Origin of the sequence: Acinetobacter lwoffii (assembly GCF_019343495.1) — a bacterium.
GTDB classification, from domain to species: domain Bacteria; phylum Pseudomonadota; class Gammaproteobacteria; order Pseudomonadales; family Moraxellaceae; genus Acinetobacter; species Acinetobacter lwoffii_P.
The window spans coordinates 1,441,785-1,557,127 of record NZ_CP072549.1 but is presented as its reverse complement, the minus strand read 5'-3'; the positions used below and the strand labels follow the sequence as shown (position 1 = coordinate 1,557,127).

The 115,343-nt window shown below is 42.0% G+C and carries 108 protein-coding genes, 1 other RNA gene and 3 pseudogenes (2 of these 112 cut by a window edge); 69 read left to right on the top strand and 43 right to left on the bottom strand.

The window, feature by feature from the left end:
• The 3 genes in view from rluB to J7649_RS07330 are tightly spaced (at most 41 nt apart) and all read right to left on the bottom strand, a layout consistent with a single transcriptional unit that may run on beyond the window.
• Positions 1 to 73, bottom strand: the start of a protein-coding gene (gene rluB, locus J7649_RS07340; RefSeq protein WP_005107723.1) for a 23S rRNA pseudouridine(2605) synthase RluB. The gene continues 980 nt to the left of window position 1, outside the view; 73 of the gene's 1,053 nt are visible here — the first part of the coding sequence; its start codon is at positions 71 to 73; its stop codon lies off the left edge, out of view.
• 41 nt (positions 74 to 114) lie between these two features.
• Positions 115 to 705, bottom strand: coding sequence for an SMC-Scp complex subunit ScpB (gene scpB / locus J7649_RS07335; RefSeq protein ID WP_004279220.1), 591 nt, complete (start codon positions 703 to 705; stop codon positions 115 to 117).
• A complete protein-coding gene (locus tag J7649_RS07330) occupies positions 702 to 1,496 on the bottom strand; it encodes a segregation and condensation protein A (protein ID WP_004279221.1) in 795 nt (264 codons plus the stop codon). Before J7649_RS07330 ends, scpB begins: the two co-directional genes overlap by 4 nt.
• Before the next feature lie 503 nt (positions 1,497 to 1,999).
• Here J7649_RS07330 and J7649_RS07325 point away from each other — a divergent pair.
• On the top strand, positions 2,000 to 2,479 hold the full coding sequence (locus J7649_RS07325) for a hypothetical protein (protein ID WP_071851463.1): 480 nt from the start codon (positions 2,000 to 2,002) through the stop codon (positions 2,477 to 2,479).
• A gap of 81 nt (positions 2,480 to 2,560) precedes the next feature.
• Here J7649_RS07325 and J7649_RS07320 read toward each other — a convergent pair whose 3' ends face one another.
• The 3 genes from J7649_RS07320 to J7649_RS07310 all read right to left on the bottom strand — a co-directional run bounded on the left by J7649_RS07320 (position 2,561) and on the right by J7649_RS07310 (position 4,258).
• On the bottom strand, positions 2,561 to 2,845 hold the full coding sequence (locus tag J7649_RS07320) for a hypothetical protein (RefSeq protein ID WP_219307087.1): 285 nt from the start codon (positions 2,843 to 2,845) through the stop codon (positions 2,561 to 2,563).
• Positions 2,846 to 2,890: 45 nt separating this feature from the next.
• On the bottom strand, positions 2,891 to 3,508 hold the full coding sequence (locus J7649_RS07315; RefSeq protein ID WP_004646095.1) for an L-threonylcarbamoyladenylate synthase: 618 nt from the start codon (positions 3,506 to 3,508) through the stop codon (positions 2,891 to 2,893).
• Positions 3,509 to 3,595: 87 nt separating this feature from the next.
• Positions 3,596 to 4,258 (bottom strand): elongation factor P hydroxylase, encoded by a 663-nt coding sequence (locus J7649_RS07310; protein ID WP_219310071.1) that lies wholly within the window; start codon positions 4,256 to 4,258, stop codon positions 3,596 to 3,598.
• Between the two features lie 97 nt (positions 4,259 to 4,355).
• On the opposite strand from J7649_RS07310, the gene J7649_RS07305 reads away from it, so the two are divergent.
• The 6 genes from J7649_RS07305 to lysM all read left to right on the top strand — a co-directional run bounded on the left by J7649_RS07305 (position 4,356) and on the right by lysM (position 8,114).
• Positions 4,356 to 4,913 carry a YceD family protein gene (locus J7649_RS07305; protein ID WP_004279226.1) on the top strand — a complete coding sequence of 186 codons (558 nt, stop codon included), beginning with the start codon at positions 4,356 to 4,358 and terminating at the stop codon, positions 4,911 to 4,913.
• A gap of 77 nt (positions 4,914 to 4,990) precedes the next feature.
• Positions 4,991 to 5,173, top strand: coding sequence for a 50S ribosomal protein L32 (gene rpmF / locus J7649_RS07300; RefSeq protein WP_004279227.1), 183 nt, complete (start codon positions 4,991 to 4,993; stop codon positions 5,171 to 5,173).
• Positions 5,174 to 5,396: 223 nt separating this feature from the next.
• Positions 5,397 to 6,383 (top strand): ACP S-malonyltransferase, encoded by a 987-nt coding sequence (gene fabD / locus J7649_RS07295; protein ID WP_219307085.1) that lies wholly within the window; start codon positions 5,397 to 5,399, stop codon positions 6,381 to 6,383.
• Complete coding sequence (fabG, locus tag J7649_RS07290; RefSeq protein ID WP_153566866.1) at positions 6,380 to 7,114, top strand: 3-oxoacyl-ACP reductase FabG; 735 nt, start codon at positions 6,380 to 6,382, stop codon at positions 7,112 to 7,114. The genes fabD and fabG overlap by 4 nt, the downstream gene beginning before the upstream one ends.
• Positions 7,115 to 7,197: 83 nt before the next feature.
• Positions 7,198 to 7,434 carry an acyl carrier protein gene (gene acpP, locus J7649_RS07285; protein ID WP_004646101.1) on the top strand — a complete coding sequence of 79 codons (237 nt, stop codon included), beginning with the start codon at positions 7,198 to 7,200 and terminating at the stop codon, positions 7,432 to 7,434.
• A 185-nt stretch (positions 7,435 to 7,619) separates the two neighbouring features.
• Positions 7,620 to 8,114, top strand: coding sequence for a peptidoglycan-binding protein LysM (gene lysM / locus J7649_RS07280; protein ID WP_219307083.1), 495 nt, complete (start codon positions 7,620 to 7,622; stop codon positions 8,112 to 8,114).
• A gap of 87 nt (positions 8,115 to 8,201) precedes the next feature.
• Here lysM and J7649_RS07275 read toward each other — a convergent pair whose 3' ends face one another.
• Positions 8,202 to 8,669, bottom strand: a complete 468-nt coding sequence (locus tag J7649_RS07275; protein ID WP_005104829.1) for an Lrp/AsnC ligand binding domain-containing protein — start codon at positions 8,667 to 8,669, stop codon at positions 8,202 to 8,204.
• Positions 8,670 to 8,809: 140 nt separating this feature from the next.
• Between J7649_RS07275 and J7649_RS07270 the strand changes: the two genes are divergently transcribed.
• From J7649_RS07270 to J7649_RS07255, 4 genes are all read left to right on the top strand, one after another.
• Entirely contained in the window at positions 8,810 to 10,069 is a 1,260-nt protein-coding gene (locus J7649_RS07270; RefSeq protein ID WP_213686930.1) for a D-amino acid dehydrogenase, read from the top strand.
• A 34-nt stretch (positions 10,070 to 10,103) separates the two neighbouring features.
• Positions 10,104 to 11,216, top strand: a complete 1,113-nt coding sequence (alr, locus tag J7649_RS07265) for an alanine racemase (RefSeq protein ID WP_219307081.1) — start codon at positions 10,104 to 10,106, stop codon at positions 11,214 to 11,216.
• Positions 11,217 to 11,264: 48 nt separating this feature from the next.
• Positions 11,265 to 11,630, top strand: coding sequence for a RidA family protein (locus J7649_RS07260; protein WP_219307079.1), 366 nt, complete (start codon positions 11,265 to 11,267; stop codon positions 11,628 to 11,630).
• Between the two features lie 169 nt (positions 11,631 to 11,799).
• The gene (locus J7649_RS07255; protein ID WP_005107715.1) at positions 11,800 to 13,227 is read left to right on the top strand and encodes an amino acid permease; all 1,428 of its coding nucleotides are present in this window, start codon (positions 11,800 to 11,802) and stop codon (positions 13,225 to 13,227) included.
• Between the two features lie 58 nt (positions 13,228 to 13,285).
• Here the strand turns inward: J7649_RS07255 and J7649_RS07250 are convergent, their stop codons facing one another.
• Together J7649_RS07250 and J7649_RS07245 are read right to left on the bottom strand one after the other, a co-directional pair.
• Positions 13,286 to 13,738, bottom strand: a complete 453-nt coding sequence (locus J7649_RS07250; RefSeq protein ID WP_004279237.1) for a CopD family protein — start codon at positions 13,736 to 13,738, stop codon at positions 13,286 to 13,288.
• Between the two features lie 23 nt (positions 13,739 to 13,761).
• Positions 13,762 to 14,991: a beta-ketoacyl synthase N-terminal-like domain-containing protein gene (locus J7649_RS07245; protein ID WP_005247122.1), complete on the bottom strand. Its 1,230-nt coding sequence runs from the start codon at positions 14,989 to 14,991 to the stop codon at positions 13,762 to 13,764.
• 272 nt (positions 14,992 to 15,263) lie between these two features.
• On the opposite strand from J7649_RS07245, the gene J7649_RS07240 reads away from it, so the two are divergent.
• From J7649_RS07240 to rimI, 7 genes are all read left to right on the top strand, one after another.
• Positions 15,264 to 16,748, top strand: a complete 1,485-nt coding sequence (locus J7649_RS07240) for an EcsC family protein (RefSeq protein WP_219307077.1) — start codon at positions 15,264 to 15,266, stop codon at positions 16,746 to 16,748.
• Between the two features lie 156 nt (positions 16,749 to 16,904).
• A complete protein-coding gene (gene rpsL / locus J7649_RS07235) occupies positions 16,905 to 17,279 on the top strand; it encodes a 30S ribosomal protein S12 (protein WP_002050319.1) in 375 nt (124 codons plus the stop codon).
• Positions 17,280 to 17,459: 180 nt separating this feature from the next.
• The gene (gene rpsG / locus J7649_RS07230; RefSeq protein WP_004279240.1) at positions 17,460 to 17,930 is read left to right on the top strand and encodes a 30S ribosomal protein S7; all 471 of its coding nucleotides are present in this window, start codon (positions 17,460 to 17,462) and stop codon (positions 17,928 to 17,930) included.
• A 128-nt stretch (positions 17,931 to 18,058) separates the two neighbouring features.
• Entirely contained in the window at positions 18,059 to 20,194 is a 2,136-nt protein-coding gene (gene fusA, locus J7649_RS07225; RefSeq protein ID WP_004646111.1) for an elongation factor G, read from the top strand.
• A 93-nt stretch (positions 20,195 to 20,287) separates the two neighbouring features.
• The gene (gene tuf, locus J7649_RS07220; protein WP_004646112.1) at positions 20,288 to 21,478 is read left to right on the top strand and encodes an elongation factor Tu; all 1,191 of its coding nucleotides are present in this window, start codon (positions 20,288 to 20,290) and stop codon (positions 21,476 to 21,478) included.
• Positions 21,479 to 21,702: 224 nt separating this feature from the next.
• On the top strand, positions 21,703 to 22,584 hold the full coding sequence (locus J7649_RS07215) for a metal-dependent hydrolase (protein WP_219307075.1): 882 nt from the start codon (positions 21,703 to 21,705) through the stop codon (positions 22,582 to 22,584).
• Between the two features lie 105 nt (positions 22,585 to 22,689).
• The gene (gene rimI, locus J7649_RS07210) at positions 22,690 to 23,148 is read left to right on the top strand and encodes a ribosomal protein S18-alanine N-acetyltransferase (protein WP_005104810.1); all 459 of its coding nucleotides are present in this window, start codon (positions 22,690 to 22,692) and stop codon (positions 23,146 to 23,148) included.
• 15 nt (positions 23,149 to 23,163) lie between these two features.
• Here rimI and J7649_RS07205 read toward each other — a convergent pair whose 3' ends face one another.
• The 3 genes from J7649_RS07205 to trxB all read right to left on the bottom strand — a co-directional run bounded on the left by J7649_RS07205 (position 23,164) and on the right by trxB (position 25,787).
• Positions 23,164 to 23,979, bottom strand: coding sequence for an arginyltransferase (locus J7649_RS07205; RefSeq protein WP_219307073.1), 816 nt, complete (start codon positions 23,977 to 23,979; stop codon positions 23,164 to 23,166).
• Positions 23,980 to 24,000: 21 nt separating this feature from the next.
• Positions 24,001 to 24,732, bottom strand: coding sequence for a leucyl/phenylalanyl-tRNA--protein transferase (gene aat, locus J7649_RS07200; protein WP_004646116.1), 732 nt, complete (start codon positions 24,730 to 24,732; stop codon positions 24,001 to 24,003).
• Positions 24,733 to 24,824: 92 nt separating this feature from the next.
• Positions 24,825 to 25,787 carry a thioredoxin-disulfide reductase gene (gene trxB / locus J7649_RS07195; RefSeq protein WP_004646117.1) on the bottom strand — a complete coding sequence of 321 codons (963 nt, stop codon included), beginning with the start codon at positions 25,785 to 25,787 and terminating at the stop codon, positions 24,825 to 24,827.
• A 249-nt stretch (positions 25,788 to 26,036) separates the two neighbouring features.
• Here trxB and J7649_RS07190 point away from each other — a divergent pair, with 249 nt between their 5' ends.
• Positions 26,037 to 29,096: a DNA translocase FtsK gene (locus J7649_RS07190; RefSeq protein ID WP_219307071.1), complete on the top strand. Its 3,060-nt coding sequence runs from the start codon at positions 26,037 to 26,039 to the stop codon at positions 29,094 to 29,096.
• A gap of 62 nt (positions 29,097 to 29,158) precedes the next feature.
• Here the strand turns inward: J7649_RS07190 and J7649_RS07185 are convergent, their stop codons facing one another.
• The 6 genes from J7649_RS07185 to J7649_RS07160 all read right to left on the bottom strand — a co-directional run bounded on the left by J7649_RS07185 (position 29,159) and on the right by J7649_RS07160 (position 33,678).
• Positions 29,159 to 29,446: a PA4642 family protein gene (locus J7649_RS07185; protein WP_004279254.1), complete on the bottom strand. Its 288-nt coding sequence runs from the start codon at positions 29,444 to 29,446 to the stop codon at positions 29,159 to 29,161.
• Positions 29,447 to 29,642: 196 nt separating this feature from the next.
• The gene (gene minE / locus J7649_RS07180) at positions 29,643 to 29,915 is read right to left on the bottom strand and encodes a cell division topological specificity factor MinE (RefSeq protein WP_004279256.1); all 273 of its coding nucleotides are present in this window, start codon (positions 29,913 to 29,915) and stop codon (positions 29,643 to 29,645) included.
• 2 nt (positions 29,916 to 29,917) lie between these two features.
• Positions 29,918 to 30,730: a septum site-determining protein MinD gene (gene minD, locus J7649_RS07175; protein ID WP_005096033.1), complete on the bottom strand. Its 813-nt coding sequence runs from the start codon at positions 30,728 to 30,730 to the stop codon at positions 29,918 to 29,920.
• Between the two features lie 66 nt (positions 30,731 to 30,796).
• Complete coding sequence (gene minC, locus J7649_RS07170) at positions 30,797 to 31,510, bottom strand: septum site-determining protein MinC (RefSeq protein ID WP_005247112.1); 714 nt, start codon at positions 31,508 to 31,510, stop codon at positions 30,797 to 30,799.
• 159 nt (positions 31,511 to 31,669) lie between these two features.
• On the bottom strand, positions 31,670 to 32,734 hold the full coding sequence (locus J7649_RS07165) for a hypothetical protein (RefSeq protein WP_005251141.1): 1,065 nt from the start codon (positions 32,732 to 32,734) through the stop codon (positions 31,670 to 31,672).
• 2 nt (positions 32,735 to 32,736) lie between these two features.
• Entirely contained in the window at positions 32,737 to 33,678 is a 942-nt protein-coding gene (locus tag J7649_RS07160; protein ID WP_164543262.1) for an acyltransferase, read from the bottom strand.
• Positions 33,679 to 33,930: 252 nt separating this feature from the next.
• Between J7649_RS07160 and J7649_RS07155 the strand changes: the two genes are divergently transcribed.
• From J7649_RS07155 to J7649_RS07115, 9 genes are all read left to right on the top strand, one after another.
• Entirely contained in the window at positions 33,931 to 34,584 is a 654-nt protein-coding gene (locus tag J7649_RS07155; protein WP_004646124.1) for a YiaD family glycine zipper/OmpA-like lipoprotein, read from the top strand.
• Positions 34,585 to 34,721: 137 nt separating this feature from the next.
• Positions 34,722 to 36,761: a UvrD-helicase domain-containing protein gene (locus tag J7649_RS07150; RefSeq protein WP_005104798.1), complete on the top strand. Its 2,040-nt coding sequence runs from the start codon at positions 34,722 to 34,724 to the stop codon at positions 36,759 to 36,761.
• A 47-nt stretch (positions 36,762 to 36,808) separates the two neighbouring features.
• Positions 36,809 to 37,261, top strand: a complete 453-nt coding sequence (gene dut / locus J7649_RS07145; RefSeq protein ID WP_005247107.1) for a dUTP diphosphatase — start codon at positions 36,809 to 36,811, stop codon at positions 37,259 to 37,261.
• A gap of 385 nt (positions 37,262 to 37,646) precedes the next feature.
• Positions 37,647 to 39,065: a phosphomannomutase/phosphoglucomutase gene (locus J7649_RS07140; RefSeq protein WP_219310024.1), complete on the top strand. Its 1,419-nt coding sequence runs from the start codon at positions 37,647 to 37,649 to the stop codon at positions 39,063 to 39,065.
• Positions 39,066 to 39,075: 10 nt separating this feature from the next.
• Positions 39,076 to 39,984 carry an acetylglutamate kinase gene (gene argB, locus J7649_RS07135; RefSeq protein WP_219310021.1) on the top strand — a complete coding sequence of 303 codons (909 nt, stop codon included), beginning with the start codon at positions 39,076 to 39,078 and terminating at the stop codon, positions 39,982 to 39,984.
• A gap of 132 nt (positions 39,985 to 40,116) precedes the next feature.
• Positions 40,117 to 40,965, top strand: a complete 849-nt coding sequence (locus tag J7649_RS07130; RefSeq protein ID WP_064095789.1) for a class II glutamine amidotransferase — start codon at positions 40,117 to 40,119, stop codon at positions 40,963 to 40,965.
• Positions 40,966 to 41,237: 272 nt separating this feature from the next.
• The gene (locus tag J7649_RS07125; protein WP_219310019.1) at positions 41,238 to 41,693 is read left to right on the top strand and encodes a bacteriohemerythrin; all 456 of its coding nucleotides are present in this window, start codon (positions 41,238 to 41,240) and stop codon (positions 41,691 to 41,693) included.
• A 143-nt stretch (positions 41,694 to 41,836) separates the two neighbouring features.
• Entirely contained in the window at positions 41,837 to 42,916 is a 1,080-nt protein-coding gene (locus J7649_RS07120) for a hypothetical protein (protein WP_219310018.1), read from the top strand.
• Positions 42,916 to 43,248: an RnfH family protein gene (locus tag J7649_RS07115; protein WP_219310017.1), complete on the top strand. Its 333-nt coding sequence runs from the start codon at positions 42,916 to 42,918 to the stop codon at positions 43,246 to 43,248. The genes J7649_RS07120 and J7649_RS07115 overlap by 1 nt, the downstream gene beginning before the upstream one ends.
• 100 nt (positions 43,249 to 43,348) lie before the next feature.
• Here J7649_RS07115 and J7649_RS07110 read toward each other — a convergent pair whose 3' ends face one another.
• Positions 43,349 to 43,747 carry an outer membrane protein assembly factor BamE gene (locus J7649_RS07110; RefSeq protein WP_004279275.1) on the bottom strand — a complete coding sequence of 133 codons (399 nt, stop codon included), beginning with the start codon at positions 43,745 to 43,747 and terminating at the stop codon, positions 43,349 to 43,351.
• A gap of 112 nt (positions 43,748 to 43,859) precedes the next feature.
• On the opposite strand from J7649_RS07110, the gene fur reads away from it, so the two are divergent.
• Positions 43,860 to 44,297 (top strand): ferric iron uptake transcriptional regulator, encoded by a 438-nt coding sequence (fur, locus tag J7649_RS07105; RefSeq protein ID WP_004646136.1) that lies wholly within the window; start codon positions 43,860 to 43,862, stop codon positions 44,295 to 44,297.
• 69 nt (positions 44,298 to 44,366) lie between these two features.
• Here fur and J7649_RS07100 read toward each other — a convergent pair whose 3' ends face one another.
• Positions 44,367 to 45,488, bottom strand: coding sequence for a PilT/PilU family type 4a pilus ATPase (locus J7649_RS07100; protein ID WP_004279277.1), 1,122 nt, complete (start codon positions 45,486 to 45,488; stop codon positions 44,367 to 44,369).
• A gap of 30 nt (positions 45,489 to 45,518) precedes the next feature.
• Complete coding sequence (locus J7649_RS07095) at positions 45,519 to 46,556, bottom strand: type IV pilus twitching motility protein PilT (RefSeq protein ID WP_004279279.1); 1,038 nt, start codon at positions 46,554 to 46,556, stop codon at positions 45,519 to 45,521.
• A 123-nt stretch (positions 46,557 to 46,679) separates the two neighbouring features.
• Here J7649_RS07095 and J7649_RS07090 point away from each other — a divergent pair, with 123 nt between their 5' ends.
• On the top strand, positions 46,680 to 47,369 hold the full coding sequence (locus tag J7649_RS07090; RefSeq protein ID WP_219310069.1) for a YggS family pyridoxal phosphate-dependent enzyme: 690 nt from the start codon (positions 46,680 to 46,682) through the stop codon (positions 47,367 to 47,369).
• Positions 47,370 to 47,400: 31 nt separating this feature from the next.
• On the opposite strand, the gene J7649_RS07085 is transcribed toward J7649_RS07090, so the two are convergent.
• The 3 genes from J7649_RS07085 to J7649_RS07075 are packed head-to-tail and all read right to left on the bottom strand — an operon-like array spanning position 47,401 to position 53,380.
• Positions 47,401 to 48,510 carry an acyltransferase family protein gene (locus tag J7649_RS07085; protein ID WP_219310016.1) on the bottom strand — a complete coding sequence of 370 codons (1,110 nt, stop codon included), beginning with the start codon at positions 48,508 to 48,510 and terminating at the stop codon, positions 47,401 to 47,403.
• Positions 48,511 to 48,512: 2 nt separating this feature from the next.
• Entirely contained in the window at positions 48,513 to 52,118 is a 3,606-nt protein-coding gene (locus J7649_RS07080) for an AAA family ATPase (RefSeq protein ID WP_219310015.1), read from the bottom strand.
• An 8-nt stretch (positions 52,119 to 52,126) separates the two neighbouring features.
• Positions 52,127 to 53,380, bottom strand: a complete 1,254-nt coding sequence (locus J7649_RS07075; protein WP_005104783.1) for an exonuclease SbcCD subunit D — start codon at positions 53,378 to 53,380, stop codon at positions 52,127 to 52,129.
• A 474-nt stretch (positions 53,381 to 53,854) separates the two neighbouring features.
• On the opposite strand from J7649_RS07075, the gene J7649_RS07070 reads away from it, so the two are divergent.
• Positions 53,855 to 54,313: an ABZJ_00895 family protein gene (locus J7649_RS07070; protein ID WP_219310014.1), complete on the top strand. Its 459-nt coding sequence runs from the start codon at positions 53,855 to 53,857 to the stop codon at positions 54,311 to 54,313.
• A gap of 153 nt (positions 54,314 to 54,466) precedes the next feature.
• Positions 54,467 to 55,372 (top strand): TIGR01777 family oxidoreductase, encoded by a 906-nt coding sequence (locus J7649_RS07065; protein WP_153566756.1) that lies wholly within the window; start codon positions 54,467 to 54,469, stop codon positions 55,370 to 55,372.
• Here J7649_RS07065 and thiO read toward each other — a convergent pair.
• Together thiO and hemB are read right to left on the bottom strand one after the other, a co-directional pair.
• Complete coding sequence (thiO, locus tag J7649_RS07060; protein WP_219310013.1) at positions 55,361 to 56,485, bottom strand: glycine oxidase ThiO; 1,125 nt, start codon at positions 56,483 to 56,485, stop codon at positions 55,361 to 55,363. The genes J7649_RS07065 and thiO overlap by 12 nt on opposite strands.
• A gap of 15 nt (positions 56,486 to 56,500) precedes the next feature.
• On the bottom strand, positions 56,501 to 57,514 hold the full coding sequence (gene hemB, locus J7649_RS07055) for a porphobilinogen synthase (RefSeq protein WP_219310012.1): 1,014 nt from the start codon (positions 57,512 to 57,514) through the stop codon (positions 56,501 to 56,503).
• 105 nt (positions 57,515 to 57,619) lie between these two features.
• Between hemB and J7649_RS07050 the strand changes: the two genes are divergently transcribed.
• A complete protein-coding gene (locus tag J7649_RS07050) occupies positions 57,620 to 58,117 on the top strand; it encodes a thioesterase family protein (protein ID WP_004646146.1) in 498 nt (165 codons plus the stop codon).
• Positions 58,118 to 58,195: 78 nt separating this feature from the next.
• On the opposite strand, the gene glpK is transcribed toward J7649_RS07050, so the two are convergent.
• Positions 58,196 to 59,680 (bottom strand): glycerol kinase GlpK, encoded by a 1,485-nt coding sequence (gene glpK / locus J7649_RS07045; protein ID WP_219310010.1) that lies wholly within the window; start codon positions 59,678 to 59,680, stop codon positions 58,196 to 58,198.
• Positions 59,681 to 59,810: 130 nt separating this feature from the next.
• Here glpK and ssrA point away from each other — a divergent pair.
• The 4 genes from ssrA to J7649_RS07025 all read left to right on the top strand — a co-directional run bounded on the left by ssrA (position 59,811) and on the right by J7649_RS07025 (position 65,956).
• Positions 59,811 to 60,169, top strand: a transfer-messenger RNA (tmRNA) gene (gene ssrA, locus J7649_RS07040).
• A 181-nt stretch (positions 60,170 to 60,350) separates the two neighbouring features.
• Positions 60,351 to 61,490 carry a tyrosine-type recombinase/integrase gene (locus tag J7649_RS07035; protein WP_219310008.1) on the top strand — a complete coding sequence of 380 codons (1,140 nt, stop codon included), beginning with the start codon at positions 60,351 to 60,353 and terminating at the stop codon, positions 61,488 to 61,490.
• 719 nt (positions 61,491 to 62,209) lie between these two features.
• Positions 62,210 to 64,615 (top strand): hypothetical protein, encoded by a 2,406-nt coding sequence (locus tag J7649_RS07030; RefSeq protein WP_228738670.1) that lies wholly within the window; start codon positions 62,210 to 62,212, stop codon positions 64,613 to 64,615.
• Positions 64,616 to 64,996: 381 nt separating this feature from the next.
• Positions 64,997 to 65,956, top strand: a complete 960-nt coding sequence (locus J7649_RS07025; protein ID WP_219310003.1) for a YagK/YfjJ domain-containing protein — start codon at positions 64,997 to 64,999, stop codon at positions 65,954 to 65,956.
• A 144-nt stretch (positions 65,957 to 66,100) separates the two neighbouring features.
• Here J7649_RS07025 and J7649_RS07020 read toward each other — a convergent pair whose 3' ends face one another.
• On the bottom strand, positions 66,101 to 66,568 hold the full coding sequence (locus tag J7649_RS07020) for a hypothetical protein (protein ID WP_213686948.1): 468 nt from the start codon (positions 66,566 to 66,568) through the stop codon (positions 66,101 to 66,103).
• A gap of 203 nt (positions 66,569 to 66,771) precedes the next feature.
• On the opposite strand from J7649_RS07020, the gene J7649_RS07015 reads away from it, so the two are divergent.
• From J7649_RS07015 to J7649_RS06955, 13 genes and pseudogenes are all read left to right on the top strand, one after another.
• Positions 66,772 to 67,059 (top strand): hypothetical protein, encoded by a 288-nt coding sequence (locus tag J7649_RS07015; RefSeq protein WP_219310001.1) that lies wholly within the window; start codon positions 66,772 to 66,774, stop codon positions 67,057 to 67,059.
• Positions 67,060 to 67,103: 44 nt separating this feature from the next.
• Positions 67,104 to 68,138: a DUF932 domain-containing protein gene (locus tag J7649_RS07010; protein ID WP_219309999.1), complete on the top strand. Its 1,035-nt coding sequence runs from the start codon at positions 67,104 to 67,106 to the stop codon at positions 68,136 to 68,138.
• A 150-nt stretch (positions 68,139 to 68,288) separates the two neighbouring features.
• Positions 68,289 to 69,353: a YqaJ viral recombinase family nuclease gene (locus J7649_RS07005; protein ID WP_219309997.1), complete on the top strand. Its 1,065-nt coding sequence runs from the start codon at positions 68,289 to 68,291 to the stop codon at positions 69,351 to 69,353.
• Between the two features lie 176 nt (positions 69,354 to 69,529).
• Positions 69,530 to 70,429, top strand: a complete 900-nt coding sequence (locus J7649_RS07000) for a recombination directionality factor (protein WP_219309995.1) — start codon at positions 69,530 to 69,532, stop codon at positions 70,427 to 70,429.
• 95 nt (positions 70,430 to 70,524) lie between these two features.
• Positions 70,525 to 70,755, top strand: coding sequence for a helix-turn-helix transcriptional regulator (locus J7649_RS06995; RefSeq protein ID WP_219309993.1), 231 nt, complete (start codon positions 70,525 to 70,527; stop codon positions 70,753 to 70,755).
• A gap of 95 nt (positions 70,756 to 70,850) precedes the next feature.
• A pseudogene (locus tag J7649_RS06990) lies at positions 70,851 to 71,486 on the top strand (HNH endonuclease domain-containing protein); the annotation flags it as partial.
• Between the two features lie 117 nt (positions 71,487 to 71,603).
• A complete protein-coding gene (locus tag J7649_RS06985; RefSeq protein WP_219309991.1) occupies positions 71,604 to 74,663 on the top strand; it encodes a type I restriction endonuclease subunit R in 3,060 nt (1,019 codons plus the stop codon).
• Positions 74,657 to 76,294 carry an HsdM family class I SAM-dependent methyltransferase gene (locus J7649_RS06980; protein ID WP_219309989.1) on the top strand — a complete coding sequence of 546 codons (1,638 nt, stop codon included), beginning with the start codon at positions 74,657 to 74,659 and terminating at the stop codon, positions 76,292 to 76,294. The genes J7649_RS06985 and J7649_RS06980 overlap by 7 nt, the downstream gene beginning before the upstream one ends.
• Complete coding sequence (locus J7649_RS06975) at positions 76,284 to 77,564, top strand: restriction endonuclease subunit S (protein ID WP_219309987.1); 1,281 nt, start codon at positions 76,284 to 76,286, stop codon at positions 77,562 to 77,564. Before J7649_RS06980 ends, J7649_RS06975 begins: the two co-directional genes overlap by 11 nt.
• Positions 77,565 to 77,661: 97 nt before the next feature.
• The gene (locus J7649_RS06970; RefSeq protein ID WP_219309985.1) at positions 77,662 to 78,288 is read left to right on the top strand and encodes a hypothetical protein; all 627 of its coding nucleotides are present in this window, start codon (positions 77,662 to 77,664) and stop codon (positions 78,286 to 78,288) included.
• 9 nt (positions 78,289 to 78,297) lie between these two features.
• Positions 78,298 to 79,122, top strand: coding sequence for a hypothetical protein (locus tag J7649_RS06965; RefSeq protein WP_219309983.1), 825 nt, complete (start codon positions 78,298 to 78,300; stop codon positions 79,120 to 79,122).
• A 187-nt stretch (positions 79,123 to 79,309) separates the two neighbouring features.
• Positions 79,310 to 80,050 carry a hypothetical protein gene (locus tag J7649_RS06960; RefSeq protein ID WP_219309981.1) on the top strand — a complete coding sequence of 247 codons (741 nt, stop codon included), beginning with the start codon at positions 79,310 to 79,312 and terminating at the stop codon, positions 80,048 to 80,050.
• 57 nt (positions 80,051 to 80,107) lie between these two features.
• Positions 80,108 to 81,910 carry a GmrSD restriction endonuclease domain-containing protein gene (locus tag J7649_RS06955; protein WP_219309979.1) on the top strand — a complete coding sequence of 601 codons (1,803 nt, stop codon included), beginning with the start codon at positions 80,108 to 80,110 and terminating at the stop codon, positions 81,908 to 81,910.
• A gap of 477 nt (positions 81,911 to 82,387) precedes the next feature.
• Here the strand turns inward: J7649_RS06955 and J7649_RS06950 are convergent, their stop codons facing one another.
• Together J7649_RS06950 and J7649_RS06945 are read right to left on the bottom strand one after the other, a co-directional pair.
• A complete protein-coding gene (locus J7649_RS06950) occupies positions 82,388 to 83,770 on the bottom strand; it encodes a sensor histidine kinase (RefSeq protein WP_219309977.1) in 1,383 nt (460 codons plus the stop codon).
• Positions 83,763 to 84,437 carry a response regulator gene (locus tag J7649_RS06945; protein ID WP_005247066.1) on the bottom strand — a complete coding sequence of 225 codons (675 nt, stop codon included), beginning with the start codon at positions 84,435 to 84,437 and terminating at the stop codon, positions 83,763 to 83,765. Before J7649_RS06945 ends, J7649_RS06950 begins: the two co-directional genes overlap by 8 nt.
• Positions 84,438 to 84,545: 108 nt before the next feature.
• Between J7649_RS06945 and dsbD the strand changes: the two genes are divergently transcribed.
• The 4 genes from dsbD to J7649_RS16980 all read left to right on the top strand — a co-directional run bounded on the left by dsbD (position 84,546) and on the right by J7649_RS16980 (position 88,253).
• Complete coding sequence (dsbD, locus tag J7649_RS06940; RefSeq protein WP_045796119.1) at positions 84,546 to 86,483, top strand: protein-disulfide reductase DsbD; 1,938 nt, start codon at positions 84,546 to 84,548, stop codon at positions 86,481 to 86,483.
• The gene (locus J7649_RS06935; RefSeq protein ID WP_045796118.1) at positions 86,480 to 87,328 is read left to right on the top strand and encodes a TlpA disulfide reductase family protein; all 849 of its coding nucleotides are present in this window, start codon (positions 86,480 to 86,482) and stop codon (positions 87,326 to 87,328) included. The genes dsbD and J7649_RS06935 overlap by 4 nt, the downstream gene beginning before the upstream one ends.
• A gap of 18 nt (positions 87,329 to 87,346) precedes the next feature.
• Complete coding sequence (gene dsbG, locus J7649_RS06930; RefSeq protein ID WP_045796117.1) at positions 87,347 to 88,087, top strand: thiol:disulfide interchange protein DsbG; 741 nt, start codon at positions 87,347 to 87,349, stop codon at positions 88,085 to 88,087.
• A gap of 64 nt (positions 88,088 to 88,151) precedes the next feature.
• Positions 88,152 to 88,253, top strand: a complete 102-nt coding sequence (locus J7649_RS16980; protein ID WP_289844973.1) for a YidH family protein — start codon at positions 88,152 to 88,154, stop codon at positions 88,251 to 88,253.
• 155 nt (positions 88,254 to 88,408) lie between these two features.
• On the opposite strand, the gene J7649_RS06925 is transcribed toward J7649_RS16980, so the two are convergent.
• Positions 88,409 to 88,717, bottom strand: coding sequence for an ArsR/SmtB family transcription factor (locus J7649_RS06925; RefSeq protein ID WP_005251415.1), 309 nt, complete (start codon positions 88,715 to 88,717; stop codon positions 88,409 to 88,411).
• Between the two features lie 120 nt (positions 88,718 to 88,837).
• Between J7649_RS06925 and J7649_RS06920 the strand changes: the two genes are divergently transcribed.
• The 9 genes and pseudogenes from J7649_RS06920 to J7649_RS06880 all read left to right on the top strand — a co-directional run.
• A complete protein-coding gene (locus tag J7649_RS06920) occupies positions 88,838 to 89,254 on the top strand; it encodes a YeeE/YedE family protein (RefSeq protein WP_005247059.1) in 417 nt (138 codons plus the stop codon).
• Position 89,255: 1 nt separating this feature from the next.
• Positions 89,256 to 89,672 carry a DUF6691 family protein gene (locus J7649_RS06915; protein ID WP_005404969.1) on the top strand — a complete coding sequence of 139 codons (417 nt, stop codon included), beginning with the start codon at positions 89,256 to 89,258 and terminating at the stop codon, positions 89,670 to 89,672.
• 2 nt (positions 89,673 to 89,674) lie between these two features.
• Positions 89,675 to 90,547, top strand: a complete 873-nt coding sequence (locus J7649_RS06910) for an MBL fold metallo-hydrolase (protein WP_005247056.1) — start codon at positions 89,675 to 89,677, stop codon at positions 90,545 to 90,547.
• A 68-nt stretch (positions 90,548 to 90,615) separates the two neighbouring features.
• Entirely contained in the window at positions 90,616 to 91,398 is a 783-nt protein-coding gene (locus J7649_RS06905) for a sulfite exporter TauE/SafE family protein (protein ID WP_005247055.1), read from the top strand.
• Between the two features lie 120 nt (positions 91,399 to 91,518).
• The gene (locus J7649_RS06900; RefSeq protein WP_079255106.1) at positions 91,519 to 92,547 is read left to right on the top strand and encodes an IS701 family transposase; all 1,029 of its coding nucleotides are present in this window, start codon (positions 91,519 to 91,521) and stop codon (positions 92,545 to 92,547) included.
• 53 nt (positions 92,548 to 92,600) lie between these two features.
• A complete protein-coding gene (locus J7649_RS06895) occupies positions 92,601 to 92,996 on the top strand; it encodes a rhodanese-like domain-containing protein (RefSeq protein ID WP_032051543.1) in 396 nt (131 codons plus the stop codon).
• A 47-nt stretch (positions 92,997 to 93,043) separates the two neighbouring features.
• Positions 93,044 to 93,379 carry a carboxymuconolactone decarboxylase family protein gene (locus tag J7649_RS06890; RefSeq protein WP_005247053.1) on the top strand — a complete coding sequence of 112 codons (336 nt, stop codon included), beginning with the start codon at positions 93,044 to 93,046 and terminating at the stop codon, positions 93,377 to 93,379.
• A 29-nt stretch (positions 93,380 to 93,408) separates the two neighbouring features.
• Positions 93,409 to 94,029, top strand: coding sequence for a class I SAM-dependent methyltransferase (locus J7649_RS06885; RefSeq protein WP_005247052.1), 621 nt, complete (start codon positions 93,409 to 93,411; stop codon positions 94,027 to 94,029).
• A 95-nt stretch (positions 94,030 to 94,124) separates the two neighbouring features.
• Positions 94,125 to 94,401 (top strand): annotated as a pseudogene (locus tag J7649_RS06880) (IS3 family transposase); the annotation flags it as partial.
• A 99-nt stretch (positions 94,402 to 94,500) separates the two neighbouring features.
• Here the strand turns inward: J7649_RS06880 and J7649_RS06875 are convergent.
• Entirely contained in the window at positions 94,501 to 95,232 is a 732-nt protein-coding gene (locus J7649_RS06875; protein WP_005247051.1) for a Fic family protein, read from the bottom strand.
• 162 nt (positions 95,233 to 95,394) lie between these two features.
• Entirely contained in the window at positions 95,395 to 96,072 is a 678-nt protein-coding gene (locus J7649_RS06870; RefSeq protein ID WP_219309974.1) for a cupin domain-containing protein, read from the bottom strand.
• Between the two features lie 199 nt (positions 96,073 to 96,271).
• Here J7649_RS06870 and J7649_RS06865 point away from each other — a divergent pair, with 199 nt between their 5' ends.
• On the top strand, positions 96,272 to 97,264 hold the full coding sequence (locus J7649_RS06865; RefSeq protein ID WP_129716578.1) for a Fic family protein: 993 nt from the start codon (positions 96,272 to 96,274) through the stop codon (positions 97,262 to 97,264).
• Positions 97,265 to 97,627: 363 nt separating this feature from the next.
• Here J7649_RS06865 and J7649_RS06860 read toward each other — a convergent pair whose 3' ends face one another.
• From J7649_RS06860 to J7649_RS06835, 6 genes and pseudogenes are all read right to left on the bottom strand, one after another.
• Positions 97,628 to 98,806: a tyrosine-type recombinase/integrase gene (locus J7649_RS06860; RefSeq protein ID WP_420868643.1), complete on the bottom strand. Its 1,179-nt coding sequence runs from the start codon at positions 98,804 to 98,806 to the stop codon at positions 97,628 to 97,630.
• Between the two features lie 92 nt (positions 98,807 to 98,898).
• Positions 98,899 to 99,018: pseudogene (locus tag J7649_RS06855) on the bottom strand (IS5/IS1182 family transposase); the annotation flags it as partial.
• 197 nt (positions 99,019 to 99,215) lie between these two features.
• The gene (locus J7649_RS06850; RefSeq protein WP_219309972.1) at positions 99,216 to 100,559 is read right to left on the bottom strand and encodes an OprD family outer membrane porin; all 1,344 of its coding nucleotides are present in this window, start codon (positions 100,557 to 100,559) and stop codon (positions 99,216 to 99,218) included.
• 183 nt (positions 100,560 to 100,742) lie between these two features.
• Positions 100,743 to 102,320 carry an aldehyde dehydrogenase (NADP(+)) gene (locus J7649_RS06845; RefSeq protein WP_219309956.1) on the bottom strand — a complete coding sequence of 526 codons (1,578 nt, stop codon included), beginning with the start codon at positions 102,318 to 102,320 and terminating at the stop codon, positions 100,743 to 100,745.
• Positions 102,321 to 102,341: 21 nt separating this feature from the next.
• Positions 102,342 to 104,129, bottom strand: a complete 1,788-nt coding sequence (locus J7649_RS06840; protein WP_219309970.1) for an IlvD/Edd family dehydratase — start codon at positions 104,127 to 104,129, stop codon at positions 102,342 to 102,344.
• 129 nt (positions 104,130 to 104,258) lie between these two features.
• Positions 104,259 to 105,440 carry a fumarylacetoacetate hydrolase family protein gene (locus tag J7649_RS06835; RefSeq protein WP_219309969.1) on the bottom strand — a complete coding sequence of 394 codons (1,182 nt, stop codon included), beginning with the start codon at positions 105,438 to 105,440 and terminating at the stop codon, positions 104,259 to 104,261.
• Positions 105,441 to 105,552: 112 nt separating this feature from the next.
• On the opposite strand from J7649_RS06835, the gene J7649_RS06830 reads away from it, so the two are divergent.
• A complete protein-coding gene (locus J7649_RS06830) occupies positions 105,553 to 106,488 on the top strand; it encodes a LysR family transcriptional regulator (protein ID WP_219309968.1) in 936 nt (311 codons plus the stop codon).
• Positions 106,489 to 106,537: 49 nt separating this feature from the next.
• Here the strand turns inward: J7649_RS06830 and J7649_RS06825 are convergent, their stop codons facing one another.
• The gene (locus J7649_RS06825) at positions 106,538 to 107,416 is read right to left on the bottom strand and encodes an SMP-30/gluconolactonase/LRE family protein (RefSeq protein ID WP_219309967.1); all 879 of its coding nucleotides are present in this window, start codon (positions 107,414 to 107,416) and stop codon (positions 106,538 to 106,540) included.
• Between the two features lie 351 nt (positions 107,417 to 107,767).
• Between J7649_RS06825 and denD the strand changes: the two genes are divergently transcribed.
• From denD to J7649_RS06805, 4 genes are all read left to right on the top strand, one after another.
• Positions 107,768 to 108,760, top strand: coding sequence for a D-erythronate dehydrogenase (denD, locus tag J7649_RS06820; protein WP_219309966.1), 993 nt, complete (start codon positions 107,768 to 107,770; stop codon positions 108,758 to 108,760).
• Between the two features lie 14 nt (positions 108,761 to 108,774).
• Entirely contained in the window at positions 108,775 to 110,148 is a 1,374-nt protein-coding gene (locus tag J7649_RS06815) for an MFS transporter (RefSeq protein WP_219309965.1), read from the top strand.
• Positions 110,149 to 110,151: 3 nt separating this feature from the next.
• Positions 110,152 to 111,030 (top strand): NAD(P)-dependent oxidoreductase, encoded by an 879-nt coding sequence (locus J7649_RS06810; RefSeq protein ID WP_219309964.1) that lies wholly within the window; start codon positions 110,152 to 110,154, stop codon positions 111,028 to 111,030.
• A 311-nt stretch (positions 111,031 to 111,341) separates the two neighbouring features.
• The gene (locus J7649_RS06805) at positions 111,342 to 112,661 is read left to right on the top strand and encodes an MFS transporter (RefSeq protein ID WP_219309963.1); all 1,320 of its coding nucleotides are present in this window, start codon (positions 111,342 to 111,344) and stop codon (positions 112,659 to 112,661) included.
• A 205-nt stretch (positions 112,662 to 112,866) separates the two neighbouring features.
• Here the strand turns inward: J7649_RS06805 and J7649_RS06800 are convergent, their stop codons facing one another.
• From J7649_RS06800 to J7649_RS06790, 3 genes are all read right to left on the bottom strand, one after another.
• Positions 112,867 to 113,817: an NAD(P)-dependent oxidoreductase gene (locus J7649_RS06800; protein WP_219309962.1), complete on the bottom strand. Its 951-nt coding sequence runs from the start codon at positions 113,815 to 113,817 to the stop codon at positions 112,867 to 112,869.
• A gap of 37 nt (positions 113,818 to 113,854) precedes the next feature.
• A complete protein-coding gene (locus tag J7649_RS06795) occupies positions 113,855 to 114,571 on the bottom strand; it encodes a FadR/GntR family transcriptional regulator (protein WP_067763287.1) in 717 nt (238 codons plus the stop codon).
• Positions 114,572 to 114,651: 80 nt separating this feature from the next.
• Positions 114,652 to 115,343: the 3' portion of an IlvD/Edd family dehydratase gene (locus J7649_RS06790; RefSeq protein WP_104426519.1), read on the bottom strand. It continues 1,042 nt past the right edge of the window; 692 of the gene's 1,734 nt are visible here — the last part of the coding sequence; its start codon lies beyond the right edge, outside the window; its stop codon occupies positions 114,652 to 114,654.

Below are 115,343 nucleotides of genomic sequence, written 5' to 3'. Positions count from 1 at the left end.
CAATGACTTCTTCCATATAACGGCGAGAACCCAAACCAACGCGTGCAAGCACCTTTTGCAACTTTTCACTCATGACAGCATAACCTTAGAAATAATTATCAACAGTTCACCTATTTATGACTTCGGTGCATTCGCATCGAGGGCCATAAAAGCTTCCTTGGCATCCTGCAGGGGAGGCAATTGGCCCAAACTATTCAGGCCAAACGCATTTAAAAATTGTGGCGTTGTCATTAACAACGCAGGTCTTCCAGGGAGTTCACGAAATCCGGACTCTTTAATCCAGTTCCAGTCAAACAGCGTACGCAGGTTTTGACTGTTATTCGTAACACCACGAATCTGTTCAATATCCGCTCGAGTCACTGGCTGGTGATAAGCAATCACTGCAAGCGTCTCCAGTAATGAAGGCGATAAGCGAGCCGGTCGCTCAGGCCAGGTCTGTGCAATAATATTACGATATTTTGCACGCACTTGAAAACGATAACCTTGTGCTGTTTCAATCAGTTCGATCGAACGGCCATGCATCAGCATGGAAAGTTGTTGTAAATACTGACGTAATTCCTGCTTGCTATAGCGATCCTGAAAAGTTTCTTTCAGACGAGCCAATGAAACCGCGGAGTCGCTGGCAAAAATAATGGCTTCAAGCTGCATCAATACTTCATGCAGATTATCTTCTGCAGATAACAGCGTATTTTGATCGAGTGTCATTGACTGGCTCCTTGAATTGCGAGCGGGGCTTCAATACCTGTAGCAATAATCTGAATTTTTTGTTGTCGGGTCAGTTCCAGCACCGCCATAAAGGTTACCACCATACCCATACGGCCTTGGCTCGGTTTTAACAAGTCCTTAAAGCTGAGTATTGCGCCAGTTTCAATACAACTTTCAATATAGGCAATACGTTCTTCCAGCAGTACCGGTTCCTGTTGCACCTGATGAATCACGGGTTCAGGACGATTAAATATACAAAGCAAGGCATCACGCAATAAATCGCTTGAATAGCCTTCATTCGGCTGCTGGATTTCGCCCAAACTGACGTTGGTGGTGAAAGTGTCACGTTCCAGAATCGGCATCTGGCCCAGACGTTCTGCTGCCTGTTTAATTCTTAAATAATTTTCTAAACGGTCAATCAGTTCTTGTTTTGGATCCTGTTCAATCGCAGTCAGGCTTTTCGGTTTCGGCAAAAGCAAACGTGATTTCAGATCTGCCAGTAAGGCCGCCATCACCATATAGTCGGCCGTCAGCTCGATGTTCAGGGATTTCATCGCGTCCATATAAGACAAATACTGCGCTGCAATCGGCGCGATATCGACCTGTAACAGATCAAAACCGTTTTTTTGAATCAGGTAAATTAAAAAGTCGAGTGGGCCTTCAAAATGTTCTAATAAGATTTCAAATGCCGCTGGAGGAATGTACAGATCCTCTGGAATTGTATCCTGCCATTCATCCAGAACCCGAATGTGCGGAGCAGATTCCATAGTGTTATGGATAATTTGAGTCATTACAATTATAGGCCACGCGAATTTTCAAAGGCATGCAAAGGCTTGATTTTCGGTATCTCATCGAAAGAAAAGCACAGGATTAAGCGTTGTCATTGTACTGGAAAAGTAACTTTAAATAAATTAAATAAGCCGTCAAAGCCATAAAAACTTAAAAAAATAATGGAATTTATCTGCGATTTTAAAATAGCACAAAGGAAAATGGCAGAATCGGGCGGGAAATGCAGCGGTGATTTTCATGCTAAATTGGCTCTCATAATTAAGCTTATCTGGTAGATGATGCCAGTTGATTCACTTCAAAACTCGATCAATACAGTGATTCTCCTCAAAAGAGTAAATAAGCTAGCTGGCAGATATCGAATGATTTTCAAACGGATTTCCCATTAAAAAACATAAAATTAATAAGTATTAATAAAATATCTCCCTATAATTTTTGGTCAAAAATACCGCTATACTCTCGAAAAATAGTCAAGAATCACAAAAATCAATAAAAAGGTGAAGAAAGCATGCCACTTATTCTGGTTGTTATTGGGATGATCGCATTCGGGGGATTTTGGGCTTATCCCAAATATCAGATTATGCAGCTTGAAGATGAAGCACGCACAGGGCTGAAATCAGGCGGATTTTCAGCTTTTGCGGAACAGGCCCGACCTGTCATGCAGGCCATGAAAATGGATTTTAGTGTGCTGGATCAATATCCCAATATCCGTTTTTACATGCGGCATATGGCCTATGAGGGCGACCAGCTGGATGAGCGGATTAAACTGGATATGCAAGCTATGTCTTGTGAGTCAATCAATTCCTTTAAAGTCATGGAACCCAAGGCACGCACAGCGATGTTGAATGTACTGGAAGAAGATCAGATTATTTTTCATGTGTATCTGAAAAATAAACTGGGTGAAGAGCTCATGCATCATGAACAGAAGCTATCGCAATGTCCAAATTTCATTGCGGTTCGTCATTATGAGCGTAGTTCAGATTCCTAAACTGTTTTTGGCAACCATTGCATACCTGTCGAATCGAAAAGAATAGAACTGCAACATCTCACCATATGCTGTTTTAGATTTTCATGGTGAGGAATGATTGTATTCCTTGGTCGCAAATTCAATGATACGTTGGCAAGACTCTGCCAGGCATACATTTTGGTTTGAATAGATCTGCAACAACTGTCTCACTAGAGCCAACGTCAGGAAAAATTGGTACTCAGTATGATCAATATTTATAGTGAGATGGGAAGGAAAATGTGCTTCGACCATGACTGCCTTGGATTGCAGTGTCCAAGGCAGTTCTGCATAGATTAAATCCTGTGCAGAAAATTCATGCTGATTTAGCAGGAGATAAAATAAATCCATTCATTTTGACTCCCCGAATGTTTGTAGGAATTTCTCAAGCGTCGTTTATTCAAAGGCGCTGACATCTCCCATACCACGACGAATCACTTCTGGATGATCACCGGATAAATCTACAATAGAAGTTGTGCTCAACGTGCCTAAACCACTATCTACAAAAACATCAATGCGTTTGCCCAGCTGCATTTCAATATCATAAGGATCATCGAGTGGGTCAGTCTGACCCGGTAAAATCAGGGTAGAGGTCAACAGCGGTTCACCGAGTTCTTTCAGTAACATTTGACACACCGGATTATTTGGAATGCGCAGACCAATGGTTTTTTTCTTGGGATGCATCAACCTACGCGGGACTTCGCTGGTCGCAGGTAAAATAAAGGTCGTAATAGCCGGTGTATTATTTTTCAGCAAACGGTACATGGCATTGTCCACCTTGGCATAAGTGGCAATATCGGACAAATCACAGCACAGAATCGCATATTGATGCTTTGGGCCCAGACCACGAATTTGCGCAATCCGCTCCATGGCACTCTTGTTCCCAATCTGGCAACCAATCGCATAGGCCGCATCAGTGGGATAGACCACCACATCACCCGCACGGATACGTTCCACTGCCTGACTGATTAAGCGGGGTTGCGGATTGTCTGGGTGTACGCGTAAATGCAGCATAGAGACTACTCCAAGCTTGGGCTGATGGCTTATTATGTGGCGCTCAGGCAAGATCTGGCAATCATAAAAAAGGTAGATTTGTGTAATTTAATCAAGCATTTCACGTATAAATTCATCAGATTGTAAACTTTTGCCACCTCTAATGCAGATACAGATACATTGGATAAAGTGCGCTGCATCACGTGGAAGTTTGGCTGTACCATTAAAATAAGCCTGAACTTGAGCGTAGACATTATCTTTAAAGCTGGCGCCATCACCGCCGTCGCCAGTCAGGTTATCCAAAGAAACCCCGAACTTACGGCCAAAAGCCTGGGCAAACATCCATTCAATTGCCTGTGGTTTGATTTCGACTTGTTCAAATAAAGCCTGCTGTTCGCGGGTCCGCCCATCCGGGGCATACCAATAACCCAGATCAGGCAGCAGGCGGCGTTTGTCTCCGGCAATGGTCCAGTGGCTGATTTCATGCAAAGCGCTATTAAAGAAACCATGCGCAAACTGGATGCGGGCAGGACGGTCTGCGCTAGCAGGGAAATATTCTGGTTCAAATTCGCCACGCACTAAAGTGACATTTAAATGGGAAAACCAGTGATTAAAGTGTAAGATGAGCCAGTCCACCTGCTGCGCTTCTGACGATAAATTCGCCCATGGCGAGAGTTGCACTTGTTGTGTTGAACTGTCAGAATCAAGGCTTGGAATTGTGCTAACGAGTGATGAAACATTCACTTCTGTTTGCGGCTGCAACAGATGCATGACTTGAGTTACCCAAATGGTCTGTCGAAATAAGTACAAAATTGTATCTTAATCTTTGACAGAGTACTGATGAATTTGTAGAATTGCCGCCTTAATTATGTCAGCAAATACCTTTCCGGCACAGATTGAGCCGTTTAAATGGGCTGAACAGGGCTTTAAATGGTCAGGTCAACTGCCTTTATCTCGCTTTGTTCGTATCGCTCGTGAAGCTGTTGGATCAATTGATGATCAATTGATTAACATAGACTGTAAGCTATCAATGGATGCCTATCATCGTATTGCATGGCTAGATGGTCACGTTGAAACAAAAGTTCCTATGGAATGCCAGCGTTGTCTGGAAACTGTAGAAATTGAACTGGTTTCATCGTTCCATTTAGCACTTGTGGATGATGAGTCACTGATAGAGCGCTTGGATGAGGATGCTGATTTCATCGTCCTAGGTGAAAGTGAAGCAACGACCAAAGGTGATTATGATGCACCTGCGACCGCTGATTTGCTCGCGCTGATAGAAGATGAACTGTTATTGTTGATGCCGTTGTCGCCTAAACATGAGTTTTGTGAACATAAGCATCAACCTGCCGTAGAAGAAGTGGCTGAAGAAAAACGGGACAACCCGTTTGAAGTTTTGGCTGCTTTGAAGGGTAAACTTAACTAATTTTTGTGTTATACTCTTGTGTATAAGACAATCGAATTTGTTCTGATCCATTTTTTCGATCTTTGTAAGGAGCCATCATGGCCGTTCAGCAAAACCGTAAAAGTCGCTCTCGCCGTGACATGCGCCGTTCACATGACGCTTTAACCGAGAATGCATTAACTGTAGACCAAGCTACTGGCGAGACTCACCGTCGTCACCACGTATCTAAAGATGGTATCTACCGTGGTCGTCAATTATTCGCTAAAGCATCTGCTGAATAATTGGTGATGTATTAAGCGTCAAGCTTAGTAGAAAAAATGGGAGCATTTAGCTCCCTTTTTTTTGTCTTTGATTTTTAGGTGTATCGGTTTTTTGTTGTATTTGGCAATTACCGCCAGCAAAATTACATGCTAAATTGCGCTCCACAATGATTTAGGTGGTCTTATTGGTCAGTCTTCTTGTTAGGATTGAAGAAGCACACCTCTTGAATGAAAGGATTTTATTATGTCTGCTACACCACTCGAACAAGCAGCGCCAGCAACAAAAACTGCATTTGTGTTTCCGGGTCAGGGTTCCCAAAAAGCTGGTATGCTGGCTGAGCTTGCAGAACAGTTTGCAAGTATTCGCGAGACATTTGCAGAAGCATCTGAAGCCGTCGGTTTTGATCTGTGGCAGATTGCGCAAACTGGCGAAGGTCTGGATCAAACTGAATTTACCCAGCCGGTATTGCTGACTGCAAGTATTGCCTTATGGCGCGTGTGGTTAGAATCTGGCGGTGTAGCACCGAAATATCTTGCAGGCCATTCACTGGGTGAATACAGCGCACTGGTTGCATCAGGTGCTTTAAGCCTGGGTGATGCTGCGAAGCTAGTGAACTTGCGTGGCAAACTCATGCAGACTGCTGTACCTCAGGGTGTGGGTGCGATGGCTGCCATTTTGGGTCTGGACGATGCCAAAGTGATTGAGCTGTGTGCACAAGCAACTGCAGCAGGCGAAGGTTCTGTCGAAGCGGCGAACTACAATGCGCAAGGGCAGGTTGTCGTTGCAGGCAATAAAGATCGCGTTGAAGCAGTGATGGCATTGGCCAAAGAAAACGGCGGAAAAGCCATTGCATTGCCAGTATCGGTTCCATCGCATTGTTCATTGATGAAACCTGCGGCTGAACAGTTTGCGCCAGCATTGGAACAAACCGCCATTGAGCTGCCACGCATTCCTGTATTACAAAATGTAGGCGCGCAAGCGGCAACCAATGTAGATGAATTGCGTCAGGCGTTGACCGCGCAACTTTATGAGTCGGTACAATGGACTAAAACCTTACAATTCCTTCAAGATGAAGGCATTGAGTACATCGTAGAATGTGGTCCGGGTAATGTATTGACTAACTTGGCGAAACGCTTGCCGAATATTCAAAAAGTACTTCCACTGGACAGTCAATCTCGTCTGGAAGATGGATTAAACACCGTATTGGCGGCAGAAGGGAAAAGTGCATGACACAGGAACGTAAAGTTGCTCTGGTAACAGGTGCAAGTCGTGGTATTGGTGCTGCGATCGCACAGCAATTGATTCAAGACGGTTATTTTGTCGTAGGTACTGCAACGTCTGAAGCAGGTGCGGAAAAATTATCTGCACAGTTTGCTGAAAATGGCGCTGGAAAAGTACTAGATGTACGTGATGGTGCTGCGATTGATGCGCTGGTAACGGACATTGAACAGAACTATGGTCCAGTCCTTGCGTTGGTCAATAATGCTGGTATTACCAAAGACAATTTGCTGCTGCGTATGTCTGAAGATGACTGGGATGATATTTTAAATATTCACCTGAAAGCAGTTTACCGTTTGTCTAAGCGCGTACTCAAAGGCATGACCAAGGCGCGTTTCGGTCGCATCATCAACATCAGTTCTGTGGTGGCACACTTTGCCAACCCGGGTCAGGCCAACTATTCTGCTGCCAAAGCAGGTATTGAAGCATTTAGCCGTAGCCTTGCCAAAGAAATGGGTAGCCGTCAGATTACCGTAAACTCGGTAGCACCAGGTTTTATTGCGACTGAAATGACTGAGCAGCTAAGCGAAGAAATTCGTAAAAAGATGACTGAGCAGGTGGCATTAAACCGTTTAGGTGATCCGCAGGATATCGCAAATGCCGTAAGTTTCTTGGCTTCGGATAAAGCCAGTTACATTACTGGTACAGTTATGCATGTAAATGGGGGCTTATACATGAGCTAAGCTCAAGTATAAACTTTCCAAATTTTTTAGATTCAATTAAACTAACGGCATTAAAAACGCCACAAGCAATGAGGAGAATTCCTGTGAGCGATATCGAACAACGTGTTAAGCAAGCAGTTGCAGAACAACTTGGTATCAAAATCGAAGAGATTAAAAACGAAGCGTCTTTCATGGATGACTTAGGTGCAGATTCTCTAGATCTAGTTGAACTTGTTATGTCTTTCGAAAATGATTTTGACATCACGATTCCTGATGAAGATTCTAACGAAATCACAACTGTTCAATCTGCAATTGACTACGTTTCTAAGAAACTGGGTTAATCGCCGATTTCAGCTTTGCTGAACAAAAAAACCACCCTTGAGGTGGTTTTTTTGTATCTGCTTTTTATATGAATGGAGGTTTTACAATCGATTACCTTTCTGTCACCAATGACTAACTATACCTTGGCTAATTTCATTATAAAAATAAGAGTGACGTGACATTAACAACAAGAATGGAGTCCGCTATGGGTCTTTTTGATTTTGTAAAAGGTATCGGTAAGAAGAATACAGCTGCTGCGGAACCACAGGCTGCACCTGCAACGACAACGCCGGCTGCAGCACAACCTGCAGAGCCTTCTGCTCAGGAAGTGGCAAATAAATTACTCGGCCATGTGAAAAGTCTGGGCCTTCCGATCAGTGGCCTATCCATCAGTTATAACTCCGCTTCGGATCTGGCGACGGTTAGAGGTCAGGTACAAAGCCAGGCCGATCGTGAAAAGATTGTTTTGGCCGTGGGTAATATTGATCATGTCGCAAAAGTGGATGATCAGCTTACGGTAAGCAGTCCTGAGCCGGAAAGTAAGTTCTACACGGTGAAATCAGGTGACAGTCTGTCAAAAATCTCAAAAGAATTTTATGGTGATGCCAATCAGTATAATAAGATTTTTGAAGCTAATCGTCCCTTGCTCAAAGATGCAGATGATATTTTCCCGGGACAGGTACTCCGCATTCCTGCTTAAGGTTTAATAAGTTCAATCAATGTTCGATCTCAAAGCCCCGTTTGGGGCTTTGTTGTTTCTGCCCGTAGCTTTAAAAAGCCATCATTACTAAATACCCAAGTCCAGATATAAACTTTCTTTAACTTCTTCCATCACCACATAACTGTGCGAGGAGGCAGAGGCGGGCAGTTTTTTCAGTAAATCTCCCAACAGGCGGCGATAAGCACTCATTTCTTTTAAACGCGCTTTGACCAGATAATCAAAATCACCGGAAATTAAATGGCATTCCAGTACTTCTGGAATCTCAGTTAGATTACGTGCCACCTGATCAAAGACATCACCTGATTTGGCGGAGAGTTTGATTTCCAGAAAAACCAGCAGGTTGCGCTCCAGCATTTCCGGATTTAAACGGGCGTAATAGCCCATGATAATGCCTTCGCGCTCTAGCCGTTTTACCCGTTCTGAACAGGGTGTGGTCGATAGATTGACGTGTGCTGCAAGTTCGCTAATGGCAATCCGGCCATCGCGTTGCAGGATATCCAGAATCATGCGGTCAATGCGGTCTAATTTGCGCATCAATATTTCCCTCTTTTTTTTAATTCTGCCCGAAAAAATATTTATTTCACTGAATATACAGTCTGAATATAGTGAATTTAACTATTAAAGCAAAAATATACTAGTGAAATAAACTGAAAAGATGTTTGAGGGTTAAGGTAATGCGCGTATTGGTTTTAGGTAGTGGTGTGATTGGTGTGGCAAGCGCTTACTATCTGGCGCAGCAGGGAGCAACCGTGACTGTGTTGGATCGTCAGGCAGGTCCGGCGCAAGAAACCAGCTTCGGTAATGCCGGGCAGATTTCTCCAGGATATTCGACCCCTTGGGCTGCACCAGGTATTCCATTTAAGGCAGTCAAATGGATGTTTCAGCATCATGCACCGTTGGCGATTAATGTCGATGGCAGCTTGTGGCAATTGCAGTGGATGGCACAAATGCTGAAAAACTGTAATGCCCAGCATTATGCAGTCAATAAAGAACGGATGGTGCGTGTGGCTGAATACAGCCGTGACTGTTTACGTAATTTGCGCCGGGATATTGGCATCTCTTATGAAAACCGCGCGAAAGGTACTTTGCAGATTTTCCGTAAAGATGCGCAGCTGGATGCAGTTCAGCGCGATATCGAAGTTCTGAAGGAAACTGGAGTTGAGTTTGAACTGCTGGATCGCGATGGACTGGCGCGTGTAGAACCGGCATTGGCACAGGCAAAAGACAAACTGGTGGGTGGTCTGCATTTACCCAATGATGAAACAGGTGACTGCTATCTGTTTACCAATGCCCTGGCAGAACATGCCAAAGGGATGGGTGTAGAGTTTAAGTTTAATCAAAACGTTGAAAAGCTGATTGTAGAAGGTGACCAGATCAAAGGTGTTCTGGTCAATGGTCAGGTGCTCACAGCAGATAAATATGTGCTGGCCTTTGGTAGTTATTCACGTGATTTCCTTAAACCGCTTGAACTGAATTTGCCGGTATATCCAGTAAAAGGTTATTCATTAACCATTCCTATTCTAGATCCAGCCTTCGCTCCGCAATCTACCGTGCTGGATGAAACCTATAAAATTGCAATCACCCGTTTCGACCAGCGCATCCGCGTAGGGGGAATGGCTGAACTGAGTGGTTTTAACTTGGGTCTGAATGAAGACCGTCGTGGCACGTTGGAAATGGTGACCCGTGATTTATTCCCGGGGGGTGACATGAATCAGGCCAGCTTCTGGACAGGCCTGCGTCCAATGACCCCGGACAGTACGCCAATTATTGGGAAAACCCGTTTTAAAAACCTGTTCCTGAATACTGGACATGGCACGCTGGGTTGGACCATGGCCTGCGGTTCAGGGAAATTAATCAGCGATCTGGTCTTGGCCCGTGATCCTGAAATTAGTACCGAAGGATTGTCATTGGCGCGCTATCACCACGCGGCTTAGAGCCATCTGAGGCGGAATATTCAAGGAGGAATGTATGCCACGTCCGATTACTGCAATTATCCATCAACAGGCGCTTGCGCATAATTTAAGTGTGGCGCGCCAATGTATGCCCAATAGTCAGGTATTTGCCGTGGTCAAGGCCAATGCCTATGGGCACGGGATTGAACGGGTCTATGCGGCACTTCACGGGGCGGACGGTTTTGCTTTTCTGGATATTGAAGAGGGCAAACGGCTGCGTGCACTAGGATGCAAGAAGCCGCTAATGTTGCTCGAAGGTATTTTTGCTCTCGAGGATTTATTCGAATGTGCCAAGCATGAAATGAGCTTTGCTATTCATTCCTCGCATCAAGTGCAATGGCTAAAACAGTTTGCTGCAATAGCACCGGATGCACAGTTTGATGTGTACTTGAAAATGAACAGCGGCATGAACCGTCTGGGTTTCGAGCCACAGCAATATGCAGAAATCTGGCAGGAGCTGCACCAGCTAAATAATGTCCGTTCAATCACGCATATGACCCATTTCTCCGATGCAGATGGCCAGCGTTTCGGACAGGATGGGATTCAGTATCAAAACCTGATTTTTAGCCAGGCCATTCAGGGGTTTGAGGGTAAAATCTCACTCAGTAACAGTGCGGCCATTCTGCGTCATCATCAAACCCTTCATTCCGATATTGTACGTAGCGGCATCATGCTGTATGGCAGTTCACCAGATTATCCAACACACACGATTCAAGACTGGAATCTGCAACCGAGCATGAGCTTACGCAGTGAAATTATCGCCATTCAAATGATCCAGTCAGGTCAGAGCATTGGCTATGGTTCCAAATTTATTGCCACGCAGGAAATACGGATCGGGATTGTGGCCTGTGGTTATGCCGATGGTTATCAACGACTATCGGAGACCGGTACACCCGTGCTGGTAGATTCAATCAAAACGCACACATTGGGTCGAATCAGTATGGATATGCTGGCGGTAGATCTGACTGCACTGCCGCACGCAGATATAGGTAGTGAAGTGGTACTTTGGGGCCAATCTTCCCAAGGTGTGGTTTTGCCGATTGATGAAGTGGCGGCCAGTTCAGGCACCATCGGCTATGAGCTGATGTGTGCGGTGACCGCTCGGGTTCATTTCCAGATTGACGCTTAAATTTTTAATTTAAATTTTATTTAAATATCCCAAACAAGGAAGATCAACATGACACAGGACAATACAGCCATTCAGCGACTCAACAGCAATCAAATCATGAGTGCGGTGACGATTCATCATCAAACCGTCTATCTGTCAGGTCAGGTGCCAAATAGCACGAATCTGGATGTACGCGGCCAAACACTGGAAGTCTTTGCAAAAATTGAAGAATTGCTTGCACTGGCAAATACCGATAAAAGCCAGCTGCTTTCTGCACAATTATTTGTCAAGCATCTGGATGATTTTGCTACCGTAAACCAGCTTTGGGTGGAATGGCTGCAAGGTCATAGTACACCCGCACGTGCTACGATTCAGGCGGATCTGGTGAACCCTGACTGGCTGATTGAAATTGCAGTCATTGCAGCTCAAGCTTAGTTTCATTTCTAATGTTGAAATCTCCCATGCAATGATTTAAGTCGTTTTAGTGCAGTAAATCTCACTGAACAGCGCAGTAAAAAGTATGAAAATGTCATAATAAGCGTTCGAGGACTGAACGTTGTAAATTCAGCTTGATGCTGTTGTAAAGATTAAAAAGGATGTAAAAATGAAAACCACCCCGGGCACAGAAGACGTAAAATCGTCGCCGCATGAGTTGCAACGAAAACTCTCTAACCGACATTTGCAGTTAATCGCCATTGGTGGCTGTATCGGTACCGGCCTGTTTATGGGATCGGGAAAAACCATCTCCCTGGCAGGCCCTTCAATTTTGATCATTTATATGATCATTGGTGGCATGTTCTTCTTCCTGATGCGTGCGTTGGGTGAAATGCTGTTGTCCAATCTGCATTACAAATCCTTTATTGATATGGCCCATGACCTGATCGGGCCGGGTGCTGGCTATTATATTGGCTGGTCGTACTGGCTGGGTTGGGTGCTGGTAGGGATTGCTGATCTCGCGGCGATTATTAACTATTTGAGTTTCTGGCTGCCTGAAGGCATGGCCTTTACCCCGATGGGGCAGGCCATGATTAGTGTGGGTTGTGTGCTGTTTATTCTCGCGATTAACTTGGTCACGGTAAAACTGTTTGGTGAGATTGAATTCTGGTTCGCACTAATCAAGATTTTAGCCATTCTTGGTTTGATCTTTGTCGGTGGTTATATGGTGTTTAGCGGTTTTCAGGCACCGAGTGGTGCCGTCGCCAGCTTTAGTAATGTCTGGGCGCATGGTGGCTTATTTCCCAAAGGCTTTACTGGTTTTCTGGCAGGCTTCCAGATTGCCATGTTTGCCTTTGTCGGGGTGGAACTGCTCGGTACGATGGCGGCAGAAACCAAAGATCCGGAAAAGAATTTACCCAAAGCGGTCAACGCCATTCCTACGCGGATCATTCTGTTCTATGTATTGTCATTGCTGATGATCATGTCGGTCACACCGTGGCATCTGATTCCTGCGGATCAAAGTCCTTTTGTGAGTTTGTTCCTGTATGCCGGTATTCCAACTTCAGCCATTATCATGAACCTGGTGGTGTTGTCGTCTGTGATGTCCTCTATGAACAGTGGTGTATTCTCGACCAGTCGTATGTTGTTTGGTTTGGCACGTGATGGACAGGCGCCTCAAGCTTTAGCGCGGTTATCTAGTCGGGCAGTACCAGCCACAGGGTTATTTTTCTCCTGTGCTTTTATTATGTTAGGGGCAGCATTTCAGTATTTTGTACCAAATACCATGGAAGCTTTTACTCTGGCAAGTTCGCTGTGTGTGATCCTGTTTATTAGTATCTGGAGCATCATCATGGTGTGCTACATTCGTTACCGTAAGCAGCAACCGCAAAAACATGTGGCTTCGACCTTTAAAATGCCGGGTGGAGTATGGATGTCTTATGTGGTATTAGCATTCCTGTTATTCGCCTTGATTATTTTAAGTCTGGAACCCGATACCTTAAAGGCTCTGATGATCAGTCCTTTATGGTTGATTATTCTGGCAGTGACCTATCGTCTGCTGTATAAGCCACGTATGCGTCAGCGTGGTAATCCTTAAATATTCAGACATAAAAAAATCCCCGACTGATCGGGGATTTTTTTATTGTGCAGGTGAATTAGAAAGTAGGTTTAACTACGACTAAAATCACCACTGCAAATAAGATCAGGGTTGGCATCTCATTAAAATAACGCCAAAACTTGTGTGACTTGTAATGTGCATTATCAATCAGCTTCTTGCGGTAATAACCACACACCAGATGGTAAATCACCAATAAGCCGACCAGGCCGACTTTAAGGTAAAACCATAAGGCTTCATGATAGTGACGCGTTGCATCACCCCAATCCACCAAAAAGTGCGCCGTAATCAAGGTAGCCAACATGGCTGGCCACATGATGCCACGGTACAGCTTACGTTCCATGACTTCAAAGCGTTGATGACTGACGGCATCTTCGCTCATGGCATGGTAAACATACAGCCGTGGCAAGTAGAACAAAGCCGCGAACCAGCAAACCACTGCAATAATATGTAATGCTTTTACCCACAAGAAAGCATCAGAAGGAGCATCCATCAAGTCACCCTAAATTGGGCAGCTTAGCCTTCCCACTTTTTGAAAATGAGACAAGCATTTACGCCGCCGAAACCGAAACTGTTACTCATCACAGTATTCAATTTTGCGTCACGTTTTTCAAGCACGATATCAAACGGTTTCGCGCCTTCATCCAGCTCGGTCACGTTGATGTTTGGCGCAATAAAGTCATTTTGCATCATCAGAACCGAATAAATCGCTTCCTGAACACCAGCAGCACCCAGACTGTGACCCGTCATTGATTTGGTTGAGCTTAATGGAGGAACCTGACCTTCACCGAAAGCACGTTCCATTGCTTTAAGTTCTGTGATGTCGCCCGCTGGAGTAGAAGTACCATGTGTATTTACATAGTCAATTTTATCGACACCGTGTTGCTTTGCTTCTTCTAAAGCCATCAGTACGCAACGTGTTGCACCTTCACCAGATGGTGCAACCATATCAGCACCATCACTGTTTGCAGCATAACCAACCACTTCAGCTAAGATATTTGCGCCACGCGCTTTCGCATGTTCCAAAGACTCAAGGATCACAAAACCACCACCACCGGCAATCACGAAACCGTCACGGTCTGCAGAATAAGGGCGTGATGCTGTTTCAGGGCTGTCATTGTATTTAGAGCAAAGTGCGCCCATCGCATCAAACAACAAGCTTTGTGACCAGTGATCTTCTTCACCGCCACCCGCCAGCATTAAATCTTGTTTGCCGAGTTGAATCAGGTTGTAGGCATAACCAATCGCATCCGCAGAGGTTGCACATGCGCTGGTAATAGTATGCGCCACACCTTGTAATTTGAATGCAACGCCAACGTTAGCCGTAATGGTGTTGGTCATATTACGTGGTACAAAGAAAGGACCGACTTTACGCGCACCTTTGGTTTGCAATAATTCGTTCATTTCAATAACGGAAGCAGTTGAACCGCCACCTGAACCACCCGCGATACCATAGCGTGGGTTGCCAGCTAGGTCTTCAACCTTTAAACCTGCATGTTCAACCGCAGCAAGAGCTGAGTTATATGCATACATCGCACATACACCCATAAAGCGTTTCAGTTTGCGGTCGATCCCATCAAAATCCTGCTCGGCTGCAGCACTGACATGACTTTTGAAATTGAGTTCAGCATAAGTCGGATTAAAACGTGTTCCTGAAATCCCGTTTTGTAAAGAATGGTTTACATCCTCTAATGTATTACCAATACACGAGTTAATACCCATGCCAGTGATGACAACACGTTTCATCTACAGATCCTTATAGTTTGCTCTATGCTCAGCGCAGATATCTGGGTTTTAAAATCGCCCAATCCAGCGCTTAGCCTTATTTCATGATGGGGAACATGATAGCAGAAAGACTTTTGAAATCTTATGGCAAATGTTATGCCGTGTGACAGTCGGTTGAGTTTGTGAGTCGGCATGTAGAGGTTTTACTAAATGAAACAGAATAAAGTTGAGATAAACGCTGACTACACCTAGTATTTATACCAAATACAAGCACATGAATGCTGAGGTAAAAAATGGTAAATGCTAATAATAAACAATCTAATGGTCTGATTTCGAATGCCTTTGGAGTGGCGAAAAAGTTCAGTTCAACCGGATTGGATTTGTTGAATCATGTTGCGCCGGATTCGGTGACTAAAGCGCTGAAGCCTTCTAACTCCGATCAGGTGATTGACGGTTCGGCGAAGACGAAAAGCGCTTTTTCAGCTAAAAAATATGATAATCCTCAGCAAATGCTTCGCGAGCATCTTCCAAATGTCTCTCGTCAACTTCTCGGGCGCCGCTTTAATACCGTGAATAATGTCGCGCATTTTGTTTCTCCAGACTTAACCGAAAAAGTGTCTAACTACTTTTATGAGCGTCTGAATCAATTTAGTAATCAAACCAGTTCGGTTGATGCCATTCTGAATGAAGCTGGAGCGAAAGATTTAGAAGAATTGACTCAGGACGTCGACCGATCCAAGCGAATTTCACAGGCTTTAGGTGAACAAAACAAATGGATTGCGACGGTTCAGGGTGCAGTGAGTGGTGCTTCAGGGATGCTTGGCACCGCGATTGATATTCCCGCTTCTTTACTGATGGCGTTGCGTACCATTTATCAAGTCGGTCGCTCTTATGGTTTTGACCTGAGCAAAGAAGATGATCAGGAAATCGTCCAGCATATCTTTAGACAGATCGACCTGAGCCTGATTGCAGAAAAGCAAACCTTGTTATTGGGTTTAAAAGCGTTAAGTAATACCCTTAAAACTCATGATATCTCCCAGCTACAAGCCATGCTAGGTTCTGATAATGATGTCAGCGCTATCAAACAATGGCTAAGTCGTCATGAGGGAGAGGCTAAATGGGAATGGATGAATCATCTGCCAAAAATTTCGATTCTGGAGCGATTAACCAAACTAACGCCTCTGGCAAGTGCAGGTATTGGTGCAGTATATAGCCACCGTTTTGTCGAGGATGTAAATCAGAAAGCTCAAGAAGCATTCTCACATGCACGCCAATACCTGGTTCAGCATCAGGATTCGCAATTGTCTCCTTATGCTGCCTATGAAAAAGCAGTCAGTTTGTTACAACAGGCAACTCCGAAACTCCTAAATGGTGCCTCTCACGACGTTGAGCCTGCGAAAGATAAGCCGATCATGGATAAAGATATTGCGATTGAAGGCAATAACACGATTACCCAAGTCAAGCTGGTCAAAAAAGAGCAGAATGATCTAAGCTCTGAAGAAGCAGAAGTGAAGAAAGATGAAAAGGTGAGTAAAGGGCTGGAGGCACTCAACGATGAGTTGGTTGAACCTGCGGTAGATAAGCAGTCGCAACAACCGGCTTTATCCAAAACTTCATTTGATCCGGAAATCGAAGCTGAACTGCATCCAGAAGCTGCTGACGAGGCGGAAGCTGCTACAGAGACTTCACAGCAGGGTGCAGAGGATCAAGAAAACTCGGAAACTAAATCTGAAGCTCAAGACGTGACCAAAAAAGCTGGTAAAAATTCAAAAAAATAAGCGAATTTTGAAGGTAAATAAAAGCAAGCAAATGTCGTGAGAAACGGCATTTGCTTGGCTTGAGTAGGTTGACCAATTTTGCATCTTGAATTACAATTGCATGCCCTCAAAAAGTAGTAGTTTTTTGGGGCTTTTTATTAACGGGAGAATTGCCAAATGGCAACAACAAATCAGTTGATCCGCAAGGGTCGTACGACTTTAGTTGAAAAATCTAAAGTTCCTGCGTTGAAGGCTTGTCCACAGCGCCGTGGTGTTTGTACACGTGTTTACACAACTACACCTAAAAAACCTAACTCAGCAATGCGTAAAGTTTGCCGTGTTCGCTTAACTTCAGGTTTCGAAGTTTCTAGCTACATCGGTGGTGAAGGCCATAACCTACAAGAGCACAGTGTTGTTCTTATCCGTGGTGGTCGTGTTAAAGACTTACCAGGTGTACGTTACCATACCGTTCGTGGTTCTTTAGACTGTGCTGGTGTTAAAGATCGTAACCAGTCTCGTTCTAAATACGGTACTAAACGTCCTAAAAAATAATTCGTTAAGAATTAAATTTTAAGAACGTAGAACCGCAATCCTTTATCGTCTCGCTTGTCTGATTTCTGCATTAATTTTGTGAAAATTCCAAGCGACGTATAGTAAGGCCAGCGAGTAGTACATGACACTTTGTACTCATGCTGGATAAACCTGAAGTGTCATCTTTATAGGTAGTTTAAAATGCCAAGACGTCGCGTAGTCGCTGCTCGTGAAATCCTTCCGGATCCTAAGTTCAGCAGCCAAACAATCGCTAAATTCATGAACCACGTAATGCAAGATGGTAAAAAATCTATTGCTGAAAGTATCGTTTACGGTGCTTTAGACCGCGTTCAAGAAAAATCTAAAGTAGACCCAGTTGAATTTTTCGAGACTACTCTTGAAAAAGTTCGTCCTATGGTCGAAGTAAAAGCACGCCGTGTTGGTGGTGCTACATACCAAGTTCCTATGGAAGTACGCCCATCCCGTCGTACTGCTCTAGCGATGCGTTGGTTAGTAGATGCTGCTGCTAAGCGTTCTGAAAAAACTATGGCTTTACGTCTTGCTGGCGAGTTGCTTGATGCATCTGAAGGCAAAGGCGCTGCGGTTAAGAAACGTGAAGATGTGCACCGTATGGCTGAAGCCAACAAAGCATTCTCTCACTACCGTTTCTAAGCAGATAAAACAGGCCCTATTCAGGAGGGTGACAAGACCGTCATGGTTCTGTCACCAAAGCGCTTTAAGTTGCTATGCAGCTTAAAGCGTCCTGTTTTAAACAACAAAATTTAGGAATGCTAGAAATCATGGCACGTCAAACCCCAATTTCTCGTTATCGTAACATTGGTATTTCTGCGCACATTGATGCGGGTAAAACCACAACTACAGAACGTATTTTGTTCTACACAGGTGTATCTCACAAAATTGGTGAAGTACACGATGGTGCAGCAACAATGGACTGGATGGAGCAAGAGCAAGAACGTGGTATTACCATTACTTCTGCTGCTACGACTACATTCTGGTCAGGTATGTCTAAACAGTTCCCTGAACACCGTATCAACGTAATTGATACACCGGGACACGTTGACTTCACAATTGAAGTTGAACGTTCTATGCGTGTTCTTGATGGTGCGTGTATGGTTTACTGTGCTGTAGGTGGTGTACAACCTCAGTCTGAAACTGTATGGCGTCAAGCGAACAAATACCAAGTGCCTCGTTTAGCATTCGTGAACAAGATGGACCGTACTGGTGCCAACTTCTTCCGTGTTGTTGAACAAATGAAAACACGTTTAGGTGCATCTCCAGTACCTGTAGTAATCCCTGTTGGCGCTGAAGAAAACTTCCAAGGCGTAATCGACTTGATCGAAATGAAAGCGATCATTTGGGACGAAGCTTCACAAGGTATGAAGTTTGAATACGGTGAAATCCCGGCTGAACTTCAAGAAACTGCTGAAGAATGGCGTACAAACATGGTTGAAGCTGCTGCTGAAGCTTCTGAAGAGTTAATGGATGAATACCTGAACAATGGCGATTTGACTAAAGAACAAATCGTTGCTGGTCTACGTGTCCAAACTTTGGCTTGTCAAATTCAACCAATGCTTTGTGGTACAGCATTCAAAAACAAAGGTGTTCAACGTATGTTGGACGCAGTAATTGAATTCTTACCGTCGCCTACAGAAGTTAAAGCGATTGAAGGTGTTCTTGACGATAAGGCTGAAACTAAAGCGATTCGTGAAGCATCTGACGAAGCTCCGTTCTCTGCACTTGCGTTCAAAATCATGAACGACAAATTCGTAGGTAACTTAACTTTCGTACGTGTTTACTCTGGTGTTCTTAAACAAGGTGATTCTGTTTATAACCCAGTTAAATCTAAACGTGAACGTATCGGCCGTATCGTGCAAATGCACGCGAACGATCGTCAAGACGTTGAAGAAATTCGTGCGGGTGATATCGCTGCGTGTGTAGGTCTTAAAGACGTAACTACAGGTGATACACTTTGTGATGAGAAAAATGTCATCACACTTGAGCGTATGGAATTCCCAGAGCCAGTAATTGCATTGGCTGTTGAACCAAAAACTAAAGCTGACCAAGAAAAAATGTCAATTGCTTTAGGTCGTTTGGCTAAGGAAGATCCATCATTCCGCGTTCGTACTGATGAAGAGTCAGGTCAAACAATCATCGCTGGTATGGGTGAACTTCACCTTGACATTATTGTTGACCGTATGAAGCGTGAATTCGGTGTTGAAGCAAACATTGGTAAACCAATGGTTTCTTACCGTGAAACGATCAAAAAGTCAGTTGAGCAAGAAGGTAAATTCGTTCGTCAAACTGGTGGTAAAGGTAAATTTGGTCACGTATACGTACGTTTAGAGCCAATGGATGCTGATGCTGGTAAAGACTACGAGTTCGTTGAAGAAGTTGTTGGTGGTGTAGTTCCTAAAGAATTCTTCGGTGCTGTGGATAAAGGTATCCAAGAGCGTATGAAGAATGGTGTCCTTGCTGGTTACCCAGTAGTTGGCATTAAAGCTACATTGTTTGACGGTTCTTACCACGATGTCGATTCGGACGAATTATCGTTCAAGATGGCTGGTTCTTATGCCTTCCGTGACGGTTTCATGAAAGCAGATCCTGTTCTTCTTGAACCTATCATGAAAGTTGAAGTAGAAACTCCAGAAGACTACATGGGCGATATCATGGGTGACTTAAACCGTCGTCGTGGTATGGTTCAAGGTATGGATGACTTGCCTGGTGGTACTAAAGCAATTAAAGCTGAGGTTCCACTTGCTGAGATGTTTGGTTACGCGACTCAAATGCGTTCTATGTCTCAAGGCCGTGCAACATACTCTATGGAATTTGCTAAATATGCTGAAACTCCACGTAACGTGGCTGAAGGCATCATTTCTAAATTCCAGTCTGGCGGTAAAAAAGGTGACGACGAGTAATCTTTCGATTACTATAAGCCCAAACTAATTCATAGTTAAAAACCAAGTGCTCATGCAGTGATCCTGCATGAGTAGTTTAAAAAGGAAGATCTCATGGCTAAGGCTAAGTTTGAACGTAATAAGCCACACGTTAACGTGGGCACAATTGGTCACGTTGACCATGGTAAAACAACTTTAACAGCTGCAATTGCAACTGTATGTGCGAAGAAATTCGGTGGCGAAGCGAAAGACTACGCTGCAATCGACTCTGCACCAGAAGAAAAAGCACGTGGTATTACAATTAATACTTCACACGTAGAATACGACTCTCCAACTCGTCACTACGCTCACGTAGACTGCCCGGGCCACGCCGATTATGTTAAAAACATGATTACTGGTGCTGCTCAGATGGACGGCGCGATCCTTGTATGTGCTGCGACTGATGGTCCTATGCCACAGACTCGTGAACACATCCTGCTTTCTCGTCAGGTAGGTGTACCTTACATCGTTGTATTCTTGAACAAATGCGACCTTGTAGACGATGAAGAGCTTCTTGAGCTAGTTGAAATGGAAGTTCGTGAACTTCTTTCTACTTACGACTTCCCGGGTGATGACACTCCAGTGATCCGTGGTTCTGCTCTTCTTGCGCTTAACGGTGATGACAGCCAATACGGCGAGCCAGCGGTAGTTGCGCTTGTTGAAGCACTTGACTCTTACATTCCAGAGCCAGAGCGTGCAATTGACCTTCCATTCCTTATGCCAATTGAAGACGTATTCTCAATCTCTGGTCGTGGTACAGTAGTAACTGGCCGTGTAGAGACTGGTATCGTTAAAGTAGGTGAGTCTGTAGAAATCGTTGGTATCCGTGATACTCAAACTACTACAGTAACTGGCGTAGAAATGTTCCGTAAACTTCTTGACGAAGGTCGTGCGGGCGAGAACTGTGGTGTTCTTCTTCGTGGTACTAAGCGTGAAGACGTACAACGTGGTCAAGTATTAACTAAGCCAGGTGCGATCAAGCCACACACTAAATTCGATGCGGAAGTATATGTACTTTCTAAAGAAGAAGGTGGTCGTCACACTCCATTCCTTAACGGTTACCGTCCACAGTTCTACTTCCGTACTACGGACGTAACTGGTGCGATCGCGCTTAAAGAAGGCGTGGAAATGGTTATGCCTGGTGACAACGTTGAGATGTCAGTAGAGCTAATCCACCCGATCGCAATGGACCCAGGTCTACGTTTTGCGATCCGTGAAGGCGGTCGTACAGTTGGTGCTGGTGTAGTTGCTAAAGTAACTGCATAATCGCTGATTGTGTAAGAAAAGCGCCTCTTTGAGGCGCTTTTTTTTGATTCAAACTTTTTATAAAACTAAAAATAGATTGTCGGACAATGATTTTAAAAGCTGTCCTTATCTGATATTGGCTTGACCTAAACTGCACTTATGTAAAAAAAATTACCACGTAATATACAGATAAGAATATGAATATTACATTTTCGGGCCTGGATTGGCCCGATGGGAGTGGTCACATGAATGCGAAAGTAAATATTACCAATCGTGCGGGTGCAAGTTTTCCAGTTCGTCGTATGAACTTTGATTTTGATGCTGTACCGGAATATTGGATGAATGGTTCAGCAGGTCTCACTCATTTTATGACGGCATTATCTGCGCTATTTCCAGCAGGTGAAAAGTTTTTTATAGATTCAGTCCGTGCGGTACGTAAACATCCTGCGATTGCCAATAATGAAGCATTACAAAAAGAAATTTCCGCTTTTATTGGTCAGGAAGCGATGCATACTCACGAGCATATCGGCTTTAATGCATCTGCACAAAAACATGGGCATGATGTCGAGACGCTTGATCGTTATACCGATAAAGTCATTCAAACGACACGTAAAGTCATGGCTAAACTGGGTAAGCCTGTGGGAATTACCCAAGAAATGGTAGATTTGACTGCAACCACGGCACTTGAGCATTTCACTGCAACCATTGCCTCACAGCTTTTGACCAATAGCCACATTCAGGAATTGATGACAGATGAAACCATGAAAACCATGTGGTTATGGCACGCCATCGAGGAAAATGAACATAAGGCAGTGGCTTATGATGTCTTCGAAGGGGTTTTTGGCAAAGGATTAAAAGCCTATACACTGCGTACTTCATCCTTGGTCATCGCAATGGCAACCTTATTTGTGGTGCAAAGCTATTTCCTCGCCCGTTTGCTTAAACAGGATCAGCAGTTTAATCTTGAGTCCTTAAAAGCCATTTATACCTATGCCTATAGTCCTTCTAAAGGTGTCATTACGGGTATGGCGAAAGAAATGCTGATGTATTTTAAACCGGGATTCCATCCGAATGATCATTATACAGATCAACTGTTGGCGACCTGGAAAGCCAAATTGGGTTTGTGACAGAACTGAAGATTGGAGAGCGACTAAAATCGCTCTTTTTTTTGCTCGATTTTTTGGATGAAGTTTCTATAATGCGGAGGTTGATTCTATATAAGATGAACGAAGATGATTCGTTTAATGCAAGCAGCGGATGTAGAAGTCGTTGCAAAGATTGAAAAATCAGTTCAATCACATCCCTGGACTTTAAAACAGTTCGAAGATGCTGTAACGGCTTATCAAAGTACCGTGATTGAAGTGCAAGGGCAGGTGGCCGGATTTTGTATTTTACAACCAGTGCTGGATGAAGCCAATTTATTGCTCATGGCAATTGATCCGGCACAGCAAGGTCAGGGCTTGGGCTATCAGTTGCTGGAGGCTTCAGTGGCGATGCTAAAAAATAATCCGGTGCAGATTTTCCTGGAAGTGCGCGAGAGTAATCTGGCTGCGATCAAGCTGTATGAAAAATCAGGCTTTCATCAGATTGATCTGCGCAAGAATTATTATCCTAACAGTAACGGAAGCCGTGAACATGCCATCATTATGGTGAAAGCATGTACGGATGATTTTGCCAGTCTGTTTAAATAATACAAACTGACGACCTTATTTAATAATCTGGTGATTCCATCCACTGGGTAAGGTCGTCATTAATGAGTTTCCCAATTGCTGAATCTCCGTGGCACTCAATGCATGATTTAAACGTCGCCATTGTCCATCGATCAAGAGTTCCAGTGGCAGATACTGAGATTTGTAATTCATCTTGTTGGAATGTGGCACCCAATATCCCAGATAGATAAATTGCAAGCCCAGCTTTTGTGCATGTTCAATCTGTTTCAAGATTGCAAAAGCACCAAGTGAGCGGCGATTTTCATCTGGGTCAAAGAAGGTATAGACGGCAGAAATGCCATCATCCAGCAAGTCACAGGTTGAAACACTGATTAGACGCTCATCTTGCCATAATTCTAGAAAGAAGCTGTCGGCACAGCTTTGTAATAAAAATTTTTCGAACTGATCCCGAGTGGGTGGGAACATGTCGCCATCTGAGTGGCGTTCATTAATATAGCGTTCATACAGCGCATAATGTAGATCACCGGCGTGCTCTGGACTGGTAATTTTCATCACCAGGTCCTGATTCCGTTTCCAGGCTTTTTTTTGTGAACTGTTCATGCGGAATTCAGCAACGGGTACACGCGAAGACAGACATTGACGACACAGATGACATTCGGGTCGATAGACGAAATCACCACTGCGGCGGAAACCGGTACGTGACAGTTCCGATAAAGTGACTACATCAATTCGATGTGCAGGATCCAGAAAAACCATGCGCGCCGACTTGTTGGGCAAATAGCTACAATCATGCGGCGGCGTAATATAATACTGTAAATCGTTCAGTAGGGCCTTTGGCTGATAAGAGTTCATAACAACTACCCTCTGTTATTTTCATTCACTTAAGCGCGCGTTTTGCGCTATTGTTTTACTTGAAAATACACCTTCCTGATACTTTTTCCAATCGATAGCAGGCTTTTTTACAATATCTTGTAAAGAATTAAGATAAGCTTGGCGAGAAATTGTGCAGGCACCCAGGCTTAACAGATGATCGTTGACCAGTTGGCAGTCGATCCAGGATAGTTTATTTTCCTGTCCAATCAGCATTAAAGTATAGAAAGCCATTTTAGAAACATCGGTTTGCGTACTAAACATGGATTCACCAAAACAGCCTTGACCGATGGTCACACCATAAAGTCCACCGACGACGCGATCTTCATCCCAGACCTCAATGCTATAGCCATATCCTGCGTCAAACATGTCGCAATAGCCTGCGATAATATCTTCACTGATCCAGGTGTCGTCTGCATAAGCACGAGGCAATGAACAGGAACGAATCACTCTTTCAAAAGCATGATTGACCGTAATCTTATAGTCCTGCTTTTTCATATTACGTAGCAGGGATTTGCTAGGATGATAATCTTCGGGGCGAATAATACAGCGTGGTTCCGGACTCCACCAGCAAATCGGATCACCTTCTGAAAACCATGGAAATAATCCATGCATATAGGCTTCATAAAGTGTGGAAGGGGAGAGGTCTGCACCAATACAAATCAGTCCTTCACCTTCAGGATCAACCTCGACCGGATTGGGAAAAATGAATTCTGAGGGAGGAAGTAAAGACATGGCAGACCCGACATAAATCTATAGATAAATCATCATCTCATTCTAGCAATAAAAAAGCCGTCCATAATGGACGGCTTTTTTATTCTTGCTGCTTAGTCTAGTTTGCCCATCGCATCAAGATATTTTTCTGCATCAAGCGCAGCCATACAGCCTGAACCGGCAGAAGTAATGGCCTGACGGTAAATGCTGTCCGCAATATCACCGGCTGCAAATACACCCGGTACCGAAGTTTGGGTTGCATTACCTGCAGTACCGCTTTGTACCTGGATATAACCGTCACGAAGCTCTAACTGACCTTCAAACATGGTGCTATTTGGCTTGTGACCAATCGCCACAAACATACCCGTCACATCGACGTTTTGAGTAGAGTCATCTTGAGTTGATTTAAGACGAACCGAGGTCACGCCAGATTGTGCGTCACCGAGTACTTCATCGACTTGATGGTTCCAGATAATGCTGATCTTGCCTTCTTTTTCTTTGGCAAATAAATGATCTTGCAAGATTTTTTCAGAACGTAGTGAATCACGACGGTGAACCAGAGTCACGTGAGACGCAATATTGGATAAGTACAACGCTTCTTCAACAGCGGTATTACCACCACCTACAACCATGACTTTCTGGTTTTTATAGAAGAAACCATCACAGGTTGCGCAAGCACTGACACCTTGACCCATATAGGCTGCTTCAGATTCCAGACCGAGGTATTGGGCAGTTGCACCGGTACAGATAATCAGGGCATCACAGGTGAATTCTTCCATATCGCCTTTTAACACGAAGGGGCGCTGGCTAAGATCCACTTCATTGATATGGTCATACACGATTTCAGTGCCAAAACGCTCTGCATGTGCCTGCATACGTTCCATCAATGCTGGACCAGTCAAACCTTCGGGATCACCCGGCCAGTTATCGACGTCAGTCGTCGTGGTCAGCTGACCGCCCAGTTGCAAGCCTGCAATCAGGGTAGGTTTCAAGTTTGCACGCGCTGCATATACTGCTGCGCTATAGCCTGCAGGGCCAGAACCTAAAATAATCAGTCGTGAGTGACGTGCGCTCATCAGCTGTATCCTTTTTTATTTAGAAATTTATTGAATTATACGTGAAACTGTATAACAGTGGTGTGAGATTAAAGTCGATATTATTGATCATTGAAATCGATTTGGGCTATATAGCATAAGTAACATTGTGCTTGCACAATAGTGCATCTTTTTTCACAGAACAGGTGCATAATATGTATTTTATTGCGTCGCTTTTTTCAAGCATTGAAGCAAAAGAATATTCATGAAGAATTGGTTACAGGACAGTATATGACAGCGGTGTCGAGTGCCTATGCACAGCGCTTAGTAATGACATTATTTTTAGTCTCATTTGGGATTTATCTGTTTCTTGCAACAGTGACCTATACGCCATTTGATCCGGGGTGGATGCATATCTCCAGTGATACGCAGACCGTTTCGAATGCCAGTGGGGTAGCGGGTGCCTGGATTGCAGACCTTTTGTTTGGCTTTCTCGGTTGGGCAAGTCTGCTGATCCCTGTCTATCTGTTTATGGAAGCGATTCAGGTCTGGTGGCCGCGTAGCTTCCTGAACCGGCCATTTCGCTATGCTGCACAATTCTTCCTGTTGCTGACCACCTCAGCGCTGTTGTTTTTATTCTGGCAAGTCCCTGCTGATACGCTGGATAATTCTTCCGGCGGTATTATTGGCTATGAATTAGGTCAGAGTCTTGAACAATTGCTGACAGTCTATGGTGCAGCATTCTTCCTGCTGGTGCTTTGGGTGGTGTTATTTACCTTGGCTTTTGGGGTGAAGTGGAACAAGACCTGGAGCAGCCTCAAAGCAACGCCTGCTTATCTACAAGACCTGTTCTACCGTAATGTGCCTGAAGGCATGTCTGATTTTGATCGGACTGCACCTGTCGCCAAAAAAGAGCCAGTCATTAGTGCAAAAAAAGTAGCGGTTGCAGTAACACCTGCGCCTGAGCATCAACTGGTAGAAATAGATCCGGTGGTGCGTGATCAGGTGGCTGAACGTTTATTTGATGATTTTGCCGATAAAGAATCACAACAACCGCAGTTTTATGATGATCTTCCCGAAGCTGAGCAGCAGACTGCTGAACCAGTCGAGACATTTAAACAAGTACAGCAAGTGCCTCAACAGCCGGATCGTGTGGTAGCGACAGGCGAGGTGTGGCGTGCCTTGCATTCGAATGAAGATCAGCGCCATAAACAGGATATTGACGCCTTACTCAAAGCAGCCGAAGAAGAACAGCTTAATTCTCCAGTCTCACACATAGCCGCTCCTCAACCTGTTTCAGCACAGACTCATGCTCATACCAGAACAGCACCTACTCCACATACAGGTCTGGACTGGGATGATGATGAAATCTTTGATGAACTTCTGGCTGCAGTTCCGCAAGGCAAAACTGCGACCGATGTGCATAGTCCATTCAATACAGCGCCAGCCGAAAAGACCTCAAGAATTGTAGAAGACATGACCAATGTTGCACCTGCCATGGCATCCATGGCGACTGCACATGTCGTGAAAAATAGCGCATTACAGACCGATCTGGATGACCTGGGTGATTTGCTGATTGAAGAGGAAGAGCCAAGCCAACCGGTACGTAGTTCTAGCTATGCCCAATCTTCTGCTTTTGTTCAGGCACCAATTCAGCATCAGGGTATAGAGCAACCAGTATCTCCTCCTTCTGCAACTCATGCAGCAGTACGCGAGGCTTTATCTAAAGAAGAATTTGTAGAAGCCTGGCAAGAAACGGCTGGTAAACCACAAGATGAAGACGAGTTTGATTTTGATGCTCCTTTAACTGATGCTTCAGGCCGTCCGATGTCACGTGCCATGCAGGTGGTGGAGCGCCGTAAAGATTTATCACCACTTCCAGGGCTAGATTTACTGGATGAAGTCGATCCGAATAAAAAAGTGAATTTTACCGAAGAGCAGCTGGCACGTTTATCTGAATTGCTTGAAATCAAGCTGCAAGAATTTAATGTCAAAGCCAAAGTGGTAGAAGCACAGCCAGGCCCAGTCGTGACACGTTTTGAACTGGATCTGGCGCCAGGGGTGAAAGCTTCTAAAGTGACCAATATTTCCCGAGATCTGGCACGTTCGATGTCGATGGCATCGGTGCGTGTGGTTGAAGTCATTCCGGGCAAGCCGTATATCGGAATTGAAGTACCAAACAGTACCCGTGAAATGGTCCGTTTGATCGAACTTTTGACTATTCCTGCTTTCACTGATCCGAATAGTATTCTCTCCATGGCAATGGGTAAGGATATTTCCGGTAATCCGGTAATTGCTGATCTGGGGAAAGCGCCGCATATGTTGGTGGCGGGTACCACGGGTTCGGGTAAATCGGTGGCAGTGAACTCGATGATTCTATCGATGTTGCTGAAATATACACCGGATGAATTGCGTCTTATTCTGATCGATCCAAAGCAGCTGGAACTGGCAAACTATAATGATATTCCACATTTGTTGACGCCTGTAGTCACTGATATGAAAGATGCAGTCAGCGCATTGAACTGGTGTGTCAATGAGATGGAACGTCGTTATAAACTGATGTCTTTCCTGAAAATCCGTAAACTGAGCGATTATAACCGCAAGGTGGAAGAGGCGATTGCCAATGGTGAAGATCTGATCGATCCAACATGGAAAGCCAGCGATTCTGTTGTGGGTGAGCGTGCGCCGCGTTTGACGCCGTTGCCTTCCATTGTAATTGTCGCGGATGAGTTCGCGGACATGATCATGCAGGTCGGTAAGAAAGCCGAAGAAATGATTACCCGTCTGGCACAAAAATCACGTGCTGCTGGTATTCACCTGTTGCTTGCGACCCAGCGTCCATCAGTAGACGTGATCACCGGTTTGATCAAAGCCAATATTCCAACACGTGTCGCATTACGGGTTAACTCCAAGATCGACTCGCGTACTATTCTGGATGCGGGTGGTGCAGAGGACTTGCTCGGTCACGGTGACATGCTGTTCTTGGGCCCGGGTAAAATCGAACCTGAGCGTGTGCATGGCGCTTTTATTGCCGATGACGAAGTCAACCGGATCTGTGATGCATGGCGTGAACGTGGTTCACCAAATTATGTCGACGAGATCCTGACACCATTCGATGAAGAACCATCTAGCCGTGGTTTTGAAGATGGTGGCGACGGTGGATCAGACCGCGATGCGCTGTATGACCAGTGTGTAGCTTTTGTTTTGGAAACCCGTAAGGCTTCTACTTCATCCTTGCAGCGTAAATTCAGTCTGGGCTATAATCGTGCTGCGCGGATCATTGATCAGATGGAAGAAAACGGCATTGTCAGCGGCATGGGTGCCAACGGCAAACGCGAGATTCTGGTTTAGTTTCAGTGTATCTTCAATAAAAAAGCCTGCTTTCAAAGCAGGCTTTTTTATGTATTTTTGACTCAGGCAAATTTTGCCAATACATCCAGGAACTCGGCACTTTGACGCGGGAAAGTGGCAATCACGTCATGAATGCGTTGTCCTTCCGGATTGGTTGCATTGACATCACGGCCATCAGCGACAAATTTCGTCAACAGGCGTTCATAATCGAATGGACGCATATGCTTGAAAGCATGATACAGCACGTGAAAATCAGCATTAACACCTGCAGGAGGAAGCTGATTTAAATAGGCAAATACACGCTCATCTGACCATTCTTCGTTAAAGGTCGCTGGTTGAGATAATGCCATCGCAATTTCCTTGATCTAATGTAGTTTTTTCGGCATGAAAAAAGGCAAAATATGAGACTAGATTAGCAAAGCACTGCTTTGCCTAGTCGCAAGACTTGAAGCTATGCTTCAAGTGGGCGGAATATAGCTAAACTACTATTTCTACCACTCTCATATTTTGCCTTGAATCAATTTACTTGACCAATCAAAAATCAGATTATCGTTCTTCAGGTAAATTGATATTCATTTCAAGCATTTCAATATTGGCTTCAGAACGAACCTGCATTTGAATATGCTGTTCATCGACACCGCGAACATAACGATTGACCACCTGCATGATTTCAGTTTTCATCTGGTCAATTTTGTCCTGGCTCAAGCGACGACCCAAGCCTTGTTCGGATGCAACGATCACCTTCAAACGGTCTTTAGCAGTCCGTGCGCTTGATGGTTTATCCTCGCCACTAAAAAGTTTACTCCAGAATCCTGCCATGTCTACGCTCCAAATAGTCGTGCTAACCAGCCCTTAGGTTTTACCTCGATATGACGGTAAGGACGCTCTTCGCCAAGGAAACGTGCAACCAGATCATCATAGGCCTGACCTGCTGCAGCTTCAGTGAAAAGAATCACCGGCTTACCTTCATTCGATGCCTGTAGAACGCTTGGACACTCAGGAATAACGCCTAAGGTCGGTACACGTAAAATATCTTTAGAAATATCGTCAATCGTCAGCATTTCCTGTTTATCGGCACGTTCCGGATTGAAACGGGTAATACACAGATGCTTACGAATGCGACCTTCGTTTTGTTCTACTTTTTTTGTTTTGCTATCGAGCATGCCAATGATACGGTCAGAGTCACGTACTGAAGAAATCTCAGGGTTGGTCACAATGATGGCTTCATCCGCATGATACATGGCCAAAATAGCACCACGCTCAATACCGGCAGGTGAATCACAGATAATATAATCAAATTCCTGCGAAAGCTCATCCATTACACGTGCCACACCTTCATCGGTTAAGGCATCTTTATCGCGTGTTTGTGATGCAGGTAAAATATATAAATTTTCAATATCTTTATCGCGAATCAGTGCTTGTTGTAATCGTGCTTCGTTATTTAAAACATTCACAAAATCATAAACTACACGGCGTTCACAGCCCATAATCAAATCAAGGTTACGTAAACCTACATCAAAATCAATAACAACAGTTTTGTGACCGCGTAGGGCTAAACCTGTTGCAAAAGATGCACTCGTTGTAGTTTTACCTACACCACCTTTGCCTGACGTTACGACAACAATTTTCGCCACCGAATCCACTCCTGTTATGGTTCAAATCCCCTGTTTAAAATGGGGTTTTTGGTGTTTATTTATACATTAAAATTGTAGAGCTTCAAATACAAGCTCTAGTTGATCATTCAAGTAAATATGCACAGATTTTTTAACTACATGTGGTGGAATATCATCCGCTACACAGTAGGTTCCTGCAATTGAAATTAGTTCAGCTTCGAGGCTATGACAGAAAATACGTGCTGCAGTATTACCACCCGCACCCGCAATGACCCGGCCACGCGCGCTGCCATAGACATGAATATTGCCAGAAGCAATCACTTCTGAACCACTGTTGATACCAGCATTAATAATAATGTCGCCATTATGCTGCACGATACATTGGCCAGTACGCAGGATTTCATCATGATATGAGGTGATATGCGCGACGATCGGGGCAGCAGGGGCCTGATCATCATTCACCGCTGTAGGTTCTGGTTTAACTTCCACGACCTGTTCTTTGGTGGCTTTAATTTCTTCTAACTGGCGATCAGGTGGCAGTACCGGGAACTGAATGGCGCGCGCCTGATCTCCAAGTAAGCCTTCAGTAACAGCCATAGGCTGTACATCCAGACTGATTAATAGTTGAATCAGCGCAATGAGTTCCTGTTCAACTGAACTTTCAATGACTGCCAAAGTGCCGGGCGGAAATGCTGCTTGTAATTTTGGGCTAAGTTGCTGGCGGATTGCATCATGATCATTGGTATCTAGGCTAATGCGTATCGCATTGACCATTCTGCCTTTTATCCGTATATCAGCCATAATTCTTCCTTAAATACTTCTGACGTGCTGGTTTTGTGTCGAAGCAATGTTGTAAATAGTGCAAATCCTAGAACAAATTGCAGTAATTCTCTAGCGATCTCAGTTATTTTTTTATGCGAATAGGACCGGACGGATTAGTCTGATTCTGTACTTTAAACTTTACTTATCTATTGAGCTCTGATTTTGCTCATGTTCTTCTAAAATCTGTTGCCACTGTTTGACTTTTACCTGTTTTCGGATTGCTTCAAGTGTTTCAAAAACAGCCGATTCGACCAATTTATCAATATGTGGATTATGTTCAATCTGAATCTGGCTGATTTTATCTGAAATTAGGGTAAAAGTCGGATTTTCTTTTTGACCTGTGTGGGTAAATGGTTCAATCAGTCCTTGCGTGATATTTTCTCCGAGGCGTTGACCAATACTTTGAATTTGCTGTTCAATCCGGCTACCTACGATTGGAATCAAACGTAATAATTGGGTCAGTTCTGGAGTATCTTCAATCGCCTGATTCACTACTTGCCCTACATTTTTAGCGATCATGGAACGTTGTGACTGTAATTCCCTACCCAAAGACTCCTGCAAGATATCTGCTAAGGCAATGGCCAGTAATTTACGATGATGTTCCACCAGATCATCAATTAACTGTTTATGTGATGTGCTTGTGGTCAGTTCACGCTTGATGCCGTCCAGTACGGTCAGGACCACCCGGCTGGAAAGCTCTTCCATCAGCATGTTGTAATAAAAGTTGCCTTGGCGATACCAGCGATTGGGAATTACTTTATAACCATGGCTATGCAGGTTGTAGCCAATCGCGACCGCACGCAGCAGGCGCAGGAAACGTAGCTGAGGGATAATGGATAAAATTTCATACCAGTGCACAAAAGGGAAGAACCACCAGCGTCGATGATGACGCAGGACAATTGCGATAACCCAGCGGGCCAGTAATTCACAGACCAAGAAGGTGGTAAACCAGCCCTCGGTAATGATGACCCAAGGGCGTAAATCACTTTTATAAAACTGCAAGATTTCCGGTAAACGAATAAAGTCAAACAACCACTGACCAAAATCGCTCATTAAAATGGCGTTGGCACTGAGACAGAACAGATTGATGATGATTAAAACCATCATGAAAATGTCGTAAATCAGTGCAATTTTCCAGCCCCAGGTTCCTTTACGAACAAATTTAAAGGAGCTGGACGTAATGTCCGGGTTGTCGTTCTTCATAATTACTCAGTTACAGATCCGACCGGGGCTTGGGCAAAGTTCTGCTGCATTTGTGCGATGAGCTGATCTTTTTCGGTCCAGATTTGATCAATCCATTTTTGAAAGCGTGCACGATATTCAGCATCATCTTCATAATTGCCGCCCAGTACCCAGTCTGGAATATCAATTTTTCTTAAATTTACCGCAATACGTGGTACTTCACCTAACCAGAATTCACCATAGCCCGGAATACCGTCAGGATAAACAATGGTCATGTCGACCAGCGCATCAATTTTATCGCCGAGAATACTGAGCGCCGATGCTAGACCACCGGCTTTAGGTTTCAGTAAATGTGTATAGGGAGACTGCTGCTGATCATGCTTTTCCTGGGTAAAGCGCGTGCCTTCCAGATAATTTAACAGGGTAAAAGGCTGACTGATCAGCTGCTCACAGGATTTACGTGCTTCTTCCATATCCCGATATTTCAACGCAGGGTTTTTGGCAATCTGTTCCTTGCTATGCCGTTTCATCATCGGGAAGCCTAAGATTTTAAAAGCCTGACCGACAAAAGGAATAAAAATAAGTTCCCATTTAGTAAAGAAGCGCGTCAGGGGCATACGGGTCAGACCGAAGTACTGATTGACAGTAGTATCGACCCAGCTTTGATGATTACAGGTCATCAAATAACGTCCCTGCATATTCAAATCCAGTGATTCATCTACACTGATTTGCCATTGCGTGTTTTTCAGCACATGCTCAATCAGCCAATTATTGACCCCTAACCAGCTGTTGGTAATCTTGATATTGGTTTCATCCACTTTTGCGGATTTTTTAAAAAGTTTGGTTAAACCCAAGGCCAGCACCGGGGGACCATGAAAAAAAGTACTGCCCGTCATGACGGATGTGACCGTCAGGCCACGCGCCAGTTTTTTTAAAGTCGGTTGCTTGTTGCTATTCGATGACATATCCAAACAGTCCCCAGAGATTAATCACTTAAATTTTTTCATATTTTGAGTAATATAGAGACAGTTAGGCAAATAAAAAAGCCTAAACAAGAAACTATGAAGATATTGTGACGAACTACTTGGTTTTAGTTACATATAAACATTACAAAATATTACTAAACGATTTATTATTAACAAAAATTCAATGGTTAGCCCATTCAATTTAAATCATTATCTCGCTTAACAACAAAGCATACAACAAGGAGTCATGCGATGCGTGCACTAGTCATTTCAGCAGCTGTAGCAGGGGCCGTAGCACTTACAGGTTGTCAATCAACTGGTAATAACATCGGTGGTGTGGAATATGATAAAGCTGCTCTAGGTACTTTAATTGGTGCTGCAGCAGGTTACGGTGTTTCTAAAGGCAATGCGAATACCAGCCGTCAAAATAACCGTGCAGCAGCGATTGGTGCTGTTGTTGGTGGTGCAGCGGGTGTGTATCTTGATAACAAAGAGAAAAAATTACGTCAAGCAACAGCGGGTACGGGCGTAGACGTTAACCGTAATGCAGATGGTTCGATTAACCTTGTGATGCCAGGCAGCATTACATTTGATACCAACAAATCAAATATCAAACCAAACTTCTATGGCACTTTAAACAAAGTGGCGCAAGTATTAACTGAAGATAACAAGAGCGGTATCCTTGTAACTGGTTATACAGACAGCACGGGTAATGACTCAATTAACTTGCCATTGTCTCAAGCACGCGCAAACTCTGTAGCGACTTACTTGGCAGGCCAAGGTGTTTCACGTACACGTATTAATGCTCAAGGTTTAGGTTCAGCGAACCCAATTGCAGACAATACAACTGCCGCAGGTAAAGAGCAAAACCGTCGTGTAGAAATCGCGGTATATGCAGTTCAATAATTCTTGAACGCTTAAGAAAAAACCACCTTCGGGTGGTTTTTTTATATCTGAATATTGATCTGATTAATCGTATTTTAAATTAGGCAACTGACGCAGAGATGACTATAATCGGAGCCGAATCTAGAAGAGGAAGCCATATGTCACTCGCCAGTCAGTTAAATGACAAGCAACTTGAAGCCATGAAATACACTCAAGGACCCTTGTTAGTACTTGCAGGAGCGGGTTCAGGCAAGACTTCAGTGATCACGCGAAAAATCGCGTATTTAGTCAAGCATTGCGGGATTCCCGCACATCGTATTACTGCGATGACTTTTACCAACAAGGCAGCACGTGAGATGAAAGAGCGTGTCAGCAAATTGTTGACGCGTGAAGAAAGTAAAGGCGTTTCAGTTTCGACCTTCCATACTTTTGGCCTGAATATGCTGCGCCTGGAGTTGAAACATACCCCACTGAAAAATAATTTCTCGATTCTGGATGCTGACGACTGTAAACGCATTCTGATGGATCTGATGCAGCGTGACAATTTATCCGGTGCAGAAAGCAAAGAACTGATTGCCAAAGCCATGAAAATGATCTCGGACTGGAAAAATGATCTGATTCCACCCGAGCAGGCACATACTACCTGTGAAACTGCCGAAGATGTGCAGTTTGCGCATTTATATCAATTATATGAACGTAATTTACGCGCTTATAACGCCGTGGATTTTGATGACCTGATTGTGATGCCGACGCGCTTGTTGCAGGAAAATGCCGAAGTCCGTGACAAATGGCAAAACCGGGTACGTTATTTGCTGGTGGATGAATATCAGGATACCAACACAGCACAGTATATTCTGGTGAAATTACTGGTTGGTGTGATGGGACAGTTCACCGCCGTAGGCGATGATGATCAGTCGATTTATGCCTGGCGTGGGGCTAAACCGGAAAATATGGCTTTGTTGCAGCAGGATTTTCCTAATCTGAAAGTGATCAAACTGGAACAGAATTATCGTTCGACCAGTCGTATTCTTAAAGCAGCCAACACCGTGATTGGTAATAATCCGCATATTTTTGATAAAAAACTCTGGTCGGACAAAGGCCATGGTGAAGTGATCCGTGTGATTACCTGCCGCAATGATGATGACGAAGCAGAACGCGTGGTCAAAGACCTGATCACGCATAAATTGATGAACGGTAAAAGCTGGAAAGATTATGCGGTGTTGTACCGCGGCAATTTCCAGGCGCGTATCTTAGAAACCCATCTACGTCAGATGCAGATTCCGTATAAATTATCTGGCGGACAGTCCTTCTTCGCACGTGCCGAAATCAAGGACATGATGAGCTATTTACGCTTGATCATTAACCCTGAAGATGACAGTGCATTTTTACGAATTATCAATACGCCAAAAAGGGCAATTGGTCCGGTAACGCTGGAAAAGCTCGGTCTATTTGCTCAGGAAAATAATCTGTCGCTTCTGGCTGCGGCTGCGGATCAGCGTCTGACCATGGCGATTCCGAAAAAGGCCACGACTCAATTGGCTGAGTTTGCCGATTTTATTGAGGGTTTTACCCGCAATTTACTGGATGATGATGAACCAGTGCCAATTATCCGCCAGATGATGATTGAAGCCGGTTATATCGATTACATCAAGGAAACTGCAGCCACACCAGCGCAGGAAAAGACCAAGCTCGACAATATCGAAGTGCTCTATAGCAGCATTCAAAGCCTGATTAACCGCGCTGAAGATGTTGATGAAAAAAATATTGAAAGTGTGATTCGTAAAATGGTGCTGCTGGACATGCTCGAGCAGCAGCAGGAAGAAGAGGACACCGATAAAGTCAATTTATTGACTTTGCATGCGTCTAAAGGTCTGGAATTTCCTTATGTCTATCTGATCGGGCTGGAAGAAGAAATTCTGCCACATAAAAACTCGATCGCTGCAGAAACGGTCGAAGAGGAACGCCGTCTGATGTATGTGGGTATTACCCGTGCACGTCAGGGCTTGACCATTACTTTGGCAGAACAGCGCAAGGCGGGCGGGCAGATGAAGCAAATGACCCCAAGCCGTTTCCTGGATGAATTACCAGAAGATGAGCTGGAATGGTTAGGTCGTAAGAAAAAGCTGGCAAGCAACATCGATCCGAAATTACAAGCCCAACATTATCTTGATAATTTGCGTAACCTCATCAAACGATAAGGCGCAAGGCTTGCTCTTATTTTAAATGAAACAACAGGAATGAATACATGAAAGTTCAGGTGAAAGTCCTTGACTCGCGTCTTGGTCAGGAATGGCCATTACCGACTTATGCTACGACAGGTTCAGCGGGGCTGGATTTGCGTGCGTGTGTTACAGAAACTACGATCATTGAACCAGGCCAGACTGTTTTGGTAAAAACTGGTTTAGCAATCTATATTGAAGATCCTGCATTTGCTGGTCTGATTTTGCCACGTTCGGGTTTGGGGCATAAACACGGGATCGTGTTGGGTAACCTGGTCGGTTTAATCGATTCTGATTATCAGGGTGAATTGATGGTATCCGTTTGGAACCGTAGTCAGACTGCATTCAGTTTAGAGCCAGGTGAACGTTTGGCACAGTATGTGTTGGTTCCTGTGGTGCAGGCTGAATTCGATCTAGTGAATGAATTTGAAGCGACTGAACGCGGTGCTGGCGGTTTTGGTCATACGGGTAAAAACTAAGTTTTAATCATGGTTTACATTCATTAACTGGATGTAAGCCATTTTTTTTAGTTAAGTGATTCAGATATTAAAAATGAGCTGATTGAAATATATTTAAAAATAAAACCCTATTTTCTAGTTCAGTAGAGCCATTTAAATCTAAAATTTATGTAATGATCAAATATCTAATCAGATGAAACTCAAAATAAATATAATTAAATAATCATTGTTTAATTACAAGAACCCTATAATTCTAAAGTTGTAGATTATATTTTTATAATTGATTGTTACATTGAAATCGTTTAAAAATAGCGAGTCTTAAAACAAAAACAAATGTTTAAAGTCATTATGATGAAATCATCATTTTAAATCTCCTTATTTTAACGAATAGTGAAAAGACAGTTTTATGGGATCTATGAATCATCCATTCCCCATGCATATCTTTCGTGCCTATGACATACGCGGTAAAGTCAGTCTATTAGGTGCCGGGATCATTGATGCAATTGCCCACGGTTTAGCCCAGCAGTATCAGGCTGCGGGACAGACACGTGTCGCCATTGGTTATGATGCACGCATCAGTAGTCCGGCTTTTGCCGACATCATTGCCCGTATTTTTAAAGACTATTCGCTGGAAGCCACTATTATAGGCTGTTGTTCCAGCCCGATGCTGTATTTCACCGCACGCCAGTTTGATGGCAATGGCATTATGGTCACCGCCAGTCATAATCCTAAAGAAGATAATGGGATTAAATGGATTATTGATGGTGAACCACCTTGTCCTGAGATGATTCAACAGGTGGCCCAACTGGCAAAGTCGCATTGCGATAGCCAGCTACTTGGTTTAGCCGAACTGCCGCATCAGATTATTCCAGAGTTTTGCCTGCAGTATCAGCAGGGAATATTAGAAGATATTCAATTAAAGCGCTCATTTAAAGTGATTCTGGATGGTCTGCATGGCTCAGCCGGACGTTGTGCTGACTTGGTACTCAGAAAAATGGGCTGTGAAGTGATTGCTTTACGTTGTGAGGCGAATGGACATTTTCCGGATCATGCGCCGGATCCTTCGCAGGACAAACATCTTGAGACTTTACGCCAAACTGTCATGCAACAGCAGGCTGATCTCGGTATTGCCCTGGACGGTGATGGCGATCGCCTGGTTCTGGTTGATGAACAGGGTCAGATTATCACAGCCGATCAGTTATTATGTCTGTTTGCCGAAATTTGCCTAAGCGATTCAGCACCACGCCAATTTGTTTATGATGTGAAATGTTCAACTCTGGTTCGCGATACAGTGCAACGTCTGGGCGGGGAACCGGTGATGATTCGTACCGGCAGTTCATTTCTCAGAACTTATCTGAACCACTCTCAGCATCAGGCGATTTTTGGTGGGGAATATGCCGGACATTATGTCTTTAATGATGGTCGCGGCTGGGGCTATGATGATGGCCTCTATGCAGCGCTCAGAGTCATGGAATATCTCGACCAAACGGGGCAAACTCTCGCGCAGGCCTTGGCGGCTTATCCAAAACGACATGGTACTGAAGATCTTTATATTTCAACGCGTCAAGTACGTCCTGTTGAGCTTTTAAACTTCGTTGAACAACAATCCGCAAGAATTAATGCGCAAATCAGTAAAATTGATGGGATACGTCTTGATTTTGAGGATGGTTTTGGCATCATTCGAGCATCCAATACAGGTGAGTATTTCACAGTGCGCTTTGATGCCAATAATGCCCAAGGTCTAAATGAAATTCGTCATCTGTTTGTAGCCATGTTGCGTGACCGTTATCCAGAGATCGCTCAAGACATTTTAGATGCTCAATAAGGAGAGGCGAATGCCAAATCAACAAACAGGCATCGACAAAGCACAGATTTTGACAGAAGCTTTGCCGTATATTCAACGCTTTGCGGGTAAAACCCTGGTGGTAAAATACGGCGGTAACGCGATGACCGATCCTGAGCTGGAAAGTTCATTTGCACGTGATATCGTATTATTAAAAACAGTCGGTATTAATCCGATCGTGGTACATGGTGGTGGCCCGCAAGTCGATTCCATGCTGAAACAGCTGGGCCGCGAATCAGACCGTATTGACGGCATGCGCGTGACTGATCCTGCGACCATGGAAGTAGTCGAGATGGTACTTGGCGGTAGCGTTAACAAATCTATCGTGAACCTGATTAACCAGCATGGTGGTCGTGCGATTGGTCTTACCGGTAAAGACGGCAACCTGATTCGTGCGCAAAAGCTGCTGATGGAAAAAGTGGCTGAAGATGGTTCAGTTGAGCAAATTGATCTGGGTCTGGTCGGTGAAGTCGTGGGCGTGAAAACCGATGTTCTGGAAATGTTTACCAATAGTGACTTTATTCCAGTCATTGCCCCGCTAGGTGTCGATGAAGAAGGCAATACCTATAATATCAATGCTGATTTGGTCGCTGGTAAAGTCGCTGAAGCCCTAGGTGCAGAAAAACTGATTCTACTCACCAATATCACCGGTGTCTTGGATGAAAATAAAAACCTGTTGACTGGTTTGACCACTCAAGAAGTCGATCGTCTGATCGAAACCGGCGTGATTTATGGCGGCATGATTCCGAAAGTGGGTTGTGCCCTAGATGCCGTAAAAGGCGGCGTCGTAAGTGCACATATCGTCGATGGCCGTGTACCGCATGCAAGTTTGCTGGAAATTTTCACTGATCATGGTGTTGGTACCCTTATTACCAACCGTGTAAATCCGCATCGTTCATAATCGATTTTTTGTGAAAAAGAGTCTCTATGCAGGCTCTTTTTTATTTGGATTTCTTATAGCCAGCTATTTGAAATGGCAGGGACAGTCATGCACAATAAGCTTCTAAGTGAAATAAAGAGCTGAAATCAGACCATGTGCCAACTGCTCGGAATGAATTGTGCTACGCCAACAGATATTACTTTTTCTTTTCGCGGGTTTTCCCAGCGGGCAGGCATTACCTCTGATCATGCCGATGGTTTCGGGATAGCTTTCTTTGAAGATAAAGCCTGCCGTCTGTTTGTTGATAACCAGTCGGCGGTTGAATCTCCGATTGCTGAACTGGTACGTAATTATCCGATTAAATCCCGCAATGTGATTGCGCATATCCGCAAAGCCACGCAAGGTAAAATCAATCTGGAAAATTCCCATCCTTTTAGCCGCGAACTCTGGGGCCGGCAATGGATTTTTGCTCATAATGGTGATTTGCATGATTATTTCCCCGCACTAAGTGGACGTTTCACTCCAGTAGGGAATACGGATAGCGAGCGGGCTTTTTGCTATCTGCTGGACCAGTTAGTGAAACGTTTTGGCTATCATGAACCAAAACTGGATCAGGTTTTTGATCTGCTGGCCGAAATTTCACCTGGAATCGCGGAACATGGTACCTTTAATTTCTGCCTGTCGAATGGTCAGGCGCTATTTAGCTATGCGATTACCAAACTCCACTGGCTGGTACGTGAATACCCGTTTAGACCGGCGCAGCTCATCGATATTGATGTCGAAGTAGACTTTAGTCAGGTCACCACACGTGAAGACCGTGTGGCAGTCATTACTACTGAACCTTTGACCCAGAATGAAGAATGGACAGCCTTTCAGCCCGGTGAAATGATCCTGTTTCAACATGGGGCGAAAGTGCGTTCTCAAGTGACGCATGTCGAACGTTTGGAACGTGAACGGCTGGATCCTTCCCTAAAACGCATCACGCGCGCTGACCAATATTAAAAATTGCATCAAGACGGAGTTTAAACTCCGTTTTTATATTAAAAAATAGAGAAAAATTTAAGAATAAATAATGGTTTAACACTCATTTTTGGTTAATTAATATCTTAGCTTTTTACTCAAGATAAATTATTTTTAACTATATATAACAGAAACTTAAAATGAAAATACCGGCTTTGGGCTGAAAGCCGACTAATTTGCTTCATTTTTATTTGAATCAATAAGCTATATGCTCATTTTCACGTTATAAGTCCTTAATATTTCTAGGTGGTCGTATGAAAATGAAATGGGTCCCAGATTATAATACTGGTATCGATGTGATTGACGATCAGCACAAACGAATTCTCGATTATATCAACGAAATTGATGGAATCGATGCAAATACCGAACGTGCCCGTATTAAACAGATTCTTGACAATATTATTGATTATACCCACTCACATTTTACCTTTGAAGAATCTCTTCAGGAAGAAGCCGGGTATAAATACCGGGTGCCGCATAAACGTGTGCATGATCTGTTTATTAAGAAAATTGAATCTTATCGTGACCGTTTTGAACTAGGGCAGTCAATTGAAAATGAACTGCATGAAGTATTATCGAAATGGCTCATTAACCATATTCAGCATGATGATGCCGATTATGTGGGTGCAGTCAAAGAAAATATGATGGGTATCATTAAAGAAAAAGAACAGAAAAAAGGTAAAAACTGGTTCGCCCGGTTTTTCTCATAATAAAAAATTTCAGCAAATAAAAAGAATTAAAATTTAATTATAAATTTGGCGTGGCAAATCATCCTCATGATGGTTTGCTTTTTGTTTTTGATTTTCACTGCTTCACAAGGCAAAATAGCGCTAGATTTTTATAGGAATGCATCATGCAGGACAATGCTATGTCAAAATGGTTATCGCCGCTGATGGCTTTCTGTCTATCGTTTATTATCATCGCGACACTCGCACCGATAACCGGTATACAGATTGAACGTCAGCTGGATTTCTGGATGCTCTGGTTAGCCACCATGCTGATTCTGGCGCTTCCAGTCTGCTACTTGGAAATTGCTTTGGCCAAACGCTCCAAAACGACGCCATTACAGGCGCTGTCGTCGCTGACCCGTGAAGCTGATGCGTCACAGAAATGGCGTATTGTCGGCTGGTTAAGTGTGATTTTTATTCCGTTTTTGGCAGGTGCAATGCTGAACAATGCCAGTAATGTTCTGGCAGTGGCTGCCCTTGATCTTGCACCAAATCTTTTGTTAAGTGGATTGGCAATCGTGTCGCTAGCCCTGTCACTGCTACCGCGTCAAATTCTGTTAGTAATCACCACGATTGGAGTGCTGGCATCTTTGATCTTGGCAAATGTAATGGGAACTGCGCTACCTGCATGGCAAGTTACGCCAGTTGAGTTTTCTGAATGGGGAAATGCGACGGTATTGGCACTGGTTGCAAGTGGTCTGGGCATGGGCTTGTACTGGCAGTCTAGCCTGAACACTGTGCGACAACAGGATGTCGCCAGCAAGACGGTATTGCCGATCTGGATTGCGCAGCTAGTTGCTGTCATTGCATTTGCTTTCTTTGCTGTGCAAGCACAAATCCCTGCATTCACCTTGGTCGCAGCGATGGTGGCAGCTGCCGCATTAATTTTGCAAATGGCACGTGAACAGTTACAGCAACGTCAGCTTCATCCTGCGATTCAATGGGCGATTGTGGCGGCGGTTACGCTGATCTGGGCTATTCCAAATCTAAGCCCAATTTTCAATGTGGTCTTGCTCGTCTGGGGCTTATTGATTTGTTTGATCTATGCATTATTTGCCGGCTGGATCATGAAGATCAGTCATTTGCGTAAATCAATGAATTTCAGCTCTGAAGCGTTTTATAATATTTGGCGTATTGCAGTACGTGTGGTGTTACCTGTCGGGATTATTCTGGCAATCATTGCTGTCTTAGGACAATTGGTCTGATGAGTGAGGCGATGATCTGGGTGGCGTATGCGACGCCAGAAAAACAATTTCATCTAGCCCTGCCATTTCAGCCCGGCATGACAGCATTGGATGCCATCCAGAAAAGTGGCATAGCAGAGCAGGTCGAATTGCCTGAACCGTTATCTCTGGGCATTTTTGGCGTGCGCTTGCAGGATCATCAGCAACCACTGGCAGCAGGGGACCGGGTGGAAATATATCGAGCACTGACCATCAATCCTAAAGATATCAGGCGTAAACGCGCCGAGAAAAATCCGGTGGGTCGTTATGCCAGAGGCAATCTTTTAAAAAAGCTGAAACCATCTTCCGAATAGAGAGCGGCTTGAATGAGCAGTAGTTTCAATGATCTGCTCAATCAATCAGCTTAATTAAAAAAGCCCCTGATGATTCAGGGGCTTTTTCATGAGAAACCGACTATAGTGGAGGAGCATTTAAAATCGCTTCTTTTGATCCTGGTAAGCCGGGTTGAGATTCTGGAATCGTCTCCAGACCTTCAACACGTTCCACGATACCAGACTGGTTAAAGTAGATTTTCAAATGCTGGCCTTGGGCTGCCGGGATCTTGGCTTTTTTAGCGTAGGTTCCTGGGGTATAGTTATAGATGTAGTCCCAACGTAAAGGATTCAGTGGATCGCTTACTGTTGGACTGCCCAGTAAGAAACGCACCTGTTGATGGCTCATTCCTACCTGAATTTTAGCGGCTTGTGCTTGGGTTAAAGGGGTTCCTTGTGGAATATCTACTTTATAAACACCTAATGTCGAACAGCCGACGAGCAATGAAGTGACGAATAACGTCAACATGATTTTTTGCATTTTGCTAAACTATCCCAAATTAATTATGATGCATTTGATCCAAGGATAGATCATACTGCATCTAAACTTTGTTGCATATTCCAACTTTGATTTTGTTGAGAGACCTTTTTACATGACTATTTCAAACCAAGATTTACGAAAAGCTGGGCTGAAAGTTACCCTTCCACGAATTAAAATATTAGAATTACTAGAAAATTCAAAACAACATCATTTAAGTGCGGAAGATATTTACAAGACTTTACTCGATCAGGGCGAAGATGTAGGTTTAGCAACTGTGTATCGTGTGTTAACGCAGTTTGAAGCAGCGGGCATCATCGAACGTCATAATTTTGAAAATAATCATTCAGTTTTTGAAATTATGCAGGAAGATCACCACGATCACCTAGTATGTTTAAATTGCAGCAAAGTTGTTGAATTTATTAATGACACGATTGAAAAAGAGCAGCATGACGTTGCTGAAAAATTTGGTTTTGAATTAACCGGTCACTCACTGAATCTGTATGGCTATTGTGATGCGACTGCATGTCAGGAAGTGTTCCGTAAAAAATAATTTGAGCTCTGGTTCAAACAAAAAAAACAGGCTTCATGGGAAGCCTGTTTTTTTATGCGCTCAATCTGATCAGGACTGACCGTCAAAGGTGATATTGGAATGTGCACGCAATAAATGGCTGCCACCTTCTTCTGACAGTTTGATTTGCAAACGCAGGTCGTTTGGTGAATCTGCATGTTTCAGTGCATCTTTATAGCTGATCTGTTTGGCTTTATACAGATCATACAGCGCCTGATCGAAGGTCTGCATGCCCAGTTCACGGGAACGCTTCATCAGATCCTTGATCTCATGCACATCACCTTTACGAATCAAGTCGGCAATCAGTGGTGAGTTAATCAGAATCTCAATCGCTGCACGGCGACCATTACCATCGATGGTTGGAATCAGTTGCTGTGCCACAATGGCTTTCATGTTCAGGGACAAGTCCATGAACAGCTGATTATGTCGGTCTGCTTCGAAGAAATGGATAATCCGGTCAATCGCTTGGTTGGCGTTGTTGGCGTGCAGGGTAGCAAAGACCAGATGACCGGTTTCGGCAAAGGCAATCGCATAATCCATGGTTTCACGTGAACGGATCTCACCGATCAGAATCACGTCTGGTGCCTGACGCAGGGTATTTTTCAGGGCAATTTCAAATGAATCCGTATCGATGCCGACTTCACGCTGGGTGATAATACAGCCCTTATGCTGGTGAATAAATTCGATCGGATCTTCAATGGTAATGATATGACCTTTGGAATTTTCATTACGATAACCGACCAAAGACGCCAGCGAGGTTGATTTACCGGTACCCGTTGCCCCGACAAAAATAATGATGCCACGTTTGGTCATCGCCAGTTCTTTTAGAATCGGCGGTAACTTGAGTTCATCCATCGTGGGAATAACAGTTTCAATCCGACGCAGCACCATCCCCGGTTGATCTCGTTGCTGAAAGGCACTGACACGGAAGCGGGCACTTTTATCCGGCGTGCTGATGGCAAAGTTACATTCACGACTGTCAGCAAATTCTTTACGCTGCTTTTCGGTCATGATGGAATGGAGCAGTTGTCCTACTGCCGCACCGGGTAATTTTACCGAACCAATCGGTAAAATCTGCCCATTAATCTTGATGGACGGTTCGACATCGGCAGTAATGAACAGATCCGATGCTTTTTTCTCCACCATATAATCGAGTAAGCCGTTAAAATCCATGTATATAAACCCCAATACAATTCAATTTTTTTATAAAAATGCTTCTGGCTGTTTGGCTGCAGTACGTGCAACTTGCGGGCTGATCAAACCTTTGGACACCAGTGTTTTCAGGGTCTGGTCCAGTGTGGTCATGCCATAGTTGGCGCCTGTCTGAATTGCTGAGTACATTTGTGCGACTTTGTTTTCACGGATCAGGTTACGGATCGCAGGAATACCGATCATGATTTCATGCGCCGCCACACGCCCACCGCCATTTTTCTTCAGTAGAGCCTGTGAAACTACGGCTTGTAGGGATTCAGACAACATGGCGCGTACCATGTCTTTTTCTTCAGCAGGGAATACGTCGATCACACGGTCAATGGTTTTGGCCGCTGAGGTGGTATGCAGGGTGCCGAAAACAAGGTGACCCGTTTCTGCCGCAGTTAAAGCCAGACGAATGGTTTCAAGGTCACGCATCTCACCGACCAGAATAATATCCGGATCTTCACGTAATGCAGAACGTAATGCTTCATTAAAGCCATGCGTATCACGATGCACTTCACGCTGGTTAATCAGACATTTCTTGGACTGATGCACAAATTCGATCGGATCTTCGACGGTCAGAATATGGTCATAGCGGTTGTCATTAATATAATCCAGCATCGCCGCCAAGGTAGTTGATTTACCCGAACCGGTTGGACCTGTGACCAGTACCAGACCACGTGGATATTCACAGATATCTTTAAAAATCTGTCCCATGCCCAGATCTTCAAGGGTCAGTACTTTAGAGGGAATGGTACGGAATACCGCACCGGCACCGCGGTTCTGGTTAAATGCGTTGACACGAAAACGCGCCACGCCAGGCACTTCAAAAGAAAAGTCAGTTTCCAGATTTTCTTCAAAATCACGGCGCTGTTTATCGTTCATGATGTCATAAACGAGTTTATGCACTTCTTTGTGTTCTAATGCTGGCAGGTTGATGCGACGAACTTCCCCATCGACACGAATCATTGGCGGTAAGCCCGCAGACAAGTGTAAATCCGACGCACCATTTTTAGCAGAAAATGCCAACAATTCTGTGATATCCATAAGGTCCCCGAGTTCATTAAAATGTTAATTATTTTGATAGAATAATAAGGCTTTCCCACAGCTTAACCAACACTTAGTTCATGGGCAAGGGAAAAAAAGATGAATGAAATGAGAACCCCATCAATGAATATGTTGCAACAGTCACGAAATCAGGTCTTAGTGCAAATTGAAACTGCCTGTATTCAGGCGGGCCGCGAAGCAGATGCGGTGCAACTGCTTGCCGTTTCCAAGACCCAGCCAAGTAGCGTGCTGGCTGATATGTATCAGGCCGGGCAACATGCTTTTGGTGAAAACTATTTGCAGGAAGCGCTGGAAAAAATCACGGCCCTGAAAGAGCTGGACATTGAATGGCATTTTATTGGTCATGTGCAGCGTAACAAGACCAAGCATCTGGCAGAAAATTTTGCCTGGGTGCATGGGGTGGATCGTCTGATTATTGCCGAGCGCTTATCCAATCAGCGTGGAGATGATCAGCCTGCACTAAATATCTGTATTCAGGTGAATATTGATGGTCAGGATACCAAAGATGGTTGCCAGCCGGCAGAAGTTGCAGATTTAGTGGCACAGATCAGCCAACTACCGAATGTGCGTTTACGTGGCCTGATGGTGATTCCAGCACCGAATAATCCTCAAGCCTTTGCTGATGCCAAAGTTTTATTTGATGCAGTCAAAGTTCAGCATGCACATCCTGAAGATTGGGATACTTTAAGTATGGGCATGTCTGCGGATATGACCGAAGCGATTGCTGCGGGTTCTACCATGGTTCGTGTTGGCACAGCCCTATTTGGTGCACGGCCTAAAAAAGATGTATAAACTACTAATGTCAGTTTTTTGCAGCAAAACGTTATCGCAGGGTATTGGATAACGCTTTTTTTCTGGCTGGTTCGAGCCATTTAGCCATCAGCCAGGCAAAGACTATTATGCCGAACATGCTCGTAAGCAAGGCTAAAACTGCTCCACCCAGACCATAGCCTAAAGTTGCCGGAATACAGCCCAAAATAAATAAAAGTAAGGGGAAATGGGTGACATACAAGGTATAGGAAAAGTCTGCGGATTGAACCCAGACCGGATGGTAGTGACTACGTTGATGCTGGAGCTGTACCAGCCAGCAGCTAAAGGCCAAACCCACACAGAAATTAAAAGGGGCAAAATTCGCAGCACGGTATTGCTGGGCCTCATCAATCACTTGAAACTGGTAAGCATCAAAGCAGGCGATTAAAAATGCCAAGCCGAATAGGGCTAATTTGACCGATTGTAAGCGGTTTAAAAAACGTAGCTGGATATATCGAAATGAACAGGCAAAGGCACTAAGCCAGACCAAAAAATAAATAAAAAACTGGATATTCAGGACTGACAGTACAGCCAAAATGATAAAAAAGCCGATTTTAGCCATTTCTGAATCTTTCAAAAAAGGCAGAATGCCGGCCAGCACATAAAACCAGACTTCAAAGCTGAGACTCCAGAGCGGGGCATTGGCTGAAACCGTTGGCGTGACGAAGCCATTCAAAAACAGCAGAGAGCCAATAAACTCCATCATGTCTACACTATAGTCAGTCCGGATCATCATGCCAAAACTGTGTTGAAAAGCATGAGTATGACTGGCAAATAATAGTGGAGCAAGCAGATATAAAAGCAGCGTCAACCCCATGGCAAACAGAAAGGGTGGTAAAATTCTGCTGCAACGCTGTCGGGCATAACGGTGCAGATTGAACTGACCATGCTGATGAATGTTGTGCTGAATCGAATAGCCGATCAGATAGCCACTTAAGGCAAAGAAAATCATGACTGCAGCCTGCCCAAGCAGGCGTATCCATGAATAAATGCTGGTATCGAAAGGCGCAATAAATGCCTGAAAGCAATGACTGAACAACACTACAATGGCACTGATACCCCGTAGGCTCTCAAGCTGTAGGCTGAAATAGGGCGAGAGCGTGTTCGGGGCAGGGTGACTCATCGTTAGCCTATAATCTGAATGGTACTCGCACCTGCACCAACTGGTTTGACCTGAATCTGGACCGGAATGCGCTCATGCATTTCCTGTACATGCGAGATCAAGACGACTTTACGGCCCTGACTTTGCAAATGATCCAGTGCATTCATGACCATATGTAAGGATGCCGGATCGAGCGTCCCGAAACCTTCATCAATAAACAGTGATTCCAGTTTCATGGAGCCGGAGGCCATATTGGCAATTGCTAAAGCCAAAGCCAATGAAACCAGGAAGGTTTCACCCCCCGATAGCGACAGTACAGGGCGGACTTCACTGTTCATGTCCAGATCAATAATCGCCAGACTCAGACTGTCCGGAATACGATGCAACTGATAACGCGGTGCCAATGGCTGCAACTGCTGATTCGCATATTCCACCAGGATATCCAGATGATGTTCCTGTGCAATTTTCTGGAACTTGGTGCCTTCCTTATGTCCGATCAGGTCGTAAATACGACCCCAGCGATATTCTTCGGCTTTGATCTGCTCGATTTGCTGCTGATATTTGGCATAGGTGTTTTGATTATTGGCATTCATACGCAGTTTGGCATTAGTCTCATTGAGTGCTTCTTGCTGCGTTATTTTTTCCTGATGCAGCATGCCAAGCTTTTGTTCAATGTCCTCAAATTCATGTTCTGGTTGCAGCTTTAAATGAGCCTGATATTGTTCTTCCAGTAATTGCCAGGCTGTTCTGGCATTTTCGAGTGCCTGTTTCTGGTTAGCCAAATTCTGACGGATACGTTGATGGTTACTCAGGTCAATACTGAGCCACTGTTCAATTTGAGCTGCCGTCACTTGCGGATGTGCTGCTTGCCATGCTTGAATATCTTGTTGATATTGGGTCAATTGCCGATCGATCTGCTGAAGTTGGCTGATAAATTCTTGCAGTTTTAAGTGGGTTTGATGCCACTGTTTTTCAGCCTGTGCCGTGTGCTGACGTTGCTGTTCTAAAGCGTCTGTTAAGGTCCTGGCTTGCTGATCCAATGCATCGCGCCACTCTGCAGCGACACGGTAGACTTGTCCTGCATGTTGTTCGGTCAGTTCAGCCAATTGTTGACGCAGGTCTTTGCCTTGCTGAATCAACTGTTCTAAAGCCTGGCTCAATTGAGCAAAATTTTGCTGTTCTAGTTGCAGCAGATACTGGTTCTTTTCCAATATCTGCTGCTGTTGATGAAGATCGGATTCCAGCTGCTTTTGTACTGCTAACTGCTGCATACGTTGTTGCAATTGTTGCTGTAGCTCAGATAACCAAGCCATAGGCGGCTGCGACTGGTACTGCTCGGGCAGTACACTTAAAACAGGTTGTATCAGTTGGTTCAGTTGTTGACGTTGCTGTAGAAGCAGTTGTAACTGGTGCAATTGCTGTTGTTGCTGACGCCATTGCCGTAATTGTTGTTGGAGCTGATGTTCTTGCTGTTGCGATAATTCTAATTGCTGGGCGAGACGCTGGGTATGATTTTCCAGTAACGCGGTGAATGCAGCAAGATCGTGGTGCTGCTCGGTAATCACTTCCAGTTTAAGTAGTTGAAATTTACAGTCAGCAGAGGATTGTTGAATCTGGTTGTGCAGGAGCTGGCAACGCTGTTGCTGTTGCTCAATTACTGTTTGTGCTTTAGACATTTCAATGCGTTGCTGCTGCTGAGATTGCAGTTGCTGATCGAGCTGCTGTTTTGCCTGCCGTAACTGTTGCTCCTGTAGCTGGTTCAGGCTCTGTTCCAGATGTTCATGGACGGCATCGACAAAAGGATGGGCTGGGCTTCCACAGACCATGCATGGCTCATCCGGTTTTAACTGGCCACGAAGATCCTGCACACTTTGCGCATGCAATAAACGTTGCTGGGCAAGTATTTGTTCCAGGTGTTCATAGGCCTGTTGTTCAGCCTGAATCTGCTGATGTAGTGCCTGTTCGGCCTCTTGCTGCATTTTTAGTTGCTGCTGTTGGCTATTTACAGCAGATTGCAGTTGTTCAAATTCTTGTGATTGTTGAACGATTTGTTGTACCTGCTGTTGCAGCAGGTCGAGCTGACGCTGTTCCGCTTGGCGTTGCTGACGCATTTCCTGAATGGTTTTGAGATGCTCTTCTAGCTGTTCCAGACTATGATGCTGTTGTATCCACTGGTTCAGATTTCCTGAAAGTACTGTAACGGTTTTTTCCAGTTCAGGTAAAGGCTGCTTCAGGCTGTCCGGATTCTGTTGCTGCAGTTGCTGATACTGACGCATAAAGTCTTGTATGCGTTGCAAGGTACTTTGCGGCTCCAGATCGAACACATTTAAAAAGCCAGATTCAGCCAATTGTTGTGCAACCTTTTCTTGCCGAGCTTGTAGCTGATTCAAAGTCTGTTGTTGCTGTCGCAGTTGTTCTTCTAAAGGCTGTAGACGAAGGGTTTGAAACTGGCTTTGCTCTGCATGCAGTTTTTTGTACCGCTCTGATACCGTATCAATTGCATGATCCAGCCTTAAACCTGCCTCCAGATGCGGTTTCAGGTCTGCCAAGTGTTGCTGAAACTGGTGCTGCTGTTGTTGTAAGGCTGTAAGTTTGGCTTCTTCTGCTACAAAGCTCTGTTTGAGCGTTTCAAATTCCAGCGTAAATTGGGTGTGCTGGTGCTGAATCTGCTCTTTTTGAGGGGCTAGACGGGTACGACTCACAAACTGATCCCGAATCGACTGGAATTCATCCAGCTGCTCCAGTAGCTGTTGCTGTCCTGCAGATTTATTTACTGCATCTTGCTGTACTTCGTAGACTTCTTTTTTGGCATGGACTTCTGCATAGAGTTTATGTCGGTCCAGATGCCATTGTTTCTCATTTTCTAGCAGTTTTTCTGATTGCTGCAAATTCTGAAGTTGCAAAGACAAAGAGTTCTGCTGCTGTTGTAAAGCGCTGATGTCTTCTTCAGACAGAATTTCAATATGCCCGATCAGCTTTTCCAGATCGTTGCGCTTGTTTTTGACTTCGCTGAATTTCTCTGCGGCTTTCTGACTAACTAGACTGAAAATCTGCGAATTGGTCAGATATTCCAGCAAGTCTGCACGTTCATGATCTTTGGCTTTTAAAAATGCGCCAACTTCCGACTGCGCCAGCAGTACCGCGCGGGTAAACTGTTCAAAGCTCAGGCCCAGCAGTTTTTCAATTAAGGGGGTAACTTCAGATATTTTTTGCGTTAGCGTCGTATCATCATCGATGCACTTGATAAAACGATCTACTTTTAGATTGCCATCGACTTTCTGACGTGCCCGGCGAATCTCCCAGCGTGCTGTATAGCGTTTGCTATCCAGGGCAATAAACTCCAGCTCGGCAAAACCATGCACGCAGCCACGGCGTAGAATATTCTTGGAGTCTTTAATCGAAACATCCTGACCACCGGCATCTTTCAGGCTGCCGGTCGCACCTTTTAGACGTGGAATTTCGTTATAGAGCGCCAGACACATGGCATCGAGCAGGGTCGATTTACCGGCTCCGGTTTTTCCAGTGATTGCAATCAGGCCGGCATGTGTTAAAGGGCTGGATTCAAAATCAATATGATGGGTGCCAGTGAGGGAGGCCAGGTTGTTGAGACTCAAACGTAAAATTTTCATGGCCGATCCTAGGCTTGTTGTTTCTGAGCAAGTTCGTGCTGGGCTTCAACCAGAAGTTGCTGAAAATCCTGTTGTACAGAATGATCATGTTCATAGCCCATTTTTTTCCAGATATTCAAAAACAGCGATTCCGGCGTCGGTGGTGCCAGATCAATTTTCGAATCTCCTTGCGTATGTTCGGCCTGTTGCTGATAAATCCGGCTGATGCGCAGCAAGCGGTAACGGTTGGCGGGTAAAGCCAGTTCAATTTGCTGGCGTAAATCGACTGGTGGCGGCGCATCGGTGGTGTATTCTATTTCCAGAAAATGTCGTGCCGACAGTTGTTCGATTTCTCCGGCAGGCAAGGCCTGAAGTTTAGCAATTAAATCTTCCAGCTTTTCCCGAATCCGGAACAGCTCGACGGTGCGTGGCACTTTTAGAACATCGTATTGAAAGCGCTGTTCCGGGCTTTGTTCAGGATCAATTCTGACCTCAACCACCTGATGTTGATAGTTGATTTCACTAAATGACAGCGGAATTGGTGAGCCACTATAACGGATATGCGGCTGACCAACTTTTTGTGGTTTATGCAGATGACCGAGTGCGACATAATCAATCACTTCATCAAACAGCGCCGTCGAGAGCGCTTCTTCATTACCGACAATAATTGGCCGTTCCGAGTCGGAAGTTTCGCCACCTTGCATGTGCGCATGTGACATTAAAATTAGTGCCTGATGTGGCTGTTTGCGGGCTCTGGCTTCGGCAATCAGTTGTTGATGCAGATAACTGATCGCGTTCTGGTTATTGCTGGTATGTTCATTCAGTCCGGTAATTTCGGCACTGCGTAAATAGGGTAGGGTCAGACACCAGGCGATGATATTTTTATCCCGATCATAAATAGGAATAAGTAGACGATCCAGGTTCAGGGTATTTTCTGCCGTGCGGCCTACGATTCCCACAGCTTTGGCATTGAATTTGGCCAGCAAGGGTTCAACCTGTTCAATCCGATAACCGGAATCATGATTGCCTGCAATCATCAGGGTCTGCATATGTGGCGCCAGGTCGTGGGCGTCGGCCAGAAACTGGTATAGTTGTCTTTGCGCACTGGAAGCTGGATTGATCACATCAAAAATATCGCCGGCAATCAGCAGAGCATGCGGCTGCTTTGTTTTAATTTGCTCAAGTAGCCAAGTCAAAAACTGTGCATGTTCAAATTCACGGTCATGGTTATGGAAAAATTGTCCCAGATGCCAATCGGAAGTGTGAAGAAAATGAACTGCCATGTAATGAACCCCAAGATATCTGCCTTGCTACTATAGGAAAAAGCACAGGTAAAAATCTACTTGTAAAACGATATTTCAGCGAATTGTTGGTGATGTTTAAGCTGAATTTATTTTGATCAGTATGGAAATTACTGGATGATCGCATCCAAATCATCAGACATCGAAAAGTCATGCAATCCATCAGGCTTTTAAAAAAATAGGAATTTTAAAAAATAAAAACCGACGATTCGAGTGATGATGAAATCGTCGGTCAAATTTGTGTTACATGAAGATTTTGGCTGCTATTCAAAATTTCCCTGTACACTGGACTTATTGCTTTAGCTCTAAAGGTCAGCAAAAATTCGTGGATGCCAGTCCAAATTTTTGTACCTTGTACTCTATATAACGTCACCCTATAGTGGATGGTTGACAATAAAATGAAAAAAAACCTGATTTTTTTTATACTAGCTTGTTGAAGATCACTGAGTCATGCATATGTTGCCACTAAGTCGTTATTTTATCTGGTTTTTCGTTATATGTTTTATTTTTACCTGTATTTGCGGTGTACTGGCAGCCTTGCTGCCGATGGGCATGGGTGCAGTCTTGACGATTGTTCCGTATCTGGTGGCCATGATTTGGGTGCTTTTTAAATTTCTAAAACAGCAAAAACGTGCGCCGACCCAGGCAGAGCGTAAAAAATTCACCCTCGGTTTTAGCCTGATTTACTGGGGCTATAATTTATTATTTCTGTTGCTCGGTATTGTCATCGCCACCCGTTCCAATCCGAATGCCTGGCAGGACTTCTTGCTGTATCTACAGCAGCCACAATTTATGAGTATTGTGCTGATCATGTTCCTGATGATCGTAATTCCGCTGTATCTGCTGACCTACTGGTTTTATGGCAAGCAGGCCCAGCGTATGGCAGAGAAAATGTTTGGCCATTCGCCTCAGTGAATATAGATGAATCATTTTGTGACCCGATCTTCATAAATTAATTGAATGATGAAAGATACAAATTCTCCACTACAAAGATCTTCTTGGTTTAAAAAGCTGAAGATGAGTGGCGTATAATTTAAACCAAGAAAATAATAAGGCGAAGAATGACGAATGTATAAACCTGTAGTGCTGTTGACGGGAGCGAGTGGTTTTATTGGCAGTCATCTCGTGCATTTTTTACTGGAACGGGATTATCGGGTGGTTGGTCTGACCCGTCAGAAAAATAAACGTGAACCACATCCGGACTTTCATTGGATTAACCAGCTGGATGAATTAAAACAGCATCAGATTGATTATGTGGTCAATCTGGCTGGCGAAAGTATTGGTCAAGGCCGCTGGACGGCAGCGCGTAAAAAGAAATTGCTGAATAGCCGTTTAGATACCACCAGACATTTATTTGATTATTTAGAAAAAAATCAGATTAGACCGAAACGGATTATTTCAACATCGGCCGTTGGCTATTATGGCATTGACCCCAATGAGCGCTGGGAACAGGTCTGCACGGAGCAAAGTCCGCCACAAGATATTTTTATGTCCGAACTCTGTGCGAAGTGGGAGCAGCTGGCCTTGTCCTATACTAACCAGAACACCAAGATTGTTCGCTTTGCGGTGGTGTTTGGCAAAGGTGGTGGGATTCTTCCGCAGATGCTATTGCCGATTAAGCTGAATCTGTTTGGGCGGATTGGTCATGGACGTCAGCCAGTGACCTGGGTGCATCTAGAGGATGTGCTGCGTGCGATTGAATTCTTGATACTTGAGGATACAGCCGAGCAGATCTTTAATGTGGTCGCGCCAGAAAAAAGTAGTCAGGCCCAGTTTGCACGAACTGCGGCCCAGATTCTGAAGCGCAAACCCTTACTTCCACTACCCGCATGCAGTCTGAAAATGATGCTGGGAGAACAGTCACAACTGGTCTTAAACGGTCAGTATGTACAGTCCAAAGCCTTGCAGGAGGCTGGATTCCAGTTTCATTATCCAACTCTGAAAGAAGCACTGGATAATATCCTAAAGCACTAAACGACTGGGCTCTAATAAACGGACAGGATCATAAGGAGCTGGATCAACGATTGGCATTTGTTTAAGGATGAGTTGAGCGAGTAGTTTGCCTGATGCCGGCCCCATGCATAAACCATTCCGGAAATGTCCAAAATTGGCCCAGGCATTGTGTAGCTTGGGAATTTTGCCAATATAGGGAATACCATCGGGTGAGCTGGGTCTTAATCCGGCCCATTGCTTGACCAGCGGAAAATCTGCCAGTTCCGGTACCATCTCGATACACGCCTGTAAAATATCCTGCCGGATTTCGCTAGAAGGCGAGGTGTCAAAACCGACCTGACGCATACTGGAACCACATAAAACATGTCCATCCTGACGTGGAATCAGGTACATCACCTTATGCATGCACATGGTCGGCAGCCAGTTTTTTGGCGTTTTAAACAGCAGCATCTGGCCCTGAACCGGCTGTACCGGAATTTCCAAACCAAGTTGCTGTGACCAGTGTTGCGACCATGCTCCGGTTGTGAACACATATTGATCTGCCTGAAAAACCTGGCTATGTTCATCTGAGATACTTTTTACACAGCCTTGCTGAATATTGAGCCGAGTGATTTTACAGTCTTCTTGCCAGGTGACACGAGGATGCTGCTTCAAATAGTGAATGATCGACTGTAATAACCGTGGATTACGGATATTCGCCAGTTCAGGGAAATAAATCGCCTGCTTGAATTTGCTCTGATTAATTCTTGGATTGATCTGTTGCAGTTTAGCCTGATCAAGCAATTCTGCCTGTTGCTGCGGATCCTGATGTGTTTTGGCATAACTTAAACCGATTTCAAAATCGGATTCATCAAAAATCAGCATACCTGTTTCATGAATCTGGAAATCGATGCCAGTGAAAGGTTGCAGTTTTTGATTCCAGTCCTGATACATGGGTTTGGCATGTCGAGCCAGAGCATTTACAGCAGCGGGATAACGCCACGGATACATCGGGGAAAGGATTCCTCCTCCAGCCCAGGATGCAGCCTGTCCGGCGGCCTGTTGATCAAAAAGGGTAACAGAACATCCCTGTTCAAGCAGTTCCAGCGCCGACATCAAACCGGTGATGCCAGCGCCGACAATGGCAATATGCATTGCGCCGAAATCCTTTTACTTCATGTCTTTCAGTTTAAGCGCAGCTTCTTCAGCAAAATAGGTCCAGATACCATCTGCACCGGCACGACGACAGCTCATCAATGATTCTAAAATGACGCTATCAGATAACCAGCCATTTTGAATTGCCGCAGCCAGCATCGCGTATTCGCCACTGACCTGATAGACAAAGGTTGGTACGCCAAAAGTGTCTTTGACTTCGCGGACGATATCCAGATAAGGCATGCCCGGTTTAACAATCACCATGTCTGCACCTTCCTGAATATCCAGCGCAATTTCATGCAGGGCTTCAGCACGGTTACCGACATCCATCTGGTAATTGTATTTATTGCCGCCTTTTAAGTTGCTGGCAGAACCGACTGCATCACGGAACGGGCCATAGAAACTTGATGCATATTTGGCTGAATAGGCCATGATCGAAGTATAGATATGACCATTTTGCTCAAAGGCCTGACGAATCGCACCGATCCGGCCATCCATCATGTCACTTGGAGCAAATACATCTGCACCGGCTTCGGCATGGCTCAAGCCCTGTTTAATCAGGCACTCGACCGTTTCATCATTTAAGACATAACCGTTCTCATCAATAATGCCATCCTGACCATGTGTGGTATACGGGTCTAATGCGCCGTCAGTAATCAGCACCATTTCTGGCAGTTCTTTTTTCAATAAACGCAAGGTGTTTTGCACCAGACCATCTTCACGCCATGCGGCTTCTGCAGTCAGGCTTTTATCTTCTTGTGGGGTGACCGGAAATAGCGCCAGTTTATTGACACCGAGTTCCAGCAGACGTTCTGATTTTTTTAACAACAAGTCCGCTGACAGACGCTGGATATTCGGCATACTTGGAATATCTTGGGTCTGGTTTTTTCCTGGCAGGACAAATACTGGATAAATGAGATGATCTGCCGCGAGATGGGTTTCACGAACCATCGAACGTAAATGTTCATTTTTACGAATACGACGCATGCGAGTTGCAGGAAACGCGGGACGATTGAACGTATAAGTCATAAAAATCTCAGTAATCAGTATTAAACTAGGCCTCTATTGTAGCCCTAACTCAAATTTTTGGGCATAAATTAGCGGTTTTTTATTGTGGTGGATTCGGGCAGAGTGATGAGTAAGACAGAGAGAAACTGGACGGGTAATATACATCTGGGCTCGAAAGTGGATATTGATGTAGTCCTGAACCAGCTGGTACATGCTTTTAATAGCTCTCCTTTTTTTAAGCATAACGGCATGACCATGCGGGTGGTCGAGGGCCAGATTGAGGCCTATGTAGAAATGCAGGATTTCATGATTGGTAATGTGGCTTTCCAGATTCTGCATGGCGGTCTGGCTGCAACTGTACTGGATAGTGTCGGTGGTATTGTGGCCATGGGCGAGCTGTATAAAAAAGCTGAACCGGAAACGATTGCAGATACCATTAAAAAAGTATCGCGTCTGGCGACGGTCGATATGCGGGTGGATTATCTGGCGCCTGGACGTGGCAAATATTTTATCGCGCGTGCAGAAACCTTACGTTTGGGGCGTAAGGGCTGCACCATGCGCATGACCATGGTCAATGATGAAGATAAGGCGATTGCAACAGCGATTGCTTCTTATGCCTATTAATGAAATCGTGAACTGAGGGAGTTAAAAGCACTGTTTAAAAGTGCTTTTTTATGATGATCAAATATGAACCTAGAGGATTTAGAGATCAGATTTAGCCCGTTTCAAGGCATTTTGCCATTTGGCTAAATGCATTTCTCTTTCGTCATTTTGCATTTTGGGTTCAAAAGCACGGTCCAGCTGCCAGGACTGGGAAATTTCATCCAGGTTTGAAAATACGCCAGCTTTTAATCCGGCCATAGCGGCCGCGCCCCAAGCAGTAGCTTCCAGCATTTTCGGACGCAGTACCGGTACATTCAGAATATCGGCCTGAAATTGCATCAACATATCATTACTACTAGCACCGCCATCAACCCGTAATTCTTTCAATGGATGTGCAATATCAGATTGCATCGCACTGAGCACATCCGATACCTGAAAGGCGATTGATTCTAATGCTGCACGAGCGATATGCGCTTTGGTCGTACCGCGTGACATGCCACAGAGTAAGGCACGTGCTTCACTATCCCAATGCGGCGCGCCTAGTCCAGTAAATGCCGGAACCAGAACCACGCCGTCACTATGCTCGACCTGGTGTGCCAGTTTTTCCACATCACTGCTTTTTTGAATAATTCCGAGGCCATCGCGTAACCATTGCACTACAGCGCCAGCCATAAATACGCTGCCTTCCAGGGCATAAGTAGTTTGGTCCTGGGCTTGCCAGGCGAGAGTAGAAAGCAGCTTGTTCTGGCTAAGCTGAATGTTATGTCCGGTATTGAACAGCATAAAAAAGCCGGTGCCATAGGTGTTTTTAGCACTGCCCACCTCAAAACAGGACTGGCCAAAGAGTGCAGACTGCTGATCCCCCAAAATGCCGGTGATGGGAATATTGGCCCCAAGTAAGCCAGAAGCAGTGTCAGCGACATAACAATCAGAAGAGATAATTTTCGGTAAGACCGAAGCCGGGATATTAAACAGCTCGAGCAGCTCTTCATCCCACGACTGTTGCTGCAGATTCATTAACATGGTACGAGAAGCATTACTGGCTTCAATGACGTGCTCTGCGCCTTGGGTCAGATTCCAGATCAGCCAGCTATCGATCGTACCAAATGCCACATGGCCTTGTTCAGCGAGTGCTCGTACTCCCTCGACATACTCTAAAAACCAGACTAATTTTCCCGCACTAAAATAAGGGTCAATCCGTAAGCCTGTTTTTTGCTGAATTTTGGACATCAGGCCTTGTTCAATCAGCCGGTTACACCAATCAGACGTACGACGGTCCTGCCAGACGATTGCCGGGGCGAGCGGTTTGCCGTTTCGACGATCCCAGACTACAGTGGTTTCACGCTGGTTAGTCAGGCCAAGGGCTCTAATATCTTTTGCCAGAATACCTGCAGTCGCTAAAGCTTGTTGTATCACAGCAATCTGTGAACTCCAGATTTCCTGAGCATCCTGTTCCACCCAGCCCGAATGTGGGGTGTGGATATGCGTTTCACGTTGAGCCGTTGCCTGAACTTGTCCATGTTCATTGAAAATAATGGCCCGACTTGATGTAGTTCCCTGATCCAGGGCCAGAAGGTAGCTCATAATTTTTCTGTTATTTGGCTTGAAAAGTAAAATATTAGCGCAATAATGTAATTAAGCGTATCAAGTTGTGTAAATGTTCAGAAAATACATCGTAATTTTTGACATTTATGCTATGATTGCCTTGTACTTTGGGGGTGTTTCTGGCTTCGACGCTGGTGATGAAACTCATAGATGCATGCCGAGAGCGCATTTTCTCTCGTAAATCAAATTTGCATTTTTTAGTCGCAAACGACGAATCATACGCTCTAGCTGCCTAAGGGCAGCTTGTCCGCCTCTCCGAATACTTGTGGTTAGAGAGTCCGACTGAAGCGCACGCACACAAGTCCGTATAAAGCCAAGCCTCGGGGCTTTATACTAAATCAAGAGGATCGCGATTTGTACCCTGTTCGTCGGGTCACAAAGAGTTAAAACAATAGACGATATCTAAGCATGTAGTATTCTCGAGCGTAGTGCTGGCGGACGCGGGTTCAACTCCCGCCACCTCCACCAAAATTCTTTCCGAAGCAATCCATCGGAATCTAAAAAAGCCTTTAAACATTGAGTTTAAAGGCTTTTTTTATGCCTGTTTGTCCGATATTGTCTGATCCCATTTGACCCCATATTTGCTCTTTGTGGGTAAATATTGGGAAAATTTACCCAGACATTAATACATCAATTATGGGTAATCGACATGCCACTTACAGATACTGAATGCAGAAAAGCACAGCCGAAAGACAAACAGTATCGTCTTTCGGATTCACATGGTTTATCCCTTATCATTACCACCAAAGGTCAAAAATATTGGAATGTGCGAGTCACTGTCCATGGTGAACGTAAGTCTGAGTCGCTTGGCCCATATCCAGATTTAAGCTTAAAAAAGGCAAGGGAGCTTGCATATGAGCTTAAGCATAGATACTCACGTTCAGTATTGCATGAAGACTTAAAGCCCTATTTCAAAGAAGTTGCAGAAGATTGGTTTAATAATCAAAAAGAAACCTGGTCATCCAAACATATCAGTAATGTACGAGCTTCATTGGATGAGCTTTATATTGCTCTTGCTAATAAGCGTATTAATCAGATTCAGGCTCCTGAGATTCTGCAAATCATTAAGAAGATTGAGGCAAGAGGTTCGCTTGAAATTGCAAAACGTACCTTGTCTCGCTGTGGCATGGTCATGAAGTATGCCATTGCCCATGGATACCGCTATGATAATCCGGCAGGTGATCTTGTTTATGCTCTCAAGAACAAAAGAGTCAAAAACCTGGCTTCGCTTACTGCCTCTGAAATGCCTGAATTTTTAAGGAAGATAAGAGCATATCCAAGTGATGCTCAAACACATCATGCCATTATTCTGATCATGCTGACAGGCGTTCGGGTTAGTGAGTTGCTGCAAGCGCGCTGGGAAGAATTTGATCTGGAAGGGCGTAAGTGGGATATCCCTGAAGAACGAATGAAGAACAGACTTCCGCATCGTGTACCGTTGACGGAAATGATGATTGCTGAGCTTCAGGCATTGAGACTTACTCATAATCAGGAACTGCTTTTTCCACATCGTTTAAATAACAAAGAATCTATGCGTAGCGAGTCTATTTTAGCTGTGATCAAACGTTCGGGCTATGCTGGTCGGATGACCACACATGGTTTTAGATCTCTATTCAGTACAGTCGTAAACGAATCTAATCTGTTTAATCCAGATGCCATTGAGCGCCAGCTTGCTCATGTTCCCCAGAATAGAATTCGTTCGGCCTATAACCGAGCTCAGTACTGGGATGAACGAGTAAGGTTGATGGAGTGGTATGGAAATATAGTAAATTCATGGCTGAATGATTAGTACTAGTTATCCTTTTTTTCGTCAGATAAGACAGGATGGACTTGATGTTTATTCATGGCTCTTAGATTTTTATGAAAATTCAAGATGCTTTTTGGTACACCATTAGGATTTTGATTACTCACAATAATAGAAGGGATATCTTCTACACAATATGAGCTTACAAAGCTGAATTATATTCTTGAATCGCAAAACCCTCAGTTGTATTAAGGGCATTTGGTTGCGAAATATCATATAAAAATATTGACTATATGGATGAAACGATCATTCATGAGCTTAGAAATCAACCCGAAATCTTATTGGAAATATTAAGAAAGGATATTTTCTGAGGCTGTTTTTTTAGGAAGGAGTTTATACATCGGGTGAGATGGCTTCGAAGTCGTATCTTTAATCCATGACTTGCTGGGTTTGGTAGTGAATTTTATTGTGGTGAAAATTCAGGATTAAAGGTAGGGCTTGAGGCAGGATAATATTTTAAAAGCAGGAGCATAGGCTTCTGCTTTTTTTTGTCGATAATGAATGAAAATTAATATATCTAAAAGTTGTATTTTTATAAAAATAAAGAGGATTATTGAATCTATAGAATACAAATAATATTTTTTAATTGTATTTTTATCTCTTGATAACGAGATATAATTTAATTAATACGTGTAATAATACATTTAAAAATTATGAAACAACAGCGATACATAAGCATTTTAGACACTTTTAGCTGGAATAAATTGAAAATTAATGTTGCAGATATATTTCATGTATTAAAATTTAAAAAAATAAAAATGATTGTTTCTTATGAGGAAGGTGTGAGTGGTGTTGAGCAGGCTAAACATCTGCTGGATGAGTTAGAAAAGTTGCAGTATTTATGGTGTTTGGTTGAGCAAAATTCTTTTTTGACTTTGGATCAGTTTAAGAACAATTTAATGAACAGTACGGCAACAAGTTGGGTGTGTGCCAGACAAGAGATCGAAGGTTTAAGTTGTGATCTGAATGCACTGATGATGCCCTATCTTAAAATTGGCAATGAACTGTATTTAGTTTGGTTTATGCTGAATGCTCTGAATCAATCGCCATCATATTTAAATGATCATCAGCCGTACCTGTATTCACCTTTAAATACAAATGTGACTTTGCTACCGTCAACAGCAGTCAGTAGTGGTACACATCTTCAGCATCATACGTATTTAAACGTTGTACTGTGGTTGAAGCAATATTTAAGTACAACCAGCTTTCTTCCGAATTATGTTATTCCAGCGCTACCACCTCAAGTCACAACGGAGCAGCTTTTTGATACCTTGCTGGAAAGATATCAATCACTTTATTGCCTGTCCTTAAATATTCAGCTTCCATTCAAGTCAAGTGAAATGGTTGACGATCATGGGTTTATTCAAGATCGATTGATGCGTATCCCACAGTTACAGCAGGTGATAACAGGTACTGCGGGTCTCTTGTTTATGATGACCAAGACGGAACATGACTTAGTATCAGGATTGAACCTCAATGTTGTTCTCATATTGAGTAATAAAAAAGAGCAGTTGGCTGAGAGAATCATTCAGAAATTTGAATCCGAGTTGAAAAAGCTTTTAATTGGTCGCCCTTTTCATATTCATCACTGGGGGAAACAGCTGGCTCAGGAGTTGAAAAAAGATGCAATTGATGGAGTAATGAAATCAACAGATAAACGAAAAATAAAGGATTTTAAATATTGGATTCTGAGTTTTTTTCAGAATGTAGATGAAGTCATTCAATTTCAATATATCCTCAATAATCAAAATTACAATATCAATCAATACTGGTATTCCTCTGGGCTTTTAGATGAACGTAATTTTCCTGTTGACCTGACTATGATGGGGAGAAAATCTTTTCAGGATTTGGTGTGCTATGAGGATGATAAAATATGGAGTGTTCGTCATCTACCAGTCATAGCAAAAAACAGACTTAAGATTTCGCAAATTTTTAATCGTGAGTTATCAATTCAGCTAGATGATTTTCCAAATTTTATAGGTCTCATTCAAAATATAGAAATGTTTATGGCGACTGTGATGGATACTACAGTCGGTGCATTTAATCTACCAATACGACTAGGAAATGTTGAGTTGTCTGCTGAAGAAATCGAGCGTTCAATAACACGTATAGGTCATCAGTTGTTATGGATATTCAGTAACTTGCCTGACTTACACTTGTTAAGTGCGAGCCCTTACTTATCTCGGTTGAATATCAACGTGCAGTTCTTTTTAAAGAATGCGAATCTTTGGCAGGTAGAGCAACAATTGGCTGCAAAAACCAGTAAGCAAGGTGCTGAACGATTTAATGCGCTGGTTAAACAACTTCGACGGGATTACCGCTCGAATATCAGGCAGTCTAAGCTGAATGTGAAAATCTGGAAACAGGTGCGGCATTCAGTAACAGTGAACTTGGACGTGCCAACAACAAATAGCAATGGAACGGTCGTTGAAGCTGTCGAATATGTGGACTATGTCCAAGCTGTTAATGTGGGTGATGAGGTCATTGCTACAAATGATCATATTGAAGCCTGTTATAAGAAGTGTGAACTCAGACTGAAAAGCTTGCAGACGTACGTTAAAAGTTTACTGAAAAGAGAATGTACTCTCTATCGAGTTCATTTTGAACTGGGGGCAAATGGGGCGGAAGTCAATCAGCAGATTTTTTCAAAAAACATCACTGAAATGTTTTTACGTAACCGCAGACGGAAACCCATATCCAGTATGACAGGATATTTTGGAGCATGGCGGGAAGATGGTGGACAGCATACTTATCTGGATCTCATTTTAGTTTTTGATGCGAGGAAGTATGAGGAGCTGAAAGATATGGATCGTTTATTTGGGGAGATGTGGAAAAGCCAAATGGATTCTGTTCAGCAGGATGGGTACAAAACGTCATTCAACATTGTTCCATTGATGTCATCTGTTCCTGAGATGAATCAGCAATCTTTTTTACTTGAGATCGGTGATCAGTCAAGGCGAAAGCAGGTCTTTGAAGTATTGGTAAATTATTATAGTTTTATTGAGCTGTATGAGCGACAAGCTACTGTACGAGTCCCTAAAGTTTTAGTGAAGGGCAGTGTGACTAAAACGACAGTTAAATCTAAAGTTAAAACCAAAGCTAAGGCATAAGTTTAGCTTCTGCAACATTCCCATATTTCTGTTGTTCTCGCTGTATGGAACTGCGGTGCAATGGTTAGTTCAGAGTGACTTGCTTAACAGGTAATATATATTATTAAATATAAATAATATATTAAACATAAACAATATCTTATCTAGTTAAGTGAGTATGTGATTCACTTAGCACAGTATAGCCCATTTGAGTATGGGCTATACATCATGTATCAATGACACAGTGTTAAAATATTCAGAACTAACCCTATAGTATGTTTCAAAGTCTATGAACCTATTCAGCTAAGCAGGATGACTACAACATCCTGCTACAGAGTCATGATCAGTAAAATTTTACATCTCTCACTTAGATATGAACCTTATGTTTCAGTGAGAACCTAAATGTACCAAAAAGTTCCATATCAAAATATTCAATATGGTGAGCTTTATCATGAAGCAGAAGTATTGGCAGGAGTAGACCATTTCATTCAAGAGGTTTGCTTGGGTAGTTATAATTTATATCATCAAAACCTGATGATAGACCTACAAAAACTAATTCCGTCATTTAAGCCAATCTATAATGCGGATTTTTCCTATTGCAATTCAGTATTGATATTCATTGAGGTTGTGAAGACCATTGATTACACACTCAGACAGATTCAACAGACAGATTATGATTCTATTGTGTATTTTGATGAGATGACTGTCTGGCATATTTTGACTTACATCCAGTCATTATCAGGCTGTGTAAAACAGCAACTGATCGATTATCAACAACGTGAATTAAAGAACCAACTTAGCCTTTTTGATTATACATCCACACTCATTCATCATTATGCGAGAACGTTGGTGGTTCGAGTGGATTTATCCATTCTTCAGGAATATCAAGCCTTATACAATATTCATGCATTTAATGAAGCTTTAGACATATTGCTTCGGCGTATCGCAGATCAGGATACTTGCTTTAGTAGTTTGCATGGTTATGCATGGGCATTAGAGCATGGGGTGAGTAAGGGCTATCACTGCCATCTCTTGCTTATGTATGATGGAAATATACATCGAGGTGATTTTGAAATGGGGCAGTGGGTAGGTGAGTGTTGGGAGCAGATTACACATGGATGTGGTTATATTTTTAACTGTAACCATTCCGACTATAAAGCCATCTATGAAGCAATGGGAACATTAGGAATTGGTATGATTCATCGTAACAATGCCAGTGAAGTCTATAACTTTCTTAACTATGTTGTCCCTTATCTGGTGAATGGTGAAAAAGAGCAGCAACATCCGAGAGTAAAGGATTCAGCCAATATGCGTAGTTTTGGTAAGGGAGTAGTTAATTCGAAAAATCGAAGAGGTTTATAAATATTGAATTTTCAATAGAGAACACAATACATTAGATGTGTTCTCTATATTGTGAAATCTGATATCAAAATGACAAATTCACATTGCCTTGATCTGTAATCATTTAAGCTTCAATTACCTGATCACCACGGCATTATGATTGAATCAAAAACTATTATTTTTATCTGGAAGGCTAGAAGTAAAAGCCTCTGGAGGAATCGGTACTTTACGGGCTTTAAACATTCTTTCAGATTCAGGTATTTGTTGCATTTGATCTTTCATCCACTCCTGAGACAAAGTTGGATGATCACTTGAATCTTTCATCGTTTCAGGGTGAAGTGAAATTTTAGCTATTTGTGCTGGAAATATCCCAAGCTTATTAAGCTCTGCCTCATAATAGTTTTTCAGATCAAGTGTACTCTGCAATTGTTTTTTTAATTCAGTTACTTCATTTTGTAGTGTAATTACCCCCTTCATTTTTGGTTGAGTGTTTGCTAAGGCTTGTAGAGCTTGTTCTTCATCAATGACGCCATCGGTAATTTTAGCTAATTTTCCTGAACGAGTGACATGTCTGATTTGATGTGAAGAGAAGCCATATTTTTCACAAAAATCTGAAATTCGAATGTGTGTCATAATTTTAAAGCCAATTTTGTATTTTTTTATCGTACTGATTTTATATAACAAATCAACGATTAAATTGAATCCTATTCTAAATTATTTCAAGTATATAACATCCTAATGAGAATCATGAAGCTCTTTTGAGTACACATGAAAATATGAAATTAAAGCCTGCCATCGTGCAGGCTTTTTTATGCCCTGAATTTAGGAGTCGAGTCATGAGCTTGAATTGCCCTTTTTGTCATTCAACCGACATCATGATTGTTGAAGCAAACATACAACAAGCAAATTCAACATTATCAAATTTTGCATCACCCGCAGCATTAGGTGCCTTAGGCACAACTGTTGCGAAGTCATTGAACTTGCCTCCCATCATTGGAGGAATTGCAGGAACTGTACTCGGTGGTTTGTTTAATTCATTTACAGAGCAAAATACATCTCCAAAGCAAAGTTTGTGCTTCTGTCATAACTGCTACCAAAAGTTCCCCATTCAATATCTGAATTAAGAACAGATCCAATTTTTAACATTATTTTAAAAAGGAATAAAATTATGGCACATCAACTTGAACAAATGGCCTATATCGGTGATACCCCTTGGCATGGCCTGGGTAATCAACTGACACAGAATCAGCCGATTGAAATCTGGGCACAACAAGCAGGCATGGATTGGCGGATTGAATCCTCCGATGTTAGCTACATGGCCCAGAATGAACGCGGGCAGAGTATCATCATGCCTTATGAAGAACAGCGGGTGCTGTATCGTTCCGATACTCATGCCCCCTTGTCTGTGGTCAGTCAGCGTTATCAGGAAGTGCAGCCTATGGAGATTTTGGAGTTCTATCGGGATCTGACTGAGCAATCCGGCTTTGAATTAGAAACTGCGGGTGTACTCAAGGGTGGCAAGAAGTTTTGGGCATTGGCACGCACGGGACAAAGCACAGCACTGAAGGGTAAGGATGTCAGTAATGGCTATATTTTATTAGCAACTGCATGTGACGGTACGTTGGCCACCACAGCACAGTTCACCAATATCCGGGTGGTGTGTAATAACACCTTGGCGATAGCGTTACGTGGGCAGAATAGCAGTGCTGGTGTTGTGAAAGTGCCACACAGTACTAAGTTTGATGCTGGCAAAGTTAAGCAGCAATTGGGCATCTCAGTCCGTGCCTGGGATGAGCATATGTATGAGATGAAACAGCTGACTCAACGTAAAGTCACTCAAGGAGAAGCAGCTGCCTATTTTGATGCAGTGTTTAACAATACCAGCATGAGTGTTGCCGATCAGGAAGAGAACATCATTCAGTTCTATCGCAATATAGCTACTCCAACTCCAGCCAAAGAAAAGTCTGAACCGAATGGACGCGCCATGACTAAAGTCATGGATATGTTTAATGGGCAAGGACGTGGTGCAGAACTCAGCTCTGCCAAAGATACTGCCTATGGTTTGCTGTGTTCAATCACCGAGTTTGCCGATCATGAACGTCGTGCCATGAGTACTGATCATCGTTTGGACTCTGCTTGGTTTGGTGCAGGTGCTGCGTTAAAGCAGCGTGGACTAGAACAGGCGCTTCGCTTAGTGGTTTAAGTTTCATTTAAGCCAGTGCTATTACAATAATGGTCAAGGGTCATGCAGATGATCCTTCTCCAGTGAAAACACCCCTTTTGCCACATCTCCAGATGTGGCTTTTTTTATGCCGAAAATTTTACAGACCTCACTATTTATAAGGATCAGAGCATGAATCAGATTGCACCGATAAATATCCCTCAACGAACTCATTTTCCAATTCCGAATGAGAGCAATCAATCAAATACAGTCGCTAAACGAACAACGACAGCTAAGCGTTTAGCTAATACAAAAAACATGGATTACCAGGAATGGCTGGAAGTACGTAAGCAAGGTATTGGCAGTAGTGATGCCGCAACCGCATGTGGGTTGAATCCCTATATGTCGATGTTGGAACTGTGGATGATCAAGACCGGTCGAACTCAGCAGAACATTGATGATGACAGCTCAGGCGTTGCACCGCTGTATTGGGGCAAACAGTTAGAGCCATTGGTGGCTGAGTACTACAGTCTGCACACCAATAATAAAGTGAGACGAGTTAATGCCGTGCTTCAGCATCCCGATCCAGACAAATCCTTTATGTTGGCAAATCTGGACTATGCGGTCGTGGGTAGTGATGACGTCCAGATCCTGGAATGTAAGACTGCCGGTGAGCATGGTGCTAAGTTGTGGCGTGATGGTGTGCCTTTATACGTGCTTTGTCAGGTGCAACATCAACTGGTGGTAACTGGTAAACAGGCAGCACATGTCTGTGTGCTTATTTGTGGGCATGAAACCAAGATCTTTAAAGTCACTCGTTCTGAATCAGTGATTGAGCATATTGTTAAAGCAGAACGATATTTCTGGGAATGTGTGAAAAAGGATATACCGCCATCAGTCGATGCCAGTGAATCCGCAGCTAAAGCGATTCAACAACTTTATCCAGCGCATGTACCTTTAACCGTAGAGGATCTATCGCAAAATGAAAATGCCAATTTGATGTTTGATCAGCTCATCAAAATGAAAGAAGAGATTCAGCATAAGCAGGAACGCTTTGACCAGCTGAAGCATCACATCCAGATGTTAATGAAAGATGCTGAACGAGCCACCTTTGCTCATGGCTCGGTGGTCTGGAAAAAAGCTAAGGATTCCATCAGTCTGAATACCAAAGCATTGCTTCAGCATCAGCCTGAACTCATTGAGCTTTATCCACTTCAGAAGCAAGGCGGTCGTCGATTCAACATCTATACCGACTAGCCTGTTTCAGCCCATTTGAATAGCGATGCGCAAAAACCGCTCCCCGCCCTCCATTCGCTAGGAATAGAGGGCAATACGGTCGCGGCTTTTGTAGCGAGCTATATACATATTTATTGAATCAGGTGATCTACATAAAGGTGGATGATCTGTAAAAAAATCAAATTGAGGAAAATAGAATGATTAAAGGTTTAGCGATTACACCACCGGCTCTAGGACGTATCAGTATTGGTCGGATGGTCGAAAAGAACGGCAAACGTCTGCCTGAAAAGGATGATCAGTTCACCATTACGTCCCAAATCCAAAGCAAAGAAGGATGGGTGAAACATCCACTGGATGAACAGCTACGCAGTCAGGCTACAGGGCAAAAACTGAGAACCATTCCCGTGCGAATGATTTTTAATGATCCTGACTTAAACCTACGTGCGGAATACAGCCTGTTTGACCGACAGACAGGACGGCCAGTGTGTGTAGGGAATGGTGAAACCTGTCAGCGTTTAACCAACCAAGGCGTCGAGCAGCATCCCTGTCCATCGCCAGATTTATGTCCTCTGGCTCAAGGTGGCAACTGCAAACCTTATGGACGTTTACATGTGAACCTGGATGACTCGGATGAGTTTGGCACCTTCATCTTTAGAACCACCGGCTTTAACAGTATTCGGACTTTGGCTGCACGACTGAGTTATTACAACGCAGCTTCAGGAGGCTTATTGTCTTGTCTGCCTTTGCAACTGACTTTAAGAGGCAAAAGCACCACACAAAGCTATCGTCAGCCGGTGTATTACGTGGATCTGACCTTAAGGGAAGGGATTAACTTGAATGATGCGATTGCTCAAGCCAGACAAATTGATGAGCAGAGTAAACAAGCTGGGTTTTATCAGGAAGCTTTGGACTTTACGGCAAGGAAGGGTTTTGCGAATGCGCGATTTGAAACGGATATAGAGGAAGGCTTAGATGTGCTGGAGGAATACTATCCTGAACAAGAACACAGCCGAGCAATGGAGCAACAGACTTCACCTGAAGGGTTTGTCGAGGATATTCAGCAGGGATTGCAGAGGAGTGTAAGAGCTGTGAATTAAGCGAGAGGAGAGAAGATAGCTAACGTTAAATTTTACAGACCGGCTCTATTATTTGAGCGAATAGCCGCTCGCATCAATGATTAGGAGCTAGCCTCATGAATGCGTTTATCGGTCAAACATTTCAAATGAATCAACTCATCAGTATTAAGAAGGTCGTAGAATTTGTCGGTGTGGGGCGTTCTACCATCTACGAGATGATGGATGAGGACTCACCCTACTATGATCCAACTTTTCCAAAGAAAGTTAAAATTACTCAAAATCGTATCGGCTGGTCAGCTTATGAAATCCATCAATGGATTGAAAGTAAGTTGGCGAGTCGAGGATAAGGGATGCTCTTAGCTCCCTTATTTTTTGTTTTTTTGTAGACTGAAAATGTCTTTTAGCCTAAGTGTCCGTAATGAAAACTATACACTACTACTATAAAGATGTCGCTCGCACTGTAAAAGATATGCCAGTGTGTTACTTGCAAAATATCAATGGTCAAAATTTTGAGTTTTTATATCAGCTCGATCAATGTGGAAAGCAACTGATCCTTTTACCTCTAGTCATGTTTTGCTTACGACAGTTCAGTGAGATTATAGAAGAGTTGAGTCAGAAACGATGGATTGACTATATTCGTAAGAACAGTAGCAATTCACCAATCTTGAATAAATTACCAAGCCTTGAACAATTTATGTTTGAGCCGAGTCGGAACCAGTTAAATGCGGTAGCGAATGTGTTGGTCGAGCTACAAGATTGCCAATGTTTCTATTGCAATAAACCGATGAGACAAGGCAATTATGCAGTCGATCATTTTATTCCTTGGTCAATGTACCCATCTGATACAGGGCATAACTTTGTGTTTGCAGATCCAAGCTGTAATTCTAAGAAAAGTAATTTGCTTGCATCGCATGAGTTTTTGCACAAATGGCGAGAGCGGAATGAAGAACAGGATCTCATTATTGTAGATCAAATTTCTGTACTTGGTTTTCTGACGGATAAAGAGCGGTCGCATAAAGTTGCGGAGTGGGCTTATTCACAAGGACGTGAAAATGGATATATCCTTTGGTATTTATAAATTTAAAAATTAATCAAGCAGTAAAATATTGGATTTTTGATTTACCCATACGTAGAATTTTAACTCAAATATTGATAGCTTAGTATCTGATAAATAAAATTTTAGTTTGAGGGTTCCATGAAGTTCAATGAAGATGCTCGCGTAAAAATTCCAACAATTCTTCATTTAACAAGGCTTGGTTATAAGTATCTTTCTTTAAAAGAACATAAATGGGATATGGAGTCTAATATTTTCCCTGAAATATTCTTGGAATCAGTAAGCCGAATTAATCCTTCATTTGAAAAAGATGATATTCAAAGAGAGTTACAAGATTTAAAGCTAACTTTAGATAATGATGATTTAGGGAAAGTATTCTTCAGCAAGTTGATCAATCGTGCTGGTATCAAACTTATTGATTTTGAAAATATCAATAACAATACGTTCAATGTTGTTACGGAGCTTACTTGTCAAAACGGAGATGATGAATTTCGTCCTGATATTACGATCCTAGTCAATGGTATGCCTTTAGTCTTCATTGAGGTGAAGAAACCAAATAATAAAGACGGTGTCTTAGCAGAAAGAGACCGAATAAATAAGCGTTTCCAAAACTCTAAATTTAAAAGATTTATCAACATTACTCAGTTCATGATCTTCTCAAACAATATGGAATACGATGATGAGGCTATTCAGCCAATCATGGGAGCTTTTTATGCCACTCCGTCGTATCACAAGCCAAGTTTTAATTATTTCCGAGAAGAAGAAATTTTTAATCTCACTCATTTATTGAGTCCTTTAGCTGAATCAGAAGAAATTCGTATTCTTAAAGACAATAATTTTGAGGTGATTAGAAATAGCCCTGAATTTATTACCAATAAAGATCCTAATAGACCTACCAACCGAATTTGTACTTCTTTGCTAAGCCGAGAGCGCTTAGCATTTATGTTACGTTATTCAATTGCTTATGTGGAAACAGAAAATGGTGTGCAAAAACACATCATGCGTTATCCACAATTGTTTGCAACTAAGGCAATTGAAAGAAAATTAGATGAAGGCATCCGTAAAGGAATTATTTGGCATACTCAAGGTAGTGGTAAAACAGCATTAACTTACTATAACGTCAAATTTCTGACAGATTATTATCAACGAAATAATGTAATTCCTAAGTTTTATTTCATTGTGGATCGACTTGATTTACTACAGCAAGCACAGGGTGAATTTGCTAGTCGTGGGCTAGTTGTACATACGATTAACTCTAGAGATGAATTTACTAAGGATATTAAGGCAACTAAGGTCATCCACAATAACAGTGGCAAACCAGAGATTACTGTAATCAATATCCAAAAGTTTGCAGATGATCCAACTATTGTGTCTACAAAGGATTACAGTGTTGATATTCAGCGTGTTTACTTCTTAGATGAGGTACATCGTAGCTACAATCCTAAAGGTAGCTTTCTTGCAAATTTAGATGTTTCTGATCGTAATGCAATTAAAATTGGTCTGACAGGGACTCCTCTATTAGGAACGGATTACAATTCAAGATCGTTGTTTGGAGATTACATTCATAAGTATTACTACAATGCTTCAATTGCTGATGGCTATACATTACGTTTGATTCGAGAAGATATCCAAACGAACTATAAAATTGCTTTACAAGAAGCATTGGCGCAAGCAGAGGTTAAGCAGGGAGATGTCGATAAAAAAATTATTTATGCGCATCCAATGTTTGTAGAACCAATGCTCGATTACATTGTTCAAGATTTTGAGAATAGTCGTGGTGCTTGTAATGATCCGACAATAGGTGGAATGGTCATCTGTGATAGCTCAGAACAAGCGAAACAGATGTTTGAAATTTTTAATGCAAAATATAAGAAAGACAATGATGCTACTAAGACAGATACGTCTTATACAGAGCATTTAAAGGAAAAAAACAAAGTTAAATCTGCTGCGCTCATTTTACATGATGTGGGTGATAAACAAGAGCGTAAAGATTGGATTGATGCTTTTAAAGCAGGAAAAATTGATTTTCTCTTTGTCTATAACATGTTGCTAACTGGTTTTGATGCACCTCGATTAAAGAAGCTTTATATTGGTCGTGTGATCCGAGAGCATAACTTGCTTCAGGCATTAACTCGTGTGAACCGTACTTACAAGGATTTTAGGTATGGTTACGTTGTTGACTTTGCAGATATTCGAAAAGAATTTGATGCAACAAACAAAGCCTATTTTGAGGAATTGCAGGCAGAGTTAGGTGATGAGATGGATAGTTACTCTCATCTCTTCAAGTCTAAAGAAGAAATTGATCAGGAAATTAATCAATTAAAAGATTTGTTATTCCGTTTTGATACGGACAACATGGAACATTTCTCAGAGCAAATCCAACAAATTGCTGACCGTAAAAAAGTATTGGAACTTAAGAAAAGCTTAGCTGATGCAAAAAGCTTATATAACCTCATGCGTTTACAGGGTGAATATGAGCAACTACGTTCTTTAGATTTTGAAAAAATCAATATCATGTTCCGAGAAACAAGTAACCATTTAGATATGCTGAATTTAAAAGAGAGTATTGAGAATGGCGAGGATACTACGAATCTACTCAATTTAGCGCTCGAGGATGTGATTTTCAAGTTTCATAAAATTGCTGAAGAGGAGCTTGTTTTAGCAGATCAGCTTAAAGATACATTGCGTAAAACGAGAGAGGCTCTAGCAAGTAATTTTGATCAGCAAGATGAAAAGTTTATCAGTTTAAAAGAGGAACTCGAACGGCTGTTCAAAAAGAAAAAATTGAGCGAAGTAACCCAACAAGAGATGGTTTCAAATATTGGTACATTGCAACAAATTCATGACCGTATAAAAGAATTAAACCGTGCAAATAAGCAGCTGAGTGACAAATACAAGGGCGATATTAAGTTCACACGTGTACATAAGAGACTGCATGAGCAAGGGGATATTTCAAAGTCTGAAAGGCAAATTTATGAAGCTCTAATTGGTTTAAAAAAGGATGCAGATGAGCGTGTTTTAGATAGTGAAAGTGTATTGGACAATGGAGCATACTTCGCTCGGGTGATGATGCCAAATATTATCAAACGCTTTAAAAATGAACAGAACATTGCATTAAATCCAACGACTACACGGTATATTAACCAGCTTGTGGTAAATGAGTACCTCAAAGAGTTCAATGGTGGTTCAGGGCAATGGTAGAAATTCAGTTTCAGCAAAAAGTTAGAGAGCTTATTGATGGTTTAAAAGCTATCTGTGCCAACTATGGACTTGGTAATGATGGTAATGAGTTTAAAATTATCACACAGGCTTTCTTGTATAAGTTTCTAAATGATAAATTTGCTTATGAAGCAAAAAAAGTTGATTCAAATTTAGCTCAAGCTAAAAGATGGGAAGATGTGCTCTCTAAAATGTCAGATGATGAGTTAGAGATGCTTGCATTACAGATGCAAGCAGATACTGCGATTCTTAAACCTCAACACTTTATTAGTTACCTATTTAGTCAACAAAATGAACCTGATTTTTCTAAACTCTTTGATGATACATTAAGAGATATTTCTATTCAGAATAATGAAATTTTTGCAGTCCAAACCGATGGCGGTGCAAAAATTAAGTTGTTTGATGAACTTAGTCAGTTTATTAGTGATCCTTCTAAGCGTGATGAGTTTTGCAAAGCGATCATTAATGAATTAGTAGAGTTTAGTTTTGAGCGTATCTTTGATCAGAAATTTGATTTTTATGCTTCTATCTTTGAATATTTGGTTAAAGACTATAACTCGAATAGTGGTGGTAAATATGCGGAGTATTATACACCACATGCTGTAGCGCGTATCATGGCAGAGATTCTTGTCCCTAAAGATCAGCAAGGTAAAGTAAAAAATGTAACCTGTTATGATCCGGCAGCGGGATCGGGTACATTGTTGATGAATGTGGCTCATGTTATTGGTGAAACTCGTTGTGCCATCTATACGCAGGACATTTCACAAAAGTCATCAAATTTATTGCGACTAAATCTAATTTTGAACAATTTGGTACACTCTATTCCAAATGTAGTGCAAGGCAATACCATGCTTCATCCTTATCATAAGGATGGTAATGAACTTAAAAAGTTTGACTATATTGTTTCAAACCCCCCTTTTAAATTGGATTTTAGTGATTTTAGAGATGATCTCGATACTAAAGCAAATAAAGAACGTTTTTTTGCTGGCATTCCTAAAATTAAAGCTCGTTCCAAAGATAAAATGGAAATTTTCCAATTATTTTTGCAACATATAATTTATTCGCTAAAACCTAATGGAAGGGCTGCCATCGTTTTACCAACAGGTTTTATCACATCACAGACTGGTATTGATGTGTCGATCAGAGAATATATTGTTAAAAATAAAATTTTGGCAGGTGTAATCTCTATGCCGTCAAATATCTTTGCTACTACTGGTACGAATGTTTCTATTTTATTTTTAGATGGTAATAGTAAAGATAATGTTATTTTAATTGATGCTTCTGATCTTGGAGAAAAAATTAAAGATGGAAAAAATCAAAAAACTATTCTGAATGGTGAAGAAGAAAAACTAATTATTGATACGTTTAATAATAAATCCTTTCAGGAAGGTTTTTCTATTTGTTTGAACTATGAGCAAATCCAGCAAAAAAATTATAGTTTTAGTGCAGGACAATACTTTGAAGTGAAATTCGATAATACTGATATAGGTGTAGAAGAATTTACTAATAAAATTAATGAAATGCAAAATAATTTATCGATTCTGTTTAGTGAATCCTCCAATTTACAGAGTGCAATAAGTCAACAGTTGAATGGCCTAAAATATGAATCGTAACTATTCTACTTTAACAAGTTTATTAAGTAAGATTGTTGATAATCGAGGTAAATCTGTACCTTTAGCAGATACAGGATTCCCTTTAATTGCTACAAACTGTATAAAGCACAGTAGTATTTATCCGACCTTTGAAAATATTCGTTATATTAATGAGGAGACTAAAGCAAATTTTTTCAGAGCTCATCCTGAACCAAATGATATAATATTTGTGAATAAGGGTACTCCTGGGCGAGTATGCTTAGTCCCTGATCCAGTAAACTTTTGTTTCGCTCAAGACATGATGAGTTTTAGATGCGATCCAACTAAAATTGATTATCAGTATTTATTTGCTGTTTTGCGTTCAGAGTATATCCAGAAAACAGTTGAAAATTATCATGTGGGGCTTGTTATTCCACATTTTAAAAAAAGTGATTTGGTGAATCTAAAAATTCCAAGATTAAAGAGTCGGAAAGAAGAATTATTAATAGGAGAGTTTTTTTTAAATGTTTTAAAAAAAATTGATACTAATGTAAAAATTATCAGCCAGCTAAGTGAATTTCTTGTCTGTATTTATAATTTTTGGTTTAAACAATTTAATTTTCCTAATGAAAATAATAAGCCATACAAAGCTTTAGGGGGCAAATTAGTATTTAATCAAACATTAAATACTATGATTCCTAATAAATGGGAGGTTAAAAAAATCGGAGATATAACAAAAACTTGCTTAGGTGGAACTCCTAATACTAAGACTGATGAATATTGGAGTGATGGCGAAATACCATGGCTCAGCTCTGCAGAAGTTTCAAATTTTCCTATAACAAGTTCTTTGCAAAAGATTAGCAAGCTAGGATTAGAAAACTCTGCTGCTCAGCTATTACCAAAAGGAACTGTAGTTGTATCAATTGTCAGATATATAAGACCTTCTATTTTGGCATTTGATGCTGCAACTAATCAATCAGTAGTAGGTATTAAAGAGAACGAAGATTTAAAATCTTCATTTTTGTACCCTTATTTTCTGTCAGAAGTTCCTAGATTAATGAGCTTGAGAACAGGAGCACAACAGCCACATATTAATAAAGGGACAATTGATAATAGTTTAATAGTGGTTCCTCCAAATATTTTATTAACTAAATACTATCAAATTGTCGATCCTATGGTTGAACAAATTAATAATCTGGCTTTTCAAAATAATTTATTGCAAGAGTCTCTGGATTTTATAATGCCCATGCTACTTAATGAGCAAATCTCATTTAAAGAGGCAGAAGCTCATATAGTAAAAGCTTTAAGTTAAATAATGAGTATTTATACGTCAAATTATGTCGCAGCATACTTTTATTTTGATTAAAAAATAGCCATAATCAATCTCAGTTTTTGGATGGGGGCATGGCATGAAACATATACTTCATATAGTTTTAACTGCTATTTCCATCGCATTAGCAGGATTAATTTTCCTTATTTCTCATGAGGAAAATGTCTGGTTGAAATGGGATTGGGTTAAGCACCTGATCTTATTTCTAACGAGTTTTGAAAAAATTACGCTTACTGAGGAACTTGTAATCCAGTCAATAACGTATATTGTTTATACAGTGTATCTTATTGTTTTACTTGGTATTTCAATTTTTTCTATAAAATTTAGTTTTAAGTACCTAGATCAGGATGTTATTGAGAGAGCAAAAGTAAAAGAATTTGAGCAGGCAAATGATTTTTATCTTCCAATTTATTTAGGTTATGCATTTGTTGCTATCAGCTTACCAACGTTAAAGTCATTTCTTCTTTTCTTTGTACTGATGTTAATAGTACTAGCTAGAACTCGATTTTTTTACTTTAATCCAATTTTTTTGGTATTAGGGTATAAATTTTATTTTATAAAACATATAGATGATTCAAAAGTTTTGGTAATTTCTAAGAAAGAAATAAAAACTATTGATGAGCTCTTTGAAGATAGTAATGGTGATATACAAAGTTATATTGCTCTTACAAAAGTGAATGACTATACATTTTTAATTCTAGATTAAGGGGTGGTAATGAATTTTTTGTATTCACGAAATAATGCAAAGTTTCATGTCGTTTTGTCGGGTCATAATTGTCCTGATTTTTATGCGGGCTTACTACCGACAACTTTAAATACTATTTCTTATACACCAACAGCTATAGCCCAAAACGGGGATTGGTTTAAAGTAGATCTGAGCTCATTGGCTGATGTAACAAATCCTATTCTAGAATTAGAGAAAAAAGTGAGTACTTCATTGCCTACGATCAATGGCACTCAGTATAAAGATATTAAGTATTTAATTTTTAAGCGTCAGAGTGATGATTTTTACTATATCCAAAAAGTATTACCTAGCGCAAAAATTTATAGAAAGACCTTAAGTTTTTCAAATCAGCCTGAGGTGTTGGATAATCCTATTGTTGTTTTGACCGATTCTCCAGATGCGATTTTTGATAAAAATACGGGGCATTTGTATTTTAAAAGCTTAAGTGCCATGAATAGTATTTTTAAAGGATTGAATACGCTTTATAGAGCGGCGACAACCGCGGAAGTAACACAATTTTTTCAATTGGGTGGTCTATTAGCTGTTGATCCTTCGTACACTGTAGATAAAGTAGGCATTCCAAATCGTAAGAATATCGCAAAAGCCTTAGATACTTATAACTCTTATGATCCACTGGTAAAGCAAAATTTACATACATATATTCAAACACTAGGACTAACGACTGATGCAAATGGCAAATATATTATTAAAGATGAAGAGTCTTTAAAGAATTTTGTTTATGCCATTCAAGAGCGTTTCTACACAACACAGGCCTCAACGGAAAAGCGTTTAGCACAAGCTTATGTTCCAGTTTAATTTTTGCTAATGCTTAAAATCAAGGATTAATGAGGAAATCATTATTATTGAAATATTTTTTGATTAATTTAATAAAATTTATTTAAATGAAAATGGTTGATTAGCATTACTTTTTTATTAAGTGATTACTATTGTAGATATAATTATGAGTTTAAAAAATAGCATCATAAAGCCTTGGGACTATTGTGTGAAAGAAGTTCAGAGTCTTATTAAAGATGCTGAAGAGCACCAAATTGTCTGTAAAGTTATGATCGAATATCTCACTAAATTTAAAAATTCAGAATGGACAGCATTAGATATATTGTCTAATCCTGAGGAGATTGATTTTACTTCTAATACCTTAGAAAAGATCAGCCTAGATGAAAATTCAGCTTACCAAAGGCTCAAAGAAAAACTATGGAATGATTTTGCAGATATTGTTTTTTGGAAATCTAGATTTCGTTCTTTTTTTATTTCATCTATTGAAACTACATTATTAATGACTTTGTTCGATTGGAAATTTAATTTAGATAACTGTCTAAAAGCCTATGAAATATTTGAAAAGAATGCTTTAAATTTATTTGCAGAACAAATACAAACTATTTTTAATTACCTGAAAAAATATTCATTAAATGCTGAGGGAGTATTAGATTTTAAAGGGGAGTTTCATATACCTATTGTAGAAAAAAAATCCGTCGAATCCTCCATAGTTATTATCATGCATGAACTAGCTGGTTTCTCATGTATTTTTGATCTATATGAAGACTTTCAAGATGGTCCTACGCATATGGGTTACTTTGCACATGGTCTGGTTTCATCAACAAATAATAAATGGGAAAGTTTTTTTGCACACTGTGATTCTGTACATACAGCTGTAGATAATGATCAAACAATTCTTAAAATAAAATTTTCTAAAGAAATGATCAGGGCAATGAATCAATTCTTATAGTAAATTGAAATTTTTATCTTTTTTATAATATGTGTTTGATATCATTGAGGGGTATTCGTGGCTAAGTATTCAGTACATCAGCATCCAATTGATACATTACTCTCTTGGATAAAATCAGGGGAAATCGCAATTCCTGAAATCCAGCGACCTTTCGTTTGGTCGAGTAGTAAAGTGCGGGATCTAATGGATTCGCTATATAAAGGTTATCCTGTCGGCTATATAATCACATGGCGTAACCCGGATATTCGTCTTAAAGATGGAACCTTATCCGCAGGAAAAAAGGTACTTATTGATGGACAGCAACGTATTACTGCATTGACTGCTGCTGTTGTTGGGCAGTTAGTGTTAGATAAGGACTATAAAGAAACTAATATTAGAATAGCATATAACCCAACTGCTAAAGATGATGAGCCCTTATTTGAAGTATGTAACACAGCTATCGAGCGTAATCCAATCTGGGTCAATAATATCGCCCCAATTTTAAATGGCGATATTTCAATATCTCAGGCTAGGCGTGCATATATGGCATTGAATCCAGATGCAAATGAAGATTTCATTGAAGATAAGCTTGAGCAGTTAAAAGCAATCAAAAATCGTCAAATTGGTATTATTGAATTAGATTCATCTCTGGATATCGACACGGTTACTGAAATTTTTATACGAATCAATCAAAAGGGTGTAGTACTCAGTAATGCAGACTTTGTCATGTCAAAGATTGCATCAGATGAGCAATTTGGTGGAAATCGATTACGTAAAATGATTGATTACTTTTGCCATCTTTTGAAAGATGGTAGTTTTAATAAAATCATTAAACAAAATGATAAAAATTTTGCAGCTACGGAGGACTATAAAAAAATTAGTTGGATAGCTGATATCAAAGATGATTTGTATCAACCTAACTATATAGATGTTTTACGTGTAGCATACACGTGCCAATTTAATCGTGGAAAATTTAGTGATCTTGTGGCGTTACTTTCTGGCCGCGATTTTGAAAATAGACGTAATATACAAAGTATTGCTGAAGAAAGTTATCACAAGTTACGTCAAGGTTTAGAAGACTTCTTCAACCAGACAAATTACCAACGTTTTCTAACGATCATCCAATCAGCGGGATTTATTGACAAAAAACTTATTAGCTCAAAGACTAGCTTGAATTTTGCTTATGCGCTTTATTTGCAGCTTAGAGCATCAAAAATGCCTGAGCCACAAATTCAAAATCTTGTAAAACGCTGGTATGTGGTTTCATTACTGACAGGGCGTTATTCTGGATCTTCAGAATCAGCGATTGAGCGTGATAGTAAACAAATCTTAGAAAAAGGTATTGAAGGATACTTAGCTCAAATCGAGCAAGCAGATTTAGATGATGGGTTCTGGAATTACCGTTTGGTAAATGAGCTGGATTCTTCAAGTACTGTTAATAATGCATACTTGTGTTATCTAGCAGCACAATGCAAATCAAATGAGCAATCCTTCCTGTCTGGTAGTTTAACTGTACGAAGCTTAATAGAGCAAAGAGGGGATGTACATCACGTTTTTCCAAAAGACTATTTAGCTAAAAATGGGTTTAAGAAAAGTGAATATAATCAAGTAGCTAATTATGTTTATACAGAGCAAGCAATCAATATTAAACTAGGAAACGCTTCTCCAAAAGTGTATATGGAAAAAATCCAAAATGAAATTAAATTGGATAAGAATGAAATAACTTCTCTGAAAAGTATTGACGGTTTAGACCTGAATTTACAGACTCATTGCATACCAAGTAATTTAAACCAGTTAGATGCTGATCAATATACTGAATTTTTGAATGAGCGTCGTAAGCTCATGGCACAAAAAATTAAGGAATTCTATAAAGGTCTATAATTCTTATAGATGGTTACAGGCTGTGCTTCATGCACAGCCTATTCTCTTTCTGAGGTTGATGGGTAAATATGGGTAATAGATAGTGGGTAATATTGTTTTAACTTCATGTTTAAATTAAATTTTCACTATGAGTTGTTTTGTCACCATCTCCATCTTTTCAAGAAAATTAATTAAACCGCTTCATTTTTAGATTCTGGGGTATAGCGTTGTCCACTCATAATGTTCTCTCCTATGCAAAAAGAATCTACGATATTTGTCTAGGAGAGTGGTGGCTATTCAGCTCTAAATAGAGGGGGGGTGTCTTCTTTAAGATAACGAAATTCTAGCATGATATAAGAACAAACTTGCAAATCGATAAATTATAACCCCCTGTAATTTTAACAAAATATTTTTTGAGATTTAATCCACTAAATCTAATTTGGAGAAAAAATGAGTACAAGATTTTTCAATATTAAAAAGGTTTTTAAAAACAAAGGGTTATTTTTTAAATTCTCGTGACGCTTTTGAAGTATCTTCCTGAATGCTAACGATCAGTCCTACAGGATCACGCTGCTGAAATCCAAGATGGTATTGATAATTGCCTAGCAAGCTTTTAACTAATGCCAGTCCTAAACCATGGCCATGCTGCTGAGCCGATTTTCGCCAGAAGCGCTGTCCTAAATGTTGGATATCCTGTGCTGTAAGTTGTTGTCCATCATCTTCAATCACCAGGCAACCAGACTGCATGGAAATCCAGATATGGGCAGCCTGTGCATGCAGCAGTGCATTTTCAAGCAGATTTTTCAGTACGGTATACAGCACAAATTCAGGTAGCTGAATTTCACCCAGGCTCCAGTTCACCTGTATTTTTTCATTCATTTCTGGATAGCGTGTACTTAAGTTTGCAAGGACCTTCTCAAGTGTGGGGCGAAGCCAGATAGTCTCAGTCATTTCCTGGATACTGTTTTCCGATTGGGTCAGTAATAAAAGCTGCTCGAGTAACAGCGTATAACGCCGGATACTCTCATTGGCCTGCTGCAAATTGTGCTGAATGGATTCAGGCAGATTCTGCTGTTGACTAATCAGCTGGGCCAGTTGTACATGAGTTTTAATTGCGGTCAGGGGACTGCGTAATTCATGTGCAGCATAGGCACTAAAGGCTTTCTCCTGTTGCAGACTGTCATTAATTTTCTGAATCAACTGCGTGGAATTGTTGACAAAAGGCTGTACTTCCTGGGGAATGCTTGCAGGCTTGAGCTGCATTAAAAAATCTGCCGCCTCTGAATAGTTAAGGTTTTTCTGGTTCAGGTATTGACTGAGCTGATCCAAAGACCGGAACTGTCTGCGGATAATAAAGATGATCAAGGCAATACAGATCAGCAGTGAGAAGACTAAGGGAACCAGTACGGCCTGCAGAATCTGCTGTAGTAGGGTATCCCTCAAGAACATGCGTTCTGCCGCCACCACCTGAATATCGCCACGACGCAGGACATAACTGCGCCATTCCGTATCACCCTGCTGCCAGGTGCTGAATCCTTCTGGTCGTTGGCTTAAATTTTTTGGGGCACCGCGTGTTTTGGCAATGATCTGATTGCCTACCGAGACGTCAGAGCTAAAAAGAGAGACTTCACAGGCAATTAACTGGTTTACCTCATCATTCTTGGCTAATTTTGATAAGGTTGCATCCCCCAGACTATCCAGCGGTAACTGCTGAATCAGCCGGGCAACCATTTGCGCAGATGCCGATAAGCGTTGATCCAGCGTGTCTTGTAAGCGTTGTTTCAGGTCAATATACAGCCATGAAAATACCGCACTCCACAACACAATAAACACGGCCAAAAGACTCATGACCAAACGCCATTTCAAGCTGTGACTAAACATGACGTTGCTCAAACGGTTTGAAAATATATCCCACACCACGAATGGTCTGAATCAAGTCTGGATGCAGTTTTTGTCTTAGGTGATAAATGTGTACATTCAGGGCATTGCTCTCGATAGAGTCCTGGAAGCCATAGAGCTTGTCAATAAGCTGTTCATTTTTCAGGATCTGGTTGGGGTGGCTCATCAGGGTTTCCAGCAGGCTGAATTCACGGCGAGATAAATTCACAGCCTGGTCTTGATAGGTCACAGTCTGGGTATCCCGGTTCAGAACCAGTTCATCAAATTGCAGTGTATTCGAGGCAAAGCCACGGTGGCGACGGGTGAGAGCATGAATCCGAGCAATCAGTTCCTCCAATTCAAAAGGTTTGGTCAGGTAGTCGTCGGCACCGGCATTCAGGGCCTGAACACACTGATCGGTCCGCAGCCGTGCCGTCAATACCAGTACCGGGAGATCAATCTGGTCGCGTCGCCAGCTGTGCAGCAAATCCAGGCCATCCTGATCCGGCAGGCCTAAATCCAGTAAACATAAATCGACTGCACTATGCCGGATAAAATAATCCGCAGCACGTGCGTGACTGACATGCTCCACTGAAATATTCAGATAGTTCAGAGCAGCACAAATGCTCTGTGCGATATAGGGATCATCCTCAACCAATACAATAAACATAGAACATCCTGATCAAACTACCATTATTTTATAAATGATTTGGGCTGTTAATGTTGCCTTAATTTTAGTTTTTCAATAATGCAGTCCTAACAGGAGGAGATCAGCTGGATGTTGAAGTGGATATTGGGTGCCGTGATCGGCGGTGGAATCATGACGGGAGCTGCACATGCAGATTTTTTACCACCGGATCAGGCTTTTCAGTTTCAGGTGGTTTCTACAAGCCAGACTCAGGCAGAGCTTAGCTGGAAAATCGCAGAGGGTTATTATCTGTATCATGACCAGCTTAAAGTGTCTCATCAGCAGACCCCAGTCAAGTTGGCATTGCCCAAACCCGAAGACAAAGATGACCCCAATTTCGGTTTGACCCAGGTGCATTATGGGCAAGTCAAAACCAATCTGAATGTCCAGCCCAACCAGCAGTTTGTGGTGCAGTGGCAGGGCTGTGCAGAAAGCGGTTTATGTTATCCGGTGCAACGCACCACAGTAACAACTGATGCAGATGGTTTATTTTCAGCGCAAAACTTGAGCAAGCCTCAAAAGCTGCTGGCCAGCACTACACAGCCAGAAGTAAACGAACAGATTCTGACCGCTCAGAAAGATGAGCTCCAAGCTATAGAGCAAACTCCAAGTACAGATCAAGCACTGACCGAAGAAAAGGTAGAGGAAATGCAAGTTACTGCAGTTTCCGAACCTGTCGTTCAGCCTGAGATGGAATTAACAGAGAAAAACGACTCACTCATTGCAGAGCCTAAAAATCAAACTTCGTCAGCAGGCATGAATAGCCAGTGGAACAATGACCAGTATTTTTTAAGTTTGCTGTCGGAACAAGGTCTGTTGATTAATGCCCTGATTTTTCTCGGGCTTGGCATTCTGCTGGCATTTTTACCATGTTCTTTACCTTTAATTCCAATTTTAACAGGAATTCTGGTCCAGCAGCACCGAGGCTACCGTGCTGCGCTGATTGCGCTGGTCTTTGTTTTGGGTATGGCACTGGTCTATGCGGTCATGGGACTTGCTGTGGCACAGCTCGGTTACAGTTTTCAGCGCTGGTTTCAAAGTCCGGTATTCATCAGTATTTTCAGCATTCTGTTTATTTTGTTCGCACTTAATCTGTTTGGAGCATTTCAGCTGTCCTTACCCCAAGGCATGTTACAGCGTCTGGATCAATGGCAGCAAAAGCAGAAGGGTGGCACGCTGATTGGTGCTGGTCTCATGGGCGTGATCGCCGCACTGATTGTCGGGCCATGTATGAGTGCACCGTTGGCCGGTGCCTTAATCTATGTGTCTCAGCTTAATCAACCGATGCTGGGCGCCAGTTATCTGTTTGTCTTAGGCCTTGGGCTGGGCTTGCCGCTATTTATTGCTGCCGTATTTGGGTCCCATCTTTTACCCAAACCTGGCATATGGATGGATCGCCTGAAGTTTAGTTTTGGCTTTGTCATGCTGGCGCTGGCCTTGTATTTCGCCCGTCCACTATTGCCCGGCATTTTATACCTGAGCCTTTTGGGTGTGGTACTGATCACCTGTTCAGGCTACTTCTTGTTCAAGATGCTGCCTCATGTGCATCGGTCTGTAGCGAAAATAGGCCTGATGCTGCTCAGTGGTTTACTGGTCTATGCAGGAGGCATGCAGCTCTATCATGTCTGGAGTCAGGTACAGGTGGCCCATGTAGAATCACGGCTTGAATGGCAGAGAGTCAGTACAGCCGCAGAATTGCAACAGGTTTTAGCCAAACATCCTGCACAGCCGGTTGTAATTGATGTCTATGCAGACTGGTGTGTGGCCTGTCAACCGATCGAAAAGGAAGTGATTCCACGTAGTGATGTCCAGACAGCTTTACAAAATGTGGTTCGTATCAAATTAGACCTGACCCACTATCATCCAAGTCAGGATGAGCTGCTAAAAGAATGGCAAATCCTCGGACCACCCACCTTCATATTTCTAAATGCAGCGCATCAGGAACAGCGCGAGTTGCGTTTAACCGGAAGCTTTAGCGCGACACATTTGCTCGGTAAATTGCAGCAACTGCAAGGGGAACAACCATGATGATTTCCAGTGATGCATTGCATCTGGGACCTTTGATGTTGCCCTGGACACTCATAATTGTTGCTACTGGCTTGATGCTGTTATCTGCCGTCCTGTTTGGATTAGCCAGAAAGTATTCATGGTCTAAACAGCAGCTTGGACAAAGTCAGGATGTACTCTGGAGCAGTTTTTTGCTGGGGATGCTGGGTGCACGTCTTGTTTTCGTCCTGCTCAATGCCGAGCTGTATTTTGCAGCACCCATCGACATACTGAAAATCCAGGATAAGGGTTTTCATTTATGGGGAGGGGTGCTGATTGGTGCTTTGTGGTATCTCATTCGCAACAGACAGTTGCAGATCCGATTCAAAGCCATCTTGTTGATCATCTTTATACTTTGGATCGGGCTTGGGCTCGCATTTAAATCCAGTCTAAAAACTGAAGTGGCGTTTCCTGATCTAGTCTTTGCTGGATTAGAACAGGAGCGTCTGGGTACAGACAAGATTTCACTCAGCCAATTCATTGGCCAGCCCACGGTAATTAATATGTGGGCGAGCTGGTGTCCGCCGTGTCACCGCGAAATGCCGGTGTTGGCAAAGGCTGCCAAGCAGCATCCTCAAGTGAATTTTGTCATGCTCAATCAGGGTGAGGAGGTAGCGACCGTAAATGCCTATTTAAGAAAACATCAGTTTCAATTTAAACATGTCCTGCTGGACCCATATGGTGAACTACCCCAGCAGCTGAATAGTTTTGGCCTGCCAACGACGCTGTTTTTTAATGCTCAAGGCCAGCTGGTCGAGCGGCATATGGGGGAACTCAGTCCGGCCATGTTGCAGCAATATTTAAATAGAATTTCAGATCAACCTTAAAAAACGGAAGGACTCAGTATGAACAAAATTTACCAGGTGCTTGGTGCAGGCATGTTCCTGATCATGAGCATGCACACGCAGGCAAATATAAAACAGAACATTGAAAAACAGGGCTTTGTGTTTGTAAAACAGATTCCGGCACCGCAAGGAATGACCGGCTGGGTAGGGCATGAAGACCAGTATTCCAATACGGTATTTATCTCCAACGATGACAAATATTATATCAAGGGCGAACTGTTTGATGCGCAAGGGAAAAGCCTGTCCAATGAGCAGATTGAAAAGCATATGAAAAAAGCGGTATTGGACGATGTCTGGAAAACCCTGGAAAAATCGACCTGGATCCAGGATGGAAAGCCAGATGCACCACGGGTGGTCTATGTGTTTTCCGATCCGAATTGCCCATATTGCTATAAATTCTGGCAAGCAGCTCGGCCTTGGGTCGAATCAGGCAAGGTACAACTGCGTCATATTCAGGTCGGTGTGATCCGTGAAGAAAGCCGTGGCCAGGTGGCCACATTGTTAATGTCGAAAAATCCAGCAGCAGTTTTTAATGATATAAACAAGAATAAAGGCAAAAAGCAGCTCAAGAAAATGGAAAAGATTCCTGCCGAAATTGCTGCAAAAATTGATGCCAACCAGGCCCTAATGGGGAAATACGGCTTTTTCTCCACACCGTCGATGGCCTGGAAAAACAATCAGGGTGAATTTAAATCGACTCAAGGCCTGGCGATGGACTTCAAGGAAATTTTTGAACAATAAGATTGGATGAGATATGTCAACTTTGGATCATCCACGGGTACTGTTTGCTTTGGAATGAACCGCTCTGGCATGGAACCGGAGTGGTCTGGCATTAATTGCATTGGGTTTTGTGATTGAAAAATCCAACCTGTTAGTACAACTGGTCGATCATGAACATTATGCATAAAAAATAGCCTATGCACAGTGGATGGGAATTATGGTGATTGTATTCGGTTTGTTGGTCAATATCGCCTCGATCCTGCAATATCGACGGGGGATGGCATCACTGCGATCGCCGGAATTTATTGAAGGTTATTCTTTTTGGTTGCATTAAGAGGAGGGCTAGGCGCAATACAGCTCGTACAGTTTTTGCATCAGGCTCAAGACCTTGGGATCACTCAGACGATAGAAAATCTGTTTACCCTCACGTCGGGTGCTGACCATGTCGGCCTTACGTAGCACAGTCAGTTGTTGTGAAAGTGTAGGTTGATGAATGTCAGTGGATTCTTCAATTTCCTGAACATTCATTTCCCCGTCGACCAGAACACATAAGATTTTCAGACGATCAGGATTGGCTAAAACTTTTAGGCATTGGCTGACGAAATCGACTTGAGAAAAATCAATTTTGGCATTTTCAGCAATCATATCCATAAATGTCCTCACAACTTTTGATGTAGCCCGTGCAGTTTACATAATTTACCATAAAACTGCTTGATTAATATTTTTTATTATATAATATAAAAAAGTATATTGTATAGGGATTAATTCATCATGCATGACTTCCTCATCGCATTTATTGGCGGCTTAATGCTCGGGCTTTCTGTAGTTGGCTATCTTTACGTCAATGGCCGTATTGCAGGGATCAGTGGTTTGATTGGGCAAGTCTTAAACTCAAAAACCATGTTTAAAACACCTGCAATCTGGTTTTTATTAGGCTTAGTCCTCACACCGTTTATTTATGGTCTGTTTGTACAACCTGAAATCGAATTGAATGCTAGCCCACTGATGATGATTGTGGCAGGTCTGCTGGTGGGCTTTGGGACACGTCTGGGTTCGGGCTGTACCAGTGGTCACGGAATTTGTGGCATCAGTCGCCTGTCTAAGCGTTCTATCATCGCGACCATGACTTTCATGTTTGCAGGTTTTGTCGCTGTTTATATTATCCGTCATATCACAGGAGCATTCTAAAATGAAAAATGTGTTTGCCTTTTTATTTGGTGCGCTGTTCTCTGTGGGATTGATGGTATCGGGCATGTCCAATCCGGAAAAAGTACTCGATTTCCTGGATCTGTTTGGCGACTGGGATGCCAGTCTGGCCTTTGTCATGATGGGCGCGATTGCGGTGGCCTTTATTCCCTTCCAGAAAGCATTACGTACGGCGCAACCAAAAACAGTATTTAATGAACCTATTGATTTACCTAAAAATAATCAGATAGATAAAAAACTGATCACGGGTGCGGTTTTATTTGGTGCAGGTTGGGGCATTGCAGGCATCTGTCCGGCACCAAGTTTCACCTTGATCGGTTTGGGCCACTATCAAGTGCTCTATTTTATTGTAGCAATGCTGGTGGGTGTATGGATTCACCGTAAATGGTCAGGAGCTTAACGATGTCAAACTTACCTATAGTAAAAGATTTTTTTCACGAAGATACCAATACCTTCAGTTATGTTGTACGTGATCCTGCGACCAAAGCCTGCGCCATTATTGATAGCGTTTTGGATTATGATCCGGCATCAGCAAGTACATCCACTATTCATGCCGATAAAATTATTGCCTATATTAAAGAGCAGGGTTTAACGGTCGAGTGGATTCTCGAAACCCATGTCCATGCTGACCATTTAACTGCAGCACAATATCTCAAAGCTGAGTTAGGTGGCAAGATCGCCATGAGCCAGAAAATTGGTATTGTTCAGGAAACTTTTGGCGCGATTTATCATCTGGATATTAAACAATGGAATGCTCAGCAGCTCTTTGATTATTTATTTAAAGATCATGAGTCGTTCCAAATCGGAACCTTGAAGGCTTATAACATTCCAACACCGGGACATACGCCTGCTTGTCTGAGTTATGTGATTGGTGATGCGGTTTTTGTGGGTGATACCCTGTTTATGCCAGATTATGGTACAGCACGTTGTGACTTCCCGCGAGGCAGCGCAGAACAGCTTTATGATTCGGTACAAAGCCTGTTTCAGTTGCCAGAAGATACGCGGGTCTTTTTATGTCATGACTATTTGCCTGAAACACGTGAATCCTATGTGTGTGAATCTGATATACAGACACAAAAGACACAGAATATTCATATTCATCAGGGAATCAGTAAAGCTGAATTTGCTCAGATGCGCAACCAGCGGGATTCAGGACTCAATATGCCTAAGCTGATTCTACCGGCAATTCAGATCAATATGAAAGCAGGGCAGTTTCCTGAGCCTGAAGCCAATGGTGTTTCTTACCTCAAGCTTCCTCTTAACTACTTCAAATAAGCTTGTGTCGTGATTCAACAAAAAGTTCAACTTTTATTGAATCATTTTTGTGGATAAGGGAGAGAGCGATGTGGGCATTAATACTGGAAGGATTGGCGATTGGTGGCTTGCTGGGTCTAACCGGTGCTGGTGGCGGAATTCTGGCTGTACCGGCACTGATGGCGAGTCAGGGTTGGACTGTGGCACAGGCTGCACCGGTAGGTTTGTTGGCAGTCACGCTGTCGGCCTTGGTCGGAACGTTCGAGGGTTTATTCAAGCGTATTGTGCGTTATCGCGCTGCGCTCTGGATCGCACTGATCAGTATTCCTACAGCGCGTTATGGCGTGCATCTGGCCGATATCGTTTCTCCGGTCTGGCTGACGCTGGCTTTCAGTCTGGTCATGCTGATCGTGGCTTATCGAATCTTCTTTAATAAAGTGACCGATCATGGCAATGCACCGTGCAAGGTCAATCAATCGACCGGTCGTCTGATCTGGAATGTCAAAACGGCCTCTTTCCTGGCAGGTATTGGTGTTGTGGCAGGTTTATTAACCGGTCTGCTTGGCGTGGGTGGGGGTTTTGTCATTGTTCCAGCCCTGCGTAAATTCACCGACCTTGATATGCGCAGTATCGTTGCGACTTCCCTGATGATTATTTTCCTGATTGGTGGGGTCAGTATTTCTGCACACGTGCTGGATGGCTTTCAATATCCTGTTTCGGTTACGCTGACCTTTGTCCTGGCCTGTATTGTCGGGATGTTAATTGGACGCAGTCTGATGCAGCGGATTGACAGTAACAAGGTACAGAAAATATTTGCCACTACCGTGGTTGGGGTGGCGATGTATTTAATCTATTCAGCGCTCATGGGCTAAAACAGCCGGTTGGGAACTTTAACTCAAGCGCTTTTAATCGACCTGAGCATCGTTTATACAAAATTAGGACTTACGCATTGACGGATTCAAAAAAGTATTAAAATACTTTATAAAGTATCTGTGATCAGACGAATTAAACATGCTTCTACAGCAACTTGTACATTACCCATTTATATGGGCTTTCTCATGACAGAACCGAACTCTATTAGCTGCACACAACTTGCCGAGACTTATAATATCTCGCATGATAGTGTAAATCGCTTTCTAGAGCGTGAAGACTACACACCTCACGACCTATATCAAGAATCAATTCAACATATTGATAATAATAAACTTATAGTCAGCATTGATGATACTGTTTTAGATAAACCATATAGTCAACATATGGACTTGGTTAGCTATTTTTGGTCAGGCAAACACCATCGATCCGTCAAGGGTATTAATCTCATTACCTTGTATGCGACAGATCAAAATGGTCAAAATATTCCAATTAATTTCCGAATTTATGACAAATCTGAAAGTAAAACCAAGAATGATTACTTTATGGATATGTTAAGTGAAGTACTCAGTTGGGGTGCAAAGATTCAATTTATTACAGGTGATAGTTGGTATTCATCGACTGGAAATCTAAAAACCATAAGAAAATATGGTATTCGATTTATGTTTGGTATCGACTGTAACCGTAAGGTTTCCCCAGAAAAAGGACAATGGTTTCAACTGCGTTTATTGCCAGATTTCCATCAGGGTCAAGTGGTCTGGCTCAAAGATTTTGGCTTTGTACAATTATTTAAGACTCAGTTAAAAGAACAGCAGAGGTTTTATATTGTGCATCAAGATGAAGATGATTTATTGTCCTTTGAGGGTTTTCATGAATTGCATTCAAGTCATTGGAAAATAGAGCAATATCACCGGGTGATTAAACAGGTTTGTCATATTGAAAAGTTTCAAGTAAGACGATCTAAACTGATTTTGAATCATATTTTTTCAGCCTTGATGGCCTACGTTGAGATACAAAAGAACCAGTTTGAGCGGATCTTTGAAAATGTATATCGTTGGCAGAAGAAATTATTTAGACCAGTTATCAAAAACTTCATTGATGACTTTATTCTCGATAAAAATCATCTGCTACCACAGAGAATCTATAAATAATAGTGCGTAAGTCCTAAAAATATAATTTTAATAGCCGAGGAAGAATGAAAATGATGAAAACTGCAGAGCAATTGATTCTGAATGCGAAAAGCCAGATTCAGGAAGTAAGTGTAGCTGAACTGTTTGAAGCGATGCAAAACCATAAAACCATTCTGATTGATGTTCGGGAACCGGATGAGTTTCAGGCGGCAGCCATAGACCGGGCGGTGAATTATCCGCGTGGTGTTTTGGAAATGAGAATTCACCAGCATCCTTTAGCCAGTCATCATTGCGATACCCAGCAGGCACTGGAACACCTTAAAGATCAGCCGATCTATTTGATCTGTGGTACGGGTGGACGTTCCGCATTGGCAACCGATACCTTACAAAACATGGGTTTTACCCAGGTCAAGTCAGTTCAGGGTGGTTATCAGGCCTGGCTAGAGCAGGGCTATCCGGTAGAAAAATAAGCCGTTGAATAGGTGAACAACCGTATTGTTGAATGTGAGAAGCAGTGATGAAATACAAAGAATTAACCCAGAACATTTCAGGCAGTTTAAGAACCTTAACTCAAGATTCACCTGATTTAATGAAAAGTTTCAATCAGTTGTCCCAGACCGCAATGCGTGATGGTGTGATTGATCCTAAAACCAAGGAGCTGATTGCCTTGGCGATTGGTGTCGCATCACGTTGTGATGGTTGTATCGGCTTTCATGTCAGAACCCTGGTCAAAATGGGCATGACCCTGCAGGAGCTGGAGGAAGTTCTGGGCGTTGCGGTATATATGGGCGGTGGACCTTCATTGATGTATGCCGCAAATGCACTGGATGCCTTTAAAGAATTTTCCGGCTGATTGGATAGTCAAGTAAATGGAGGGATGAAATGAGTCAGCACTGGAATGAATTGTATGCCCAGACGCAGGACCTGTACGGCACAGCAGCAAACCTGTTTATCCAGGAGGTTACGGAAAAAATCCGGATAGAAGGTAAAACACTGGCAATTGCTGAAGGAGAAGGAAGGAATATCCTGTACCTGGCTGAGCAGGCAAGACAGCATAATTATTCTTTTTCGGCAGAAGTCTGGGATTATTCCGATGTTGCCTTGAAGCATCTGTCTAGCAAGGCCGAAGCCACAGGGATAAAGCTCGAACTCAAAAATGTGGATTTAACAGCAGCGAAATGGCCGTCCGAGCGTTATCAAAACGTGATTTGTGTATTTGGTCATTTCGATACACAAACGCAAAAACAGATTTTAGCAGGCATAAGAGAATCTTTGCTAAACGGTGGATGGTTTATCGGTGAGCTGTATTCCAAGGAGCAGATCAACTACCAAACCGGGGGGCCTAAAAATATCGAATATTTATACGATCCTCGATCCATTCTGGACGTATTTGGGCAGGACCATCTCCATCATTTTTATGTGGGCGAACAAGAAAGGCATGAGGGAAAATTACATTGTGGTAAATGCCATGTTATTCAATTTGCGATACAAGTGAGGAAGTAGAGAATAAGTGAATTGTTAAATGTGAGAGGGCGTTCAAAAATTCTGTGTCAGCCAAATTGGCTAGAGTTTAATTATTATATCATCGAGCCTACCTTCAAGGCCCACAATACAGCAGTGGAGACTGGCAAAGATTCTGTCAGAAGCATAATTTGGTTCTGAGTATGAGTCGCAGAGGCAACTGTTGGGATAATGCTGTTGCTGAATCCTTTTATAGTAGTTTAAAGAAGGAAAGAATTAAAAAGAGGATTTATAAAACATGAGAAATGGCCCGTGCGGATGTGTTTGATTATATCGAGATATTTTACCATCGGTAGGCGTCATTCGCATCTCGATGGAATGAGTCCAGAAGCATTTGAGATAGCTTCAAAATGAAGCTACTTCATGTCTAGGATACTGGGAACAGTCCAAGCTATAGGATTACCCACAGTTTATTGTTCTAATTGATAATATCGTACAAGCTGATCTTTTATTTTAAATCCCTAAAACCACCTGATACGGTTTAAAACCCTCTAATACAGCCTCGGAAACTAATTGAATAAAAGCTTCAGTTTTCCCATAAGCCATCCACTGATCAAGCGCTTCATAGTAAGCTAAGCGATTTTCTACAGTAATCACACAAGGTGGATAACCAGCTTTAAGTAATTCTAGGTTCATTAAAAGACGTGATGTGCGACCATTGCCATCAATGAATGGATGAATGCCAACAAAATCAGCATGTACTTTGGCTGCACGTTCAATTGGATGGAGTTTATGTGCGTCGCTGTTATACCAATCGATCAGTTGAGCCATCTTGTCATTTAATAATGTGTAATCAGGCGGGGTAGACGTAGCACCGGATATCAGGACATTTTGCTGACGATAACGTCCAGCATTATCATCATCAATATTCTTTAAGATAAGCTGATGGATATTACGAATTTGCCATTCAGAAAAAGGCTCCTCTTTCCGAATGATATCTTCAACATAGTAAATTGCATTTCTATGGTTGATCGCTTCGAAGTGTTCTCTTAATGCCTTTCCACCAACAGTAATACCTTCCAGTACTACTTTTGTTTCTAGTAGGGTAAGTGTATTACCTTCAATTGCATTCGAATGATAGGTCCAACGGACAATAAGATCTTCTTGTAAGTTTTTGACAATTGACGGAGAGAGAGGGCGATGTTGATCTAATTTTTTCTTTAAATTATCAATAGTTTCAAACATAACCTTATCCTTCAATTTGTCTTAGTCGATAATACATGAAAAAAGGAATATCAGAAATGTAGTGATATATCATTACATTTTGTACTGATTATAAAAGTGGTAACTGGACGGCTTCCAGTATTCTAGACACAAGACAGCCTTATTTTGAAGATACATTATTGTTCATTTCACCCATACATCTATGGCATGTTGTAGATGACCAGTTTTGACATAAAGCATTGCGCCTGATGGACCAGCCTGAAATTTAGCAGCACTATTGAGGGGAAGACGGACCCACGAACCTGCTGGATATATTTCAGTGCCGCAAAATAATTGACCTTTAATAATGAACAATTCAATCCCTTGTTCTGATTTCTCTACGAAAATTTGATCAGGTTCTAGCTTTTCTAAATAGGTCTGCTCATGTTCAGATTGAAATAGCGGGCATATCATCCGACGTTGGGTAAGCTTCCAATTCGCTAAGTCATTGGTGTTAATCCGGGTTGGTTCTCTCTCATGTTCAGTCATTTGCATCAGTTTCACAAAGATTAAACAACCTGCTTTACTGGAAACCCGATGAGTTGAATGATGGGGGTTACGTAAATACCAGCCTGCCGGATAATCATCTTCAGCATTCTCGGTAAAAATGCCTGACAATATGAGGACTTCTTCACCCAAAGGATGTTGATGTTCAGGAAAGGCAGATTCTGGTGCGTATTTCACAAGACTAGTTGCACGTGCTTTCTCATCGCCAATACGATCAAGCATCATTCTATCGACTTCACCTCCTGGAGATTTTACCCAATGGTAATCCTCTGGCTTGATGATGACGGGTTGTGAGAAGTCGGCATGAATAAACATAATGTTGTCCTGTAATGAAGAAACCTACGTATTTTAACGAGAATGCACAGGTTTATTTTAAAAGAAATAGCGATTAGTGAGCTCACTGTTTCAGAAAAGATAAGCATGTTGATAGCAGATATTACTCACTAAGCTATGAAATATTAATATTTTAGAGTTTAATCAACTGTGCTTTGTTTTTACATCAATGAGGAATGGCATGAAATATCAACCGCCTTATACGATCACCTCTAAAATTATTCACTTGATTGCACAAATTAGTGAATCAATAGGGCGTTTGACTGCATTAACTCAAATCCAAGATAGCCTTAAATTGCGAAAAGCCAATCGTATTCGAACGATTCAAGGGTCTTTAGCGATAGAAGGAAATACCTTGAGTACAGAGCAAATCACAGCGATCCTGAATGGCAAGACCATTATCGCTCCACCTAAAGAAGTTCAAGAGGTACGTAATGCCCTAAAGGCATATGAAGAAATTCAAGATTGGAATCCTGATCAAGAATCGCATTTGCTGAAAGCACATCAAATATTGATGACAGGACTGATTGATGAAATTGGACAGTATCGTCATGGCGGTGTTGGTGTGATGTCAGGGGATCGAGTCGTGCATATGGCTCCGCCTGCAAATCAAGTCCAGCGTTTAATGAGAGAGTTATTACAGTGGTTGGCTGAAGGTAATGAGCACCCATTAATTCAGAGTTCAGTATTTCATTATGAATTTGAGTTTATACATCCATTTGCTGATGGCAATGGGCGGATGGGGCGTTTATGGCAAACTTTAATCTTAAGCCAGTGGAATCCTATTTTTCTCAACATCCCTGTAGAAAGCTTGATTTATCAAAACCAAAAAGCTTATTACGATGCATTGCAAGCGAGCACAGATCGTTCAGATTCTGCACCTTTTATTGAATTTATTTTGCAGATGATTCTAGATGCAATACTTAGTTCTGATGCCAGCGATCAAGATACCGCTCAAGCTAGCGTACAAGTTAGCGATCAAGTTAAACGTCTCATCCAGAATATGGAGCAGAAAGAATATAGCTTAACTGAGCTTATGGCTCTATTGGACTTGTCCCATCGAGCCACATTCCAAAAAAATTATTTAACTCCAGCATTAGAAGCAGGTGTGATTGAACGTACCCTTCCTGATAAGCCTAAGAGTCCTAAGCAAAAGTACAAATTAAAAAATTGAACTGTACTGGAGTTGATGTGATTATTAATATAATAATGAGCTAATTGAAATGTTATAACATTACATTTATTTCTAGGTGTAATTTGCTGCTATAATGCCGTACGCCACTTCAAATCCGAATTCAGGATTTGAACAATATTTTAAAGTGATTCAATGCACTAAATCTAATTTGGGTCAAAATTGGGTCAATGAATTTTTTTATTCAATAAAAGAGCTTTAAAATTAATGAGTTAGGTTTTGAGTTCAATTGACGCCACCTCCACCAAAATTCTTTTTATAAATCAGCCACTTATATTAAGTGGCTTTTTTATTGCCACATATTTGCCACATTTTTCATTCCAAGAGCTTTTGATTTCAAAGTTTTTAGGCCGTACGTGCTACGCTAAGTTTTGCAATTTCTTGCTTATTTTTATCCCCATGCAACCATTTTGTATAGCGTTTGATCAGCATTTGTAGGCTATGTCCAAGTTGATCGGCTACAAACATTGGATTGACGCCATCCATCAGCAACATCGTCGCATAAGTATGCCTTGCATTGTATGCAGGGCGGTGACGTATAGAACACGCTTTCATGGCTTCTACAAGACGCTCTCTAGGTGGTTTTTCATTAAAGAATGGTTCCTTAGTCTTAGGACATAGCATCACATAATCTGTTTGGTAGCCTTGATCTTTTTTAAATTGAAGCAAAGCTATCAAAGCCAGAGTTGATCGTTCATTCAGATATACTTCTCGAGACGTATGTGTTTTTGTCCCCTTTTTTTCTAAACCACGTACACGGCTTTTGTTAACTTTGAATGTGCCATTGAACCAATCGATATCACTTTCTCTAAGAGCAATCATTTCGGAAGGTCTACAGCCTGTCCAGAAGGCAAACTCAAAATACCACCGATAAAATTTGTCCTCATCATGTAAGCTTTTGTCGAGCCAAGCTAGTAAGGCTTCCATCTCCTTGCGTGTGAAGGGGTCAGGTGTTTCCACCTGAACCTTACGATTCTTAATTTTATTCATAGGGTTTACAGAAATCTGATTATGCTTAACAGCCAACTCGAAAACTCCACGTAAAGGCGTGGCGCAATTATTAAATGTTTTCGCTGTTTGAAAATCACGATCGATAATGACTTCCTCAATATCTTCAGTCGTGATATTGGCTATTGGTGTTAATGCAAAATAAGGCATCCAATGACATTCTAAAATTTTGCGATAGCCATTTTTTGAATCTTTATTGGCAATCGAAAACTTTAAAAATTTTTGTGCAACATCTTGAAATAAGACTTGCTGACCATCCATTGATTCAGTTTCTGTAACATCAAGGCCTTTTGCTTGTGCTATATCATTCTCAGTTAAAATCCCCCATTTGGCTTTATTTATGAGGTCACTTCTAATTTTAGCGGCTGTACGGATACCTTCCGCAGTCGGCGGGTGTGGGAGTGTAATGTAGTAGCGCTGCTTTTTAGAGGTGAAGTTGATTTCGAGTGCATTCTCCCTAATTCTAACGCCGGTTGGTAACGTTTTTGAGTTTGTTCGGCTTTGTTGCATAAACATTCTTCAAGATGCTGATTCTTAAAGATTTGTTTGATTTTTAATCCAAAAATGAATTAAAAAAATCATAGTCTTAGATATTTATGCAACAAAGCCATTCTATAGAGAATAGCTTCAATAAAATTGCGTAAATTTGAGTTGTGGTGAATGGATAAATTACGCAGAATAACTTTCAACTTTTGCCAGTGTTGATCTGTCAGCATGGTACGAGGCATAGCGAATAGTAAAATTGGGTTTGGTGATTTGATTTTACTACTTCGCTATTTTTTTAAGCTAAAAGTGTCAACACACCCTAATGCTTTCTCTTGAAAAAATTGCAAATCCTTTCCTAATTTTTTAGCAATTTGTAGTGTGTTCTATAATCAAATTGTGAATCACTAATTAATTGCTAGAACTTACAACATGCATATAATTAAAATGACAATGGATACTCAATAATTACGCGTACTTCATCAATATCATTATAACGATAACCTTTGGTGGCTCGATGGGTAGCTTGACGTAACTTTATATCCAAACCCTTAGCAAATCCACTTGGAACTTTGTAAGAAATTTGAAGATTACGTTCCCAATGCTTATTGTCTTTGGTTGGATCATAAACAAATCTCTGTCTATAAAAACTATTATCACTATTACTGTTGTCTACATCCCAACCATATATATAACGCCCCATTAAGCTTAGGCCTGGTAGTCCATATGAGCCAAGACTTGTTTCATATTTAAGCTGTAGTGACTTTTCTTTTGCTTCAGAAAAACTGGCAAACTGCGCTGCATTTAGAATTGAAACATTTCCGCCTATAGTTGAATATCCTACCCAGTCAAAAGGCTCATCCCCAAATACTTGCTGATATCCAAAAGAAATAATATGCTGATCTATTTGATATCCCACTAAACCTGACAGAATGTTTGCTTCAATATTGCCTGCAATTTTTTTACCCGTATCTTTATTACTATATCCAACAAAGGCAGCTTTTAGTTTGTGGTCATTTTCAAAAGCATGTTGGAAATCTGCGCCTAGAAAGAGCTGTGTCCACACGTCTTCTAATTCAGAAGCATAGGCGGTTACTGATGAGTTTGGTAATTTATATGTTCCTCCAGCAAAACTGACACTATCCGCTTTAATTCCAGCAGCTGGACCATAATCTGTGGTAAAAAAGTTTAAATCCTTCGTAGAATCTACCGGGTTCATACTATAAAAATAACCGGCATTTATTTCCAAATGATCTATAGATTTATTCTGTAAAGTTATACCCGTACTTACAGATGGGAGTAAGCGAGAGGTATTGGTGGCTATAACTGGAACATTGGGAAATTGATTACCATAAGTCAATATAGTGTCCTTATATTTGACCTTTAGAGCACCTCCAATTTCTCCATTGAAGCTTTTAGTCTTACCTGTTGCAGAGTCAAATTCTAACAAGTTTGTGCCGGTTTTAAATTCGTCACTATATAGTTTTACTGCTGCCATGCCATAAGCATCAAATCCTACTTGCAAGGCAGTATCAGTATATCCTGAAGTATATTTTGCAATAACCCCATGTGCCCATTCACTACGATAGCCCTCTTTATCTTCTTCTGGCAACTGCGTGTTCGCACCGGAAGGATTGAAAGCTCCATTTCTAAAATCGCGATAAAAATAAAAATTACGATTAATTAAATCAAATTGACCATCTTCCAATAATTCATTTGCTAATAGTTCAGGTGAAAAAGACATACAGGTCCCTATTACTAATGAAAATTTCGCAAGTGTTTTCATACATTCATCCTTAAATGTTTCTTAATTTATTTTTGAAATCATTGTTATTTGGGTTAAACAGATAAATTCATACTTCATCTATTCCAAGTATTTGATAATGTATTTGGCTATCTATCGTTTTTGAAAGCGGGCAACTCACTGAGATGAATAAAGCTCCCCGCATTCTTGTTCTTGTCGTCTCTTTTAAATTCTGTTTTGAGTCATTTCCCCATTGACGAGTCTCAGCAGGTTCAGTGGATTCTCATCTCTTAATGCTTCAGGCAACAGACTTTGCGGATAGTTCTGGTAGCAGACCGGACGTAGATAACGGTCAATCGCCAAAGTTCCCACAGAAGTACCACGTGCGTCTGAAGTAGCCGGATAAGGTCCGCCATGTACCATGGCATCACAGACTTCTACACCGGTTGGATAGCCATTCAACAATAAGCGGCCTGCCTTTTCTTCCAATACCGGTACTACATCGGCAAACTCCACCAGATCCGATTCATCCGCAATCAGTGAAGCTGTTAACTGTCCATTCATGCTGCTTAAAGCCTGTAGTAACTGGGCTTTGTCTTCTACTTCAATCACAATCGTAGTGGGTCCAAAGATTTCTTCTTGCAGAAGTTGATCACCAGCAAGCAGCAGTTCAACCTCTGCTTTGAAGAGTTGCGCTAATGCCTGCTCCCCTTGTTGCTCCTGACCGGCCAGGTGCTGAATGCCGGAATGCTCGGATAAATGCGATAAGCCAGAAACATAGCTGTTTAATGTCCCTGCATTGAGCATGGTTTGAGCCGGCTTGTTTGCCATGATTTCACTGAGCTGTTCAATGAGCCGTGTATATTCAGGTGATTTAATTCCCAGGATCAATCCTGGATTGGTACAGAATTGGCCACAACCCAGTACTACTGAATCTGCCAGCTCCTGGGCAATCTGATCACCACGGTTTTTTAAAGCTTCAGGCAGCATCAGCATCGGGTTGATACTGCTCATTTCAGCAAAGACCGGAATCGGCTGTGGACGTGCTGCTGCCATATCGCATAGTGCACGGCCACCTTTGAGGGAACCGGTAAAACCGACGGCCTGAATTAATGGATGTTTCACCAGTAAGGCACCGACAGCATTACCATAGATCATGTTAAACACCCCTTTGGGCATGCCTGTTTTCTCAACGGCACGTTCAATGGCCTGAGCCACATAGTCTGCAGTGGCCATATGCCCGCTATGGGCTTTGACCACCACAGAACAACCTGCTGCCAATGCAGAAGCGGTATCACCACCGGCGGTCGAGAATGCTAAAGGGAAGTTACTTGCCCCAAAAACGGCAACTGGCCCTACACCGATTTTAATCTGACGCAGGTCTGGTCGTGGCAAAGGTTGACGCTCTGGCAGTGCGGTATCAATTCGAGCCCCTAGAAAATCACCACGGCGCAAGACTTTAGCGAACAAACGCATTTGCCCGCTGGTACGGCCACGTTCACCTTGCAGCCGGGCAATGGGTAAAGCGGTTTCTTGAGAAATCGTATTGAGGAAGTCTTCACCCAAAGCATCGAGTTCATCTGCGATGGATTCTAAGAATAGAGCCCGCTGTTCAGGGGAAGTATGTCGGTAGGTTTTAAAGGCTGTATGGGCTGCTTCCACGGCCTGGTTGACTTCCTGTTCAGTGGCCTGAAAGAAGTCAAAAGTCAGGGCTTCACCGGTGCTGGCATTCAGGCTTTTCAGGACTTTATCACCTGCAGCGCTACGGGTGCCAGCTATAAAGTTGTGGCCAATTGTATTCATCTAATTAGTCCTAGATTCGATTTAATGAGAATGTCGGGGCAAGTTTTTGTCATTAATGACACGCATATATAAGGTTGCTGGTTCCAGGCATCCGCCTGTAGAAAGTTGGCCTACTAACTTGCGATACATTTCTTGCCATGGTGTTTGAGATGCAGGGTAGTCAGGTTTCCATTGTTGACGGCGGCGTTCTAATTCCTCATCAGAAACAACTACATTTACACAACGTTTATTTAAATCAATTCTTAAACGGTCATTGGTTTTGAGCAATGCAATCCCACCACCAATAGCTGCTTCAGGTGACATATTTAAAATAGAAGGGCTGGCTGATGTTCCACTTTGGCGACCATCACCTAAACAAGGTAAAGAATCGATGCCTTTTTTGATCAGCTCTGTAGGAGGTGCCATGTTTACTACTTCAGCACTACCTGGATAACCGACTGTACCTGCACCACGAATGACTAAAATGCAGTTTTCATCAATATTAAGATCGGGGTCGTTAATACGGGCGTGATAGTCTTCTGGTCCTTCAAAGACAATCGCTCGAGCTTCAAAGCTATTTTCATCCTGCGGATTAGACAAATAGGTTTTCCTGAATGCCTCTCCCACAACAGACATTTTCATAATCGCACTGTCGAAGAAGTTACCACTGAGTACAATAAAGCCGGCACCATGTTTAAGCGGCTCTTGATAGGGATAAATTACATCAGCGTTTGATGTTTTAGACTGCTTGGCAATTTCCCCCATCATTTTTCCACTAACTGATGCACAATCTTCATTAAGTACGCCTGCTTTTTGTAATTCATACATCACTGCTGGTACACCACCGGCACGGTGAAAACCTTCACCCAGGTATTTTCCAGCAGGCATACAGTTCACAAGAAGTGGAATATTTTCACCTACACGTTGCCAATCATCTAATGTAAGTTCTATTCCCATATGACGTGCTATAGCGATTAAATGCGGAGGACAGTTGCTAGAAGCACCTAAAGCAGAGGCAACAGCAATCGCATTCTCAAAGGATTTTTTGGTCATAATTTTCGAGGGTCTTAAATCCTCAAGGACCATCTCACAGATGCGTTTACCGGTCGCATAAGCCATTTGACCACGCTCACGATAAGGCGCAGGAATACTGGCACACGTCGGTAAAGACATACCTAAAGCTTCAGCTAAGGCATTCATGGAAAGTGCCGTGCCCATGGTATTGCAATGTCCAACTGATGGAGATGCTGAAGTGGTCATTTCCATAAACCCTTCATAATCAATTTCACCAGAAGCCAGTAAATTTCGTGCATGCCAGATCACTGTACCTGATCCGATTAAATCACCTTTATAGTTGCCATCCAGCATAGGTCCACCTGAAAGAACAATAGCCGGTAAATCGGTAGTGGCTGCTGCCATGAGGCAGGCAGGTGTGGTTTTGTCGCAACCAGTGGTCAGGACCACGCCATCAAGCGGGTAGCCATGGAGAATTTCTACTAAACCTAAATAGGCTAAATTGCGGTCAAGCGCGGCAGTAGGGCGGCGTGATTGTTCTGCAATTGGATGAACTGGAAATTCCATAGGAATGCCACCGGCATCACGAATGCCGGCCTTAACGCGTTCTGCTAATTCTTTGTGGTGACGATTACAAGGAGTTAAATCACTGCCTGTCTGGGCAATACCAATAATTGGTCGACCGGACTGAAGCTCATCACGTGTCAAACCATAATTCATATATCGTTCAACATACAAAGCTGTCATATCTGCATGTTTTGGATCATCAAACCATTCCTGGCTACGTAAAAAAATCCGTTTACTTTGATTATTCATTTCCAGATCCTTAACTTTAATATTATGCAAATGAGCAATATGGGAGGCAGTTATTTATTTGAAGGGTAGAACCAAACCTAAAGCTAATCATTTAGGAATACCATTCAACCTAGGGATAATATGTGAAAACTATAGTAATTCACGCTGCTTTAAATTTTGCATCAATGAGTTGATGCCGAAATTCCAAGGTGATGCTCTGTCGCTGGTCGTTACAGTATTGTAAAGAGTGCCTAGTTTAGGAGTATGAATCCGTACGACATCATCAACTTTGTGGGTAAAGCCCGCTCCAGGTTTTTCTCGATCTTGGGTAGGGGCAAATAATGTTCCTAAAAATAGTACAAATCCGTCCGGATACTGATGATTTTCATTTAAAGTCTGTTGAATTAAATCTTCTGGATCACGACTAATTTGAGACATGGAACTCAAACCATTCAAAACAAAATGATCAGTTCCTTCAATTTTGAGTTCTACCTCACATGAGCGGATATCATCCAAACTAAAAGTTTGATCAAATAAGCGGATGAAAGGACCAATTGCGCATGAGGCATTGTTATCCTTAGCTTTGCTCAATAAAAGAGCACTACGTCCCTCGAAATCACGCAGATTGACATCATTACCTAAAGTCGCACCTAAAATTTCACCTTGGCTATTTGCCACTAGAACCACTTCAGGTTCAGGATTATTCCACTCTGATTTTGGATGAATACCAATATTTTGACCTGTTCCTACGGCTGCTAGAACAGGAGCTTTAGTGAATATTTCTGCATCACTGCCAATCCCAACTTCAAGATATTGAGACCACATATTTTGTTCAATTAAGTATTTTTTTAATTCAAGTGCTTTTACAGAGCCAGGCTGAATAGATTTAAGACTGTCTCCAATCACTCCCTGTACGATTTCCCGAATGTGTTGCGCTTTATCCGCATCACCTGCAGCCTGTTCTTCAATTACCCGCTCCAGCATACTTGCAGCAAAAGTTACTCCTGCAGCTTTAATCACTTGCAGATCAATAGGTGCTAAAAAATAAGCTTTACTTAGATCTGGCTCAGGCAAAGTATTTGCAAAAATTTCATCAATATTCCCAATCAATTGACCTTCAATTTTAGAGAGAGCCGAGATCGGGGAATCAGTTTCTAACAGTTCAGAGATCGTATTGAAATGACTAGAAATATCAAAAACCTGATTACCTTTCAAAATCACTGGCGATGGACCAGCAACTTTATGTTTATGCGGTACCCATGCTCGCCCAATTAAGCACCCTTGTGTACCATCCACTGGTAATGAATTAGCTGAATTTAATGTAAATTTCATGTAAAACAACTCTATTTATAATTGAAATCATCATAGAATTCCTTTCTAATAAACACCAATGGTAATAATTTAATAATTAATAACCTGTAGTTATTGGTAAAAGGATTTCTAAATGGCAGACTTAAATTATTCAAGTTTTAATAATTGGTTCAAATATAGGCACTTGGTTTTATTAGAGACTTTGGCAAGAACTAAAAATATGCATTTAGCAGCTGAACAGATGAATTTAAGTCAGCCCGCGATTAGTAAGATGCTGAAAGAAATTGAAAATATGCTGGGTTTTTCTATTTTTGAACGCTTACCGAGAAGTATGCCTGTAACAGCATTGGGGCAGCATGTGATTTGTTATGCACAGCGGGTCCTGAATGATGCCAAACATTTTGTTGAAGATATTGAAATGCTGAGGCTAGGTGGACATGGATTTCTTAAAGTAGGTGGAATTTTTGCTGCAACCGCGTCTGTCATTCCAAATTCTGTGATTGAGATTAAAAAGAAATGGCCATTACTCTCTATTGATGTTGTTGAACAGACCAGTGATCATTTAATGGAAATGCTCAGTGAACATACACTAGATTTAGCGGTGGGTCGATTTACCCAGGCAACACAACAGCAATTTTTTGATTTTAAGCCCTTAGGACCTGAGCCTTTTTGTATTGTGGTTAATCATGAGCATGCCTATGCTCAAAAGAAATTTTGTAAATTGATCGAACTCATGGATTGGCCTTGGGTGGTTTACCCTAAAGGAACACCTATTCGTGAACGTATGGAAGCGGCGTTTATGCGCGCAAATGTTAAAGTCCCTTTGAATACGGTCAATACCATGTCCATGCAAACTTTCCTACAGATTATACAAACTGCTCCCATGGTCGCTATGCTGCCTGAAGCAATGGTCGCTCAACAGGTGAAAGACGGGAAACTTTGCATTATAGAAACCGAGTTGATTTTAGATGCCCAGGATTACGGCATTTTGACGAGGAAAAACGAACCAGTTTCAGAAATTGCACAAACCTTTATAGAAATTTTATTAAGAAATGCTAAGCAGAATTAGCTATAAATATCACTTGGCTAATTAAATCAGCCAAGTGATTAAATGGCATTTAACCTTTGAAATATGTTTCGGCGACACCTTGGATCCCTAATCCATAAATGGCAAATACACTACCACGCAACTGATTGTCTCCAGGAAAACGTGGTAGCGGAGGTTGAGACATAGAGGTAACAAAGAGCACATCTAAATCTTTACCCCCAAACGCCAGACTGGTTACTTTTTTAACCGGCATTTCAATGATTCGATCTATGCTGCCATCAGGCGCATAACGTACCAATTTCCCTGAATATACTTTCGCACTCCAGACATAACCTTCACTATCTACAGTTGATCCGTCTGCTGAGCCGCCATCTTGCGTATCGATTTTGCAAAAAACCTGTTTATTCGTTAAACCGGTATCTGCACTGTCATAATCGTATGACCAGATTTCACCTTGCCAGGTATCTGTAAAGTAGAACTTATCACCTTTTGGATTCCAACATATCCCATTTGAAGTATTGATATTTTCTTCTAGTTTCTGAACCGTCATATCTGTATTTAAACGATATAAAGAGGCGGTTTTATCTTCTTCCATACGGTTCATCGATCCAAAAACAAAACGACCTTGTCTGTCTACACCTCCATCGTTCAGACGGTTAAAAGGCATATCTGGTTCAGGGTGATCAATAAATTCTAAATCGCCAGTATCAAAATCTAGGCTATGCAGCCCATTTTCTAATGCAACAATTGCTCCATTATGGTTTTCACGTAATGCGTAAGATCCGATCTTTTGAAGGGTTTCCCAAGCTTTCAGGTCTTTACCTTGCTCATCACAGGAAAACAAGCGACCGTCAAATATATCTACCCAAAATAATCGTTGACGAACAGGATCCCATGTCGGTACTTCACCTAAACGTGTCTTAACATCAACAAATACTTTAATTTCCATTTACATTATCCTGAAAGATTATCTCAATTTGATAGGCATTCAATTTATTGAAAAATCATATACTTTCTAAGTAAATTATAATTTAGTTTAAAAAATTACTAATGATTAAATATCAATCTTTGATAAACAGAAGTTATTAAACCTAAAGTAGCGATATTCTGAAATAAAAAATAATAAGAATTAGGTATATAAGTCTTTCAATATAAATTTATATTGAATTACGCATTCATATTGATATTAAAAAGTTATCGATATTGAGGAATAATTCATTGGTAATTATTAATCATCCTCCTTAATTTGAGTCATCTACGATGTAAATCGTCTGATTCTTAAATTAGGGAAGGATTACCTATGAATATACTTATTACTGGTGGAACTGGTTTTATAGGCAAACAGATAGCTAGAAAAATCTTGGAATTAGGGACTATCACACTAGATGGACAAGCTGCTCAATCCGTAGAAAAAATCATATTATTCGATGCTTTTGCAGGAGAGGACACTCCTGAAGATCCAAAAATTCAGGTTGTGATCGGTGATATTACTGATAAAGAACAAGTATTAGAAATTACTAAAAACGTAGATGTCATTTGGCATTTAGCTGCTGTGGTAAGTTCAGCCGCGGAAGCTGATTTTGACCTAGGTATGGAAGTCAATTTGTATGGTTTGTTGACCTTACTTGAATCGGTAAGACAGCACGGGATCAAACCCCGATTTATTTTTGCCAGCGGTTGCGCTGTATTTGGAGGTGCTCTACCAGAAGTAGTTACAGATGACACTGTCGTCACACCTAAATCGTCCTACGGCATGCAAAAAGCAGTAGGTGAATTACTTGTTTCAGATTACTCACGTAAAGGCTTCATTGATGGGCGAGTATTACGTTTACCTACAATTGTTGTTCGTCCCGGTAAGCCCAATAAAGCTGCTTCAACATTTTTTAGTTCAATCATTCGTGAACCGCTCAAAGGTGAGCCCGCGGTTTGTCCTGTCCAGGCTGATACGCCAGTATTTATCACCTCTCCACGTCGCTGTATCGACTCAATGATTCATGCAGCGGTTATTTCTCCGGATCAGTTATCCGATCAGCGCATTATTCCATTACCTGGTTTAACGGTGACCGTTCAGCAAATGCTGAAAGCCCTAGAAAAAATTGCAGGAAAATCTGCGGTAGATCTCGTCCAGTGGCAAGAAGATAAAACGATTCAACGTATTGTGAAAAGTTGGCCAGTGCGAGTTAAAGCTGAATATGCTGAATCACTCGGTTTCAAAGCGGATAAGAATTTTGAAAGCATCATCCGGGCGCATATTGAAGATACCCAGGAATTAATAGCTGAGATAGCTAATTAAAGTGAGACAGTATTATGGAAGATATTCAAGCTAAATCTGCTTTAGAAGAGCAAACCATTCAACGTATTTCAAAAAGAATTATTCCTTTTCTTATTATTCTGTTTGTAATGGCATTTTTAGACAGAACAAATATCGGCTTTGCCGCCTTGCATATGAATGATGCAATTGGCATTACTCAAACGATATTTGGCTTAGGCGCTGGTATTTTTTTCCTTGGTTATTTTATTGCCGAAGTTCCGAGTAATGTATTGCTACATCGTTTCGGTGCCAGAATCTGGATCGCGCGTATTATGATTACTTGGGGAATCATTGCTGCCTTAATGGGCTTTATCCAAAACGGAACTCAGTTTATCGTTCTTCGTTTTTTACTCGGTATTGCGGAAGCTGGCTTTTTTCCTGGTGTGATTTTCTATCTTACTTTGTGGTTTCCAGCGCGATATCGTGCACGTGTATTTGCCACATTTTATTTAGGTCTCCCAATTGCCCAGATTATTGGTGCACCTATTTCAGTTGGACTGATGCAATGGGGCGATACAATAGGGTATGAAGGCTGGCGTTTGATGTATGTGCTTGAGGGCATTCCATCGATCATTCTAGGTATCATTTGTTTGAAATACTTAACCAATACGCCTAAAGAAGCCCAATGGCTCACTACTGATCAACGTCAATGGTTAATGAGAACTTTAGAGAGAGAAGAACTTGAAAAAACTGAAGCTGCTGACTCTCATTTAACTAAGTCAGCGCTTATTAAACAAGTGTTTAAAAATCCATTGGTATGGCTTATGGCTCTTGTGTACTTCGGCATTACTTCTGGTTCGAATGCCATGTTCTTCTTCTTGCCAAGTGTGCTGGAGTCATTCCGTAACACGTTTGGCATGGAAATCAGTTTGATTCAAAACGGACTCTTAACAGCTATTCCTTATGCATTCGCTGCTGTAGGCATGATTTTATGGAGCCGACGCTCGGATCGTAAACAGGAACGTCATAAGCATGGTGCTTGTGCAGCTCTTATGGCGGCAAGTTCAATTGCAATCGCACTAATTGTCAACCAGCCCTGGGCTATTATTGTTGGGTTTATTTTCCTTGCCATTGGTGTATTTAGTGCGATTAATATTTTCTGGACATTACCTGGCCAAACATTGACGGGAGTAGGTGCCGCCGCTGGTATTGGACTGATTAACTCTGTGGGTAATTTAAGTGGATTTACAGGGCCATATTTAACAGGGTACTTATATACCACGACTGGTACTTATACTACTGCATTTCTAGTCATCGCTGGATTTGTTGCGATTGGCGGAATCGGGTTATTGGTACTCGCACGATTAAATGGCAAACAGATAGAAAAAGAAAAGTTAAATCTCAAAGCCCAACCCAATCAAGGAGTATAAAACATGGCAAGGATTGGATTCGTGGGAACCGGTATTATGGGCACACCCATGGTTATGAACTTAATCAAGGATGGTCACCAGGTTCAGGTTTGGAATAGAACAATTTCTAAATTGAAAACATTAGAAGAGGCGGGCGCACAAGTCTGTCATCAGCTATCGGAAGTTGGAAGAGATGTTGATCTTCTTATTGTAATGCTGAGTGATGGAAAAACTTGTGATGAAGTCCTGTTCCAAAAAGATGGAGCGATTTCTGAACTAAAGAAAAATAGTATTGTGATTGTCATGAGTTCAGTCCCGGTAGAAACTGCAAAATATCAGAATGAACGATGTTTATCCTTAGGATTAAGATACCTAGATGCACCTGTTTCAGGTGGTGAGAAAGGTGCACAAAATGCGACTCTAGCTATTATGGTGGGTGGTGAGGAAGATACCTTTACTGAAGCCCAAACAGTTCTAAATTCTATGGGCAGAGCAGTCTTGGTGGGCACTGCCGGATGTGGAGAGCTCGCCAAACTGGTTAACCAAATGATTGTTGCGAGTACGATTGCTACCGTGGCAGAAGGTTTACTCTTTGCTCAGCAAGGCGGGGCTGATCCGTATAAAGTAAAGCAGGCATTAACTGGTGGATTTGCTGACTCTCCTATTTTGCAACAGCATGGTGAACGTATGTTAAGTCAAAACTTTAAACCAGGAGGCGCAGCGAGTACTCAGTTAAAAGATACTCATACTGCTATAAATTATGCGCAGGAATTAAAATTAAAGTTGCCGGTAGCAGAATTGGTAGATCAGCTCTTTTCAGATATGGTCCATCATGGCGATGGACCCTTAGACCATTCAGGATTAATTCGTGAATTAAAAAGGCTTAATAATATAGAGGTATAGCTATATCTCTTGATATTGTTTAAAACTGGCTTTTAAATAGCCAGTTTTTTATTTTAAATATATTATTTTTAATCCTAAAATATTTAATACATTTTAATATATTTTTTAAATCAATGTTTTGTAAAATAAAATATATATCGATAGGACTGAGTTATCGAATGCTGGGAAAATGTAATTGGAATTTCAAAATCGATAGAACTATATTTTTTTATATTTTATTAAATAGAGAAATTCTCTACTAAATAAAATTATTCAGAATAAGAATGGATGGAATTAACCATTTTCAGATGGTTAATAAATAGGGAAAGAGAATGAGTTTAAAAAAAGTTCATCGGCATTCATGGGTGTCTCTTGTTGTTTGCTGGTTAATCTGGCTGGTTATTGCATATGATCGTGAACTCATATTCCGCGCGGCAGTCATGATTTGTGAAGAATTCTCTCTTACACCCACAGAGTGGGGCTATACCATCGCCGCCATTACTGTGTCCCTAGCCTTACTCAGTATTCCGGTAAGTGCCTATTGTGATTTAAAAGCACCGGGCTGGAAACGTGCTATGTTCCAGTGGCCTTTGATTGTCGGATTTACTTTTCTGTCCTTACTTTCTGGCATCATGTCATTTAGTAATACTTTCTATAAGTTTGTTATCTTGCGGATATTGGTGTCTATTGGTTGTGGTGTGGCCGAACCCATCGGGGTGAGTAATACCGCAGAATGGTGGCCTAAAGAGCACCGAGGCTTTGCAATCGGTGCCCACCATGCTGGTTATCCCGTTGGTGCAATGCTGAGTGGGGTAGTAATGGCATCAATTATTTATTATTTTGGTCCTGAAAACTGGCGTTATGCATTTTATCTCGGCATCATGATTTCAGTACCGGTATTAACATTCTGGGCTATTTATTCAAACAAGAAACGCTATGATGAGTTTCATGATGCATGTATAGATCGAGGACTTACTCCACCGACAGATAATCCATGTCTAGAAACCAAATCCTTAAATCCAGCTGCTGCGAAGAAAGGTTCCTTAAAAAGAACTTTAAAGTCACGCGGTATTTTATTTACGGCAGGTAGTACCTTAATTACACACATTGTATATCTTGGTTTCCTGACTATTTTTCCTGCATATCTCTATAATATTGTGGGACTAGATCTTGCTAAAGCGGCAGGTTTAAGTGCCGTATTTACAATTACAGGAATTATGGGTCAAATTTTCTGGCCTTCTTTGTCCGATAAAATTGGACGTCGTAAGACACTCATTCTTTGTGGAATCTGGATGGCTGTTGGTATTGCCAGTTTCTGTTTAACCCAAGGTGTAATTTCTGTCATTATTATTCAATTAATTTTTGGTTTCTCTGCCAATGCAATCTGGCCAATTTATTATGCCACGGCATCAGATTATGCCGAGCAAGATGCCATGGGTACAGCGAACAGTATCATTACTGTGGCCCTTTATGTGGGAGGAGCGATTGCCCCCATTCTGATGGGTTCATTACTGACGAATTTTGGAGGATGGCATAATGCAACCGGTTATACACTTTGCTTTATTTTAATGTCAGTCTGTGCATTGATTGGTGTGTTGCTGCAAGTTATCTTGGGCTATCTGGACAAGAAAGATCATTTAAAACCTGTTTAATTCCTGACTAATTCCATAAAGTTCGACTGTAGTTTCCTCATGGATTGAGGGTGCTACAGTCTTATCCATTTTTATATTTTAGTTAAAGGATTTGGCTTTCATGTGGGGTTCATCCATCTAAATGAATAGGACGGGCATCGTAATAATGAACCGTCCTATTTTTTATATTAATTTTTTTATTTAATACTCTCTTTTATAAATTGAACTAAACCAGATTTTGATCATGACCTAAAATATTCTGGTTCACATTACTCTCCAAAATAGAAAATAGTCGTTCTTGAGCTTCATCAGTAGCCCAAGCAATATGCGCTGTAATCATGACATTTGGATGCTTGAGTTTTAACAAGGGATGATCTGCTGCAGGAGGCTCCTGGTCCAGCACATCTGCACCAAAACCTGCAATCTGCTGATTCATTAATGCTTCTGCAACATCCTCACTATGAACCAAACCGCCGCGGCCTACATTAATCAAAATGCTATCTTTTTTCATTTGACTGAGTACAGTCTGATCAATCATAAAACGGGTTTCATCATTCAAATCACAGTGCAAGGACAGCACATCAGCAAGCTGTATTGCCTGTGAAAATGGAACATATCCTTCACGACAGGTCGTGGCATTCTTGCGTTCACTGAAGGTAACTTTCATACCAAATGCCTGGGCTTTTTCTGCAAGCGACTGACCGATTTCGCCCTTACCTACAATGACCAGATTTTTATTTTTGAGTTCACGGATGGGCGCTGCAAGATAGAAAGATACTGGACTATTTGACCAGGTCCCATCTCGAACAGCCTTAACTTGGGAGTCGAAATTTTTGATCAGGTTCATCATCAGGACAAATGCATGTTCAGCCACTGCATCGCCAGCATAACCACGAATATTGCAGATTTTGATATTTCTAGACTTTAATAAATCGACATCTACATGATCGTAACCTGTGGAACAAAGTGCCAGTAATTTTAAGTTCGGATTATTGTTCAGAATCTGTTCATCAACTTTCAGGTCACTGATGATGAGCACATCCTGATCATGGATCTGATCATAAAACTGTTGCTGACTTAACTGCTCATATTCAGTGTATTCAACAGGGAAATTAAATTGAAATGCTTTATTCAGTAATACGCCTTTTTCAACACAGGTAACTTTTACGGTATTCATAAATCTTTAATATCTACATAGTGGTACTGCATATGACTTATTTTTTAATCAAATCATATGCCATTTTAGTATCCTCTAACTGCACCAGCGAGGCATGACGTGCAGAAAGAGGGTCTTTATTTTCAATTGCAGTTAAAATTGCTTTATGCCGAGGCAATGAATGGTTCTGTAAATTCGGTCTTAAACTGGTAACCTGGATTGACTGCTGCAAAGGTAAAACCAGCATTTTTGACATATATGCCAATAAATCATTATGAGTTGCTTTGGCAATTGAAAGATGAAAGTCAATATCCGGCTGGATAAACTCTTCAATACTTTCTGCCTGTTCCATCCCTGCATACGCTTTTTTAATGCGTGCTATATCTTCCTCTGTCGCCGTACTTGCTGCGATATAAGCCAATTCCGGTTCTAATACACGACGTACAGTAGATAAAGTTTTAAAAAATTCATTTTCAGGGGTGGATTGTATAAGCCAGTATAAAATATCCGGATCAAGTAAATGCCATTCATCTTTAGGGCGAACAACCGTACCAATTTTAGGTCGAGAATAGGTCAGACCTTTGGCATTCAGAACACGAATAGCTTCACGAAATACCGGTCGACTGACTTGAAATTCTTCACATAACTCTGCCTCTGAAGGCAATTTTGCATTTTCCGGTATTTCGCCAGATACTATTTTTAGACCTAATTGCTGAACAATAAGAGCATGTTGGCTTTTACTTGGAACAGGATTTTTATAGTCGGCATTACTCATATTTTACAATTGACCATTTATGATCTCATTATGGTATAGATGACCTTATGATTTCACAAGATCATCTAAATTTTAGGCACTTAATGTGAATGTCGGGGTACTTCAGAGCCTCGGCAACCTACCAGAAAATCAAAGTCACAGCCTTGATCTGCCTGAAGTACATGATCTACATAGAGCTGACGATAGCCCCCAATAAAGCTTGGTCTTGGTGGTTCTGGTAAATTAGCTAAACGTTGCTGCAATTCTTCATCAGAAATATCCAGGTGTAATTTTCCGGCATAAGCATCGAGTTCAATATAGTCACCATTTTGAACAGCGGCCAAAGGACCACAGGCCATAGCTTCTGGTGCAACATGCAAGACTACCGTGCCATATGCAGTACCACTCATTCGTGCATCAGAAATACGAACCATGTCGGTAATTCCTTTTGCCAGAATTTTTGGAGGTAATCCCATATTTCCGACTTCTGCCATGCCTGGATAACCTTTTGGACCGGCATTCTTGAGTACCAAGACACAGGTTTCGTCTACATCAAGATCTGGATCAACGATACGTGCCTTATAGTCATCAAAGTTTTCAAAGACTACAGCACGTCCACGATGTTTCATTAATTCCGGGGAGGCCGCAGACGGTTTCAATACAGCGCCTTTTGGTGCCAAATTACCTTTAAGAATACACATCCCACCATCATTACGAAGTGGGTTATCAATTTGACGAATCACTTCATCATTGTAGATAGGGGAGTTTTGGCAATTTTCCCAGATCGATTGAC

Coding starts and splice junctions, on each gene's coding strand:
- J7649_RS07205 (WP_219307073.1), bottom strand. CDS start 23,979: ATGAACTCTTATCAGCCAAAGGCCCTACTGAACGATTTACAGTATTAT.
- lysM (WP_219307083.1), top strand. CDS start 7,620: ATGGGTCTTTTTGATTTTGTAAAAGGTATCGGTAAGAAGAATACAGCT.
- J7649_RS06915 (WP_005404969.1), top strand. CDS start 89,256: ATGAAAAATGTGTTTGCCTTTTTATTTGGTGCGCTGTTCTCTGTGGGA.
- J7649_RS06865 (WP_129716578.1), top strand. CDS start 96,272: ATGAAATATCAACCGCCTTATACGATCACCTCTAAAATTATTCACTTG.
- J7649_RS07255 (WP_005107715.1), top strand. CDS start 11,800: ATGAAAACCACCCCGGGCACAGAAGACGTAAAATCGTCGCCGCATGAG.
- J7649_RS07155 (WP_004646124.1), top strand. CDS start 33,931: ATGCGTGCACTAGTCATTTCAGCAGCTGTAGCAGGGGCCGTAGCACTT.
- J7649_RS07025 (WP_219310003.1), top strand. CDS start 64,997: ATGTACCAAAAAGTTCCATATCAAAATATTCAATATGGTGAGCTTTAT.
- J7649_RS07270 (WP_213686930.1), top strand. CDS start 8,810: ATGCGCGTATTGGTTTTAGGTAGTGGTGTGATTGGTGTGGCAAGCGCT.
- J7649_RS07085 (WP_219310016.1), bottom strand. CDS start 48,510: ATGAGTCACCCTGCCCCGAACACGCTCTCGCCCTATTTCAGCCTACAG.
- J7649_RS07250 (WP_004279237.1), bottom strand. CDS start 13,738: ATGGATGCTCCTTCTGATGCTTTCTTGTGGGTAAAAGCATTACATATT.
- J7649_RS06870 (WP_219309974.1), bottom strand. CDS start 96,072: ATGTTTATTCATGCCGACTTCTCACAACCCGTCATCATCAAGCCAGAG.
- J7649_RS07095 (WP_004279279.1), bottom strand. CDS start 46,556: ATGGATATCACAGAATTGTTGGCATTTTCTGCTAAAAATGGTGCGTCG.
- J7649_RS07130 (WP_064095789.1), top strand. CDS start 40,117: ATGTGCCAACTGCTCGGAATGAATTGTGCTACGCCAACAGATATTACT.
- J7649_RS07150 (WP_005104798.1), top strand. CDS start 34,722: ATGTCACTCGCCAGTCAGTTAAATGACAAGCAACTTGAAGCCATGAAA.
- J7649_RS06795 (WP_067763287.1), bottom strand. CDS start 114,571: ATGAGTAATGCCGACTATAAAAATCCTGTTCCAAGTAAAAGCCAACAT.
- trxB (WP_004646117.1), bottom strand. CDS start 25,787: ATGAGCGCACGTCACTCACGACTGATTATTTTAGGTTCTGGCCCTGCA.
- fusA (WP_004646111.1), top strand. CDS start 18,059: ATGGCACGTCAAACCCCAATTTCTCGTTATCGTAACATTGGTATTTCT.
- dsbD (WP_045796119.1), top strand. CDS start 84,546: ATGTTGAAGTGGATATTGGGTGCCGTGATCGGCGGTGGAATCATGACG.
- J7649_RS06895 (WP_032051543.1), top strand. CDS start 92,601: ATGAAAACTGCAGAGCAATTGATTCTGAATGCGAAAAGCCAGATTCAG.
- J7649_RS06920 (WP_005247059.1), top strand. CDS start 88,838: ATGCATGACTTCCTCATCGCATTTATTGGCGGCTTAATGCTCGGGCTT.
- J7649_RS07160 (WP_164543262.1), bottom strand. CDS start 33,678: ATGTCATCGAATAGCAACAAGCAACCGACTTTAAAAAAACTGGCGCGT.
- J7649_RS07215 (WP_219307075.1), top strand. CDS start 21,703: ATGAATGCGAAAGTAAATATTACCAATCGTGCGGGTGCAAGTTTTCCA.
- J7649_RS07020 (WP_213686948.1), bottom strand. CDS start 66,568: ATGACACACATTCGAATTTCAGATTTTTGTGAAAAATATGGCTTCTCT.
- J7649_RS06975 (WP_219309987.1), top strand. CDS start 76,284: ATGAATCGTAACTATTCTACTTTAACAAGTTTATTAAGTAAGATTGTT.
- J7649_RS07240 (WP_219307077.1), top strand. CDS start 15,264: ATGGTAAATGCTAATAATAAACAATCTAATGGTCTGATTTCGAATGCC.
- rpmF (WP_004279227.1), top strand. CDS start 4,991: ATGGCCGTTCAGCAAAACCGTAAAAGTCGCTCTCGCCGTGACATGCGC.
- J7649_RS07005 (WP_219309997.1), top strand. CDS start 68,289: ATGAATCAGATTGCACCGATAAATATCCCTCAACGAACTCATTTTCCA.
- J7649_RS07015 (WP_219310001.1), top strand. CDS start 66,772: ATGAGCTTGAATTGCCCTTTTTGTCATTCAACCGACATCATGATTGTT.
- J7649_RS06965 (WP_219309983.1), top strand. CDS start 78,298: ATGAATTTTTTGTATTCACGAAATAATGCAAAGTTTCATGTCGTTTTG.
- J7649_RS07275 (WP_005104829.1), bottom strand. CDS start 8,669: ATGCGCAAATTAGACCGCATTGACCGCATGATTCTGGATATCCTGCAA.
- J7649_RS07315 (WP_004646095.1), bottom strand. CDS start 3,508: ATGCTGCATTTACGCGTACACCCAGACAATCCGCAACCCCGCTTAATC.
- J7649_RS07120 (WP_219310018.1), top strand. CDS start 41,837: ATGCAGGACAATGCTATGTCAAAATGGTTATCGCCGCTGATGGCTTTC.
- alr (WP_219307081.1), top strand. CDS start 10,104: ATGCCACGTCCGATTACTGCAATTATCCATCAACAGGCGCTTGCGCAT.
- J7649_RS07035 (WP_219310008.1), top strand. CDS start 60,351: ATGCCACTTACAGATACTGAATGCAGAAAAGCACAGCCGAAAGACAAA.
- rpsG (WP_004279240.1), top strand. CDS start 17,460: ATGCCAAGACGTCGCGTAGTCGCTGCTCGTGAAATCCTTCCGGATCCT.
- J7649_RS07190 (WP_219307071.1), top strand. CDS start 26,037: ATGACAGCGGTGTCGAGTGCCTATGCACAGCGCTTAGTAATGACATTA.
- J7649_RS07330 (WP_004279221.1), bottom strand. CDS start 1,496: ATGACTCAAATTATCCATAACACTATGGAATCTGCTCCGCACATTCGG.
- J7649_RS07050 (WP_004646146.1), top strand. CDS start 57,620: ATGAGTAAGACAGAGAGAAACTGGACGGGTAATATACATCTGGGCTCG.
- J7649_RS06860 (WP_420868643.1), bottom strand. CDS start 98,806: ATGTTTATGCAACAAAGCCGAACAAACTCAAAAACGTTACCAACCGGC.
- J7649_RS06905 (WP_005247055.1), top strand. CDS start 90,616: ATGTGGGCATTAATACTGGAAGGATTGGCGATTGGTGGCTTGCTGGGT.
- fabD (WP_219307085.1), top strand. CDS start 5,397: ATGTCTGCTACACCACTCGAACAAGCAGCGCCAGCAACAAAAACTGCA.
- J7649_RS07070 (WP_219310014.1), top strand. CDS start 53,855: ATGTTGCCACTAAGTCGTTATTTTATCTGGTTTTTCGTTATATGTTTT.
- J7649_RS06945 (WP_005247066.1), bottom strand. CDS start 84,437: ATGTTTATTGTATTGGTTGAGGATGATCCCTATATCGCACAGAGCATT.
- J7649_RS07325 (WP_071851463.1), top strand. CDS start 2,000: ATGCCACTTATTCTGGTTGTTATTGGGATGATCGCATTCGGGGGATTT.
- J7649_RS06985 (WP_219309991.1), top strand. CDS start 71,604: ATGAAGTTCAATGAAGATGCTCGCGTAAAAATTCCAACAATTCTTCAT.
- J7649_RS06850 (WP_219309972.1), bottom strand. CDS start 100,559: ATGAAAACACTTGCGAAATTTTCATTAGTAATAGGGACCTGTATGTCT.
- J7649_RS07115 (WP_219310017.1), top strand. CDS start 42,916: ATGAGTGAGGCGATGATCTGGGTGGCGTATGCGACGCCAGAAAAACAA.
- J7649_RS06845 (WP_219309956.1), bottom strand. CDS start 102,320: ATGAATACAATTGGCCACAACTTTATAGCTGGCACCCGTAGCGCTGCA.
- J7649_RS07310 (WP_219310071.1), bottom strand. CDS start 4,258: ATGCATCTGTTGCAGCCGCAAACAGAAGTGAATGTTTCATCACTCGTT.
- scpB (WP_004279220.1), bottom strand. CDS start 705: ATGACACTCGATCAAAATACGCTGTTATCTGCAGAAGATAATCTGCAT.
- argB (WP_219310021.1), top strand. CDS start 39,076: ATGCCAAATCAACAAACAGGCATCGACAAAGCACAGATTTTGACAGAA.
- J7649_RS06890 (WP_005247053.1), top strand. CDS start 93,044: ATGAAATACAAAGAATTAACCCAGAACATTTCAGGCAGTTTAAGAACC.
- dut (WP_005247107.1), top strand. CDS start 36,809: ATGAAAGTTCAGGTGAAAGTCCTTGACTCGCGTCTTGGTCAGGAATGG.
- J7649_RS06835 (WP_219309969.1), bottom strand. CDS start 105,440: ATGAAATTTACATTAAATTCAGCTAATTCATTACCAGTGGATGGTACA.
- J7649_RS06950 (WP_219309977.1), bottom strand. CDS start 83,770: ATGTTTAGTCACAGCTTGAAATGGCGTTTGGTCATGAGTCTTTTGGCC.
- J7649_RS07110 (WP_004279275.1), bottom strand. CDS start 43,747: ATGCAAAAAATCATGTTGACGTTATTCGTCACTTCATTGCTCGTCGGC.
- J7649_RS06885 (WP_005247052.1), top strand. CDS start 93,409: ATGAGTCAGCACTGGAATGAATTGTATGCCCAGACGCAGGACCTGTAC.
- J7649_RS07320 (WP_219307087.1), bottom strand. CDS start 2,845: ATGGATTTATTTTATCTCCTGCTAAATCAGCATGAATTTTCTGCACAG.
- hemB (WP_219310012.1), bottom strand. CDS start 57,514: ATGACTTATACGTTCAATCGTCCCGCGTTTCCTGCAACTCGCATGCGT.
- J7649_RS06910 (WP_005247056.1), top strand. CDS start 89,675: ATGTCAAACTTACCTATAGTAAAAGATTTTTTTCACGAAGATACCAAT.
- J7649_RS07260 (WP_219307079.1), top strand. CDS start 11,265: ATGACACAGGACAATACAGCCATTCAGCGACTCAACAGCAATCAAATC.
- fabG (WP_153566866.1), top strand. CDS start 6,380: ATGACACAGGAACGTAAAGTTGCTCTGGTAACAGGTGCAAGTCGTGGT.
- J7649_RS07245 (WP_005247122.1), bottom strand. CDS start 14,991: ATGAAACGTGTTGTCATCACTGGCATGGGTATTAACTCGTGTATTGGT.
- J7649_RS07090 (WP_219310069.1), top strand. CDS start 46,680: ATGAATATGTTGCAACAGTCACGAAATCAGGTCTTAGTGCAAATTGAA.
- J7649_RS06830 (WP_219309968.1), top strand. CDS start 105,553: ATGGCAGACTTAAATTATTCAAGTTTTAATAATTGGTTCAAATATAGG.
- J7649_RS06840 (WP_219309970.1), bottom strand. CDS start 104,129: ATGAATAATCAAAGTAAACGGATTTTTTTACGTAGCCAGGAATGGTTT.
- J7649_RS06815 (WP_219309965.1), top strand. CDS start 108,775: ATGGAAGATATTCAAGCTAAATCTGCTTTAGAAGAGCAAACCATTCAA.
- glpK (WP_219310010.1), bottom strand. CDS start 59,680: ATGAGCTACCTTCTGGCCCTGGATCAGGGAACTACATCAAGTCGGGCC.
- J7649_RS06800 (WP_219309962.1), bottom strand. CDS start 113,817: ATGAATACCGTAAAAGTTACCTGTGTTGAAAAAGGCGTATTACTGAAT.
- J7649_RS07140 (WP_219310024.1), top strand. CDS start 37,647: ATGGGATCTATGAATCATCCATTCCCCATGCATATCTTTCGTGCCTAT.
- rimI (WP_005104810.1), top strand. CDS start 22,690: ATGATTCGTTTAATGCAAGCAGCGGATGTAGAAGTCGTTGCAAAGATT.
- J7649_RS06925 (WP_005251415.1), bottom strand. CDS start 88,717: ATGGATATGATTGCTGAAAATGCCAAAATTGATTTTTCTCAAGTCGAT.
- J7649_RS06875 (WP_005247051.1), bottom strand. CDS start 95,232: ATGTTTGAAACTATTGATAATTTAAAGAAAAAATTAGATCAACATCGC.
- J7649_RS06810 (WP_219309964.1), top strand. CDS start 110,152: ATGGCAAGGATTGGATTCGTGGGAACCGGTATTATGGGCACACCCATG.
- J7649_RS06825 (WP_219309967.1), bottom strand. CDS start 107,416: ATGGAAATTAAAGTATTTGTTGATGTTAAGACACGTTTAGGTGAAGTA.
- J7649_RS06805 (WP_219309963.1), top strand. CDS start 111,342: ATGAGTTTAAAAAAAGTTCATCGGCATTCATGGGTGTCTCTTGTTGTT.
- J7649_RS07305 (WP_004279226.1), top strand. CDS start 4,356: ATGTCAGCAAATACCTTTCCGGCACAGATTGAGCCGTTTAAATGGGCT.
- J7649_RS06980 (WP_219309989.1), top strand. CDS start 74,657: ATGGTAGAAATTCAGTTTCAGCAAAAAGTTAGAGAGCTTATTGATGGT.
- tuf (WP_004646112.1), top strand. CDS start 20,288: ATGGCTAAGGCTAAGTTTGAACGTAATAAGCCACACGTTAACGTGGGC.
- J7649_RS06970 (WP_219309985.1), top strand. CDS start 77,662: ATGAAACATATACTTCATATAGTTTTAACTGCTATTTCCATCGCATTA.
- J7649_RS07075 (WP_005104783.1), bottom strand. CDS start 53,380: ATGGCAGTTCATTTTCTTCACACTTCCGATTGGCATCTGGGACAATTT.
- J7649_RS06995 (WP_219309993.1), top strand. CDS start 70,525: ATGAATGCGTTTATCGGTCAAACATTTCAAATGAATCAACTCATCAGT.
- dsbG (WP_045796117.1), top strand. CDS start 87,347: ATGAACAAAATTTACCAGGTGCTTGGTGCAGGCATGTTCCTGATCATG.
- J7649_RS07000 (WP_219309995.1), top strand. CDS start 69,530: ATGATTAAAGGTTTAGCGATTACACCACCGGCTCTAGGACGTATCAGT.
- minC (WP_005247112.1), bottom strand. CDS start 31,510: ATGGCTGATATACGGATAAAAGGCAGAATGGTCAATGCGATACGCATT.
- J7649_RS07185 (WP_004279254.1), bottom strand. CDS start 29,446: ATGGCATTATCTCAACCAGCGACCTTTAACGAAGAATGGTCAGATGAG.
- denD (WP_219309966.1), top strand. CDS start 107,768: ATGAATATACTTATTACTGGTGGAACTGGTTTTATAGGCAAACAGATA.
- fur (WP_004646136.1), top strand. CDS start 43,860: ATGACTATTTCAAACCAAGATTTACGAAAAGCTGGGCTGAAAGTTACC.
- J7649_RS07165 (WP_005251141.1), bottom strand. CDS start 32,734: ATGAAGAACGACAACCCGGACATTACGTCCAGCTCCTTTAAATTTGTT.
- J7649_RS07125 (WP_219310019.1), top strand. CDS start 41,238: ATGAAAATGAAATGGGTCCCAGATTATAATACTGGTATCGATGTGATT.
- minE (WP_004279256.1), bottom strand. CDS start 29,915: ATGGCAGGATTCTGGAGTAAACTTTTTAGTGGCGAGGATAAACCATCA.
- J7649_RS06935 (WP_045796118.1), top strand. CDS start 86,480: ATGATGATTTCCAGTGATGCATTGCATCTGGGACCTTTGATGTTGCCC.
- J7649_RS07010 (WP_219309999.1), top strand. CDS start 67,104: ATGGCACATCAACTTGAACAAATGGCCTATATCGGTGATACCCCTTGG.
- aat (WP_004646116.1), bottom strand. CDS start 24,732: ATGTCTTTACTTCCTCCCTCAGAATTCATTTTTCCCAATCCGGTCGAG.
- rpsL (WP_002050319.1), top strand. CDS start 16,905: ATGGCAACAACAAATCAGTTGATCCGCAAGGGTCGTACGACTTTAGTT.
- J7649_RS07100 (WP_004279277.1), bottom strand. CDS start 45,488: ATGGATTTTAACGGCTTACTCGATTATATGGTGGAGAAAAAAGCATCG.
- J7649_RS07080 (WP_219310015.1), bottom strand. CDS start 52,118: ATGAAAATTTTACGTTTGAGTCTCAACAACCTGGCCTCCCTCACTGGC.
- thiO (WP_219310013.1), bottom strand. CDS start 56,485: ATGCATATTGCCATTGTCGGCGCTGGCATCACCGGTTTGATGTCGGCG.
- J7649_RS07065 (WP_153566756.1), top strand. CDS start 54,467: ATGTATAAACCTGTAGTGCTGTTGACGGGAGCGAGTGGTTTTATTGGC.